We start from the raw sequence: 115,343 nt of genomic DNA, 5'->3' as shown, positions 1-115,343 counted from the left end.
CGGTTAGATACGGATATTCTTATGCACCCAAAAGTTTCAATCGTTATTCCGGTTTACAATGTTTCCCAGTTCCTCCGTCCCTGCCTTGACTCGGTGATAAATCAGACGCTGCAGGATATTGAGATTATCATCGTAAACGACGGTTCGACCGATAACTCGTTGGAAATCGCGCAAGAATACGCGGAAAAAGATTCAAGAATCATTATTATCAATAAAGCAAACGCGGGTTACGGGCACACAATGAACCGGGGTTTTGAACGCGCACGCGGTGAATATATCGGAATAGTCGAATCAGACGATATTGCCCGCCCGGAAATGTTCGAAAAACTCTATGCACAAGCCGTGCAGAACAACGCGGAAGTAGTGCGTTCAAACTATTTTGCAATGAGCGGCAACGGTTCAGCTTTCAACGTGATTGACGTTTTAACGCTTGCAAAAGCACCATACTATACCGCGTTTAACCCTGCAGACTATCCGGGAGTACTTCTGGGCAGCCCCGCAATTTGGACCTCAATTTTCAAAAATTCTTTTATTAAAGAACACCAGATTACTTTCCTCGAATCACCAGGAGCTTCGTACCAGGATACTGGTTTCTTACTTAAAGTTTGGGCAGCCGCAGAAAAAGTAGTTTTCATGCGTGAAGCATTCCTGAATTATCGTGTCGATAATGCGAACTCTTCAGTAAAATCCGGAGCAAAAGTATTTTGTGTGAGCGATGAATACGAATCATTCGAAAAATTCCTCGCAAAATATCCAAAACGGCGCGAAGCGCTAAAATTCCAGTTACAGGCGAAAAAATATGAGACTTATCTGTGGAATTATAATCGGCTTGATACTCCTCTGAAGCCAAGCTTCCGAAAATTAATGCATGAGCAGTTTGCCGCTGCACACGATGCAAACGAATTGGACTCTTCCCTATTCTCTCCGGTTGAATGGGACGATTTACAAACCGTTATTCATAACCCGGACTCTCTTGGCGATAAACAGCTTGCCGTAGCGCCGATTGAACTGGATGTACGAGAACATCAAAAAACCATCCAGGTAAACGACCGCTCTCCATTCGCCGCAAAAGCATTTCGGAAAATTAAACGGATTGTAAAAAGGATTCGCGGCTGAATCTGCGGAAAATATAATTCTGCACCGCTAATTTTCTGATCCGTTTCTTCTTTGTTCTGAAAGAGGTTCTATGCCAGAGACTAAGCCGCTAGTGAGCATTGTAGTTCCCGTATATAATTCGGCAAATTTTCTCCCCGATTTATTCACATCACTGCGCACACAAACCTATCATAATCTAGAAATCATCTGTGTTAACGACGGTTCACAAGATCACAGTCTTGATATCCTGCAAAAATACGCCGCCGCAGACAGCAGAATAATTGTTGTCGATAAACACAATACCGGCGCAGCGAAAACCCGCAACGTTGGCATGATGGTTGCCGCAGGAAAATATCTTTGCTTCGTCGATTCCGATGATTTTATCGAACCAGATACAATCAGCACGCTTGTGCAGACAGCCGAAACACACCGAGCAGACGCCGTCGTATTCGATATCGACAACTATGATAATCAGCTCGGAACTTACTACCCAAACTATGCGCTCTCGAAAAAACATATCCCGATGTATCGCGTATTTACTGCCAGTGAAATAAAAAATTTCTACAAATATCTGGTTGGATTTACCGTAAATAAAATCTACCGGCGCGAGTACCTGCAGCAGGCACAAATCGATTTTCCGGAAGTTGGAGCGCATGAAGATATGCCGTTTACTTATCTCGCCCTCAGCGCCGCTGCGCGAATCTACTATCTTCCGAAAACTTTTTATCACTACCGCAGATTCCGCTCCGGAAGCTTGAGCGATGCTACCGAGAAACACTACGAATACATGCTTGAAGCGTTATTTGAGCTGAAAAAAGGTTTGCAATCCTTGGGTTTATGGGATATTCACCAAAAGAACTACGCCAGCTATGTACTCCATATGTGCACCTGGAAAAATTCAACGCTGAAAAAATTTCCGGCACTTGAATTTCGGTATTCATGCCTGACATCTTGGTTTGAAAAACTCGGAGTGAAAGATTTAGGTGCAGAGTACTTCTATCATCAGGACGACTATCGAATCCTGGTTAATACTCTGAATATGCCGCGTCACTATCAGCTGATTGCCCGCGCCTACAGATTCCTCTTCCGCCGCTGAACCGAAAAACTTTCAGATCCGCATTCAAGTCCTTCGGCTAAGCCGGGCTGCAGGTGTACAGCTCGGCTTACGGAACAATCTTCCGCAGTATTGGAATCTGTTTTAACAACAGCACTGCTAAGACGCAAAAAGCATAAAGCAGCAGCGGGACTGCTGTGCGTAACACCACCGACGTAGGCGAAATAGCGAAAAACCCGAAAATAATATTCTGCAAAACCAGATTGTGCAGCAGATAGACACCGAATGAGCATCCCGAGATTTTCGCCAACAGATTTTGGTGTTTGCGCAGCCATTCAAAATCAGTGTTTTTACACCACACAAATATTGCGGCTGCCGGCAAAGCAGCAGTGAACACCTGATAATCAAAGAAAGTCCGATCCACATCCTGGATTAATGCCGAATAATATAAGGTGTATCCAAACTTCAAAATCAGGGAAAGAACTGCAGTTGTATAGAGCAAAATCCGATATTTTTTCGCAAAATCAATCGTTGCAAGCAGGTACCCGAGAACCGGATAAAATAAAAAACCGCCCAAAGCCGGCATGGAAAAATCAGGATTCCAATTAGTTCCCAGCATCTTCATTATCACCGGCAGACAATACTGCAAAATAAAAGCCGCCACAGCAGCATAAATCAACACGCTGCGCTGATCTTTCAACAGCGAAATCACCGGCAGCGCAAGATAAATCGCAAAAAGCGGGAAGAAAAACCAATACGTGACCTCAATCGTGTTATTTAATATGCCGTTTGCAAAAGAAACTGGATTCCAGGCGTTAAGCGTATCCCAACGATCATTCACAATATTCGCCGTGATAAACGCAATTAGACTCCAAGCAAGAAACGGCACCGCAATCCGCAGCAAGCGCTTCCGGAAAAAAGTTTGCGTATCGTAACGATCCCGATAGCGCAGCAGCGTCGCTCCGGTAAGCATAAAAAATATTGGGACAGCGAAGAAAAATATCGTCTCAATTGCGAGCGCTGCTGCCCAGTTTTTCCCCGGATTCCATGCGTGCACCATCGTATTGCAATGTAAAAAGAGTACCGAAATGCAGGCAAGCACATTTAAAACATCAAAATAGAGCACCCGTGAGGTGCGCTGACCTGCAGCTTCTTGTGTGCCGGGATTCATTATCATGCACTCCTTACCAATGAAAATCACCAAATCATAATTTTCGGCAGCTTACCCCGTAACTGTATCGGGCTTAATCTGCTCTCGCGATTCAGACAACTATGCGATATAACATAATATATTCACTATCCGTTCAAAAACAGAAAAGACCGATATGAAGCACCCACTAATCTCCGTAATCATCCCAGTACATAATACTGAAAAATACCTTGCACAATGCCTTGACACAATTTTCACCCAGACAATCCAGGATTTCGAAATAATTTGTGTAAACGACGGATCAACTGATTCTTCAGCCGATATTCTTTCCCGATACCAGAAAATAGACCCACGGCTGCAAGTTTATCAAACAGACAATGTTGGAGTTTCGCAGGCACGGAATATCGCTTTAGACAAAGCAACTGGCGAATATATTGTTTTTATCGATAGTGACGATTTCGTAGATCCACAGCTTTTTGCAAAAACCATTGCCCATGCGGAAAAAACGAAATCAGATATCGTAATTTTTGATTATTTCCTTTATTCGCAGCCATCAGGTGCACTGGATACATACCGCGATCAGGAGCTTTACCGCAAGCTCAACGGCGAAATATTTTCACTCGCTACTCGCCCAGCAATGATTCAGTTCATGGGAATCTGGGATCGAATTTTCCGCCGCTCATTTATCGAAGAACACCAGTTCCGCTTCTTACCCGATCATATCTATGAGGACGCAATATTCTCAGTTGAGGCAATGCTCAAATGCCAGCGAGTCTCGCTCCTTGCCGAACATCTCTACTACTATCGCCGCGGAGTCAGCGGATCTATTACTTTCGATGAAGGAAAAAATAATTTTAAAAAGCAGGAATTTATTTTTGCACAGCGCCGCATCCAAAATTTGCTGAAAGAATCTGGTGCAAGCTCCGAAGTCCGTTATTTTTATCTGCATTACTTTCTCGAATACGCGCTGATGCATCAGCGTTTTTCAAGTTCAAAGCAAGATTTCAACAACTATTTCAACACGATTCGCGCAATGATTTTCCCAAATTTTTCCGATGTACTCCCGGCAAACCTTGTTTTGAAACGTGCAGTCTACCTGCGTCTGTTGGCAGCTAATCAGCGAAATATCTGCCGACTCTTGATAAACCTTGCCAATTTCCCACGAATAATGCGAAATAAAATAACTACTTTCGTTAATACCGGATTGCGTAAGCAGCCACGGTAAAATTCAGCTATCCGGTTTTGATTTTTGCCGATTAATAACGCTTTTTCGTAGATTCGATAATCTTCTAAATCGTAAACATCTTGTGGTAAAAGCTCGGAAACTCCTAGTTTCGAAAACCAAACTCGTTTTGCAGTTTCCAAAAACTCAATCCGTGCCAACACATTTTTTCGTGCATACTGCCAGTTACACATATGCAGCACATAGCTAATGAAATTTTTCTCAAACTGTTCCCAGATTCTGTGCTCAACCAGCTCCTCACAAGTAAGCTGGAGAGCTTTAAACATGTACTTGTAATCAGTTTCCAACGTATTGCTTACACTGTGTTGGTTTGCTCGACGGTAGTGATAAAGCACTTTATCAAAATAGTAAATTCCGTCTGCAAGACTCAAAGCAAGATAAGTGAAAGGCATATCTTCATGTGCCGCTACATTTGGGAAAAATAATTTATTTTCGCGAATAAAATCTGCTCGATAAAACTTATTCACGGTAAAACCAATAATATGCTTGTAAATATTTGGTACGTCAACAGCATTAAACATTTTCTGAATCGGCACATAATTGCGATTAATTGATTCATTAGCAGCAAACAAACCTGAGTCTTGACTGTAATTATCCAAATCAAAAAGCACGATATCAGCACTGGAGTTCTGCGCAATATTCACCAACAATTTGATTGCGTCCAATTCAATAAAATCATCTGAATCTACAAAGCAAATATAATCTCCTGTGGCGGCATTAATTCCAAAATTACGAGTACCAGCCGCACCTGAGTTACGCTTGCGGAAAGTTTTTATCCGTGCATCGCGCAACGCAAATTGGCACAAAATATCATAGCTTGCATCCTGCGAACCATCGTCTACACAAATAATTTCAAGATTCGCATAAGTTTGCGAAAGTAAACTCGCAAATAGTCTCGAAAGATATTTGGCAGAATTGTAGACTGGAACAATAACGCTAACAAGCGGGCGCTTTTCCTCCATGAGTTATCCTCTGAAACTGCTGAGAACCAAAACTGAATTAGAATTGATTTTTATAGCTTTCGCAAACTTCTGCCACAGGTGCATCCATCCGCATTTCGCCTTTTTCAATCCAGATTGCACGGTCGCAAATCCGCTCCACCTGCTCCATCGAGTGCGAGACGAAAAGAACTGTAACATCACCATTCTCGATAAAATGTTGTATTCTTTCCTCACACTTTCGCTGGAAGAATACATCACCAACTGAAAGTGTTTCATCGACAATCAGAATATCCGGCTCAGTAATCGTCGCCACTGCAAAAGCAATCCGCGCCACCATGCCTGAAGAATAATTCTTCAACGGCATATCTACGAAATCATGCAATTCCGCAAAATCAATGATCTCGTCAAAATGTTCGTCAATAAACTCACGGGAATACCCGAGCAATGCGCCGTTGAGATAAACATTTTCCCGCGCAGTAAGCTCGAAATCAAAACCCGCACCAAGCTCAATCAGCGGAGAAATATTGCCGCCGACACGCACTGTACCTTCACTCGGCTCAAGCACACCGGCAATAATTTTCAGCATTGTAGATTTACCAGAACCATTAGTACCGACCAAGCCGACCACTTCGCCGCGTTTTATCTGAAACGAAATATTCTTCAATGCTTTGAATTCTTTGAAGAAAAGCTCACGTTTCATCAACTTGATAAAGTATTCCTTCAAATTATGCATATTCTCCGATGCCATGTTGAAAATCATCGTAACATCGTCAACAACAATCGAATACTCTCCTTGCTGCTTTGCAGGAAGTGAAATATAAGCCATTAAATCTCCAATAATCAGATGTATAAGATGAACTTATGTTCAGATAGTTTGAAAGTAATCATGCCAAATACTATTGCAGCTGCCGCCCAACCGGTACATGCAAGCAGCACCGCAGCACTTGGACTTTGCTGGTATAAGAAAATATCTCTCATAAACATCACGAAAGAGTACATCGGATTCGCTTTCATGATAAGTTGCAGAGTCGGGCTCATCCCCTGAATCATATCAAAGCTCCAAAACAGCGGAGTGGCATAAGTCCAGGCCGTAATAAAAACACCCCACAAATGCTGGATATCACGGAAGAACACATCACCAGCTGCCAGCGCCAGCCCGACACCGGCATTAAAAATAGAGAGCAGCAGCAAACAAACCGGCAGCCAAACAATATGCCATGTGGGAATAATTTGGAACCACAGCATTACCAGCGCAACAGCAATTAGCGAAAAAGATAAATTCACCAATCCAAAGAGAATCTTTTGCACCGGAAATACCCAGCGATGAATCCGCACCTTTTTCAGCAGCGATGACGCGCCAACAATTGATGTCAACGCCCCCGAAGTTGACTCCGACATGAACTGGAAAGTGACAATACCCAGAATCAGATAAAGCGGATAGTTTGGAATACTGCCGGTACGTGCCACAGCAAACATCGTCGAAAAAACGATTGCCATCACAATCATCATCAGCAGCGGATTCAACACCGACCAGACAATTCCCAATAAGCTGCGTCGATATTTAATTTTGAAGTCTTTTGAGACCAGCTGCTGCAAGATATAAATATCTTTTTTCAGCGCAATATGCATAAAAACCGCCATTCTTCGCGCTACTCTAGTTTCTGCATCTGTAAATCAGTGCTGCAGGCTTCTCCTATTTTCGAATCGCCCTAAACAACTAGGCTATAATACCACACAGATTACTCCGGGAAGTGCAATAGTAAGCTCCTCACATTGCGGGCGCAGCTGCGCTAAACTGGCTCTAATACTAAATTCTGACAGCGGCAATTTCCAACACTTTAACCATAAGGAATAAGAATGACAGATTTTCCTCCACTAGTATCCGTGATTGTCCCCTGTTATAACGCTGAAAAATACCTCAAAGAATGCATTGACTCAATACTTTCGCAAACACTTCCGAATATCGAAATAATTTGCATTAACGACGGATCCACTGACACAACCAGCGAAATCCTTGAAACCTATGCGGAAAAAGATTCGAGAATCACCGTCATTAACAAAGAAAATTCCGGATACGGCGCTTCAATGAACCGCGGTTTAGACACCGCAAAAGGAAAATATATTGCAATCCTTGAGTCCGATGATTTCATGGATCCAAATACGCTCGCTGTGCTTACCGGTAACGCCGAAAAAACACAGACACCCGTCGTTAAATCCAATTTCTACTTCTACTGGAGTTCGCCAAAACTATCCAATCGGTGCAATTATTTAATTCGAAAAAATACGCCGCAGATTATTAAACCTCTTGAATATCCGGCACTATTTTGGTACATGCCATCGATTTGGTCGGCAATTTACCGACGCGATTTTCTGGTTAAACACGAAATTCGTTTCCTCGAAACACCCGGAGCAAGCTACCAAGACGTATCTTTCACATTTAAGGTCTGGGCATGCGCGGAAAAAGTCAGCCTGCTGCCGAATGCTTTTGTTCACTACCGCCAAGACAACGAAAACTCATCAATTCATTCCGCTGGAAAAGTGTTTGCCGTCGCGAAAGAATTCGCAGAAATTGAACGCTTTATTGCCGGATTCGGACCCGCAACCCCGAAACACAAAAAACTTAAAACATACGAAACCCGCTTGAAATGGGATAGCTACATCTGGAATTATTGGCGGCTGACACCCGCAGGAAGAAAAGATTTCTTTCCGCACTTCCAGCACACATTCAAAGCCGAATTCAGCGCCGGAAATATTAACCCGCAGTATTTCTTCCCGTGGAGCAAAAAAGATTTAAATTTACTTCTCAAGCACCCGAAAACTTTCCAAAACCGCACTGCCGACCAGTACTCCGGAAAAACCCGACACTTTTGGAAACTGCTTGCCTGTATCACCGAAAACCGTATCAGCCCGCAAAAATGGGCGCAGACAAGAAAACAAGTCTGCGGAAACTGGCAGCAATAAAATTCCACACCCGTCTGCAGCCATAACCCAAACGGGTGAAATATAAAATATGATTGCACCATAACACTGAACCAGTTGAAACCACTGAACCAGTTGAGCTCAAACAGAAGGACAAAATGAAACACTACGATATCGCGATCGCTGGAAGCGGACTCTTTGGCGCAGTAATCGCATTCGAAGCAGCAAAGCTCGGCAAGTCCGTACTCGTAGTCGAACGGCGCGACCATATCGGCGGTAACTGCTACACCGAGAAAATAGCCGACATTAACGTGCACAAGTACGGAGCGCATATTTTCCGCACCAGCGACAAAGAAATCTGGGATTATATGCACCAATTCTGCGAATTTAACAACTTTGTAAACTCCCCGGTGGCAAACTATCACGGCGAACTGCTGAACATGCCATTCAACATGAACACCTACTATCAGCTTTGGGGTGTGAAAACTCCGGCAGAAGCCCGGGAAAAAATTGCCTCGCAATGTATTCCATGCGCGGATCCGAAAAATCTCAAAGAACACATCCTCTCGATTGCCGGCAAAGACATCTTCGAAAAACTGGTGGAAGGATACACCGAAAAGCAATGGGGAATGTCTTGTGAAGAACTTCCCCCGTCGGTAATGCGCCGGATTCCGCTGCGTTTCACATTCGACAACAACTACTTCCGCGACCCGTATCAAGGGATTCCAATCGGCGGTTACACGCAGATTTTTGAAAAAATGCTTGCTGCTGCCGATGTCCGCACTGGTGTCGACTATCTGAAGCAGAAAGAAGAAATTGATGCTGCTGCCGATATGGTGATTTATACCGGCCCAATCGATGAATACTACGATTTCTGCTACGGTGAACTACGCTACCGCTCACTGCGCTTCGAACATGAAATATTCGATACCAATAACAAACAAGGCGTAGCGGTAATGAATTACACCGACACACAAACACCATACACCCGCACAATTGAACATAAACACTTCGAATTCGGCACCCAGCCAAAAACAGTAGTCTCAAAAGAATACTCACAATCCTGGCATCGCGGAATCGAACCTTATTATCCGCTTGAGAACGCTGACGACCGCGAAAAATACGAGCAATATCGGCAGCGTTCCCTCGCAGAAGAAAAGGTCAAATTCGGCGGGAGGCTGGCTGAATACCGGTATTATGGAATGGAAGACACAATCCGTTCGGCACTTTCAAAAGCAAAGCTCTGGCTCTGATACTGCCGAAACTTGAAATGTTTCCGTGGCACAGAATTAATGAGTTTCGGGATTTCGCGGTGAAGTGTTTTCGAAATTTTTAGTGAAGTGTTTTCGGATTTTTTGGGGAGGGGCAGGATTAAGAACTTTCGAGATTCAGGAGTCTTATCGCCTTGAAATCGAATCCTGTATCCCTGAACCCATCCCTTAAGCCGATAAGCCCTGAGCCTGACCCTGAAAACCTAATCCGCGATAAGCCGGGATTTAAATCCGGATCCGCGGTCAGCTGCAGCCCTTGCAGTGCCAGATTCTTAAAGTGCCAAATCCTTTCCCCGTCGTTAACTATTCTCCTCCAAAATCATCAATAAGGTTCCCGCAATATGAACAAAAAAGTCGTCGCCGTCGTGGTCGCATGGAATCGTGCCGAACTTTTAGCGAAAATGCTTGACCGGTTAGCCCGCCAAACTCGGGCACTTGATGGTGTGGTAGTGGTAGACAATGCTTCCACTGACTCCACTCCAACAGTAATCGCAAACGCAAAAGTCGTTACCGAAACAATTACAATGCCGGAAAATCTCGGCGGAGCCGGCGGATTCACAGCTGGAATTGCCCGCGCAATCAGCATTGGAGCAGACTACGTGTGGATAATGGACGACGACACCCTCCCGCATCTCAACACGCTCGAAACGCTGCTCACTCAGTGGCAGAAACTTGCAGCACTCCCGGCAGTAAAAACTGCAAAAAACTCTGAACTCGGATTACTTGCCTGCCGTGCAGATTGGATCGACGGACGCGAACACCCAATGAACAAACCGCGCCTAATGCCATTCGCCCCCGCCGATCTCGTGATCCAAGCTAAAGATTTACACTCATACCCTATCCGGACATGCTCATTCGTAGGTCCATTGCTTAGTGCAGACGCAATTCGCGAAGTTGGTCTGCCGATAGCTGATTATTTTTTATGGAATGACGATTTTGAGTACACAGCAAGAATTTTGCGCAAACGCATCGGCTTCTACATCGATTCAGCCCGCGTAGAGCATCGCACTAAAACTTTCGGTAACTCTGCAACTTCACCTAACAAACGATTCTTCAACGAAGTGCGAAATAAACTTTGGATGTATCGCTTTTCAAATTCACTTACACTATTTGAAAAAATTCTCTACGGAGGAAAGACGACACTACGCTGGCTAAAACTTCTCATCACAGCGCCAGATCGTAAGGATTTAGCTAAATATTTCCTGCAAGGATGTAAATCAGCATTACAACGCCCACAAACCAACCTACATCTGTTTGAGCATACTCCAGCTTTCATTGATGTTCTCAATTTTGAAAAACAAGTATGGGAAAACAATAATACTCGGAATTGGAAGATTAAATGACAAAGTTTTCCGTACTCTTACCGGTCTATATCGCGGATAAGCCAGAGTTTTTCATCCGTGCAATTCGTTCAGCAACGATTGAGCAAACACTTCCCCCAACACAGATTGTCGTAGTCTGTGATGGTCCAGTTCATCCTGATATACAAAATTTCCTACGAAAAGCCAGCTCCGATGAAAGTACTGAATTAATTGGAAAAACACAACTTACTGTAATTAAAACTCCACAAAATCGGGGCTTATCTCATGCACTAAATCTGGGACTCGCTGCATGCAAATACGACACTGTAGCACGTGCTGATGCTGACGATATCTCACTTCCAAACCGTTTTGAGAAACAAATTCCATATTTTAAAAAGGGATACGATCTCGTAGGATCAGCTCTTACCGAATTCAACATTGACGAATCACTGCCCGGATTAATTCGGAAAATGCCTCAAACAGCAAGCGAAATAAAAAAAGTCGCACGTCTCCGTGATCCCTTTAATCATCCCACTGTCGTCTATCGCGCAAGCAAAGTATTAGCGTGCGGAGGATATGAGCATGTGAACCACATGGAAGATTACTGGCTCTTTGCACGTATGATTCAGATGGGAGTTAGATGCGCAAATATTCCTGAGTCATTGGTACTTTATCGAGTTGGTGACGGAGCATATTGCCGAAGAGGCGGTTTAACGCTATTCAGATCTGAATATACTTTACAACGCAAACTTCGCTCAATTGGATTGACTTCAAATCTAGATTTTTTCCGCAATATTGCTATACGGTGCGGATATAGATTAATACCCAGCTCATTACGTAAATCAATATATCAATTTATTGGCAGAGCAAAATGGTTTAGGTAAATACGTAAATCTGCAGATCGACATATTTACCTGCCATTCTTTAGGGCTCTGGGAATGCATCCGCTACCCGAGCATCTTTTCTGGGATCTCGCTTGGATATTTTTCCCAATAAAGATCAGCTTCTAGTTCAAGCTGGTGTGCCATTGCTGCACTAAGCTCATCTGCTATGCCAACGGTACGAAACCCGAAAGGTTTCACCACTCGTACAGCGTAAAGCGCATCTTCAAATACCCAAGTATGGATCGGATCAGCTCCCATCAGTTCCGCAGCTTGCATAAACATAGTTGGCTGCCGTTTATCGATTCCCGTCTGTGCTGCACCAAATATTTTCGTAAAGCAATCCCGGATTCCTGCTCGCTCCAGCGCAGCAGAAATCAGCGGTGCAGATCCCGAGGAGACGATACACATCGGAATTTCAGATTGTGCCAGTTGCTTTACAAATTCCACGGCTCCGAGCTTAAATGGCGCTTCCTCCCGATAACTACGCTCTACTTCCTTGTAAATCCCGTTCACTATCTCCTCCGCCCCAAGCTGAATTGAGAATTTTTCCCGAATCAGCTCAGCAGTTTCCAATACTGTCATTTCAAAGAAGCGCTTTCCCAGCTGTGGATCAACTTCTACTCCGAGCCGTGCCAGATAATTGGCACCTGCATTGCTCCAAACTGGCATCGTGTCGATCAACGTGCCGTCCATATCAAAAATTGCTGCTTTTATCACGGGCAAATCCTATCTTTCGCAAATTGAATCATTACCTCACCTAAACTTAGCATTACTCGAAACGAAAGCCCTTGCGCTGAAGCTAGACTCTTCACATTCCACTTTCTCGGTGCATCTCAAAACGCACACAAGCACTTAAAAACTCAACACACCAAACACCCTTTACCATCTCTTTACTTTACAGCGTGACAATCCTTACGTTAAATATATTTGGAATCACACCGCCAAACACCGCAAAATAAAGAGCAGCGGAACTTATCTTCGATAATTTCGAGCAGAATCCACGAAATCGGAATATCTCCTATCCTCCCAAAGCTCAACTGCTCCGCCTGGCGAAATAAGTTCCAAACCACGCATTTAATACATCCATAAAATAAAAGTAAAGGATTGGTCATGGACGCACTAACTGCCTGGCTTAGCAGCATCAACGATTGGATTTACGGCTGGTTCCTGATCAGTCTCCTTGTCGGCGCTGGATCATACTTCACAATCCGCTCTCGCGGTCTGCAATTTCGGCATTTCGGACGGATGTTTGGAGTACTCAAAGGATCACGCCGCTCAGCTGACCACGACGGTGGAATTTCCGCTTTCCAAGCATTCGCAGTAGGGCTGGCAGCACGCGTCGGTACCGGCAATATTGCCGGCGTCGCAGTAGCAATCACCACTGGCGGTGCAGGTTCAATCTTCTGGATGTGGCTCGTAGCAATCATTGGAATGGCAACCGCATTCATCGAAGCAGTTCTGGCGCAAATCTTCAAAATGCCATGGCGCGACGGTACATTCCGTGGCGGTCCGGCTTTCTACATTTGGCGCGGCTTAAAATCGTGGAAGTGGGGTGCAGCTTTTGCCGTCGCACTCCTCTTCACCTACGGTATCGCCTTTGAAATGGTGCAAGCAAACACGGTTGCCGTCACCGTTGAACAATACTATTCCGTGCCAATTTGGCTCACCGCACTGATCATCACCGCCTTTGCTGCTGTAGCGATTTTCGGTGGCGTCCGGTCTGTAGCAAAAGTAACCGAATGGATGGCACCAGGGATGGCAGTACTCTACGTAGCTATCTCGCTCCTCGTACTTGCAGTAAACTACGACCAAATTGGTACTGTGTTTAGCACGATCTTCGCGTCCGCATTCGGTTTCCAGCAAGCCGCAAGCGGTATCACCGGCGGTATTATTGCAGCTCTGCTAAACGGCGTGAAACGTGGTCTCTATTCAAACGAAGCTGGCATGGGTTCGGCGCCAAATGCAGCTTCTACTGCCACCACAATCCATCCGGTACGCCAGGGATTGATCCAAAGTTTTGGTGTTTTTGTAGATACTGTAGTGGTTTGCACCGCAACGGCATTCATCATTCTTTCCTCAGGTGTCTACCAAGAAGGGCAGGAAGTCGAAAGCTCTACCCTCACCGCAGCATCGGCCGTAAATTCTCTTGGCAGCTGGGTTTTACCAATCATGGTAGCCCTGATCGTAGTTTTCGCATTCTCCACAATTATCGGTAACTACGCCTATGCTGAAGTTAATCTTGATTACCTCACCGCAAATAAGACGGCACTTTTCGTCCTGAAAATAATCACCCTCGGATCGATTTTCGTCGGCGCACTCGCAGAAATCAAATTCGTTTGGACTTTTGCCGATACCTCAATGTTCTTCATGACGGCGATCAACCTCGTCGCGATCCTCCTGCTCGGCAAATGGGCTTTTGGCGCATTGAAGGATTTTGAAGCAAACCCAGAAGGTCATTTTGTGGCGAAAGACAACCCGTATCTACCCGGAAAACTTGAAAGCGAGATTTGGACGGAAGAAGGCGTAGCTGGAGCAAGTAAATAACATTCAGCATGCACCCGAAAGTTTCGCTACACAAGCAATGAAACTTCTTTCGACCTCTCTTTAATCTATCCCCGTTGGGCTGTGTGAGCTTACTTGCTTCCACAGCCCAACGGCTTTATGCCGAACTATCGAATTAATATCCCGCTTCCGGAAACATTTTCGCTTCTATTAATTTCACGCGTAGAAATTAAGATTACTCCCGCTCCATCTAAAACCTATCCCACGCCGCTCTTTTCAGCACCCCACCTTTTAGGTGATTATTCAGCAATCAGTAAAAGCAGCAAATGCAGGCTGAATTACATCTCGAATCAACTCAGCTTTCAACGCTTCCGCACAAAATGCACTTTCCATTGCCGCTACAGTAACTTCCTCAATTCGTAGTAAATCCCACTGAAACGCATCATGCAAAAGCAGCAACTCACGAGTAAGCGAAGTACGGCTCATCAGACGATTATCACAATTGATCCCAACCCTGAACCCGGCACTTACCAGCCGATCAACTGGATGCTCGAAAATACTGGAAGCAATTCCCGTCTGCAGATTTGATGTGGGGCATACTTCCAGCAAAATATCACGGTCAAGGATTTGCCTGCGCGTACTACCAGGCAAAGGTGACCCGTCTTCGATAATCCGCACCCCATGCCCGATTCTCTCTGCCCCACAGTTGATCGCATCCTGGATCGATTCAGGCCCATAACCTTCGCCAGCATGGATTGTGATATGGCAACCAGACTTTCGCAACAAATCAGTAGACTCACGAAATACAGTCGCACGATAGCCAGCTTCCGGGCCGGCAATATCGTATCCAACTACGCCCAAATCAGCACAATCAATCACCAACTGTGCCGTTTGCGTACTTGGCGGATGATGCCGCAGCGCAGTAAGGATCTGCCGCACATGAATCACGTGACCAGCAGCCGCCATTGCCCGCATCCCCTCTTGTAAGCCTTCCCAGACGGCCGCAACCGCCTCACGCGGCTCCATATTGTGCAGATGCAGCTCTGGCGCCCAACGAACCTCTGCATACACCACGCCGTCCGCAACTAAATCTTCCACACACTCATATGCAATACGGCGCAATGCTTGCGGACTTTGCATCAAGGCTACAGTGATCTGAAATGTTTCCAAATATCGCGGAAGGGATCCAGAATTTGCTGCATCATAAAACCATTGTGATAACCCACTTGGATCATCTGCTGGCAGCACAAGGTCAATCTCCCTAGCCAACTCAAGCACTGTTTGCACGCGCAGACCCCCATCAAGATGGTCGTGCAAAACGACTTTCGGTAAACTGCGCACTAGATCAGAATCAAGCATCTCAACCCTTTTCCCTTTTGAAGCGAAATATTCTTTTCTGCAAAGATAACCTTTACGAGATAAAACAGATTGGTCTGCCAGACTTAATTTTGACTCTTGAAATACTTCCGAAACTAGTTATAATGCGCGGAATGAAAAATACGAATTGAAATACAAAAAGGTTGACCTCTCTGCCAGTATTATTCTTATTCTTGGTCTTGCAGCAGCACTGAGCACTCTTACAGGACTCGCGATTGCGCTATCCTCGCTGCGAGCTACACATAGCTCTTCAATATTTTTCTCACTCTTAATGACGGTCAGCACCCTGACGGAAAGCTGCCAGCAGAACGCAGAAAGCCGTCCAAAATAATCGCAAAACCATTCTAGATCTTGATTTCTGACGAGTTAAGATCAGTTGCAATACGAAAGCTGGCTCAGAACTTTCCTGAGCCAGCTTAATTTCGTACCCCGTACCGGATTTGAACCGGTGTTACCGCCGTGAGAGGGCGACGTCCTAGGCCGCTAGACGAACGGGGCAGATATTCAATTTTGAAGTGATACTAGCAAACTAGCTCCGCTTCGCTGGGGTACCAGGACTCGAACCTAGACTAAATGAACCAGAATCACTCGTGCTGCCAATTACACCATACCCCACGGTGAATTACCAAACTGTAAAACACAATTTCGCAACAATCAAACATATTACTTAAGTTCGCCCACAACTAACAAATTGAATACGAGTGACTACCCTCACACATGTGTAAATAGTTGATATTTAGAGCAAACTACACACTACTTTGCCAAAGGTTTCATCTTCATTCCGCCCAGCCCAGAGCGACGATCGCCAGTTGCCGTCAACACTGAGAGAACAGCCCCCCCCATAAAAGCTTACCGTCTGGATTTCCAAACTGCGCATCACTAACGATAACGCCAGAGCAGACATAACCCCGCCCACAAGGAATACAAAAATCTCCCCGGAAGCAGAGCCAATTTAGCCGCATAACTTCCGAGGAGAATTTCAAAATAGGACGGAACCAGCTTCCCTAAAGCATCCTTGAGAAAATCCGCTCTCGAAATAAAAACAGTTATTTACAAAAGCGAAGCAGCTCAAAGCGTCTCACGGAAACGCTGCAGACGCCGAATCGTTTCATCCCGACCAAGAATCGCAATCGAATCAATCACTGGCAGCGACACATTCGTACCCGTCATTGCCACAAAAAGCGGAGCATATGCAAAACGCGGCTTAATTTCCATCCCCTGCACGATCTCCTGATCAAATCTAGCCTTCACCGCTTCAGCAGTGAAATCCGTGGCAGGAATCTGCCCAAATACCTCGACCGTGCGATCAAGCACAGCAGGCGTAGTATCCTTCAACTTCGCCACTGCCTTCTCATTGTATTCAATCTCATCAGCAGCAATAAACAAGAATTTCATCAATGCCGGAGCTTCACCGAGTAATTGGATCCGCGTCTGCACAAGCGGCGCAGCAAGATCCAGCTTCCGCTGAGTATCGGCATCAGCAGCATCATAGGAAGCAGCTTCAAAAGCCCCACTGCGCTGCAAGAACGGTACTAAACGCCGCTTCAAATCAGCTACATCAAGCATCCGAATATGTTCAGCATTGATAGCGACGCACTTCTTATCATCGAAACGTGCCGGATTTGGATTAACATCAGCCACATCAAATGCTTCAGCCAACTCTTCACGCGAGAAAATATCGCGATCAGGCGCAATCGACCATCCCAGCAAAGCAAGATAGTTCAACAAACCTTCAGGGATCATGCCACGATCACGATGCAAAAGCAGATTCGATTCCGGATCACGCTTTGAAAGCTTTTTATTTCCTTCCCCCATCACATAAGGAAGATGCCCAAACACTGGCATCTGCTTCGCGATCCCCAACTCAATCAAAGCCCGATACAACACCACCTGGCGCGGTGTGGAAGAAAGCAGATCCTCTCCACGAAGCACCGTATTAATATTCATTAGTGCGTCATCCACAGGATTGGTCAAAGTGTAAAGCGGATCACCATTTGCACGCACGATCACATAATCAGGTACCGAACCAGCCTTAAACGTGATCTCACCACGCACCAAATCTGTAAATGTCACATCTTCATCTGGCATCCGGATCCGCAATACCGGCTGACGGCCTTCCGCACGGTACGCGGCTTTCTGCGCTTCAGAAAGATCACGATCAAAACCATCGTAACCCAGCTTTGGATCCTCACCCTTAGCCAAATGCCGTGCTTCAACTTCTTCTGGCGTGGAGAACGATTCGTAAGCATATCCAGCAGCAAGCAGCTTTTGAGCCACATCGGCATAAATTTCCATTCGCTGCGATTGGCGGTACGGCCCGTCAGGCCCGCCCACCTCGGCTCCTTCATCCCAATCAAGACCAAGCCAATTCAATGAATCAATAATTTGCTCATACGATTCCTGGGAATCCCGAGCAGCATCCGTATCTTCGATTCGGAAAACGAAAGTACCGCCAGTATGCCGTGCGTAAGCCCAGTTGAAAAGGCAGGTACGCACCATTCCCACATGCGGGGTACCAGTTGGAGAAGGACAAAAACGTACGCGGACATCCTTGCCCGCAGGAATATTCATAGTGTTCATAGCGCCTCAATTCTACTTCAATACTGGATTTCGCAGTACACCAAGTGCAGTATTTTCAAACACGATTTCATCACCATCTTGCACGCGAAGTTTTTCACCAAGCGCACCCGTAAGAATAATATCCCCTGGAAGCAAGGTAGCAACCTGTGATGCGAAAGCAATTCGCCGTGCAAGAGACTGCAAATCAAAATGGATCACTCCATCATAGCCATTCTCACCAGCATCGAAAGCAAACGCGAATTCACCGCTCGGCAGCCCCGTTTCCAAAATCGGCCCAGACGGACACGACGTGTCGAAACCGAACGCTTGCACCGGATCTTGCGCTGCAAGCTCTGGCACACTCACATCCGTCACAAGCAGATAACCAAAGATCACATCTGCAGCCATACTCTCAGGCACATCCTTACACAGACGTGACACCACCAGCCCAAGTTGCGGCGTAACACTAAGCCCCTGCCCCTTCGCCCAATTTGGCATACTAACTGGCACATCAGTGCCAACAACAGAAGTGTTTGGCTTAAAATAAGCACCAAAACCACTTTCTGTAAGATCTGATTCAGAAAAAGCACTTTGAAAACCGATGACCTTCGAACGCGGCAACATCGGAGCTACAAAATGTGCTTCAGACGGCGCAATCACCTGCCCTGACTGCTCAAATCCAGAATAGAGCGGATCTGCGTTAAGCAGATGGTAGCGGCCAGTTTCTTCGTTTAACACGCCGAACCTTGCGCCGTCATTTATTGAAAAACGTGCAATCTTCATAGCTTCAAGCATAGGCGAGAAAAACAAATTCAGCCAAAGAGCAGAAGGAGGAGCAAAACACTCCTCCCATTTCAGAAAACTACCCTGGACGATTTCAGACCAACGTGGTGAACTCAGATTCAAAAGTACACGATTGGATCTTCAAGAAACACACTATTAAAAGCGAAAATTAAATTTTTTCCTCAGCACTAACCGAAAAAATAGGGCGATAAAACAAATTATGCACCACTGCGTCGCCCTCACTAATAAGAAAGCCCGAACACCACCACAACGGTGCCTTCAAGAATTTACTCCGCAAATTCTTGAGCACAATTTCGTCGAGATTTAATCTCACCACACAAAGTGCTAATAATTTTGCCCCGCAAAATTATGCACCACTGCGTCGCCCTCACTAATAAGAAAGCCCGAACGGCTTTCTCACCGTTCAGGCTCCTTGTGGTGCGCGAGGGGGGACTTGAACCCCCACGCCCGAAGGCACTAGAACCTAAATCTAGCGCGTCTGCCAATTTCGCCACTCGCGCAAGTTGAACTACACCACTAATCAAAGTAGCAAACTCAACTCAATAAGCTTAACGAGTCAGGCAACTTTTTCCAAATCAAACATTTTACATAGCTAACTAGTTAAAGAAATACGATCCAGTATCCACGCCAGCCCCACTATCCCTGGCGAAAACGCTCACCATCAATCCCTAATTCACGCCGTAACCGCGCAACATGCCCAGTAGCTTTCACGTTATATTTCACAAGCGCAAACTTTCCATCCCCATCAATCACAAAAGTGGAACGAATCACGCCCTGCACGATCTTCCCGTAATTCTGTTTCTCCCCAAAAGCGCCCCACGCCGTCATCACTTCCTTAGACGCATCAGAAGCCAGTGGAAAATTCAGATTATCCCGCTCTACAAACCGCTCCAACTTCTCCAAACTATCCGGAGAAATCCCGATCACCCGATACCCTGCACTGCGTAAAGAATTCTCCGCATCACGAAAATCACAAGCTTCCTTCGTGCACCCAGGAGTCATTGCACGCGGATAAAAATAAACCACCACACCGCGATCAGCTTGCCGAATTTCCTCAGACAATACTACATTTCCACCGCCCACAACCGGCAAAGTAAAATCAGGAGCTACCTGCCCCACTGCAAATCTCGTCATTTCAAATCCCTTCCACGAATAAAAATCTCTGCACCAGCTATTCCCGACCACGCACTATTCCCGACCACGCGCATCAGCTGCAAAAAGTGTCAGATAAAGCTGCAAAGAAAGCAACAACATAAAAAATATGAACCCGATAATCATCGGCGCTATCCCCACCTGCGTCGGCATCAGCAACGATACAGCAAGCGAACCAGCAGCAACCGTCATCGGCTGTTGCTTCACAAATCCGTAGCAAATCACTGCAAAACCGATCCCACCAATCATCAGGAACGCAAAGGTAGCCGGTCTATTTCCCAAGCCGTATAAAGTCAACGAACTCAGGAAAAATACGATGACGGCAAACACCGTATTGATCCACATCATCGGTTTCAAATACTTCTTCACGCTCCAACTCTGCCACAAAGCCTGCGAAAAATCATCGCAAAATCGCTCAGAAATTTCACCAGCCGCCGAAAATCATCAGCCCACTACTACTTCCAGTACTCGTACTGGCAGAATCAAAATATGTCTGAAATCTCCTTCAGTGGACTCCCCACACCAGAAAACTCAGCTTCCTGGCTTTCACCTGAGGAACTAGAATTTGTGCGCAACAAAATGCCGGTTCTCTACGTCGATATCGTGCCAGTAAAACTTGATCCACACGGAGAATTAACAGCCGTCGGACTGCTCCTATGCTCAGACGGAGATGTTCTCCAACGCACTATCCCGCGTGGAAGAGTACTCATGAACGAATCAATCCTTGAAGCACTCCTGCGGCACATCCAAAAAGATCTCGGACCAATGGCATTACCACAACTCCCAGTATCCGCACTCCCCTTCACTATCGGTGAGTATTTTCCAACTCCTGGCGAGCACCTCTATGATCCACGCCAACATGCAGTCTCTTTAGCCTACATTGTGCCAATGGCTGGAGATTGTGCCCCAAATTCAAATGCGATTGAGTTTTCCTGGTTTACCCCAGGCGAAATCCGCAGCGAAAGCCTACAGGCAGAAATCTGCAAAAGCCAAGGTGCCATCCTGAAACGTGCAATGGCATATCTCGGAAATTAAATCAACGCATTGAATGCACTTGCTTTAATTTGCTAACTCACGCCCAATAATTGGGGCAATTTTCGCAAATGCCGCAGCGCGATGTGAAATCTGATTCTTCGCCTCTGCTGAAATCTCAGCAAGAGTCTGCTGCATTCCCAAGGGCTGGAAGATCGGATCGTACCCAAAACCATCTTTGCCAGCACGCTCATACCGCAAAGTACCTTCGATCGTACCCAACTCGGTGAATTCTCTTCCGTCAGGGAAAACCAAAGCCGCGCAACATGTGAAATTAGCCTGCCGATATTGCTGAGGTACATCCGCAAGCTGTGCCAACAGCAAATCCAGATTCGCAGCATCATCTCCATGCGCACCTGCCCAACGAGCTGAAAAAATTCCGGGCGCACCGCCAAGCACATCTACGCAAATCCCCGAATCGTCCGCGAGCGCTGGAATACCCAATGCTCGTGTAATTGCCCGAGCTTTGAGCAAGGCGTTTTGCATAAAGCTAATTCCATCCTCACGCGGCTGCGGCAAATCATAATCTGCCGCACAGCTGATCTGAGTGATATCGATACTGGGCAGATGTGCGTGTAAAATTCGTTGAATCTCCCCGAGTTTATGCCGATTATAAGTTGCAATCACCAATTTTGACGGCTTCATTTGGGAATTCAAAATTACATCCTTACTTTCAATAGCGAAGCTGCAAAATGCAGCAAATCATGCATCTGTGGGCTTGTTAAGCATCTGTTTTCACCGGGCACTATGTTTATTGCGCAAGTGCTGCACGCTGGATTTGCGCCAATTCACGATTGCCTTTTTCGGCATAGTCTAATAGTTTGCCAAGTTCAGCACGCGTAAACGGCTCATGTTCAGCAGTACCTTGCACCTCAATGAAAGCGCCCGTGCCCGTCATTACTACGTTCATATCAGTTTCAGCGCGTACATCTTCTTCATAGGGCAAATCAAGACTAATCTGCCCATCAATCACTCCCACTGAAATTGCCGATACGCTATCGCGCAATACCGGCTTACCTGGGGTTTCTTTGATCAAACCCTGCGCGATCCCCCACTGAACCGCATCATGCAAGGCCACGTATGCGCCGGTAATTGCTGCCGTGCGAGTACCACCGTCGGCTTGGAGGACGTCGCAGTCAAGCACGATCGTATTTTCACCAAGCGCTGCCAGATCAACGATAGTACGCAATGATCGACCAAGCAGCCGAGAGATTTCCTGAGTCCGGCCAGAAAGCTTGCCTTTCACTGATTCGCGCTGATTGCGGGTAGCCGTAGCTCTTGGGAGCATCGAATACTCGCCAGTGACCCATCCCAGCCCGGAATCTTTCCGCCAGCGCGGCACGCCTTCAGTAAAAGATGCGACGCATAATACTTTGGTATTTCCAAATTCGACGAGCACGCTTCCTTCGCCAGTTGCAAGATAGTTGCGAGTAATTTTTACTGGGCGCAATTCATCGTATGCGCGTCCGTCGTTTCGTTTCATTTCATTCCACTTTCTCTCGCATTGATTTCTCGTAACTAAAAATAACTATTTTCTGCAGATCTCGTAAATCAACTTAAATTTCAAACACTGCCCCTGGAGCGGCCAGCGAAATCATACCAGCAAAATTTTGGGCAGCATCATTTCGTGTAATTTCTGGATTCGTCCATGGCTGCAAGTGCGTCAGCACGAGTTCTTTTGCACCGGCTTCATGCGCTACCTGCCCTGCACGCATCCCCGTTAAATGCACTCCCCGAACCGTATCTCGCGATTCCTCAAATGCTGCTTCACAAAGAAATAAGTCTGCACCAGTGGCTGCATCAATCAGCCCTTCACACGAATCCGTATCTCCCGAATAGGTGAACACTACATCATTACCAGGATTGATCCCTGACGGCCCCGTCACGCGAATACTCAAAGCCGGGATCGTGTGTTGAGCGGCAAAAAATTCAAAACGCATCGGGCCGAGAGTCGCACGATCACCAGGTTTTACTGAAATAAATTCAAATTCATTTTGATATGTTTCATCAACTGGATCATCAGCGATCTGCCGCGTGCGCCGCATCCCGTCTTCAGGGCTGAGCACTGGGATTTGAGAAAGTGCTCCTTGCGGATGCCAGCGGCGATACACTTGCATCCCAACGATATCTGCACAATGATCAGCATGCAGATGCGAAAAAATGATGCCGTCAAGCAATGCCGGATCTACATATTTCAGTGATTGCCCCATTGCGCCTGGGCCGAAATCGAGAATTACCGAATATGTGCGCTCAAGTCCGTTACTGTCAGTCCCTGCAGCTTGCAGTAAATATGCGGAGGCTGCAGCTTCCCGTCCAGACATTGATCCGGTACACCCCACGATTGTTAATTTCACGATATCTGCGCCTTCCTAATATTTCATTACATTCTATGTCGCATCGCAGTCTGCGATTCTCTCTACACCCTTAAATCTGATTATTAAGCTGGCGCTTTGCTGTACCGATTTGCACTGAATGCACCATGCTCACTTCCGGCCCTAAAAATCTCCGTGCCAGGATCGCAAATTCATTTGCATCACCGGTTGCAAGAAAATCCCGTTTGGGCGCTTCACCTCGTCCAGTACGTAAAAGATCAAGTGAAGTGAGGGTAGCAAATACATCCTTCGCCGTCTCTTCTGCTGAAGAAACAAGCGTTACAGATTCTCCCATCACATACGAAATAATCCCCGTCAAAAGCGGGTAATGTGTGCAGCCAAGAATCAAAGTATCGACCCCCGCAGATTTCATCGGCGCAAGATACTCATTGGCCACAGCAAGCAATTCAGATCCAGAAGTAACACCATTTTCCACAAATTCTACGAACCGTGGGCACGCTGCGGTATAAACCTGCAAATTGGGTGCTGCCGCAAAAGAATCTTCATATGCACGTGAATCGACAGTAGCTTGCGTCGCGATCACTCCGATTTTCCCATTTTTCACCGATTGCACTGCCCGGCGCACCGCCGGCTGAATCACTTCAATAACAGGAATCCCCTGCCCGAGAGTGTATCTCTCACGGGCATCGCGCAAGACCGCTGCCGAAGCAGTATTACACGCAATTACCAGCATCTTCACACCAGTACTGACGAGATGATCCATTATTTCTAAAGCCATTTCACGCACTTGCGCAATTGGACGCGGCCCATAAGGAGTATTCGCGGTATCACCAATATATGTAACTGCTTCATTCGGCAACTGATCGATAATCGCCCGGGCTACCGTCAGCCCGCCTAAACCGGAATCAAAAATACCAATCGGAGCGTCGTTCATAATATTCATTTTAGCTGCCATCTCAATGGCGCCATGCCTTGTTTCGGAGTGCATTCACCAGTGATTCTTGCCACCATGAGAGCATCGCGTAGAGCACCGTCATCATATCTTCAGGAGACTCGATCTCGGGTACATTTTCATCGCGCCCCACCGAATGACTCGTGAAAAGCTGCGCACGTTCGTATACTGATTCATTCATCGCTTCATTATCAATCTCAAGACGGGTCGCCAGTACCAGCCGAATATCATTCATGGCGGCGAGCCAGCGCGGCGCATCCTCGTTGGAAACGAATACGTCATGATGCGTATGCATGAGTTTATGGTGTTGATCCGGTATTGCAGCTTCAGGATAGTTTGCCCCCAAATCGCCGATGTTTTGCACATCAAGTGCCCCACTGCCAGGATCATTTGGCAGATCATCAGCGCGTTCAAGGACGCGATGCAAGGTTTGATACATTAAGACGAGATTTTCAACTTTGGCGATCGAAACACTTTCTTCCGTTAGCTCACGCAACTCAGTAGCGATATCTGGATCTTCACTCATATCGGGAAGTAACCGTGCCAAAGCATCATCTTGTTGCGCCGGAGCAGCATCTAAATCAGCAGCATAATTATTTGCTTCATCTTCGATCCGCTCTGAGATCGCAGCAAATTCATCTTCTAAAGCAGCGAAGAGATCCTCCTCCGTGGCCGATAGCTGGCCGTCTGCAGCAGCTGGATGTAAATCGTCGCTCTCCCCGATTACCGCCTCGAAAGCACTTTTAGTAAGAAATTCTTCACGCTCTTGCGCACGTACAAGCTCATCTTCCACATCACTGCCCAGAATATACACCACATCATGCACGAGCCCGCAGATCAGCTCACATTCTTCTGGAGTTGCCATTGCCCGATATCCACCGCGGACGATCCGAAATGCCATCATCGGCCATCTGCCTCCGGTTCGATCGTGGCCCACAAACCATATGTGTGCATTGCCTGTGCATCACGCTCCATTTGTTCACGTCCGCCGTGAGCTACTACTGCCCGCCCGTTTCGGTGTACTTCCAGCATTTTCAAACGTGCCACATTTGGATCCATATTAAAGTAACTTTCAAAAATCCACTGTACGTAAGTCATTAGATTCACCGGATCGTTATGCACTACGGTGACCCACTCTTGCTTCTTTTTCGCAAGCATGGATGTAGCATTTTGCAGATCAGGAGCAGGCATTGAATCACTGGAATCGGCAGAATTTTGCGCGCCCTGAGCTACTCTTTGAAGCCTGCCCGCATATTCGCTGCAAATTCTCATCGTCATTTCCTTTTCCACTTTTGAAACTCTACTGAAAAATTAGGCAATTTGAGAAAATATCTCGAATATCTAGCACGGCTTCACATTTTCAGGCTAACGTTTGAGATATGAATACTTTTCCGCAAAGCACTGCGCTGCTTACTGACATGTACGAACTGACAATGATCGAGTCGGCCTTACAAGATGCCCACGCGCACCGAAATTGTGTTTTTGAACTTTTTGCTCGACGTCTGCCCGGACACCGGCGTTATGGTGTGGTGGCAGGTATTGGGCGAGCGCTTGAAGCATTAACAAATTTCACCTTTGGCCAGCGAGAGCTTACATATTTACTAGACGCAAATGTGATTAGCCAAAAAACTGCTAACTACCTACGGGATTGGAAATTTAGCGGGTCGATTTACGGATATGCAGAAGGCGAATGCTACTTTCCGCACTCTCCGATCCTTACCGTCACTGGCTCATTTGTTGACGGTGTGATTCTTGAAACGCTACTGCTTTCAATTCTGAATTACGATTCTGCGGTCGCGACGGCAGCTTCGCGGATGACGATCGCTGCTCACGACCGTCCTTGCCTCGATATGGGATCGCGGCGCACCCATGAAGTTGCAGCAATAGCAGCCGCGCGCGCTTGCATCATTGGCGGATTCATTGGAACTTCAAATCTCGAAGCCTGCCGTCGCTATGGGATCCAACCCATTGGCACAGCCGCACATTCCTTCACTCTCCTGCATGAAAACGAAGCCGCCGCTTTTGATTCGCAAATTTCGACCATGGGCACAGACACTACACTGCTCGTAGACACATACGATGTACAAAAAGGCGTCCAAAACGCTGTTGCAGCAGCACGCCGCGCGGGAGGCGAAGTAGGCGCGATCCGGCTCGACTCAGGTGATCTAGTGGCACAAGCATTCCAAGTGCGCAAGCAGCTTGACGAGCTAGGAGCTACCCAAACCAAAATTACCGTAACTAACGATCTTGACGAATACGCAATCGCCGCCTTAAATGCGGCACCGGTTGATTCTTACGGAGTTGGCACGAAAGTAGTTACTGGATCTGGCCGCCCGACCGCTGAGATGGTGTACAAATTAGTGGCACGAGAAGGAGCAGACGGCAAGATGCATCAGGTCGCGAAGAAATCTGCCGCAAAAAAGTCCATTGGCGGTTTGAAAGTTGCTGGACGCACTTATGACGGAACCGGCCGTGCTTTGGCAGAGATCGTAGTTTCTGCCGATACACGAGAACAAGGTCTTGCATATCTGGCTGCGCAAAATGCCCGCCCATTACAAGTGGAGCTGGTAAAAGACGGCATAATCAACGAAACCTATGCTGGAGCGGGCGCATTAGCAGCGGCAGCTTCATTGCATCGCAATTCGCGTGCAGCACTTCCCTACTCCGCATGGCGACTCTCTGAAGGCGACCCGGGGATCCCAACGGAAATGATTGATATTTTCGCTGCCGATGACGTATAAATAAACGCCAATCAAATCTTAATTCCTCGTGATCGTGCTGCTTGCGCTGCCAGATCACGAGGAATTACTAATTTTAGACGATATTTTACGATTCAGGGCTTTTCTGGTCCAAACGGCCATTTTCCACCGTCATTGCCGCCACGCAGATGCTGATAAATTTCTTTACAGGTAGGGCAAAGCGGATAATTATCCGGATTACGCACTGGCACCCAGACTTTCCCGCACAATGCCACAACAGGGCCGCCTTCAACCATAGATTTCATAATTCGATCTTCACGTACGTAGTGTGCAAAGCGCTCGTTATCTCCCGGTGCTTTTTCTTCTTCCGTCCGTTCAAGCAACGCGGTGCTTGATTTGCCAGCCGTCTCAGGCTCAGCTGCGCCACCGATCTGCCCTGGATCACTTGGCGCATCAAGCCCACTTGATCGCGGACGTATGAGGTGATTAGCAGCAGAAATCAGGGCACGCTCTGCTATAGTCTGCCTTTCAGGATTTCGCATCTCTTCCCACTTCCGATTCTTCATAAGAATATCTTAAACACATTCCACTACACTTCACACATACTTAGCAGAGAAATAAAAGAAATCAAGGGCAAATACTCAAGCTGGAGAGCGAACTCCAAAGATCTTTCCAAAAAACAAAATGGGAACACCAGAGCAGATGTTCCCATTTCCCAAATTTACCGTCGCGGTAAAGATTTCAATCCTGGAGTTACTTTGTAACAGCTTTCTTCAGATTGGAACCAGCGGAAATCTTCACACCGTAACCAGCTGGGATATCAATTTCTTCGCCGGTACGTGGGTTACGACCCTTACGAGCTGCACGCTTGGTACGCTCTACGGACATCAGACCAGTGATCTTCACTGCTTCGCCAGCTTCGAGGGATTCCACGAGCACTGCCTGCAGTGCGGAGAGTGCCTTATCTGCGTCTGCCTTGGTGATTTCAGCCTTAGCAGCAATCTGTGCAACAAGATCGGTACGGTTGAGGGCCATTTTATTCCTCTCAAAAGTTATTGGACATTTTCAAATGATTCTTATGAACCACTATCTAGCAATTTAGCGGAAAACAGCGCGATTACACCAATTTATTACGCGTGTTGCTAAATATGCCACGTTTTCCTTGCCACTATTTTCACTATAGTCACAAGTTTTACGCATATTTTCAGCAGTGCAAATATGCACCACTGATTGATTCTTAGCCAAATGCAACGATTATCGTCACCAAAATGATCTTCATGATGATTCCGAGTGCAAAAATTGCTGCATATCCTGCTTCGATCCGCTCATCATTCTCTTTTGACGTGGCAAAAGCCAGAACCGCTGGCTGCCCTAAAATACCAGCCATCACGCCTGCAGTACGTTGTGCCGAAAGCCCAATCATCCGCCCAAGCACGATTACCAACACTAGGATCACTACCACAATCGCAAATGCCATCAGTCCAGCTAACGCACCCGTAGTAGTAAATGCCGTCCCCATAAACGCTTTACCTGAGGATATTCCCACCGCGGCAAGAAATAACAGCAAGCCGAGTTGCCGGATAGTTTGATTTGCAGCCTGCGGCATCTGCCACAGAAATGGCCCCGTTTTTTGCAGTGCGCCAAGGAACATTCCAACGATCAACGGCCCTGCAGCAGTACCTAACGAGAACTTCATTCCGCCTGGAAGCGATATCTCAACCATTCCCAGAAGAATCCCGAGAGTCATTCCAAGCCCCATTGAGATTGCGTCTATTTGCGAGATTTTCCGCTCTGAATCACCAAAGAAATTCTGAATCTGCTCATATTCAGCCCGCGGATAAGCCACCATCAGACGATCTCCAACTTCGATCCGCGCCGCATCCGTAGCCAATAATTCAAGATCACCGCGATGAATCCGGGTCACGATCGCACCAAAACGCCCGGGCATATTCAATGCTGCCACCGTTCGCCCTGCGATATGTTTACTCGAAACTGTAAATGATTCAAATTCAACGCGTGCACGATAATCAGCCAAATGCTGCTCCACCTCACGACCGATCATTGCTACCGCTGCAAACACATCATCTGCAAGCCCCACGATCACGATCTGGTCACCTGCCTGCAGTTCTTCGCCAGGCACAAAAACACGTGTATTTTCTCCCCGCTGCAAATACGATATTTTGAACTTTTGTTCTTTCCACCCAGGCACGTCACGAATCGACATTGGATTTTCCACCAGCGCCGTTGTAGCAAAAAGTGATTGCCCTGCCAATGACGGAGCGTCATTGCGCCCTTCCCATTTGCGCGAAACAATCATTGAAACAAGAATGATCGCCATGATCACACCCACCGGATACCCCAGCGAGTACCCGACACCTGGCGCACCATCGCCGCCGGCAGCTGCTGTAGCTGCGGCAAGCGCCGGCGTCGTGGTCAGCGTACCAGCATAGATCCCGGCAGCAAGGCCAATATCTAAACCAAGCACTTTCCCAAGCAAAATCGTAAGTGCCCCGCCCACCGCGAGCACACCTACCGATCCCGCCATCAGTTTGGCTTGCTTACGTAAATTTGCAAAAAACGTTTGCCCTGCTGAAAGCCCAACCGTGTAGACGAAAAGTGCTAAACCAAGGGATTGCACAACAGCGAGTTGCGGCCCCAGTTCAGGCACGATATCACCAATGATCAAGCCGATAAAAAGTGCACCAGCTGCACCAAGTTTCACCGGGCCAAAAGGCACTATCCCCAATCCTGCACCGAGTGCAACAACAATGAAGAGCGTTAAAATCGGTGAGTTTAATAATAAATCGGCCAATTCATTCTCCTTTATTTCAAAACAAATCTATTTCAAGCCTAAAACGCAAATACCCAGATTTTTACTCGCGCATCATAATTGAGACAAAACTAGCGCTTCACACCTGATCCGACATGGACGGGCAACGGCATTTGGCGTGGACGGGAAATACCCGCAAGGCTACGAGAAAAAGAAAGAAAAGCCAAATTTCAACGAAAAATCTCATCAATGCGCGATGAAATTGCTGCTATCTATTGCGCGGATAAAGCACGCAAGCAGCGTCTCAACCGTTTCTTGCAAGAGAAGCGCCGCAGGCGTAGCTGCCCGCCTAGTCAAGTACATGGAATCCTTGCTGTGTGATCGCAGCAAAAAACTCGTCCTGCCACTGGTAGTCTGCAAGCTTCGTAGCCACCTGTAACGTAAAAGCATCTTCCCGAGAATTAACCTTACGAGTGTCATAATAAGTTTGAATTTCCTGATCGAAATCCGTCAGCACTGCACTCCAAGATTCAGGCTCCTGATATACATCCGTCATAATTCGTAGCTCACCTGGAATTCTTGGCTTTAATTGCGGCTCTTCGGCAGGCTTTCCGAACATCACTCCAAGTACCGGGAAAGTATATTTTGGAAGCCCTAAGAGCTCGATCGTTTTCCCATAATCATTCAGCACAGAACCAAGCAAAGTAGTACCATACCCGAAAGATTCAGCTGCAATCGCAAGAGTTTGCGTCAGCAAAATCGCATCCGTAAAACCTTCACGAAACGCCGTCGGCGAACCACAAGCAGCACTTTCCAGACCGCGTTCATGTAAGATTTGCGCATTCCGGCGGGTATCTACAATTGAAATAAACAGCTCTGGCGCATTCGCAATATATGCCTGCTTTCCGATCTTCGCAAGCGCAGCTTTCTTTGCGGGATCTTTGATCCAGATCAGACCAGCATGATGCAAAAAACGCGAAGTCGGCGTGCGCATCGCAGCATCAAGAATCGCTTGCAAATCAGCGTGTGGAATTGATTCGGCTGCAAATTTACGAATTGAGCGATGTGCCAAAATAGTCTCAATTGTATGGTTCATAGACTCAGCCTAAATCTAATTCCATAAAACCGAGAATCAAATCAGCTCTTGAAGAAAATCCACTGCTTGATCCTGGATTTATCGCGATAGTTCATGACGCAGTGCAGTAAAATCTAGAAGTGTGCACTGAATCAGCACATCAAGTGCAGAAATAGATTCAGTGAATACGGAAAAATAGATTAATTTTCTGGAATAAAGCAATCCATGAAATCACCAACGGAGGAGAAAAGATTGCAAATGTCTGCATTAGAAAATGCGCAAGCAAAGATGCGTAAAAACGGTGTCAGTGAGCTTGGAATTAAAGTTTTTACGCATTATTTTCATCAGCTCGAATCTGGCGTAACTGGTTTGATCCCAGAAGATACGATTGAACCGATCACGGATGCAGCCGATATTTCTACCGTTGAAGTTTCAGATGCAGAAGCTCGCGAAGCATTATCGAAAACGGTAATGCTCAAGCTGAACGGTGGACTCGCCACCTCAATGGGGATGGAGCATGCAAAATCATTGCTTCCCGTCACACAAGGAAAACGGTTTATCGATATTATTTCGCAGCAAGTGAAGTGGGCCCGTAAAGAATACGGCGTGAAATTGCCGCTGATCCTCATGAATTCATTCCGCACACGTGAAGATTCGCTTGCAGCCCTTGATGAAAATATGCAAGTGGATGGCTTGCCGCTTGATTTCTTACAAGGGAAAGAGCCGAAACTTCGCGTCACAGATTATGAGCCGGCGCAGTGGCCAGCAGATCCAAGCCTTGAATGGTGCCCACCTGGGCACGGCGATATCTACACCTGCCTCCAAGATCAGGGATTAGTAAAAACACTCTTAGCAAAAGGCTACCGCTATTTAGCTACTTCAAATGCAGACAATCTGGGCTCCTATCCGCATCCAAAGATTGCCGGCTGGTTTGCAAAGAGTGGCGCACCTTATGCGCCAGAAGTTTGCGTGCGCACAGCAGCTGACCGGAAAGGCGGGCATCTTGCACGCAGAATTTCTGATGGTCACGTGATTTTGCGCGATACTGCGCAAACGCCAGATGCAGATATGCATTATTTTACCGACGAATTCCGGCATCGACTCTTCCACACTAATAACCTCTGGTTCAATTTAGAAGCGCTTGATCAGCTCCTTGAAGAGCGTGAGGGAATTGCCGGTTTGCCGTTGATCCGCAATCAGAAGCACATTGACCCCACAGACTCTTCAACTCCTGAGGTATATCAGCTTGAAACTTCAATGGGGGCGATCGTGGAAGCTTTTGCCGGAGCACAACCGATTTTGGTGCCACGCGAGCGTTTCCTGCCAGTAAAGACGACCAATGATCTGCTCACGATCCGCTCTGACGCCTACGAGCTCGGTGCGGATGGTATTCTGCGGCTGGTTACACAAAAGGCACCTTTGGTGGATCTTGATCCGAAGTTCTTTAAGAATATTGCCGATTTTGAAGCACGCTTCACAGTCGTACCGTCATTGAAAGACGCAACTTCATTTACGGTACGTGGCGATGTCCACTTCACGCAAGCGCAATCTTTTACTGGAGATGCCATCGTGGAAGGATAATTGTATTTTGCTCTGTGTACCAAGAATCGTCCAATGAGCAGGATCGACAAGAACAGCACGCGGAAAGAACCCAAGAAACGGGAGCTGGGGCTGAAATCAGTATTTTAGCCCCAGCTCCCGTGATCAGGCAGCGTTATTTGATGATTCCCTTTTCGCGATATTTGCGCTGTGTCCAACGGTTCCACATGAGCAGCAAACCTGCACCAATATACGTGACGGCGACGATGCCGGCACACATAACGATACGAATCACGATTGATTCAAAATTGTCAATCGTGCCCCATGCTCCCCAAACAATTACGGGGAAAAAACGACAATCGTTAATACAAGCGCAAAACTCCAGATATGATTCTCAATCCAGTTTTCCACTTATCTATTTTTACTTTCGTTTTAGAAACATTATCCTGCGGTAATTGTCCATTCATAGCGGAAACAAGTTTTTCCATATCAATCTGTGAAACATCAGAAGCTTTCCCCGCCTTAGTCACGTACCATTCCCCTTCACTAGTCTGTGACAAATATACTGAGAACAGCAGTTCTACTTCTTTGGCAGCAGTCTCTAACTCTTCTTGCGACAAGTCAACACTATCCAAAATTTCTGCTTGTTCAGAAGCGGAAAGATTGGCGTAAGTAATTCCATTTTCGCCCGTCGGCTGGGCTGAGGCTATACCTGTAGTGCCGAATGCGAGGGCGATGGCGAGCAATCCTGAAGTTGCTGCTCTTGCTATAGAAGTCCGGGTAACCATATTATTTCTCCTCCATTGGCTAGTTGGTACCTGAGTGGACCCTCTCAAGTTATCTACAGCGCTAGAGCTTCCGATACCGACGAATGTCGGTTGATTATACCGACATTCGTTGGTACCAGCATCTCAGTATGCACTGGATATAATAAAATTTCAGTGATGATTAAGTTTTTGTTTCGAGCTACACTCGTGCTGCGACGATGCAGCCAGCCGTCTATTGTGTGACGACTTTGATATCTCTCGGGCTTTTAGCAGTGCTCGTGATGTGACTGATGCGCTCATGGATTATTCCTGCCGTTTTGGTGATTATCCTCGATTGGACAGTATCTACAACGCTGAGCCCTGTGCCTCTGCTACAAACATTCAACTCCCTCATCACCACTCTCGTAGTATTGCTTGTGGGGCTCACACTTCGCTGAATTCTGGCTCTACGCCTGACAGCAGAACAGGAACGCCAGGCAGCAGCTGAGACCGCCGGGCAGACGCGGCGTGAGCTGGCGCACCAGTTGCATGATACGACGGCAAAAGACTTGGCCCACGTAGCCATACTCGCCCAAGACGTGGCTACCCGTCACCCAGAACTGAGCGGTGAGCTCAGCCCGCTGGTAGCAGCAGCCACAGAAGCCTCGCGGCGAATCCGCCCGATGATCCTCTCAATTGATACCGCAGCTAGCAAGGCGCCCCTATCCCAGGTTGTATGGCAGGCGGCACAGATGTTGAAAACCAGCCGTATCACACTCGACACTGTTATTCCAGACGACCTCGATAATGCTGTGACACGCCAACAGCACCTCACTGGGGCACTAGCAGTACGAGGGTGCGCTGCGAATATTCTGAAATACGCGCCCGCCGATTCTGTAGCAAACCTCGTGATCGACACTGATGCCGAACCAGGAGTACTCGCAATTTCGCTAAGCAACAAAATCGCAGACACCCCGGTAACTTCCGGAATGAGCAGCGGCTACGGTCTAGCAAACCTCGGGAGCAGGATCCGCTGAAGGTGGTATCCTAAACACAAGCAATCTGGGAGACCAGTGGCTGATTTACATCACTATCCCTGCCAACAATCAAGATGCGAAAGAACAAAGCAATGAGTAACGAACAAGAAATACGTCTCCTGATTGCTGACGATGATCAGATTATTTGTGACGGGCTCGCCCGCCTGTTGGATGCGCAGGAAGGCCTGCGGGTGGTGGCAACAGCCGTCAACGGTGCCGAGGTGTTCGATCAGCTGGCATTGCATCAAGTGGACGTGGCACTGCTAGATGTTAATATGCCGGTAATGAGCGGGATCGAAGCTGCTCGTCGAATCAGTCGAGAACAACCAAGTATCACGATAATTATGCTCACTGCGTTTGAACACGAAGAATCCCTTGGGCAAGCCATTAGGGCAGGTGTACGCGGATTCCTCACCAAAGACATTCCCGCCCCTGAACTCGCCCAGCTAATCCGGAAAGCCCATGCCGGCCAGCGAGTGATGGCACCCATACCCACCGAAATTCTCACTGACTCCTACGCACAAAACCAATAAAACCGAGAACAATACGCAAACTTTATTATCGCAGTAGACACTCTGCCAGAGCACCTGCGCCCCACGTTCCACCTGCTGCTGAAAGCCCTCGCGAACAAAAACATTGCCCAGCAGACTGGTCTCAGAGAAACGACAGTGCGCTCCTACGTCTCTGATATCCTCACCCATACCGGCTGTGCAACCAGAGGCGAACTCGCCATCACCGCCATCAAAGCCGGTATCACACAATAGCCCTAAAAGCGCAACAGGAATCTTGCCGCCAACATTACCCCTCAACAATACAAGTGCGTCATATCCTAATTTTCACTGCAAATAAGCCGCTGAGCACTATGAAGAAAAATTCACCACCAAACCCCGCCGAATCGTCACTATCGATGAAATCATTCCGGTCGGGATTTAGAGCAGCGTGACTTTTCCATCGCTGCCGTGATGTTTGACGAACAAACCGTTGCGCTGCGCGAGCAGATCCACTGTGTGCAGGAATCCACTGCCATGTACCCACCGCGACGGTTCCGCCAGCTATTAAAATAGCCTCCGTGACTGTAATTGCGATTTCTCCAATACCCGGAATGAAATAGATACCCGCAGCAGCAATAACCGCTCGAGTAATCACTCCGGAATGCTGCTCACCTGCCAATAAAATTGCATGTTCAAATGCTTCGCTAAATCTTCCTGAGTGTAAAAAGTACCGTTAATGCTTACTCCAGCATCAGTGACAGCCGCGCCCTGTGTGTAGTAATTGTTATTCCTCCCTGTCTAGCCGAAGCAGCACAGTCTCGGGAATAGCCGAATTATTTACCATTTCTTTCTCGAAGCCCAAACCCGATAGATAGAATTAGCGGAACGGGTAATGCCATTAGCCAGATATGCCCGTCGGTGAGTACTAGCATGTAATATTCAAGTAAAGATATAACAGCGACCAGCAGGAGATAGCTAATGGTAAAAATTGGTGCAAACGCTTTAAAGAATTTAATCATTTAACCTCCAGATGTTTAAAGCATACATAAGTTCAGCCTGTATTGAAAATCGGCTGCATTCGTTTGCTTTGTCGGATTAGCTATGTTCGCGCAAGTACTGCAACAGTGTGATTCCCATGCACAAAACTATAGACACAAGGCTGAGGCCAAGATTGATTTCCCGTCCCGGCCAAAACATATAACTAACCATACCAATACCGGCAGAAGCTACAATCTCTTCCCCGAAAAATCCGAACAGCAACGCAGTAACGCACATCAACAAGCAACACCCGAAAACTGTAACCCGCTGCTTAATTCCCATCTTCTTCACGAAGGTGAAAGCAATAACGATTAAGGGCAGAAATCCGCCATAAAGTAACAGTAGAATTGCCAACACGTAAGGATCAGACTGCAGAGACCAGCCGTATGCAAGAGCAATAATTCCTGCGGCGCTTAACGTGCCGATGGTCCACAGTTGGATTCTAGGCAAGCGCCGCATAAAGCCGTTATCGCCGCACACGATAGTACTTCCCTTCATTGTCGGAATCTGGCCAATCACCGTTCCAGTCAAGGTAATTTCGCGTGTGCTGCGCGATTCGTAGTCTGCTTCCACTCTTTGAATAAACGAACCCGATATGATCCACCGATCCATCGTTGCCAAAATCGACACCTATGAAATCTCCTGACCGGACGTTTGACACAAATGAACGCCATGATCGCGTGCTGTATCCGCTTCCCATATAGTTTTTGAAAGTATTGGCATTAATCCATGACACGGATCGGTTGCCTTTACCTTTCCACCACCAACCCTTGTAAACATCGTTGTAGGTGTCCATGCCAACTCCACCAGCAAGAAGAATCTGTGAGGCGAAATTAGTGCAATCTGCATCCCAGAAGATCTTTGTCTTTTCTACCCCATATTTTGGATTGGGATTCACAGTATATACATACCAAAACAAAACCAGCCAAACGGGAAAGGGCGGCAACGACAATGGAAACCAACGAGACCAAGGTGACGATGGAATACCTGCAAATGAACACCAACAGCTTCGGCGCGGTCATCCAATACGGCACTCACGTCATCGCAACCAACTGGGTGAACATGGGCAAAGGCAAACAAGGCAACACCGCCCGCCTCTACATCGCCCTGGAAGAACCAATCCCAGGGTTCGGCCCGAACTCCCGAGGCTTTAACGAATGCGCACTCGGATTGATCGCTGAGACCGACGAATACTTCCAAGACGCCGGACACGCCATCGCCTGGGTCATGAACCAGATCAACAACTAAACAGCCAGCCAGGTAGAGCCCAACCCCACTGACGGTTGGGCTTTTATTCACGCCCCGGAAGGAGACCAACAGTATGGCGATGCGCAAACTTGAGCAATACGTGCCCACTCGCTTCGCCGCGCCCTCCTCCCATTACGATAAGCGGGCAGCGGATTATGCGGTAGCGTTCATCGAGGCGCTCACACATACGAAAGGCCGCTGGGCTGGCAAACGTTTCGAGCTGCTGGGCTGGCAGGAACAAATAATCCGCGACCTGTTCGGCACCCTCAAACCCGACGGATACCGCCAATTCACCCAAGCGTATGTGGAAATACCGAAGAAGCAAGGCAAGAGCGAACTCGCCGCCGCTATCGCACTGCTACTCACCTGCGCTGACGGTGAGGAACGTGCCGAGGTGTACGGGTGCGCGGCGGATCGGCAGCAAGCCTCAATCGTGTTCGAAGTGGCAGCAGACATGGTGCGCATGTGCCCACCATTAGCGAAACGTGTGAAAATCCTACGCTCCCAAAAACGCATCATCTACACCCCAACCAACAGCTTCTACCAGGTGCTTTCCGCTGAAGCCTACTCCAAGCACGGGTTCAACATCTCAGGCGTGGTCTTCGATGAACTACACACCCAGCCGAACCGCAAGCTGTTTGATGTGATGACGAAAGGCTCCGGTGACGCGAGAACCCAGCCGCTCTATTTCCTCATCACTACGGCCGGTTCGGACACCCACAGTATTTGCTACGAGCAGCATCAGAAAGCCCTCGACATCCTGGCAGGCAAAAAGCACGACCCCAGGTTCTATCCCGTCATCTACGGTGCCGACATGAACGAGGACTGGACAGACGAGCAGGTGTGGCGCAAAGCCAACCCCTCCCTTGGCATCACCGTCACCCTCGACAAGGTGCGTGATGCGTGCGAGTCCGCGAAGCAAAACCCCGCCGAAGAAAACTCTTTCAGGCAGCTCAGGCTCAATCAGTGGGTGAAGCAAGAAGTGCGCTGGATGCCCATGAACGTCTGGAACCAAAACAACGCACCCGTAGACGATAAAGCTCTCGAAGGGCGGGTTTGTTACGGCGGACTCGACCTGTCATCCACAAGCGACATTACGGCATTCGTTTTGGTGTTCCCGCCCATCGAGCCGGACGAGCCGTATTGGATTCTGCCGAAGCTGTGGCTTCCAGAAGACACATTGGATCTGCGCGTAGCAAGGGATCACGTCCCTTATGACCTGTGGCACCGGCAAGGCTTTCTCGAAACGACTGAGGGCAACGTCGTGCACTACGACCATATCGAGCACGAAATCGAACAACTCGACCTCAGATACAACATCAGGGAAATCGCCTACGACAGGTGGGGCGCCGTCCAAATGTCGCAGAACCTCGAAGGACTCGGCTTCACTGTTGTTCCTTTCGGGCAGGGATTTAAAGACATGAGCCCACCCTCGAAGGAACTGATGAAACTAGCCCTCGAAGGCCGATTGGCGCATGGCGGGCACCCGGTGCTCGCGTGGATGGCAGACAACATCACCGTCCGGCAAGACCCCGCAGGCAACATCAAACCCGACAAAGCCAAATCCACCGAGAAAATCGACGGCATCGTCGCCCTCATCATGGCGCTCGACCGGGCACTCAGAAACGGCGGCGACGATGACGCCGAGTCAGTCTATGACGAGCGCGGACTGTTGTTTATTTAGCACACCCTGACGAATATCAGGGTCGCACCCTGACATTTATCGGTGTTGTAGCACTAGCAAGAAATGCTTAACTAGCAGTATCTCTAAGAGGAGATTGCATCCCATATCCCCAAGCTGCGTAACCCGCCACCAACGGTGGTATGACGAAAGGAAACATTATTATGAAACTACACAGAATTGCACAATTTACGGTTGCTAGTATATGCACGATCGCGTTATCTGTTTCGGTAACAGGTATTGCGAACGCTGCCAATCTGTCGAATAGTTTAAATGCGATTCACATTACTTCGTTATCTGAGCTTGACAAGGACGTAACTCCAACTGAATCAATCACACTCACAGAAGCCCAAGCAATAGAATTTGCAGCAAAAATAGCACAAGCAAATCCTGTGCTGAAAAGCAGCATTACCGCACCAGGAAAGTTCTCTATCACCGCAACAGATGTAGAGCTGCATGACGAATACCATTTTACCGCTGACCAAGTGAAACTTCTTCATAGTTTTGCTTCTGGTCAAGCACCAGCAATAAACATCATTGAAAGAACCTCAACATCCAGTAGTGATCGTGCAGCCCGCCTCTTTCACATCTCCAATGCTGATTTACAAGCCGGAACATTTGCATTCTTGGCAACTGCAGCTGAAGCAGGACCTGCAGCTGTTGCTGCTGTTTGGCCATTATTGACATCACTTGCCGGCCCACTCGGAACGGTAGCAGGCATCGCAACTGCTGTTTTAGGTGGACAATTTTTCGCAAATATTGCCGCGAAAGTAGTTGGGGCTCTTCATCAAGGTAAAGGTATTACCTTCTACTCTGATTGGGCAATCCCACCAATCACTGTGGAAATCGAAGGCGAGTAATTCGATGGGGGTATATTGAAATGAACAAGACTAGTGCTAGTGCAATAGTCCCTGAGATGTTGTGGGCATCATCCCTGATCTTTCTTGCAAGCGACTTGACCACCTCCAAATGGAATGAATTTCACAATCTAGCAATGATTGCAATTCTCACTGCCACTGCGGTGTGGAGTATCTACAGACGTTTTCAAGAAAGTCTCTCTGAGGTTTTCTGGTCACTACTGTATATGGCTTCCACAATCGGTTTGATTACCATTCAAAATTCCTCTTGGACTCGGTTTACAATACTCATCATCATGGTGGCATATATTTACGGGCGAAACTATCGCGAAAAACAAAGAGGGGTGTAAGTATCAATAACGAGTTTAACTAAGTTTATATTCCAAAATCATTACACTGGTAAGATCTACGTCTTACTGTGTACGTTTGCCTATCTCGGTTAAACAGAAACGGATCAAATTGGAACGCAATCTAGAAATGTAATGTAGGCATCTCCTATACCCTAGAGTCCCTCAGGATCGCACAATTCTGAGGGACTCTTCTCTATAAGCTTATGCCGAGTTCATCATGCTCGCAGCAGCGGTACTGGCTATTCCGAAAACATTGATCCTTCGTAAGGAAACGGAATAACGATCGTAATTAATACTGTTTTGTTTCTTCTTCGGCTGGCGGGTTCAAGTTGGCTTGTACCCTCCAGCTCGTATGCTTGACAGATTAGTATCCAGCTTTGACGGCAGTGACGGTGAGTTCACCTCGATTGGTAAAGCCGGTAGCTGTGAAGAGTTCAGAAATGTACGAACGTGCGGTAGCTTCAGTAATCCCAAGCTCTCGGGCGATGATCTTGTTGGGTAGGGCTTGGATGAGCAAATCGAATACGGAGCGTAGATAGTTTGGGAGCTGCTCTACTTTTTGGCGGAAATCGTCATAGGTAGGATCGTTTTTACTGTATACCATATAAGATTCTGCGAGTATCTGGGTGGGGCGCGGTCCGAACACACGCTGACCACTGTGGGCTTGTTTAATTAACTGGGCAAGCTCAGGGGCTAGAATGTCTTTGGTGAGAAACCCGCGCACATTACTTGCTAAGGATTGTGCGAGTGAGTCTTCGTGCTCGAATGCGGTCAGCATCACCACAGCAATATTGGGGTACATTCGCCCGATTTCTTTCGCGGTCCTAATACCGTCAAGAACAGGCATATCCACATCCAGCAGTGCCACGTCTACTCGATGTTCAGCTAAGACGTGTAGTGCCGCGCGCCCGTTTTCCACGGCTGTTACCACCGTAATTCCATCTTGTAGGTTCAACAAATTAGCTAGGCCATCACGAATGATCTGATCATCATCGGCCAGTAGGACGCGAATATCCTCACTCATCGCTACCTCCTGTAATGCTAGGATTGAGGTTAGGAATAGCAGCGCTAATAATCCAGCGGGCACCGGTAGAAGTGAAACTCATACGCCCGCCCTCGCTCTCAATCCGGGATTGCAAATTGGCTAACCCAAACCCACCAGTGAGCGTGCGATCGATCGGCTCGGTGCTAATCTGGTTCCTCATCATTAACGCCAGCTCGCTCCCCTCAAGATCCACATAAAGCTCGACACTGGTCGAGGATTGCCCATATTTCAACACATTCGTGGCGGTCTCACGCACAAACAGTGACGCTGTGAGCAAAGCCTGACGAGAAAGCAAATGGTCAATATCAGCCGCCATCTCCACCTTCAACACCATGCTGCGGGAGCGTAACATCACTGCGGATTCTGTCACCGCTACCCGAAAACTCGGCGCAGCCACGGTTTGGTTCAGATCCATAATCATTGGACGTAACCGGCGAGAAGCACCCTGGGTAATATTTGTGATCGGATCAATCTCGTCAGCAAGCTCAGGATGCGCTGCAGCCATGTTCTGCACCAATATGGCCACTTGAGCAAGATCCTTCGCAATCGTGTCATGTAACTGGGCAGCCAATTCGGTTCGGATTGAGGCTACTGCTTCGCGTGATGCTCGACGTGCATTGGAAATCTCGCGCTCAGATTCGCTGGCCTTGTCGAATGAGGATCGGAGCAGTAAAGCAATAGTAAAAACCAACACTGCCACGAGGATTTCACTAACTAGCTGGAATGGGAGGTCATCATTTTGCCACAAGGACAGCAGTGCCACACCGCCAAGTAGTATGGAGGCTCTGATCGTATGGTGATTTATGATCCATACGGCCACGATCAAGGTAATGCCGAATGTCGGAAATGACAGCGATGAATCAAATTCAGCCAACCCTATCGCGATATAAGCAAGGGAAAAAAATAAATCGCCAATAGTTCCTAGCCAAGGGGCTGCAGCTAGTGCTATACAGAGGAAAGCTAAAACCCAGATAGTTGAAGTGTCGAAAAAGGGAGGTGAGAGATGAATAATGAGTTCAAAAATCATAATAAGTGCAGCAGTTAGTAAATAGGCTAGCTTATAGCTGCTTGCGCGCGGGTATAGATGGCGCTTAATGACTTTGAACATCACTAGTTTTTCTTGCAACCAGGCAGTTTAGGAAGTAACGTACACAACAGGTTACCATAGTATGCTTTGACTGTTGCAACGCTTGTTGTGGTGGTTTCTAGTTCGCTAGCAAGCACAACCGTGCTCGGTGGGATAGCCACCCCAAACCCAACAGCCCAGCAACTACTAGAGCCATCAAACGAGAACTAGCTCTCCGCGTCAATCCTACCATTTCTGTCACCGCACCCTTTCTACATCGTCCGCTTTTTCTTGTACTCTTCGAACTTACTAGCCTGCTATGGCTTTTCGACACCGATATGTGTCAGGGTCGCACCCTGACATTTATCGGTGTTGTAGCACTAGCAAGAAATGGTTACCTATTAGTATCCTAAGAGGAGATCGCAGCCCATATTCCCAAGCTGCACAGCCCATCACCAACGGTGGTATGACAAAAGGAAACAAAGATGAGATCCACGAAACAATTCTTTTATGCAAGCGTAACGTTGATCACTACTGGGGCTCTTGTTCTGGGTGCCACTGGTTTTGCTTCCGGTGCGGAAACCATACCTGCGAAACCCGCTCATGCGGAGGTGGCTGAATCTATAGGTCGCGTGTTAAACCGGACTTTCGATACTAACTATTCTTCGCATATGTCTCGAGATGGGTATGCAGTTTCTGCGATGCACATAGGAACTACGGAGCAACGTGACCCCCAAAGTCCCCAATGCTCAATCACTGAAAACGCACCAGACAGATCAAGCGAACTTATTGGAACTCAGCGGGAGGTCGCGCTTAATCGCGTTAAGCAGGATGCTTCCTTGAAAAAGATTGAAATCTCCTCGACAGTGGAGCAGCTAAACTTCGACGCTGCAGTGGCTTTGAAAATGCAAAAACAAGGTAGAGTGTTCACGACTGTTGCTATCCCTGTTGAAGGTTATAGCCCAATTAGTAATTTTACTGTTGTCTATGAAGAAAACGGTGCTATTTCCAACTACGCCGAGACGCTCTACTTTGAAGGGGAAAACGGCAACCTGTGGATGGAGCAGTGGGTGGATGGGAAGTTTATCCGATCCAAAGATCTTGGAGTTAAATTCATTGATAACGATGCAATGAAACTGGAAATGCAGAATCTAAAGGCTAAGGCAGATGAGGCTGCAGCAAGCCTGAGTCAGGAGCGGTCTATAGGGAAAATCGCGGCATGTTTGGCTGCGGCAACGGGCGTTGGTGGGATAGCGGCATGGGCCATTGCTGCTGCGTGCGCAGGCGCTTGTGCATTTCCAGAACCCACAGCGTCTAAAGTCGTCTGCGCAGCGTGTATTGGCGGTTATGCCACCCTCGGCGCTGGTGGCATGGCGGCAGTAGTTGGATGTTTTCAGCTGTAGAGGATTGGAAATGAAGCTGATTACTACTAATCTGAAGCGATCTTTCTATAGGGTTTGGAAAGTTATAGCGATCACCGTTCTTGGAACCGTTGCTACTGTGTCTGTCCCGCTTACTTTTCTTTATGGACGGGGGTGGGCGTTGGTTTCTCTAACATGCATTGCTGCAATGGTGCTTTTGCGGCCTAGAGACCCTGCGTAGTCAAGCAGCTCCCCCGCGCACTTAACTATTATTTATAGCTAGTGGGTGACCCCAGCGAATAACTTGGGGTCACCCACTAGCTAGTTCTAATACTATTAGAAGGCAGGATCACGCACGGCGGTCACCCAGTATTGGCGTGGATGGCAGACAACATTACGGTGCGGCAAAACCCGGCAGGCAACATCAAGCCCGATAAAGCCAAGTCCACCGAGAAAATCGACGGCATCGTCGCACTCATCATGGCGTTAGACCGAGCGATTCGAAACGGCGACGAGGCTAGCGAATCGGTGTATGACGAGCGCGGGCTGTTGTTTATTTAGCACACCCTGACATTTATCGGTGTTGTAGCACTAGCAAGAAATGCTTAACTAGCAGTATCCAAAGAGGGGATTGCAGCACATATTAAATTACTGTGTTGTGAACGGGTCATAATGATGTGACATGACAAAAGGAGTACGAAGGTGAAACTACGTAAAGTTGCACAGTTAGCAACAGCAAGTATTTGCACCCTTACACTATCGTTTACAGTAGTCGGAGTTGCAAATGCTACAGAAGCGCAGCATTCTACTACCGTTGCATCACAGCTTCATAATGCAGAGTGGGACAGCTCGCTTACAGAATCTGAAATTGAGGAATTCGCTGATGCCACAGCAGATAGTTTTGTGGTGCTATTTCGTGATGTCATCAAGCATGATGGAGCGAAGTTCGTTATAGACGAAAGACTGGCTGCTGAATATGGTTTTGGTGGAAGTTCTGAGCAGCTTACTCTTATCGTTAACTCACTAAATGGAGCTTCCGACAATCCGTATGTAGATGCACATTCAGATCGCAGCTGGGGTTCGTTCGGATCATGTGTGGTGACGGGAGTTCTTGGTTTTTCACCCTTCCAAATTGATTACAATCTATTTGGTAAATACATTTACGAAAAGTCTTGGAACAAAGTCGCTGATTTACTTAAGCGTTATGCTAAGAAAGAGATCACTAAAAAGGGTGGCGATATTGTTCTTAAGCAAATCATTAAGTCAACTCCAGCAGGATTTGCTGCATGGTTAGGCGTTTACGCTGTCGGTTGTGCCGCAAAAGAGGCATGGAATTGGTGGAGAGCCTAATGCCGCGTACTATGCATGAACTGTTGGTCGGCCTACTGACTTTTGCATTGGTTGTTTGCCTGTTTTCTTTGTTAGCTCTGGTTATTTTCCCTTTACGTACAGTGCTGAGTATTGCTTTTCCATCACTGTTGCTTGGAGTGACAGTTTTAGGCATTGGGTATTTTCGCCAGAAAAAAGGAATTGACGAATAATGTCATTTCGAAGCAGCTTATCTACGACTAAGAACCGATGCCGAGTAATGGAGTTCAGGGAGTTTCCGTATGTCTAGGTAAATCGTCTTACTGTCGATAACTGAACAATTTTTGAGCTGGTGCTCCTTACTGCCTTATTGGCTGTGTTAGGGGCATCAGTTCTTTATACACAGCTTAGGGAGATATACGTGAGACTCTTGAATTTGCTACGCCCTAAATCGAAATTATTCGAGAATCACACGATTGGGTCGTCATATTCGTTTATGTTCGGCCCCACCTCTGCGGGTAAGCCGGTGACGGAACGCTCGGCGATGCAGATGACTGCGGTCTATGCGTGCGTGCGGATCTTGAGTGAGGCGATTGCTGGTTTGCCGTTGCACGTGTATCGCTACGAGGACGACGGCAGACGGAGCAAAGCCTTGGAGCATCCGTTGTATGTGTTGTTGCATGATGAGCCGAACCCTGAAATGACCAGCTTCGTCTTCCGTGAGACCCTTATGACACACTTGCTGCTCTGGGGTAACGCCTACGCCCAAGTCATTAGGAATGGTAAGGGCGAGGTACTCGGGTTGTATCCGTTGATGCCGAACCGGATGCAAGTAGGCAGGAACGATAACGGTGAGCTTGAGTACGTCTATACTCGCACTGGCGACGAACCCAATGTGGATCAGCCCCGTAAAGTCACCTTGACTGCGGCGGATGTGCTCCATATTCCAGATCTTGGTTTTGATGGTTTGGTGGGTTATTCGCCGATTGCGATGGCGAAAAACGCTATCGGGCTTGCTATCGCCACCGAAGAATACGGGGCTTCATTTTTTGCTAATGGTGCGGCTCCTGGTGGTGTGCTCGAGCATCCTGGCATGATCAAAGATCCAGCCCGTGAGTCCTGGCAGCAGACCTTCGGTGGAGCTAGGAACAGCAATAAGATTGCGGTGCTTGAGGAGGGCATGACATACACCCCGATAGGGATTTCGCCTGAGCAGGCACAGTTTCTCGAGACACGGAAGTTTCAGATCAACGAGATTGCCCGGATTTTCCGTATCCCTCCGCACATGGTCGGCGATTTAGAGAAAAGCTCTTTTAGCAATATTGAGCAGCAGAGCTTGGAGTTTGTGAAGTACACGCTCGACCCGTGGGTCATCAGGCGGGAACAAGCCATCACAAAACTCTGCTCTCGGCTGATGAGAAACCGTGTTTTTTAGTGAGGAGCATCGGCGTGCCTGGTGGAAAGCACACCCTGAGGCGCGAAAAGGCGCACTGCTATCTACACCTTTACCTGCGCTGGCTGCGCAACCACATTCACTGCCTACGGCAACAAGACCCGAAAGTACTGCACTCATGCCTGCTACGTTACCCACAGGGGCACGGCATGAAAGCGATTCAGATGAACCATGAGGCAGTCTGCAGGGTCACGCTCGCACATGCCGAAAAACTCCGCGTAGCTGGTGCTATCTTTCAGGCTGATTATCAGCGGGTACGAGAGGCTCTCATCGGTTCGTATCAGCCTGCGATTATGGCGCTGTTATTGCCACAGCAACTGGATAAATGGCGCGAACAGAGTGATGTATAGAAGCAAGGAAATACACCGATATTGATCCAAAAGGAAGCAAGAATGGAGATCCACAAACTACCCCCACGCCCCGCACTCACCAAACGCCTGCGGGTGGCGGCCTACGTGCGGGTCTCACGCGAATCGGAACGTCTCACTCATTCCTTCTCCGCGCAAGTCTCCTACTACAACCAGCTCATCAGCTCAACGCCGGGCTGGGAATACGCTGGCGTCTACAGCGACTACGCAACGACAGGTACATCTACCACGGGGCGTGGCGAGTTCAACCAGATGATCGAGCAAGCACTCGCAGGGAGTATCGACATTATCCTCACCAAATCCATCTCCCGCTTCGCCCGTAACACCGTCGACCTCCTCGAAACCGTGCGTGAACTATCTGCTGCTGGTGTATCGGTGCGTTTCGAACGCGAGCACCTTGACACCGCCAACGCTGAAGGCGAAATCCTCCTCACTTTACTAGCCTCGTTCGCGCAAACTGAATCCGAATCTATCTCGGCTAACGCGAAGTGGGGAATCAGAAAAAAGTACAAGGATGAGCTGTTGCATTCGCGCCACCCCTACGGATACCGCTACCACCACGGCCAGCTCGACATCGTTGAAGAAGAAGCCGTGATTGTGCGCCGCGTATTCGATGAATTCCTCAAAGGCATTAGCCCTGAGAAAACCGTCGACACGCTCAATGCTGAGGGGCTACGCTCGCGTGGCGGCGGCAAGTTTAGAGCATCCGTGACCCGTCAATGGCTAGAAAACGAAACCTACACAGGCGATGCAATCTGCCAAAAACACTATCGAGCACACGTCGGCAAAAGCACCAGCAGCCCCAACACAGGCCAACTCACCAAATACCTGATAGAAGACTCCCACCCACCAATCATCGACCGCAAAACCTTTGACGCGGTACAGACAGAACTGGCAAAACGTAGAGCATCCGGCGGGCGTGGCCTGACCCCCACGGGAGGCACCGGAGCACTCACCCACCGCATCACCTGCACCCAACGTGGCAAGCACTATCAGCGCCGCACCAGGAAACAAGCCCATGGAGAATACAAGTACTGGTGGTGCGAAACCGCCACCAAAGGCCACGGCAATCCATGCAAAGCCCACCAACTCCGCGAGGAAAAGATACGCGCCATCATCTGCACCGCCTTGGATCTAGCCGATTCGGATGACAAAACCGTCATTGAACAGGTTGAGCGCATTGAAGCTACGCCCGATTGGCTCCTCACCATCCACCACACCGACGGGAGAAGCACGACAATTGATTACCGCACTGGATTGGAGGTGAACCACTGATGCCAAAAATCACCGCGATCCCAGCAACCAAACCCCTACACTCTGGCAACCACGCCCTGCCCAACATCCGCCGGGTCGCAGGCTATGCCCGCGTCTCCACAGATGATGCTGACCAAGCCAACTCTTATGCCGCCCAGGTGGATTACTACGAGCACTATATTCGCTCCCACGACGGCTGGCAGTATGCAGGTATCTACACTGACGAAGGCATCAGCGGCACGAGCATCAAACACCGCGACGGCTTCAACCAGATGGTCACCGACGCCCTGAGCGGCAGAATCGACCTGATCGTCACAAAAAGCGTCAGCCGGTTTGCTCGCAACACCGTCGACTCCCTCACCACCGTCCGCGCCTTGAAAGATAAGGGTGTGGAGGTGTTCTTCGAAAAAGAAAACATCTGGACACTCGATTCTAAAGGCGAACTCTTGATCACCATCATGTCCAGCCTTGCCCAAAAAGAATCACGCTCTATTAGCGAGAACGTCACCTGGGGACAGCGCAAACGCTTCTCCGACGGGAAAGTAAATATGCCCTTCAAAAACTTCCTCGGCTACAAGCGCGGCTCAGACGGTAGCCCGGTTATTAACCCCGAACAGGCCGAAACCGTGCGCCGGATCTACCGCCACTACCTTGAAGGCATGAGCATCCCACAAATCGCCGCCGCGCTCGATACTGACGGCGTGCTCACCCCGCGTGGCAAAACCCGCTGGAGCCACACCACCATCCAACCCATCCTCACCAACGAAAAATACAAAGGTGACGCGCTCCTGCAAAAGACGTTCACCGTCGACTTCCTCACCAAAACCAAAAAGATCAACGAAGGCGAGGTACCCCAATACTATGTGACCGGCTCACACCCAGCCATCATTGATCCCGAAACGTGGGAGCTTGCCCAAGCCGAATTCAATGCGCGCGGCATCGGCAGAAGAGAACGCGTCTTTACCGGCAAGATCTTCTGCACCCACTGCGGACGCACTTACGGGAGCAAAACCTGGCATTCCACCGATGCCTACAAAACCGTGATCTGGCAATGCAACCACAAATGCCGCAGCCCACATCCCGCCCAAATGCCCATCCTGCGTGATAAGCAACTCGAACATATCTTTCTAACCGCGCTTGCCACCTTGCTTAAACGCCGCAACCTCATCGACTGGGACTTGCTCGAAACCACGCTCACCGACACCACCGAGCTAGAGGCAACCGCTATCACACAAGCAGCTGAGATCGAGGCCTGCACCAAACTCATCCGGCAAGCCATCAGCGCCAACGCCACCCAGGCGCAAGACCAGAGCGAATACCAGCACGCTTTCGCCCAGCTCGAAGCAAGACAACAACAAGCAATCGACGCCTACAACGCTACCCAAGCTGAGATTGAGCGGCGCAAAGGACTCAAAGCCGAACTTGCCAAATATCGCCGCACCCTCACCGACCTAGATACAGCAGGAGAATTCGGCCCCGCCACTTTTCACGCCCTGTGCCAACGAATCAACATCACCCCTGACGGGCACGCAGCCGTGATGTTTAAAGACGGCACCGAGATTGGAGCCCAGTAACCCAACTGAAGAGCAGAATCATTTAAGGCCAGTAGCACCCTCGCTACTGGCCTTTCTTTTATGCCCATAAGCGCCCTACTCAACCCAACTTTTACGCACCAAAGCCAACTTTTACGCGCAACCCCGATTTTGGCGCAAACAAGAAAATTTTGGCGCACTCTCACAAAACAAAACCTGCTGGCGCGAAATTGTATCAACACCAGCAGGCAGTTAGTTACTTAGACGTTCATTTTGATACAAGGCTGATTGTGGGTGCAAACCACTCATGTGGAGCAATCAGGGTTGTGAGACGAGTAACTCGACCCGTCAGGTGTCAAACAGCTTAAAGTCAGTGCCAAGCGGTAGCATGTGAGTAAGGCCTTCACGTTCACGGTGACCCGGTGTAGTTGCAAACCAAGCACCAGCCTCGACCTTGAACAACCACCACACAAGGAGCCGAACCCAATTGACCATCACCTCCAAACCCTTGTGGAAACTCCTCATCGACCGCGACATGACCCGAGAAGACCTACGCCACGCAACCGGCCTATCACCAGCCACCATCGCCAAACTAGGACGTGATGGCAACGTCACCACAGACGTCCTCGCCAGGATCTGCACCGCCCTAGAATGCGACATAAACGACATCTGCGAAGTCGTCCCAAACGAACAGGAGATCGCACAATGATCCGTGACGCTCACGAATACAACGAAACCGTTACCCCGAACGAATTTGACATCGAGCGGCTGCGTGCAACACTGCCAGAGTATTTCGACAAAGACGGCGAGTTTATGCTCGATAAATTCCAAGCCTGCCTCACGCGGGGGGGGGTAAACCTTACTAAAGAGGGCTACGAACTGAAATTCCTTGGTAAATCCTATGCCAAGTATCTAACTTCCACTGAGACTGAAACTGTTGTCGTTCCAGATCTAGAGCACAATAGCCAACCGGAAAACAAGGACTCCGAAAACCTCTATATCGTCGGCGACAACCTCGACGCCCTCAAACACCTGCTCGGCTCCTATGCAGGCAAAGTCAAGTGCATCTACATCGACCCGCCCTACAACACAGGCTCCGATGGGTTCATCTACAACGACGACTTCGGATTCACATCTGCACAGCTTGTCGACAAGATCGGTCTCAGCGAAGACGAAGCAGAACGAGTACTTGACCTTCAAGGCAAGTCCTCACATTCCGCGTGGCTCACCTTCATGTATCCGCGTCTCCAGCTCGCTAAACAGTTGCTTTCCGACGATGGAGTCATATTCATCAGTATCGACAACAATGAACTTGCGAATCTGAGACTACTCTGCGATGAGATTTTCGGAGAACAAAATGCAGTCGCAACGCTTACTCGAAAAGCTTTGCATACCGTTCGCAATAGTTCCGAAGATATGAATGAAAATACAGATTTTGTCGTAGTTAGCCTCACAAATAGGGATACATACGTTAGCGACGATCGGTTTCGACTGCGCGCAAAGTACGACAAATCAAAGGCATACAACCGTGATGACCAGGACGGTAAAGGGCCATATAAATTAGATCCGATCTACGCACGAAACTATGCGAAGCCGTACACGTACACCTTTAAGAATGGGATTATCTGGACAGCACCAGAAGGATCTTTCCCAAGGTACTCAGAAGAAACGCTCAGATCGATGGAGGCGACCGGACAGATTGTTTTCTCCAAAGACGGCAATCCTTCTGCTAAGCGGTACTTGTGGACAGTACAGGAAGGACAGCCTGGCGACGCCCTTTTGCGAACTGAAGACGTGGGATATAACAGCCATGGGACAAAGGAACTTGCGGCTCTACTTAATTCAGATAAGGTGTTCTCACAGCCAAAACCGACTGCTCTAGTTAAATATCTAATCTCACTCCACTGGGACTCCTCAGCTGTGATAATGGATTTCTTCTCTGGCTCTGGAACAACAGCTGATGCTTTGATGCAACTCAACGCTGAAGATAATGGTAATCGTCGCTTTATTCTCGTTCAATTGCCAGAGTGTATTGATCCTAAGAAACCTGCTTATGATGCTGGTTACCGCACGATTGACGAGATTGGTCGTGAGCGGATTAAGCGTGCTGCTGCGAAGATTAAGGGTGAGACTGGTGCGGATATTGATTATGGGTTCCGCTTGTATCGTTTGGAGGAGCCGTCTGGGCAGGTTCTTGATGATCTGCTGACGTTTGATCCGAAGCAGGACGGTACGTTGCTAGCTGGGGATTATGTCTCAAAATTCGACCTGAACGGTACGCCCGGGCATGACACTGTGTTGGCGACGTGGTTGGTGAAGGACGGTTACGGGCTAACAACCTCTGCTGAGAAAGTGCGGCTGGAGAGCTACGAGCTGGATGTGTGCGGAGATTCTGCTTATATCATCTCTCCGGGTTTGACGAGTGATGACGTGGTGGAGCTTGTTCGCCTGCTTGAGAACGGGGATCTTGCGGTTTCTCGGGTTGTGGTGTTTGGGTATTCAGTGACGTTTTCGGTGATGCATGAGTTGAAGAAAAACCTCTCGGTGCTGAAATCTGGTCGTATCGTGTCTGTGATTGAGAGGCTGTAGGGCGATGCAGATTAGGCTTCAAACCCTTGAGCATCAACAGCGTGCGTTGAAAGCGGCGACTGGTGTATTCGCTGGTGTTGATTTGAGCTTCACTAGTCCTGCGGAAGCGAATCCGGTTTTTGAGGTGAGTAATCCGCAGATTGCACATAACATCGCGCAGATACAGGCTGGGGCTGTTGACGGGGTGGCGGCTGTGCCGCGCGCGTGGCGTACCCGCAGCGATGATGGTGTGCTGGGCGTGGATATCAAGATGGAGACTGGTACTGGTAAAACCTTGGTGTACACGCAGTTGATGTTTGAGCTGAACCGGCTTTACGGGTTCCACAAGTTCATCATTCTGGTGCCCTCGACGCCGATCAAAGAAGGTACCCGGTCGTTCATGAAAGCGGACTACGCCCGCCAGTACTTTGATGACACCTACGGTGGTCGCTATAAGTTGGATCTGGAGGTGCTTGATCCACAGAAGCGACGCAAGGGCCGCAAGATGTTCCCCTCGGCGATTTCAAATTTCGTGCAGACCTCCCGCTTAGCGAAAGGCCGTATTAGCGCGTTGTTGATGACGGACGGGATGTTGCAGTCGAAAGCGACGATGGCAACCGTGTACGACCATACAGTGCTGGGCATGTCGAGCCAACCGTATGAGGCATTGGCGATGACCCGCCCAGTGGTGATCATTGACGAGCCGCACAGGTTCCGCCGCGAGAACAAGGCCTATCAAGTGCTGCTTGAGCAGATCCAACCACAAGCTATCTTCCGGTTCGGTGCAACATTCCCGAAGTTAGATAAATCAGGGGCGACGGATTACAACAATCTTGTGTTTAACCTCGGGTCGATTGAGGCGTTCAACGAGCAACTCGTTAAGGGTGTGGCGATACAGTACCCGCAAGATGACGGCGGTGAGTCCGTGCGGCTTAAGCTCACTAGTATGTCGCGCTCAAAACCGAAGAGTGTCACGTTCAATAACCTCGATACCGGCAAGTCCATCACGCTGCGAGTAGGTGAATCCCTGGGCGATGTCGATGGCGATTTCGCTGGTCTCACAGTTGAGGGTGTGGGCAAGACCGAGAACACGTTGATCAAATCCGGTGTTACGTTGTCGAACGGGCAAATCCTCGCGACGGGCGATATTGTGGCTAGCCGTGTGTATTCAGAGACGTACCAGAGCTTGATGATGAAACAAGCGCTCGATAATCACTTCGAAGCCGAGTGGGAAAATTTCCGTCGCTCCACCAAGGTTAAAACACTCACACTGTTTTTCATCGACTCGATTGAATCCTACCGTGGTGAGGATGGGCCAGGACATCTGCGTGCACGGTTCCATGAACTTCTCACCGCGAAACTGAACGAGCAGATTGAGGAACACAAGAACGACGCATCCACAGTCGGAAAGGAGTACGCTGCCTATCTGCGTGCGTCACTGACGGATGTGACGGCAACGAATGGCGGCTACTTTGCGGCGGATAATTCTTCGAGTGATGAAGTGATCCAAGCTGAGGTTGATCAAATCCTGCGAGACAAGCAGGCGTTGCTCTCTTTCACGAATCCGGATGGCACACCCAATACGATGCGCTTCGTTTTCTCGAAGTGGACGCTGCGTGAGGGGTGGGATAACCCGAACGTCTTCCAGATCGTCAAACTCCGTTCCTCGGGCTCAGAGATTTCCAAGCTTCAAGAAGTCGGACGCGGTCTGCGCTTGCCTGTAGACGTGAACGGTACACGGCTTGCAAACGAACAGTTCTACCTCACCTACCTGATCGACTACACCGAGAAGTCGTTTGCAAACGCGCTAATTGGCGAGATCAACTCTGACGCTACAGTGGCAACACCGTCAGTGAAGGAACTCCTGCCCAAGGTCGCGGCAGAGCTCGGAATTATAGAAACCGACTTGTTTATTCGCCTCTTACAGGCTGGATTTGTCGATACGGACAAAAACATTATTGAGGGAAGAGAATCAGAACTGTTGGAGTCTTATCCGCAGTTCAATGTGGGCAAACTCAAGCCCGATAAGGTGGTGACGAACAAGACCAAAACCAAAGTGGGTATCCGCTCTGGGCGTTACGCCGAGCTTAAAGACTTGTGGGAGACCGTGAATGCCAAGTATTACCTGCGGCTCGACAACCTCACTGAGCAAGAAATCGACAGCTGTATCGACGACATTTTGGACTCAGGAATCTACACCGCTCAGGTGAGGCGGTTCATGCAAGAGACAATCGAGCATGACAATGATGGCGGGCTCGTTGCAAAGGCATCAACTAAGGCTGTGTTCTCCGTCGATGACACGCTCACCTATGGAGACTGGCTCAAAGCTGCCTACCTACAGACTTATTTGCCTATCCGGGCGATCAATGCCGGTCTTGTGCGCTACAACGCCAAGCACCCGTTGCCGGAGGAATTTTTCAATAAGGCTACGCTCGCCAAATTCGTCGCACAGTTCCATGAATGGATGCAACGCGAGTTCATCAACCGCTTCTCCTACACGCGCATCGACGCGCCACTAGGAGCCACAGCACTGACCGAACCAGACGGGAAGCCGCTACGAGACATCGTCCAGGGCAACATCGGCATCTACCGTGATACCAGCGCGAAAGTGCCAAACAAGTTCCTCTACGACGCGTTCGTCTACGACTCGCCGAAAGAAAAGGACAACATCCAAGACTCCGACGCGCTCGACGAAGTCGTCGTCTACGGCAAGATCCCCAGGCGATCCATTCGTGTCCCTGTCTATTTCGGTGGTACTACAAGCCCAGACTTCATGTACGTACTCAAAGGCGCAGACGGCAAAATGTCACTGAACTTCGTCATCGAGACAAAAGACGTCAACGCCCAATCCGACCTACGCGAGTCAGAGAAGCTACGGTTCAAGGCAGCCAAGAAATTCTTCGATTCCATCAGCGACGAGAACATCAACGTCCAGTTCGCACCACAGCTCAAGCACGACGACATCGTCGCACTCATCAAACAGGTGGTAGCGCAGTGACAATACTATCGAAGGTACAAATACTTGGTTATCGGAGATTCAGAGAGTTTACGTTTGAACCCACACCTGGAACCAACATCATCGTTGGCGGAAACGAAGCTGGCAAGTCAACACTTATCGAAGCGATAACACTGGCACTCACCGGACACGTCAATGGTACGCGAGCTACAGATTACCTCAACCCGTATTGGTTCAATCAACAACTGGTGAGTGAGTTCTTCTCTAAAGACCCTCTTGACCGTAATTACCAAACTGCTCCTGAATTCCGTATCGATGTTTACTTCGATACAGAGAAGGGAGAGCTACAGAAGCTCCGGGGCGTCAATAACATGGCAAACGAAGATTCTGTAGGCCTCTCCATATGGGCACATCCCGATCCCGAATACACGCAAGAGCTCAACGAGTATGTCAAACAAGAGGACTGCCCTGAAATCCTGCCAGCCGAATATTACATAGTCGAATGGCTAAGTTTTGCAGGATTTCCAGTCTTGCGTCGACCGAAAGACCTGATTGTTTCGCTAATCGACAGTCGCACAATCCAATCCGAACGCGGTATCAACTATTACACGAGACAAATTCTTGAGACACGGCTTGATTCCAAGGACCGGAGCAAAGTGTCTGTTGAGCACCGAAAACTCCGTGCAACGCTCGGCCGCGATGTTCTGCAGGAGTTGAACAGCACGCTCTGTGATGAAAGCCACTCAATCCCTGGGGCAGTGGTTGGTTTGCAAGTCGACCAATCACGGTCGGCTTCATGGGAAAGCACTTTGATTCCAGACATTGATTCCGTGCCGCTGTCAATGGCAGGACAAGGAAACCAGTCTGTGGCGAAAACGATTCTTGCGTTAGGGCGAAACGCTAATGAGAGCAGTCTCATCTTTGTCGAGGAACCAGAGAATCACCTCAGCCATACTCGGATGCGTCAGCTCATTTCCTACATCCAAGAGGCTTCTCACGGCCGACAAGTATTCATTACAACCCATAGCTCCTATATTCTTAACCGACTTGGACTCAACCAAATCACTTTGATCTCCAATGGGCATCCAGCTCGATTCGAGTCCCTTGAAAGCGAAACAATTCAATATTTTCAAAAACTCTCCGGATTTGACACACTTCGATTGATCCTCGCGGACCTCATGGTCGTCGTCGAGGGACCATCAGACGAAATCATCTTTAATAGGTTCTTTCATGACTATTTCGGGCGAGAACCTCTGGACTGCGGAGTTGATGTCATGGCAGTTAACGGTGTCTCTTTCAAAAGATGTTTCGAGCTGGCCAAATTACTGCACAAACCGCTGTTTGCCCTTAGAGATAACGATGGGCATTCCATAGAGCATTGGCAAAATAGCTTTAGAGATTATCTCGAAAAAGGAAAGCGCTACATCTTCGTCGGCCACCCAGACTTGGGAAACACGCTTGAACCCCAAATTGAAAGCGCAGGAAACAACGCTTTGTTGAAACAAATTTTCCCAAATGTCAGGTTAGATCCCATTGCGCTATGGATGCAAAAGAATGGAAATAAAACTAAGTCGGCTTTGGCAATCGCAGAATCGGATCACACCTTGAATCCACCTGAGTATTTCAAAGAAGCGTTCATGGCCATCGAGAAAATAATCGAGGCGCAGCCATGAAGCACCATTTCATTCATGCATGTGCAGGGTCGGGAAAGACTCAGCACATCATTGACCACTGTGCACAAGAGAAAGCCGATACACGGAGATTGATTCTCACGTTAACACTCGCCGGTCAAGACGAGATTGAAGGACGTCTTAAAACTAGCACTACGCAATCTGGACGTTTCCCCGAGATAGAAGGCTGGTACGCCTTTCTCCTACATCACGTAGTCCGTCCCTACTTGCCCTTAGCGTTCCCCAAGCAGAGGATCAATGGTTTCATCTTTGATGCCGGTGAAGCGCGTGCAAAGATTCGGTACATAAAGAAAACCGACCCACAGAGATACTTCACCACAAATGGGCTCGTTTACAAAGATCATCTGGAAGAACTTGCCACACAGATCATGCTCAAGGCTAATGGCCTTGTAGAGAATCGTCTCTCACAAATATATGACGAAATACTTATCGATGAAGCCCAGGATATCAGCCGTAGCGGCTTAGATGTCATCGCCCAGCTCCTCAAGCAGGAAAATGTTCGATGCCTAATTGTGGGAGACAGCCGCCAATCACTACTCGACAGTAGCCTGTCATCAAACAGGAACAAAGGCGCAGACCGTCAAAACCTTGTCCATTGGTATCGAGCGTTCGAGAAGCAAGGATGTCTACAAATCACAGAAAAAACCGAAACGTATCGGTTCAACCAGGCTATTGCTGAATTCTCAGACACCATCTTTCCTGCAAGCCTCGAATTTGCTCCAACCATATCGTTGATGCACGAGAGCTCATCTCATAACGGCGTCTTTCTTGTAGCCAAACAAGACCTTGAAAGTTACTACACCGCCTTTGCGCCAACCATCCTGCGCCACTCAAAAGCATCGTGGAAAGATCAAGCTGCGCTTCACCCCATCAACTTCGGGGTCGCCAAAGGGCGCACCTATGAACGCGTAATGATCCTCGCAACGAAGTCCATTCAGGATTTCTGCCTTAAGAACCAGCAGCTCGACGACAAAAGCGCCTGTTCATTCTACGTCGCAGTAACCCGCGCCAAGCACTCTGTCGCAATTGTTGTTGACCGACCACGTAAGAAGCTGGTCTCAGACACGTCTGTAGCTCTCACCGTATGGGCACCGGAGGAATGTTGACAACCTTCGGTGCTATCCATACTTTTCGACGTTACTCCCATACTTCTTTGTAAGGGGGAGTTGGCTATTTATGCCAGCGTTAGTCCGAACTGGCTCAAGTTCTTCACACGCATCAACGCACTAAGCGCTAACCTGCGGAATCATCCTTTTGCTGTGCTCACAAGCCATAAGCTTCAGCAAATCGCACCAAAGTCGAAACTAACTTTGTATCCAATCCACTCTCATTCCCGACCCAAACTTCGGCACAGACCCATACTTTTTAACGCTTACCCAAACCTTTTAGCACCAAGCCATACTTTTCAGCGACACCCCATACTTTTTAGCGGAACTCGTACTTTTTAGCGGCAACAAGGACCGACCACTCCACGCCACGTAAACCGACGGCAAAAGGGGTCGAAAACCCCGCCGCAACCCCTCACCAAACGCCCCAAAGACAGGGCAAGAACCGCCTCAAAACAACCACCAATACCGCCCTGACAAGCACCAACACCGCCCGCACAACAAAAGACGCTCACCTCGATACTTTGTATCAAAATGAGCGTCCTAATGGTTACTTACACGTTCATTTTGATACAAGACTGGCTTGGGGGCAGATTCATTCGGTAGGGGGTGTTTTCCAAAGACGGGGTAGGAATTGCTGGTTTTATTGCTGTGAGCGAGTTAGCTGGCCGATTGTTCGTCTTTGAAGATGACGCTGATGGCTCCATTAGTGTTGATAATGGCGTGGTCGACGAGGGTGTTCCATGCTTGGTCGCTGTATGCGAGTGGTGGCAGGGTGGCGAGGTAGACGTGGACTTTGATGGCTTGTGCTCGGCGGTGGCGCAGGTCGTCGATCTTGTCGGTGATGTGCTGGTGCTCGGTCTCGAGTTGGCGGTGTCGGGTTTCGAGCTGGTGGTAGTGGCGGTCGTAGTCGTCGGGGTCGTGGGTTGTGGCTGCTGCGGTGGTGATGAGTTGGTTCATCAGCGTGATCGTTTCTTCGATCCGCTCCCCTAGCGTGGCCTGTTGAGTTTCCAACTCGCGGGTGTCGTAGACGGTTTCGTCGAGCAGGCACATGGTGTTATCGAGAACGTCAGTGTTGGTGACGTGCTCAGCCAGGGTGGCGACGAAGGCGTTTTTGATCTGCTCCTCGGTGACGTGGGGTGTCGCGCAACGATGAATTTTCTTGTATTTGTTGTTGCAGCGCCAGATATAGCGGCGGTATTTGCTGGTGGAGTGCCACACTTTCCTCCCGAACGAGCCACCACACTCGCTGCAGGTGATCTTGTTGGCAAAGGGGTGGGTATTGGAGGTGCCTTTGCCTGCGCGGCGGGCGAGTTCTGCTTGGACCACGTCCCAGGTGGCTGGGGTGATGATGGGTTCGTGGTTGCCGGTGACGTAGTACTGGGGTACTTCGCCTTCGTTGACTTTCATGGTTTTGGTCAGGAAGTCGGTAGTGAAGCTCTTTTGGAGCAGCGCGTCGCCTTTGTATTTCTCGTTGGTCAGGATCGATCGCACAGTGGATGGCGACCAGATTTGTTTGCCACGCGGTGTAGGAATCTGATCAGCGGTGAGTTCTTTGGCGATGGTTTGAGGTGTTGCGCCTTCTAGGAAGGTGGCGTAGATGCGCCGCACGATCGGGGCTTGGGTTTCGTCGATGGCGAGGTTTCCGTCATCGCCTTTCTTGTAGCCCAACAGTGAAGCGTAGGGGACCATGATTTTCCCGTCGGCGAAGCGTTTACGGTGGCCCCAGGTGACGTTCTCGGAAATTGAGCGGGATTCTTCTTGCGCCAGGCTGGACATGATGGTGATGAGCAGTTCGCCTTTGGAATCGAGTGTCCAGATGTTTTCTTTTTCGAAGTAGACCTCCACGCCTGCGTCTTTGAGCTTGCGCACGGTGGTCAAGGAGTCGACGGTGTTGCGAGCAAACCGGGACACACTCTTGGTGAGGATGAGGTCGATTTTGCCTGCCAGGGCGTCGGCGATCATGGTTTTGAAGCCTTCGCGGTGTTTCGTGCTCGTGCCGGTGATGCCTTCGTCGGCATACATACCTGCGAATTCCCACTCGGTGCGGGATTGGATGTAGTGGGTGTAGTAGTCGATCTGTGCCTCGTAGGAGGAGGCTTGTTCCTCAGCTTCGGTGGATACCCGCGCGTAGGCCGCCACTCTACGCCGACGCTGAACACCCAGCACCGTAGCGTGGCCGGGTGTTTTCGTGGCTGGGATCGCGGTGACCCGCTTCCGCCGAATCTGCGTCGTGGTCACCGTGTGCTCCTCTCGTCCAGCTTCACCGTCACTGGCGTTTCGGTGCGGGTGGTGTGGATGGTGAGCGTGCGATCCGGGTTGACGACGATCTTCGCCAGGCTGGTCAGAGCCGTGTCGTCGTCCCAGGCATCGAAGCCGAGCACATGGGTGCAGATCCGGGTGAGGCGGGTTTCTCGGATTTGGGGTGCGTGGCAGGGGTTGCCTTTGCCTTTGGTTGCGGTTTCGCACCACCAGAACTTGTAAGAACGGTGGCGGCCTGTCTTAGTTCGTCGGTGATAGAACCTGCCACAGACAAAGCATTCGATCCGTGAGGTGAGCCCGGTCGTGCCACCTGAGGGTGTGGCTCCACGTCCAAGGTGCCTGCGGCGGACAAGTTCGGCTTGGACGGCGTCGAACGTGGTTTGGTCGATGATGGCCGGGTGGGATTCGTCGACAAGATAGCGGGGCAGCTCACCTGTGTTGGTATGACAGTTCGATTCTGCAACGTTTGGACGGTAATACTTTTGCAGCACCGCGCGGCCTGTGTAGATTTCGTTTTCGAGCCATTTGCGGATCGTCTTCCCACGAAACTTGGCTCCCCGCCTGGGCTTGACCCCTTCAGCGTTGAGCCGGGTGGCGGTGGCTTCGGGTGAGATGCCTGCGAGGAACTCCGCGAATATCCTTCTGATAATCTTGGCTTCGGCCTCAATGATGACCAGGTCGCCACCTAAATATTGGTAGCCGTAGGGTTGGCGCGAATGCACTGACCCGTCGGCGTATTTCTTCCTGATCCCCCACTTGACGTTCTTTGACATGGATCGAGATTCTTCCTGCACAAACGATGCCAGCAGCGTCAGTAGGAGTTCCCCGTCAGCGCTGAGGGTGTCGATCTGTTCGCGTTCGAAACGCACCGCCACCCCGAGGGCTTTCAGCTCGCGCACCGCATCAAGCAGATCGACAGTGTTGCGGGCAAGGCGCGAGATCGACTTCGTCAAAATAACGTCAATGCCGCCTGCCCTAGCGGTGTCCATGAGGCGTTTGAATCCATCGCGATGCTTGGTGGAGGTGCCGGTAATACCTTCGTCGATAAACACCCCGACATAGTCCCACCCAGGGGTGGATTGAATCAGATGGGAGTAGTACGACACCTGGGCGGCGATCGACGACAATTGCCGTTCGTGCTCAGTGGACACCCGCGCGTAGGCCGCTACCCTCAACCGCTGCGGCCGTGCTGGTCTCGCCGGGATCACCCTCATCTCACCCATGTATCTCAATCTCCTTACACTGCTCGTTTCCCCTAATAAATAAGGGGTTCAGCTGGTTGTATCCATCTACGCTCTAAACCCGCGTTTTATCCAGTCGAACCCGCAAAATCAGCCCACCAACAACAGCAGGAAATTCCCCCGCCACACGAGTCAACACCACGCGGGCTTCACTGTCGGTCAGTGCACCAGTGTCAGTGAGCCGATCAATGAACCCCACAACCCTGGCTAGATCAACCTCGGCATCAAACACGCTCTTTGTCATCGACTGCCACCCTTGGTGCCGAACCGGTGGCGGATGTAGCAGGCATGGCAGCAGTACTTACGCCCCGCATTCCCATACGCCTCGAACCCCTCACCACAGTAGGCGCACGTGAACTCATAGAAGGCGTTACGGGTGCCTGCTTCTGGGTGGGTATGCCAGAAGGCCCGCCGATGCTCGCTACAGCAAAATGATGGTTTCTTCCCATCCGCGCGTTGCGGCAGTTTGATTCCGCACCAGCGGCACCAGCGCCCATCAGGGTCAGCTTTCGCTGTTGGTTCGATACCTGTGCGGGTGACGTAGGCGCGGATCTGGTCGCGGCTGACCGCAAGACGTGCAGCGATCGCCTTATACCCGAGCCCGCCCAAGCGCATGCGCCTGGCTGCTTGTTTTTCTCTCTCGTCTAACGCCATCACTGGCCTCCTCTCAGTAGAAGGCCACGAATGTGTGCCGAGTTAACCCCTCAACCGAGGTGTTGTGAGCCTTCTGCCCATACGCCCTCGGGCACCTGCGAATCCGGACGGGTAAGAAAGCCTCAAGAATGATGAAAAGCCCCGCCATGAACTGCTCCCCGAGAATCCGGGAAGTCACAGTGATGACGGGGCTTCAATACGCCACAGGGGCGTGCGGGGTTAGTAGCCGAGCTTGGCATTGACTCGCGCCTGCACCGCACCGTAAAGGTTTCCGAGGCGGCGCTTACGCTCTTCACCGTTGCCGTAGTCGCCACGGATCACGGCGTCAGCGAGGGCATCGATGTTGGGTGCGGCGGGCTTCGCGGGCGTTCGGCCGGAGAGCTTTTCGTTGACTCGCTGTTGGACGGCGGCGTAGTTGGCTCCGAGGCGTCGCTTGCGCTCATCCCCGTTGCCGTACTCGCCGCGAATGACAGCGTCAGCCAATGCGTCGATGTTCGGTGTGGCTGGTGCTGGTGCGGGTGTTGGCGTGGGCGCGTTGCCGGAAAGCTTCTCATTCACGCGAGCCTGAACAGCCGCATAGTTCGCTCCGAGGCGACGCTTGCGCTCGTCCCCGTTGCCGTACTCGCCACGAATAACCGCATCTGCGAGGGCATCGATGTTCGGCGCTGCAGGAGCAGGTGCTGGTGCGCTACCGGTCATCTGGTCATACCAAGACTGGGCGCGGGCCATGTATGCCGCGTGCTGGGAGCCAGCAAGAGATGCCGGGCAAGCAGTCGCAGAGAAGTCCTTGTGTCCGAACACGTTCTTCCCCCACGCCGGGCGGCCAAGACCGTAGAACTTGCAGATCGCGGCCACGAGGTGTGCGCCGTTATCAAGGCACGCCTCCGACACAGCCCATGAATCACTAGTCATGTCGGCGTGTTCGATGCCGATGGAGGTGGTGTTGGCTACCCAGTTTCCTGCATGCCAGGCGGTATCCCGGTCCCACACCAACTGGCCGATGCGTCCGTCGGATTGGACTTGGTAGTGGGCCGACGCTGGACGGGACTGCCACACGTCATAGCAGCCACGAATCGTGAGGTTTCCGGCGTTGTGGTGGATGATCACCTTATCGATCCGCCGACCGTTCCTGCCGGGTGTATAGTGCTTGTTCATGATGAGGTCGATGTCAGCCTCAAGCGCGAGCCAATTCTTCATGACTAGTTCTCCTTTGTGTTTTCAGTGGTCGTTTCGGTCAATGAGGGTCTTGTTTCGGCGCGGTTAGCGATCGCATCGAGCGCCCCACGCATTTGGGCAGGGACAGGCAGGCCGAGCCGGGTGGCGTTCTCCATCAGCGAGATGCCTTCGTTGGACAGGTAGAAGAAAATGACCGCCGCACGAAGCACACCGGGTGCACCGAGAACGTGGACGTCGATCAAATGGGCGAGTCCGACGAGAGTGAAGATGAGGATCTTGCGGCTGATACCCCTAAAACCGACGGATGAGCTGAGGCGACGCTCATTGATGGCGGCCAGCACGCCGGTGATGTAGTCGGCGATAGCGAAAACAATCAGGGCATAGACGAGGCCGTCGAGGCCTCCAAGGTAGGCGGCGAGCCAAGCACCGACACCGGCGAGGCCGGTTTGGATGGCATGCCAGATGGCGTGAAGAGACATGGGAATGATTCCTTTCTGTGGGCATAAAAAATTGCCCACACCCATCTGGGGTGAAGGCATCAAAAATTGGTGTAGCGCAGCGATTTACATGGTCGGGTCAGTCAAGACCTCCAAGATCGGCAGACTCAAGTCGAACGACCCCGCCTTGGGTGCTGGGAGTTCGTGGGTTTCGATGGTTTCTGCTGGTGGTGCAGGCGTGGCATCGGATTCAATTGGGACGATCGGCAACTGCACCTCATCGTCAGGCGTTGACTCATCAGCGGAGACTTCGGTGAGTTCTTTGCTCTTTTCTTCCTCGGCGCTCATGTGTTGTCCTTGGTGATGGCGTCGTAGAGGACGTCGTAGGCCTCGGCCGCTTCGCCAGACAGCTCACCGTCATAGCCATCAAGAAGTGCTTTCACGTCCTTGTCGTGGCCGTCGTAGGTCGGGCCAGAGACTTCAGCGACCGAGGCGAGTAGTGCTTGGCGGGCATCGAGGAACTCACCAGCTTTCTCGGGGTTGGCGAGGGCGAAGGTTCCGTCTTCTGCGAATACTGGGCGGCCGTGCTCGTCGAGCGTGGCGTAGGCGGTGACGAGGTCGTATTCGTCTTCCCCGAACCGGGCAATCGCCTCCTTCACCAAGGTGAGCAGTTTCGAGCGGGCACGAGACTGCGCGGACTTCAAGGGCATGCTGGTGAGTAGGTCTGCGATGGGTTGTAGATGCTGGTTGGCGATCATGATTTCCATGGATGTTTCCTTTCCTTATGCGAGGTTGGTAGACATGGTAGATAGGCCGGTGTTGGAGTAGTACTGCCAAGTAATGTTTGTTCCTGAGCGTGAAATGGTGGTGATCCATCCGTGGTTAAGGAGCGAGATCAGTGAATTCACTCGGCTCATCAAATCCTTGGTGCGATCGAACAGGCGGGTCATGTTGTAATACGAACCGTTGGTGACGACCATCAGGTCGTAGGTGTGGAAGACGATTTTCGACAGCCCGCTTTGTCCCACCCAGCCCGAGTGCGTGCCGCTGCCTGTGAGCGTGCAGTCTTGCAAGGTGACGTAGCGTGAACCGGTGGTGTAGAACTTGTAACCACCAGTACGCAGGTCGGAGCCGAGGTGGATTCCGGCTTTGCCGTAAAACAAGCCTTTCGGGTCAAGGGTCAGGCACGTGTAGTAGTTGCCGCCTTCGGTGTCTTGGTAGGTCCAGGCAACGTAGTCGCCTTTATAGGCGAGCTGGCCTACGATGCCTTGCACATCGGGCTTATCTTTATGGGCTCTGCGTGCGAACTCGCCGATATAGCGGGTTCCGTACCAAAACTGCATCCCAGCACTCGTGATCTTGCCTTCCAGCGTGTCCCCGTTATACCAAGCGATTTGATATGGGCTAATCCTGATAGATTGCGTCCAGCCTGCCAGCCCTACTTGGATGGCGTTGGTGGCGAGCTTGTCGGCCGTAATCGAGCGCGCCCCAATCCGAGCCGCCGACAACGTCCCGGTGGTGATCTTCCCAGCATCCAGCGAAGCAATTTTGGCCGATGTGACCGCAGCGTCTTTGATCATCGCGGACTGGATAAAACCGTTAGCGATCGTCAGCTTATCGGAGGTAATGGACCCTGCTGCGATGCGTGCAGCCGATAAAGTACCGGTCGTAATCTTGTTCGCCGATAGGCTGCCAACCTTCGCATCCGTGATCGCCGCATCCTTGATCATCGCATTCGTAATAAACCCATTGGCGATCGTCAGCTTGTCCGAGGTGATGGATCCAGCCTGAATGCGTGCCGCTGCCAGGTAGCCGGTGGTGATCTTGCTCGCTGACAGGTTGGCGATTTTCGCGTCGGTGATCGCGGCATCAGCGATTTGTGCGGTGCCGATGGCGGCATCTGCGATGTGTGCTTGGCTGATCGCTTTCGACCCAATCATCGCGGCACCCACCGGTGTTTGTTCCCATTGGTTGTTGGTGAGGAGATATTGGCGGGCGATCACTCCGTCTACGCGCACTTGCCACAGCGCGCCCTCTGGCCTGCCAGCCGCGTCCGCTACGCTCGGGTCAACAACGGCAACCGTGAGCCGCCCATCCGAGGTAACCGCAATATTGTGAGCATCCTGCGCCAACCGGGTAGCACCAGCGGCTGCGGTCTTGGCCTGGTCAATATCGACCTGCGCCGAAGCTATCTGAGTGGCGACAGCATCGGCGGCGGTTTGTGCGTCTTGTGCGGCGGCGAGGGCGTGGTTGACCTCTGCGCGGGCGGCGTCGAGTTCAGCCTGAACCTGGGCATGATTCAGATCGGTGGCGAGGGCGACCCAGCCGGGCTGTCCGGTGTCGGTGAGCCGGTAGATCCAGATTTCTGTGGTTTCGCCGTTGCTTTTAAACCATGTGTCACCCAGCTGCGCGGTGGCGGGCTGGATGCTGCCGTAGTGGTTGGTGTTCTTCCCATCCGCACTAGCCAACGCGAATCCGGCCGCATTCGACGCAGCCACCGCCGTATTGATGGCGATCTTGACTTGGCGGGTGACGGACGTGAACTTCCGAGCGGTAGAACCCAGTTCGACCGAAATGTACTGGCCTGTGAGTGGGTTGTATTTGTATGCCACGACCCGTGCCGTCAGCGCAACACCAAGATCACTGTGGCGGACGGTCACGGTGTCGCCAATTTCGATGGTTTCGAGCCGCGCGAGGTCTGCGTATTCACGGGTTTGTGAAAGGTCAGTGAAGCGGATCTTGTACGAAGCGGACGGCTCATCGACATGTCTTGCGCTGAATTCTGCTGCTGCTAGTCGGCGCAGCTCAGAGTGGGCTTGGTCGAGTGGGAGTTCGCCTTCGCGCGGATTGTCCGTGTCGGTGATGGCTTTGACTTGTCCGTAGCGGATGACGCGGATACGCGGCACCACATAATCGCCCAACTTCGGCGAATCCACATAGAGCTCAGGCAAGAGCAGGCCGTTGTAGCCGACCGGAAGAATCCGCGTCACCACCGTCGAAAAATCAATGGATGATTCGAAGCCGGTGAGGTTCTTGCGGTCACGAATCACCACCCCGTGGTTGGCTCCGCGCATGGGCGTGTGATGGATCAGCCAGTTATTACGCGTAAGCTCGCCGCCCCAACGCGAGATGAGCGTGTTGTCCTCGCCCGCATCCATGAGAGCGGCGGCGATGGGCATGCGCACGATCCGCGCCGATGCCCGCGTCACCGTATCCGATGAGGTAACAGTAAACCCGTGTTTCGTGTTTGCCGCGCCAAGAATCTGAGTGAGTGCGCTCTTGGCGGTCTTGTTGACCACGTAGGTGTCGGCGATGAGGTTCTCCGCCAGATCATAGAAGACATGAAACGCGCTCACTTCGAGCATGCCGTCAAGGGTGGTGACAACCTCGGAGATGCGGAAACCTTGACGTTGCTCCAGTCCTGGCACGGGCGCTGCCACAATGTTCTCCAGCGTCAGGTGCTGGGCTGCAGGTCCATCTGCTGGGTAGGTGAAGGTCAGGGAGAATTCGCCGCCGAGTTCCTCGACCACGATCGGGTTGATGATTTCCCGGTCGAGGACGCCGAGACCGGTGGTGGTGAATGTGGTGGCGGTGCGGTCGTGAACCGTAATCATGAGGAGCCTTCCAAACAAAAATAGCGGCCACCCCACGAAGGGATGACCATCGGAACTTGCGTGAGTTGGGTGTTAGGGGTTGCGCCAGTTCGGCGTGATCACGATCTTGCTGATGCCGGTGCCGAGAGTGATCCGATTCAAACCAGGCTTAAAGGTTGGGAAGGCGTCGGTGAGCGCATCGGTCTGCACGCGACCAGATACGTGTGCGACGAGACGCGCGCTGTCGAGCGTGACGGAACCTGCTGGCGAATTCACGTGATAGACGCGCGCATTGATCGTCAGCGAGAGCGCCCCGGTGCCAGTAACGGTGATGATCGGATCGGCATCGAGTAGGCCGGGGTTGGTGATCGTCCCCGACTCCGACATCGTTACCGACTTCAAGCCCTCAGTCAGGTAAGTGAAGGGTTGGCAGGTCAGGCGCACGGTGAAGAAACCCCACCCCGACAGCTCCCGGCGCAGCTCGCCAACTTCGCAGTGCTTAACCTTCCGATACACACCCGACTCACCAGTGAACGCGATCATGGACGCGCCCGTCAGCTCGTGAGAAGCCTGTCTATACTGGTGTAGCCCGTCACGGATAGACACGGCGAGCTCAAGCTCGATCTCGGTATCCTCCCAGCCCGTGAAGCGCGTGAGGGTACCTGCTCTTCCTTCGACCTCAATATCATCCACCGCGCGGACGGCTGCTGGAATCGCCACCGGTGCCGTGAGTCGCAGACCAAGCGACGCCGAAGTCACCGTGTTGTTCAGGGTGAAGCCAAACATGATCAGTAGCCTCCTGCCATCACAGTCTGCCGCCGATCAAGGCGCGCGAGTTGCTTGTCGAGAGCGGGTGCGAGCTTGCCCACCAGCGTCCCATCCGACAACGTCACGCTAATGTCGAGCGAGCCGAGGATCCGCTTCGCAGTCGCGTCCACGATCCCAGCGACATCCACACGATCACTATCAGCACCGCCACTCGTATCGCGACTGATAGCTATGGGTTGTGGGGTGAGGTCAACGGCAGGTACCTGCAGGTCTGCCATCGTCTCGATCGGGACGCTCAGCCCGTCTTCAAGGTCGGCGAAGGCGTCTATCGTGTCCCTAGCTAAACCAGTAGCGGCGGTGACGGCTTTGTTGCCGTCCGTGCGGATGGATCCTGCGAGGCCTTCAACGAGCATCTGTCCTGCCCACGCCATCTTGCGTGACGGTGAATGGATGCCGAAGAAGCCGGTGATCGAGTCCCATATCCCGCTTGCCCAGTTCGAGACCCGATTCCACAACCAGCCCGCCAAGCCTTGGATGCCATTCCACAGGCCGTAGACGAGGTTCTTACCCGCCTCCACCATCTGCCACACGCCCTGCCCAACAGCAGACACAATCCCAGAAATAATCGATGGGATTGCTGCGACGATTGTGGAAATGATCTGCGGCAGGTTTCGTACCAACGCGGTCAAGAGTTGGATGCCTGCTTGGACGAGTTGCGGGATAGCCCCACCAATCGCCGACACAATAGCTCCGATAATCTGCGGGAGCGCGGCCACGATCGTCGTGATGATCTGCGGTAGCGCCCCAATCAACGCCGTCAACAACTGAATGCCTGCTTGGATCAGTTGTGGGATTGCGCCGACCACGCCGCCCACGATCGCAGTAATAATCTGTGGGAGTGCTGCGACGATTGCTGTGATGATCTGAGGCAGCGCCCCGATCAAGGCGGTGAGTAGTTGGATTCCTGCTTCGATGATTTGTGGAATCGCCCCGACGAGGAAGGTCACTATGCCGGTGATGATCTGTGGGAGGGCTTCGATGATGACGGGGATCGCTGCGATGAGTCCCTCTGCCAGGCCGGTGATGAGCTGCAACGCCGCATCAAGAAGCAACGGGAGGTTATCGACCAGGCCCTGCACTAAAGCCATGAGCATCTCCACCGCAGCCGGAACCAGTTCCGGTAGTGCTTCGCTGATGCCAGAGACGAGGGTGGCGATGATCTGAATCGCCGCCTCCAACAAAGACGGCAACGTTTCGATGATTGCTTCTACTAAAGCGATGATCAGCGTCACCGCCGTCTCGGCCACCTGCGGGAGCACCTCGATGATGCCTTCTAACAGGGCGGTGAGGATGGACATGCCGGTCTCGACCACCATCGGCAACTGCTCAGCAATAAACGCTAGGGCTTCCTGTAAGACGGTGCCGAGGGTGTCGATGAGGGCGGGTGTTCCGCCTTCTTCGAACGCCGCGGTGAGTTCGTCGATCCAGCCGTTGACCATCGGCATCACCGACCCAGCCAACGCCTCAGAGACTCCGCCTGCGAGGAGGCCTTTGAGGTTTTCGATCCCGTCCTGCATTGTTGCGAGCTGCCCGCTGAAGGTTTGGGATTGGGCGTCCATAGCCCCGTAGAAGCGGCCGCCCTCAGCCGTGGCAGAAGCAAACGCGTCCGCAACCATGTCAGCGTTGATTGCGCCGTTGGCCATTTCCTCCTTGAGCTCACCAATACTCTTGCCGGTCTTGCGGCTGATCTCTTCGAGGGGGTTGAATCCGGCGTTGATCATCTGCAGCAAGTCCTGACCCGTGAGTTTGCCGGTCGAGGACATTTGGGCGAAGGCAAGGGTCAGCGATTCCATCTTCACCGCATCTCCTTGGGAGATGTCGCCGATTTCGTTGAGGTGCTTTTTCGCATCCTCCAGGCTCATGCCGAAGCTCAGGAGGGTTTGCATGTTGCCCGCGAGGTCCTCCATACCAAACGGAGTCTTCGCCGCCTGGACTTTCAGATCGTTGACGAGCTGTTGGGCTTTGGCTTGGTCGCCGAGCATCGTGGTGAAGGACGTGGAGTATTGCTCCATGCGGGCGTTGTATTCCACGCCCTCTTTCAAGGCTTCGGCCATGCCGCGACCGATCGAGGCGATCGCATGCCCGATACCTTTGACTCCGGCGATGATGGCTTCGGAGGCGAGGTTCGCTTTCAACACGTCGCCGAAAATGCGGGTCTTGGAGCTGGTGGTGTCCATCTCGTCGCCGAGATCATCGACTGCGCCCTCGAGTTTGCCCGCGTCCTTGGCGGCGTCTTTAGCATCGTCACCGGCACCGTCTGCTTCGTCCCCGAAATCCGACAGGGCGTCATTATTCGATTTGAGTTCACTTTCGAGCCGGTTGAGTTCAGCGCCTGCGTTGTTGAGCTGGATTTGCCAGTTCTTCGTCCGGCTATCGTTCTCACCAAAGCTCGTGGCGGAGTTTTCGAGTGCGGCGCGTAGGGTCTCGATCTTGGCTTTTTGAGCTTCGATTTCTTTGCCCAGCACTTGGTTACGGGCGGTGAGGGCTTCGGCGGACTGGTCGTTCTTATCGAACGAGGAGGCTACGAGCTTCATCTCCGAGCCGAGCACTCGCATCTCACGGTTAATATCCGTGATCGCGCGCTTGAACTCACGCTCACCCTCAAGCCCGATCTTCAAACCAAAACTGGAGTCAGCCATAGGTCTGTATTCCTTCGTGTTGCTGGGGTTTAAAATTGGCTAGAGGATGAGGAGGAATCGTGTGGGCCAATTTTGTAACTAATCGCCGGTGGGTATGGCCGTTGTTTGCTTTACTCGTCATCGGTACGGTCGTTTTCGCTGTTTTGTGGATGAGCGGTGTCGTGCATCCCGTCACGGGCGTCGCTAATGCAGCAGGTTTCGCAATATGTGCGATCGGGCTTGTAGCGTGGCATCTTGCCACTCGTGGTTTGCAGCGATGAGCACTCCGGTACTTTTCCTCCACGGACTCGGCGAGACCCCGCAAGCCTGGAATGGCGTCATCAACGAGTTCGAGAGCATTGACGCGCTCACGCCCACTGTTGTCGATCAGCCATCAGGAACGCCATGGTCGTTACATGAGCGCACGGACGAACTCGCCGCGTCACTGAATGATCCAGTCGACGTGGTTGGGCTATCTCTTGGCGCGGTTATGGGTCTTGATCTGGCAATTCGGCACCCGCACATGGTTCGCTCCCTGTTTCTTTCAGCTCCTCAAGCACGCCCGCCTAAAGCATTGATGCGCATTCAAAGCGTTCTCATGCGAGTCTTGCCTGAGCGTCTCGTGTGCCCACCATAGATTTCCAAGCAACAGTTGCTGGAAATCCTGCGTCAAATATCAGCCATTGATTTCGAGCCAGAGCTTGGAAATATCACGGTTCCAACAACGATTGCGTGCGGTGTGAAAGACCGCGCGAATCTTCCTGCCGCCCGCACCATCAGCCAACAGATCCCACCAGCCCGCCTCATCGTTGTGCCAGACGCGGGTCATCAATGGCATCAATCAATGCCCACACAATTCGCTCACGAACTAAAAGCCCACTGGAATAGTATCTAGATCCCGGCAGGAATCACGTCGTCGATGAACCATTGACGTAGCGGTTGGGCTCTGCCGGTTTCGAGTCGCCAGCAGTCGACCAGATCCAAGAGTTCCCCAAACACGGTTAAGCCCACCTCCACCCGCGATAGGTGAAGGTGAGCCATGCCGATATATGTCAGCCGCGTGAACACGGCATTGTCGGTTTCGACTATGCGTCCGCTGCTGGTGCTTTTGGGGCTGGCTCGGTAAGGATGTCTCGTCGTGTTCCGCGCTGGAGGGCTTCGGCGATCGCGCCACGATAATCCGCCAGATCAGCAGGCACAGTGAGTAGTTCAACCTCGTCCTCGGTCAACTCTGGGCGCTTGTCGTCTGGGTGGCGCAGGTTGTGTATCTGGATGGACTGGTTGACCAGCAGCGTGATCAACCAAATCACCTCACCGAGCGTCTTGCCCAGATCGTCGGAGATTTCCAGGGCGTTACCCAGATGTTCGAGCCCGCCGTAACGCTCAGCGATCAGCCGCGTGGCTTTCGTCGTCAAGACAAGCTCGCAGTCGGTACCGCCGATGCTGACAGTGGCGGAGCGCCCTGGGTCAACAACTGATTCAGTCTTCTTCTTGGTTGTCATGGCTCATGCTCCTTAGGCTTCAGATGTGGTGCTGGCGGGTTCATAAACCTGGGCATACCAGTTCGTGATCGTCTCGGGCTTGACGCCGGTTGCGCCCTCTAGCACTTCTGCCTTCCACGGATGACGCCCCTTACTATCGGGTTTGTTACGCCGCAAAATCGTGCCCTCAATCGAGGGTGTCGAGAACGTAATCGAGTCGGCTTTAGTTGCCAGGGTTTCGGTGGGCAGGGCGAACTTGACCCGGTACAGCCAGAAATACTGATACTTCCCCGTAGAGCGTGCGGCTCGGAAACCGATCGCCACCGGAGCCCCGCCGTCCTCGGAAGCGGAGATGAGCACCCCGTTGGAATCCACGGTCGCACCCGTCAAGGCTGCGGCTGCTTCACCACCCAGATCGTCAATACCCAAAGTCAGGGTGCCGGATTTGAATTCCTTGACGATCTCACTCGGCCCGTCATCGGCATACAGAATCGCTTCAGCGACCTCAACACTGAGTTCTGCGGAGATGGCTTTGGCGAGGGGTTTGGGTTTGGCGTAGGTCTCCTCGCCCGTGTCGGGGTTTTCAGTGATGGTGGCGTAGTAGAGCTTGTCTAAACCAATAGTCGCCATGAGTAATGCTCCTTCATGTGTAGGTGTGGTGGGTTGCGACATCTATCGCGTAATGGTGAAATCCGGTATCCGCTTCGAAGCCGACATAGGTACGGGCAATGATCGTCAGTCCAGTGTCGAGCAGGGCGCGGGTAATGCGGCTACGCAGGTCGAGATAGTTTCCGCGAGTGAAGAGTGCGAGGCGGACTTCCTCAACCTCAACGCTGGGCTGGTTGTCGGCGAACACGTCCAACACGTCAGCCAGTGGTGTTGTTACCAGATACGTATCTGGCGCTGGTGTTGTAGTAAACAAGCCGATTTCGAATGGTAGGTCGAGCTTGTCAGCAATATTCGTGAGCTGTTCTAGTAATGCGGTCATTGTCTCACCTGCTCGATCCGCGCCGTGAGCGTCGTTTTCATGGCCTCGATTGCACCACGCCGTGTTTGCGACCGTGTGGGTGCAAGGAACGGGCGTGCAGGCTGATTGCTGCGGCCGTGTTCGAGGACGTTGGCGATCAACGCATTCGCTTTGCTGTCACGCCGGTTTTCAGCGAAGCCGACCTTAATGTTGTGATCACCTCGACTGTTCACCTTCACGCTCGTTGTGCCCAGTGCTGCGAGTAGTTGCCCTGTCGAGCGTGATGTCTGTTTGGTGTTCCGGCCGATTACGCTCGTGAGGTTTGCTCGCATACGCGGCTCGACTACGGCGGCTCCCGCCTTGAGTACCTCATCAGCTGAATACTCCAGTACACGGCTGGCGGCGTTGAGGGAATCAATGAACGCGTTCGGCAAGCGAATCTGAACTCTAGCCATGGGCGTCTCCTTCGGGCGTGGTCTGGTGGGCAAGAATCTCCACGTATCTACCGATGACCTCGACGGCGTCGATCACATACCGCCCATCCGGGCCACTGATCTCCATATCAGTGGTCACGGACAGTCCGGGAAAAGATCTGATGCGGAAGAGGACGTCGGCCTTTGAGTACGCTGCCCGGTTCACCCACGCGCTCGATGCGTGCCGCACCTCGATCTGCGCCCGCACCGTCGCCTTCACTTCATCGCGCGTGGTGGTGAACCCCGCCTTATCGCGGATAACCCTTGGCTGTATAAGGTCGATGGTGGTGGTCATGGATCCAAGAGAAGCCATGAATGTTCCTTTTCTTAGACTTTCCATTCACGGTCCAGGCGTAGCAGGTTGTTAACGGCGTTCCACACCGCCCGCGCCGCATCCGGCTTATCTGCCCAAAACCCTGCCGTGGAACCATCACGAGACTCATAAAAATGGGAGGCGAGCATGACAATGCCCTGCCTGGTTGCCCCAGACATGTCGTGGGTCTCGTAGTAGCCCTCATCAAGGTGTTGGTAGGAGCAGGCGTAGGAGGTGGCCGAGTTGATCAGCGCGCCGATCAATTGATCGTCATCATCGAAGGTGATGAGCAGGTTCGCCTTCACCTGCGCAACCAAATCAACCGTGGTCATTGCGGCCACCTCCTCTCCATGTGCGGGGTCGGTTATGCTCCTGCCTTTTGGGTCAATAGCTTCACTGCTTCAGGCAGGACGAGCTTCCCGTCCAGACGTTGCGAGGCTAGGAAGCCGACCTGCCCGGTGGTTGCGAACAATTCGTTTAGCCGCTTGAACGAGCGGCCCTGTCGGTCGGCAATCCAGTAATACGACAAGTCACCGAAAGCCACCGTCGAGGCACCAGCCTTGATTTCAGGCACGAAGGTGCTCGTGTGGACCGGGCGGCCAAGGACAAGGTCTGGGGTTCCTGCGGTCAGGGCTGGCTGCCACAGATATTGACCGTTGCCGTCCTTGAGCTTGCGGATGGTTTTCACGGTGGAGTCGTTCATCAGCCACACTGCGTTCTTGCGATACGGGCCGCGCAGGCTATAGTGCAGGTCGATGAGTTCATCAGCCGTAATATCGGTTGCCTTACCCGTGGTCACAGCCTTCTCACCACCACCAGTGGCTGCGAAGATGCCGGTGGGCTTACCTTTCCCGTCCCCGGTGAGGAAAGCTTCTTCTTCGGCAGCGCCGATACGGCGAGCAAACTCCGCCGCCAGGTACTGCTCGACGTCGAACGCGGCGTCGTTGAGCAGCTCCTCGCTGATTTTGAGGAAGGTGCCGAGCTTAAACGCGCTCAGCGTCACCTGCGTGAAGGCTTCATCAGATTCCGTATACGGCTTGCCTTCATCGAGCCAGCCTGCGGTGCCGTGGGTAGAGACGACCGGGATCTTGCGATCACCTGAGGTGGTTTGAATGACCTTCGCCAAGGAGCGCATGATGTTTTGATCTTCCAGTGAGGAGATCAGTGTGCGTTCGAACTCGTCAGGTACCAAGTAGCCGCCCTCAGTGTCTACGCCTTCGGAGAGGGCGTTGCGTACTTCCATCGGTGAGATGTTCAGTCGCATGGCATCCCAAAACGCCCGTTTGTACGAGGCGGTTGCTCGAGGTGCAGTCGGCTTGGCTTCATCGTCAGGGTTCATGCCTGGCATTGAGGTGAGCGGCGTGTTGGTTGCCTTGGCGAGGTCGGCGTCGCGGCGCAGGGCTCGTTCGGAGCGTGCGATCTCGTTGGTGAGTCGATCGATTTCGGCTTCCATCTTCGCGTAAGCCTGATCATCTTCAGCTGACAGGCAACCGGTGGTGGTGTCGCGGCGCTCGTCAAGGAAGGCCTTCGCCTTCTCCCACACATCTGAGCGCTTGGTGCGAAGGTCAGAAACAGTCATAGAGGTAGTCATTAGTGGTTCCTTTCAGTGGGGTTGATTGATCAATGCGGCGTACAAATCACAAACCCGCCGACCAACAGGCACAGCGGGAGTAATAGCAGGGCGCGGTGGACGCACCGGCTTCGACGGCGGCGAGGTGACGGTCAGGTGTGCGACGAGGTTTTGTTCGAAGGCGCGGCGGGAAAACACCGTGCCTTGCCCCACGTTCTTAGGCGGGAACAGTGGATGCTTCAGCTCATAGTCCTCATCGTCCACGTCAGACTCTTCGGGTTCCTTTGGGGAGTCGCCCTCGTCCTCATCGTCATCCGGGTCGTCGGGCTTCTCAGGCGAGACCGCAAACATTGGGTCGCGTTGGCCGGTGAGAAGTTCATCGGCAAAACCCATATCGATCGCAGCACGAGCATCCATCCACGTCTCAGCGTCCATGAGCTTCGACAACTTCGCCCGACTCAGGTTCGTCTTTTCCTGATATGCATTCAGGATTGATTCTTTGACCGAATCAAGCATGTTCATTGCACGTGCAAGTTCATCCTTATCACCGACCGCCATCGTCGCCGGGTTATGAATCATCAACATCGACACCGGCGACATAGCCACAGTAGATGCTGCCATTGCAATCACAGACGCAGCAGACGCGGCGATACCATCAATATTGACGGTCACCTCGCCTGGGTAGTCGATGAGCATGTTGTAGATCTGCGCCGCAGCCACCACGTCCCCTCCGGGGCTGTTGAGCCAGATCGTCACCGGACCAGAACCGGCGTTCAGTTCTTGGGCGAAGATACTGGGTGTGATGTCGTCATCGAACCAGGACTCTTCAGCGATCGTGCCGCTAATACGCAAAACCCGGACACTTGTCGCGTCCGGGTCAGAATTGTTTGGCTCGGGGGTGAGCCAGTTCCAAAAACGTCTCATATCCTCCTCCTTAAGGGAAGCTCGTTACTCGAAGGTTCCTGGGCCAGTTCAGGCTCTGGTTCAGATGCGGTTGTCTGCGCGTAGGCTCCAGCAAGCCCGAGCGGGAGCATGTTCCCGTTCACCAAATAGAGGTCACCGCCTGCCTCGATGCTGATGCGGTCGAGGTTTTCTAACTCGCGGATATCGTTAGCGCTCATCCACCCGTTCTGCCGCGCCACCGCATACCCATCCATCCGCGACTTATAATCCCCACGCAGCAAGCCTTCAAGATTAAACTTCACATACACCTGTGGTTTCTCACGCTCAGCAAGGAGGGTTTTGCTGATGGCTTGTTCGAAGCGGATCACCCACGGATCCAGCGTGTACTTCACGAACTCGAGCGATTGCTGCTCAATATTGGAAAACGAGGATTTTTCGAGGTCGCCAATCATGTGCGGCGGAATACGGAAGATTCGAGCAATTTCGTTGATCTGAAACTTTCTCGTCTCCAAAAACTGGGCCTGCTCAGGTGAGACGCTGATGGGCGTGTATTTCATGCCCTCTTCCAGCACGGCGATCTTGTTGCCGTTCCTCGCTCCGCCGAACGTCGACTGCCATGATTCGCGGACGCGAGCTGGGTCTTTGATTGTTCCTGGATGCTCCAACACGCCACCGGGAGCCGCACCATTCGCGAAAAAGCTCGCACCATAATCCTCCGTCGCTTGAGCCAAGCCGATAGCGTTTTTTGCCATCGCAATCGGGCTGTAGCCGACCAGGCCGTCAAAACCCAACCCTGGAATATGTAACACTTCATGCGGTGACAGGCGTACAGTTTCGAACCTGCCACTTGGTTCATCCCATGTACGCTGATACTCATAATACAAACGACCTTGCTCATCTCTGCCCACGGTCATTCTGTTTGGCATAAGCGGATACAAGCCGATAACCTCATCACGACCATTACGAATCACCTGAGCAAACGCATTACCCCACAACAACAAGTGAGTCATCAACGTTTCACGGAACACGAAGGACGTCATCTCCAGGTTCGGCTCATCATGCAACAACCTATAGAGCGGATGATCGAGCGCCTTCACCTTCGCCCCATCAGCACTCTGCCGGTAAACATGCAACGGCAAACCCGCGACCGCCTCAGCCAAAATCCGCACACACGAATACACGGCAGTCAACTGCATCGCGCTACGCTCAGTCACCGGACGACCAGACGACGCAGCCCCGAAGAAAAAGCTATAACCCGAGCCAATCGCGCGATCCTCAGTAACGCGGGTGGTGTCGCCACGCAGCCAATTCAGAAAACTCACAAGAAACCAGCCTCTCTAAAGCTGACAACATGAAATTGCCCTTCAACCTTGGGAAATGTGAAGGGCAATTCCAATGGAAGAAAATACTACTTTTGTTTCTCGGAGTCGTACTTTAAATACATGGTAACTGCGGGAAATACCACCGAGATCACCACAACTGCAGCCATATTCTCGTGCACTATGTCGTTAAAAAACTCAGAAGTCAAGGTACCAATAAAAAATAAGAGACCGATCAATGCTGTACATACAACCGCCTGTAAAACGTATCGGAGCTTCTGTGACATGAGAATCTTCCTCCCTCCCGTTTCACTACCGCGACCACGGAGTCGCACACCAAATAGCAGATGCAGCCAATGATGCAGCAAGACCTACAACGCCGCCTTTAATTGCATTTTTCCCTACAATTTTAACGATATAAAGAGCAGCTTCCTTCCAAAGTTGTCTTTCGATTAGCTTGGTAAAAGCTCCAGTAAATAATCCCGCAATAGCTCCAAGCCCTGTAACATCAATTACGCATTTTGTGTAATCGCTGGATCTAGTTTGAATAGCAGTATTATTGACAAATGGCTCGCCATTCAATCTTGCTGCTATCACTTCAAGATCCGCTTTATTGACATGCGACATATACCCCGCCTCAGTGACATACCAACGTCCTGCATCATTCTGAGACAAATATGTAGCAAAAATATTTTCTAGCTCTTGCGCAAGTTGCTCTAATTCCTGGCTCGAAGCTATATCGGAGTTCATTACAGAGACTTCAGTATTTCCTCCACCTACAGTATTTATATCTGCAGCTGTTGCGACTCCTACGCTTGACATAGAGAGGGTAGCACTCGTGATAGCTGCTATAATCGCTGTTTTAGCTGTCATAATATTTCTCCTTAGCATGCTTCATTACATGATTTTGCTCTGGCAACATCTGCCCCACAGTGAGTATTGATGTCCGCCACGGAACAACACACTATTACACAACTTCCTTGTTGCTTAAAGTGTTAGCGTTATTCTAACGCACTCTTCATTCGCACAGTCAACAAGCATATTGATTTGGAATTCAAAATACTAACAATCCGCGCTCGTCATAAACACTTCCGCTGATGTGTCCGGTGCCGTTTCGGATGGCGCGGTCGAGGGCCATGATGGTTGCGACCACGCCGTCGATCTTCTCGGTGCTCTTTTGTTTGTCAGGTTTGATGTTGCCTGCCGGGTCGGTACGCACGTGAATGTTGTCGACCATCCATGACAGCACCGGGTGCCCGCCGTGCGCTAGGCGTCCTTCGAGTGCGAGTTTCATCAGCTCCTTCGAGGGCGGGCTCATGTCTTTGAAGCCTTGCCCGAACGGGACAACGGTGAAACCTGAGGCTTCGAGGTTTTGGCTCATTTGGACTGCTCCCCACCGGTCGAACGCAATCTCACGAATATCAAACCGTTCACCTAGCTGTTCAATGAAGGTTTCGATCGCGCCGTAGTGGACGACGTTACCTTCCGTGGTATTTAGGTAGCCTTGCTGCTGCCATAGGTCGTAGGGCACGTGGTCACGGGAAACCCTTAGTTTGAGGTTGTCTTCAGGTATCCAAAACCACGGCGCAATCACATACGCTTCATCACCGGTTTCGGGTGGGAAGACGAGCACGAACGCCGTGATATCTGTCGTCGAGGCTAGATCAAGCCCGCCGTAACACACATGCCCCTCCAAATCGGACAGACCAACAGGTGCGTTGTTAGCGTTCCAGATGTGCATGGGCATCCACCGCACGCTTTGTTTGACCCACTGGTTGAGGCGAAGTTGTCGGAAGGTGTTTTCTTCGGCTGGGTTTTGTTTCGCGCTCGTGCAGGCTTGGCGAACCTTCTCGATCGGGACGGTGATCCCTAGAGAAGGGTTAGCCTTCGCCCAGACTTTTTCGTCCGTCCAGTCGTCTTCGCGCTCCGCCCCGTAAATCACTGGATAGAACGTCGGGTCATGTTTCTTGCCTGCGAGGATGTCTTCGGCTTTCTCATGCTGCTCATAACAAATCGAATGTGTATCGGTACCCGCTGTTGTGATGAGGAAGTACAACGGCTGGGTGCGAGCATCACCAGAACCTTTGGTCATGACGTCGAAGAGGGCGCGGTTTGGTTGGGTGTGGAGTTCGTCGAAGACGACCCCGGAGATATTAAACCCGTGCTTGCTGTACGCCTCTGCACTTAGGACTTGGTAGAAGGAGTTGGTGGGCTTGTAAATAATGCGCTTTTGTGAAGAAAGAATCTTTACTCGCTTCGAGAGGGCTGGGCTCATGCGTACCATGTCAGCCGCGACCTCGAACACAATGGATGCTTGCTGGCGGTCTGCAGCGCACCCATAAACTTCGGCGCGTTCTTCACCATCCCCGCAGGTGAGCAGGAGCGCGACGGCGGCGGCGAGCTCCGACTTGCCCATCTTCTTAGGGATCTCAACATAGGCGGTAGTGAACTGCCTAAACCCGTCAGCCTTGACGGTTCCGAACAGGTCACGGATGATCTGCTCTTGCCAATCAATGAGCTGGAAGGGTTTGCCTGACCAGCGACCCTTCGTGTGCTTCAAGGCTTGGATGAAGGCCACCGCATAGTCGGCTTTGCGCTTGTCATAGGTTGAGCCGTCAGCCATGAACCGGGTTGGCGTATAGGTGTCTAGTTGACGCATCGCGATTCACCTCCTCTCCAGTGGCATAAGAAAAGCCCCAACAAGCGGGGCGAAAAGTTCTCAGAGCACAGCGCCCAAACCATGTAGGTACAGGCGCGTTGTGCTGGGGTTTAGATCAGGGCGTCGAGCGCGGCGTATTCGGCCCGGCGGGCTTCGAGCTGGTGGACGATGATGGAGGCGCGGAAGGTGTTCTTCTCCCGTCCCAGCTTGTTTTCTAGGGCGGTGATCTCGGCCTTGCGGCGGCGCATTACCTCGATGGTGTCACCGTCGTGGATGGCTTGCTTGTCGCGTTCGAAGCTGTTCATGACCTTGCTCCTTCTCTTGTTTGGTCATGTACATACTGTGAGACTTTTGGGTGTGGCTGGTCTGGGATCGGCTGGCAGGATTAGACCATAGCTCTGGTGGCGTGACTCGTGTATATACCGGCGCAGAGATATTGATCTCCCTGTAAGGGGGAGCAAAGTTTCTGGTGCTTTTTGGCTGACATGTCCGCTACCGGGGTTGTGGTCTGACCCGGCCGGTATGTATTGGCTTGATTAGAAGCATGTCCGCCAGTTTTCGTTGGCGTGACTCGTCACAGTATTGCCAGCAAACCAAGTCCTAGACACGACTCTAAGAACGCGATGCCGGATCAGACCTCAAGGTAAGAAACAACCCAACGTTTCAACAACCGAGGAGGTTGAATCCATATGGCAATTGTCGCACACCTCTACCGTTTCATCGTAGGCGTCGATACACACGCCAGAAACCATGTGTTATCGATCCTAGAGTGCGCCACAGGTGCTGAAATCGTCTGTCAGACGTTCGCCAACACTTCTCAAGGACACGTCCGCGCGCAAGAATGGATCACCAAACACACAAGAGCTGATTTACGTGAGGTTTTAGTATCTATGGAAGGCACAGCCTCCTATGGCACTAGGTTCCGTGTTGCTTTAGAGCAGGCAGGTTACCGCGTGGTTGAAGCCCCACGCCTGTTAGTAAGGGGTCGTAAGAAACTCGCTAAAAACGATGTAATTGACGCCTTTCAGATCGCCGCTAGGACTCTTGGTAAAGATGAAACCGAGCTGACTATCCCAAAACAAGGAGATTATCGTGAGGCTCTGCGTATCCTGGTTGCTGCTAGGAAACAGCTCACACGTGCCACAACCGTTAACATCAACTCGTTGACAGCTCTGACCCGCTGTACAGACCTTGGCATTGATGCCAGACGAGCACTGTCGGTAAAACAGATCCACCAAATCGCCGCACTTGAGGCACAACCCGGTGACGCTATCGACGTACTCGTTGCCAAACAAGAAGCAAAACGCCTAGCCAAAACCATCATTGACGCTCGAACACAACTGGCAGAAAACCAAGCACAACTGGCAATGCTCGTTGAACTAGTAGCCCCAACACTACTTGAAATGCCAGGAGTAGGCCCTGTCACCGCCGCGCAAATGATTATCTCTTACTCCCACGTGGGCAGGGTCAAAAGCGAAGCGGCTTTCGCTGCCCTAGCGGGGACAAGCCCTATACCAGCATCGTCAGGAAACAAGGTACGCTACCGGCTCAACAGAGGCGGAGACCGAGCACTCAATAACGCTCTACATACCGTGGCTCTCGTACGCCTGAGAAACGATGACCAGACCCGCGCTTACATGGAAAAACGACTAGCCGAAGGAAAAACCAAACGCGAGACTATTCGGCTGATAAAACGTTACCTCGCACGCAAAATCTACCGGCACCTCACCAAAGAACTAACCCGCAAACAAGTCACTCTCGCAGCTTGACAAATATAGAAGCGTCAGCCATAGAGTGCCGTGCTTATCCAGTTGTTTTGGCTGTTTTTTGTAGTCTGTTTAGGACGTATTTCACTACTGGTAATGCCACCCCATTTCCCCACAGTTTGTACTGTGCTGAATCAGTTGGCTCAGTTTTCAGCCAAGTAGTGATTTGACTGCGAGTTTTCGGTTTTACCGCTCGTATCTGGTTCCAGTGTTTCCAAATGTTTTCCCAGTAAATGATTTCATCGATTTCAGGAGTCAGGTTTTCAAGGTTTTGACACCAATAGTCTGGGAATCCTTGTAGACGAGAACATTCAAGGGGTGTGAGTTTGCGTGGGCGAAGCATTGTATTACCAACAATGGGTGGCTGGTGTGAATCACTCGCCAAAAGTGCACCAGCAACATTTGTGGTTGCCCTGGTGAAATGATCAGATTTCGAAGAAGTATAGACTGGTTCGAGTATGATCATTCCGCCTTGATTGCATGCGGGATTACCGCCAGCTAAATCAAGAGTTTTTGCCACAGTGGTTTCGTAACCGCATTCACCACCATATTTACGATTGTCGTGGACGGAATTTATACCGTATACAGGTTGGTCGAGTAGGAGTGGAACATTTCCACCTCCTGTTCCCATTCGTGAAGTTAAGGTTTGACTTGTTACCTGGTCGCCAATTTCAATGCGTGAATCATTGGGATGGTAATCAAGCATCACCTGCATGCTAGGTTCAAATAAGACTTGGTCAGCACCAGTTCCCAATGTGCCTGAAAGGTCATGCTGAATCAACGGCCCTTTACCACCGCCTGGCTTACCGGCACGCATACGAAGAGTTAACGCCCCGCACCGGTTGCCTGTAGTGCTTGGGCTAATTGCTTGGGCAGGGTTTTGTTTTTCTTCTTTGCTCGCGTCAGGATTCCTTGTGCTGCTTCGGGACTCAAATAGAATCTCGGGTGCGGATTGTCCTGCAAAATCTGCGACAAGGAAGATACGACGACGACGTTGGGGCACTCCGAAAAATTGAGCATCGAGCACTCGCCATGCAAGTGATGCCCCATCTGCCAAGACGTATCCGCTGGTTGCCCAGCTGGTTTCAGGAACAGGAATGCGTGGCGTTTGCTGGCAGGATACCTCGATAAACGCTTGCAAGACCGCGGCGAAGTCGGCCCCGTGGTTTGAGGAGAATGCGCCTGGCACGTTTTCCCACACAGCATATCTTGGGTAGATACCATGAGTTGCTTGCCTCATTTCTTCAATAATTCGCACAGCTTGGTAAAACAGTGAGGAGCGAGACCCTTCAATCCCGCTCCTTTTACCTGCGATAGATAAATCCTGACAAGGTGAACCAAACGTGATCACATCCACCGGTTGTAACCGGCCACCATCTAACAAATTAATATCGCCAACATGGGTCACTTCAGGCAGATTTTTCCTAGTTACCCGGATAGCGAAGGGGTCTACCTCAGATGCCCACATCGGTTTGATACCAACCATTTTGGCAGCTAAAGGGAAACCGCCCGAGCCATCAAACAAGGACCCCAACGTCAAAGCACTCACGATTCACCCCGATCAACATCGCGCATCAAATCCAAATACGCGTATTCTCTGCCACCCCTAAGGCAGGTAATTCCTGCCGCGTCCCCTGTATGTTCGGCATACCGGCGCAAAATCACGGAGGCGTATTTCTCGTCGAGCTCCATCGCATAACAGATGCGGTCGGTAGCCTCACACGCCATGAGCGTGGAACCTGAGCCAGCGAAGATATCGAGCACTATCGCGTTGACCTGGGTCGAGTTCCCAATCGGATACGCCAACAAATCCAGTGGCTTGCTGGTTGGGTGATCGGCATTCTTGCGTGGCTTAGCAAAATTCCACACCGTGGTCTGCTTGCGATCCGTATACCACCGGTGTTTACCCGTCTTCACCCAGCCAAACAGAACAGGCTCGTGCTGCCACTGATACGGGGATCGGCCCAGGACGAGGGAATCTTTAACCCAGATACAACACCCCGAAAGATAGAATCCGGCCTCGGCGAAGGCGCGACGGAAGTTCAAGCCTTCAGTGTCGGCATGGAAAACATAAGCGGACGCGCCTTTCTCACACACCCCAGCCATATTCGTAAACGCCGATAGCAAGAAGTCATAGAACTTATCGCCATCCATCTTGTCGTTCTTAATCGACAAACCCGACCCTGATTCGAAGGCGACATTGTACGGCGGATCGGTCAACACAAGATTGGCTTTCTTGCCATCCATCAACAGCTCAACATCCGCTTGCGAGGCGGCGTCGCCACACACGAGGCGGTGGCGACCAACCGTCCACACATCCCCACGCTCCACGAACGCAGCCGCTTCAAGTGCAGCGGTGAGATCGAAACCGTCATCCTCGACTTCGCCCTCATCGAGCGAACCAATCAACTGCGCAATCTCAGCCTCATCAAAACCGGTGAGCTCAGCATCAAAATCACTCGCGTCAAGATCAGCAATCAAGAGTGCGAGTTTGTCATTGTCCCACTCGCCACTAATCTTATTCAACGCGATATTGAGTGCTTTCTCGCGCGTCGAATCGAGCTCAACAACAATCACCTCGACATGCTCGTGGCCGAGATCTTCAAGGACCTTCAAACGCTGATGACCACCAACAATGTTGCCAGTCGTTTGGTTCCAGATGACAGGCTCGACGTAACCAAACTCGGACAATGACCGCTTGAGCTTCTCATACTCGGGATCCCCTGGCTGGAGATCCTTACGCGGATTGTAGTCAGCAGGTGTGAGTTCAGCGATTGGCATCGTTTTCATGAGCATGCTTCTTCACCGCCTTTACTAGCACGTCAACATAAACAAACGAGTTCTCCCAAGGCAAACCAACACGACCGAAATGCCCATAACTTGAACACCTGACATAACAAGGTCTACGAAGATTCAAAACATCAATAATCCCACCAGGACGCAACGAGAACACCTCGGAAGCTGCAGCCGTGAGTATCTCGTCGGAGTACTCACCCGTGCCGAGAGTGTCAACACTGAAAGCAACCGGGTCAGCCTTCCCAATCGCAAAACTAATACTCACCTGACACTCGCGAGCAAGACCTGCATCGACGATGGTTTTAGCGATCAGGCGCGCCATATATGCAGCCGACCGGTCAACCTTCGAAGCATCCTTACCCGAGAACGCCCCACCACCATGTGGGGCAAGCCCACCATAAGTATCAACCATGAGCTTGCGACCCGTTAGGCCAGTGTCGGCTTTCGGCCCACCCACCGTAAACACACCCGACGGATTCACCAGAATCTCGGTGTCAGCGCTGACCGGCAGGTACGGCTTACAGGCAGGTGCGACGATCAGGGTTTTCACCTCAGCCGCGAGCTCATCCAGATCCTTGGTTTTATCGTGTTGGATCGACACCACAACGGTCTCGATTGCAACTGGCCTACCAGCGTCGTCATAACGAACTGTCACCTGCGCCTTACCATCAGACTTAATACCAGTAATAGTGCCATCCTTACGAGCATTATCAAGACGGCGACAAATCTCATGCGACAAAACAAGCGGCAACGGTAAACGCTCAGGAGTCTCAGCAGTGGCGTAACCGTAAACCGTTCCTTGATCGCCAGCACCCTGCAACGCGAACTCGGTATCATCACCAAAGCGCGCCTCGAGCGATCGGGTGACTCCTGCGTTGATGTCTGGGGACTGGCGGCGAGTGAAAACGAAGACAAGGAACTTCCACGGCACATAACCAGCCTCCACCAACGCGTAGCGCACCGATTCACGAATACGCGGACGTACCTTCGTTGTGATCTCACCGGTCACGATAATCTTGTGGCCAGATGCCATGACCTCGACAGCGACGCGGGCGGCGGGGTCTTCGTAGAGAATATCGTCAAGGATCGTGTCAGCGATTCTGTCGCAGAGCTTATCGGGATGGCCAATACACACAGCCTCAGCACTCTTCGTGATAGACATACACACACTCACTTTCCATGGGCGGACAAATATTTGGGAGATACTAGATGACGTAGCGGCGTCAATACGGGGAGGAGAATCAATGGGGATCGGGATTGGCCTGATTATGGGAACTGCGATTGGTGTCCTTTTGGACAACATCGCTCTATGTGTAGGTATTGGCTTCCTTATCGGCCTGATCTACGAGATCATCTTCAATAAAGACGAAGACGACGAAAAATAAGACGGTTACGAGCGGGCTTTAAGCAACTGCTCCATCACCTCATCACCAGGAGCCACACCCGAATAATCACTGGTACAAGTAGCACGAACAATCTCGTAAATCTCATACCAATACACGTTCGCCTGCTTACCAAAACTCTGTGACATCGCGACGAACGGGGACGCTATCGCAGCACCCGTCGTCGGATGCTTACCAAGCAGACCGAATTTCGAGATCGCCTGCTCACACTGCACATACCGGGCGAATGCCTGCGCATAGGATTCGATCAGGCGCGGTGCGACGAACTGGGAACAACCACGAGCATCAAGCCACTGCCACGTTTCCCGGTAGACAAGGTCAGCACCGAGTGGTTTACCATCACGCTGAATGTCAGAGAGGTAGTCGGAGGGTTCGGGCATCGTCTCGCCAGCAAGCACCGCACCATCCCCAATATCGCCGCCCTCAAAATCAAAAGGCTCACCCAGCGGATCCTCAAGGCGGGTTGCTGGGCGACCAGAGCTAAGCTTCTCATTCAACGGGTCAGGCTTTGCTCCCGCACGGACGCGGCGACCGCCCCGGTTAGTGCCGTCTTTTGCCATGAATTTTCTCCAGATAAATTATGGGATGGGCAGGTAGCATTGTGTGAAGGGCACGGAGGTAAAAAAATGAAGGAGTACGCTGTTAAGCAGCCGCATTCATTACCGCAAACATGTGTCGCTATCCTCAAATGTTGCGCTTTTATAGGATCATCTCAGTTATTCGCTTTTATACTATTTCACTTTGTCAGTAGGGTGAATGAAGCAGGTGACTTTCTGGTCTCTCTACTTGAACTGAGTTCGCTGACAATATTGATTGGTTTACTCCTCAAAAGCGGGATAGCTGTTTGCCCTAGCGATAGTTTTCCTGCTTGTTCTCATCACAGTTTTCATAACAGTCGGGTTGTTTATGCGCAGGTATAACCTGTCTATGTTTTTGCCATTTCCAGCATGAGGTTAGGCATAATGTTGTATTTGCCGACCGTGAGTAGAATTGTTTTGTTAGGGCACATCCGATACCGCAGACGCCTCTCGTTGCCCCGCCTATCCTTTTTTGCAGCACCTCTTGCCGCGTTTGTCTTACATAGATGATTCGTCAGCGGTAGCTAAGAGGTCTGCGATATTTCGCTTGAGTATCTGACACTGGTTCAATGAAATCGGCAGAAGTTACATCGGATCGCTTTGCAGCAAGGTCAATCTCAGTGTCGCCACTCTTGACGAAACGCGCAAGAGTTGCGAACGTGTTGTATGAATATAGTTATGTGATTTCAAAACTAGAATTTAGTTTGGAGGAAATGCCGCCGATGCGTCACCACAGTGGGGAATCTTCCATTCATGAGGATCACATTTTAGTGAGGCTTTATCGCGTTCGTCGAGGACTATGGTGGGTTGGTCTCGCCTTCTTCGCTCCAGTCACTTTCCTGTATGTTAATGATGATGCGGTTATAGCATTTCTTTCGGGAGCTCCAAGTATTGAGGCTGTTTCGCCATTTAGTGAAGGATCTTGGACTTACACAGTTCTCGCCTCAAAATATCTTGTTTTTTCGATAGCTTGTGGATACCTGTCGTGGATTGCGAACCGAATAATCCGATTTGTTGAGATCCTTCGCAAAGAAGATACAGAAACACTTGTAAACTGTAATACTCGAAAAATCATTCAGAAGGTCATCGTCTGGTGTGTGACGTGTTCAGTGCTCGTCTTGTCATCGTGGGGTTACTTTGTCTACGGACTCATATATTTCAGCTCGTGAAAAGTCGGGTAGCTTGCCCAGATAATCAGCGTGTTTTACCTGGGCAAGCATCGGACTGTTAGCGGTTGGGTGATGCAAGGAATGCTGCGTACGCTCGCGCTAGAATCTCGGCCTCACCAGCGTTGGGAAGAGAGCTTGCATGAGAAGCGAGCTCCAATAACTGTTGCGTTCCGACGATGTTCGTCAAACCCATGGCATCAATTCCATCCGTGACTACCTGGAAAGCTGCAACTAGGTTATCGGCACTACCAGCGAATCGTTCTTTGTAGAAGCGTTTAATCCGATTTGTCTCGCTATCTTTGAATGTATCTTCCATTGCTTGCGAAAGACTATGCTCTCCAGAGTGCTGTTTCATATACCTAGCTATCAACCATGCGTCCGCATCAGCAAGAACATCAGCGTACCCAAAGCCCTGCCCATCACGCGGGCTTCCAAGATGGGAACTAACCCATGAATACAGGTCGACAGACTTTGCATTATTTTGGTACTGACCCCATATCTGGAGCAAGTCTAAAGGCCATCCGCCAAGATCGCCAAGACCATATTCGTCAACAGGATAATCAGCTCCCCACGTCAAATATCCTAAAGTCGTTGCGGCCATGTGGGCGATATCTCGTTCTGACAAAGTTCCTTTAATCGTTGGCTGTTTGCCGCATACCTCAGCACAAACTAGACGCGCTGAAACCAATTCTGCAGGTAGTGCAATCTCAGGGGTGTACGTCTTCCACAAGATTGGAGCAAATTGTCCTTGCGACCAATATTCTGGCTTACGCAACCATTCGAGAATAAATTCTCCTACAAATCCTTTGTATGGTGCAGCGGGATTCATAAATCCACTCATTGCTGCGAGACATTGACTTTCTGTCTCTTTAACCCAATTCAGTAGCGGATCAGAAGCCGCATAATTGCGTTCAACAGTCGAGCATACAGTGGCTGCTCGCGAGTATGCGACGCGATCGAGGTCCCATTTTCCTCGGTATCCGCTGATTTCGTGGAATTGGTCGAATACCCAGTTTTCAGGAATCGGGAATCCTAGGTTTCCTGAAAAGCCTGTGGACATGTCTGAAACAAAGGACGCTGCTGCGTAGCCTGCTTGTGATACGCGGGTGCAGATGTTTCGTGAGGCATAGATCCCTACTCGGTATCCTCCGCCCAGGCTTTGAGCGACTGCTTCGAAGTACGGAAGGATGTGGCTGGTCACTTCAGGGTCTGTGGCATCGTAGTCGACAGCGAAGTAAATGATTGTTGGTGGCACGCCAAGGCGTTGAGCAGCATCTTGTGCTTCTTTCGCGTGACGGTGTCCGTTGTCAACAGTGAAATGAGTGAGCTTGGTTGAGTATTCTTGGAAAATCGGGAAGTACTTCAACCCATGCTTGACAATGCGTTCGAGCTCGCCTGGTCTCAACGCCTTGAAATAATTTTCTGGTTTCAATACTCCCATTCCTGGCTCAGTCAAATAGCGGCCAACAATCTGGTATCCATCAGCTTTAAGATACTGAGCAAGTTCTTCAGTGATTTCGAAGCGCGTATCACACGCTACGCAGTCACGGTCAGGATCTCCTTTGGAGGTAAGCAGGCTCATCCATGTGGTTGGATCGACAACGCCAGTAACGGGCAGAGCATAGTCTTGTTGGAACTTGCGAATCGTAGCTGTAAGAGTGGATGACCATGATTCGGTTGGAGTGATCTGGTAGCCGTTACACACGAGTGCTACGCTCGCAAGCCACACCCATTGGCTTGTGCCAGAAGAAATGGTACGAAGCCGAGACCGTGTTCCTGAACCAAAGTTGCCAGTAGCCTGCGTTGGGGTAAAGCCTTGTAGGGATTGGAGAACCTGGATTAGCGCCTTATTCATTTCACGGCTATATAATCCATCGGTCGGGACGATCCCCGTGTAATTCTTGTAATTTCGGTTGATGGCTTGTTGCGCAGTGCGGATAGTCGTTTTGCCACCATAAGCTGCAAGTAGACGGAACTGTTTCATTGACAGCAGCGCCATCATCATCTCGAGATCAACCGTGGCGCTCGTGTCAGACAGCCCAATATCGGACTTCATCCGTCGAATCGAGCTTGCCACATTATCGGTGAACTTGGTAGTGATTCCACCGTATTCAGCCGGGTAGCCTTTACACCACAAAGCTCCTTGAATAATCCCATATACTTTGTCATCGTTACCAGTCTGGCGAATGCCGTTTGGCCAGCGGTTCTTGAAACGTGATTGTGTTCCAGAACCGAAATTGTTCGCGGTTGCCGTAATCCCTAGTTCGATCTGTAATGCACGAATGAGCGCGTAAATTGTTGCCCATCCTGTTTTCCCCGTCTCTTCAACCGAGCCGAATCCTGTTCTGCTCCGATAGGTTTCGTTCAACCATTTTTGTGTCGCTAATACCATTTGATCGGTCATTATTTCCTCCTTCAGGAAACATGTCGTGTTTTCACAAGGCGAGCAGGATTACTCGCCTACAAGGAAGGCTTCAAAGCAAGGCGTTTTATCACCCCTGCTACTCATCGCCTTCGCATATACGTCCTCAAGAAAGCCCAAATCCGGACGGGCACGAAAAGGAAATCTGAGAAAAACTTGACGGCACTTCGCCTCTTTGCAGAACTGCCAACGAAACTTGAAAGGTTGTACTGAACCCTGAAAGTTGGATGTTTATTTGTTCAGTTTTAGGGTTGGGGGTGTTATGCGTCCTGATAGTTCGTTGTCGGTGGAGCAGCGAGCGGCGGCTGTTGATTCGTTTGAGGCGGGGTATGGCTCTCGAGCCACAGCGAGAAAACTTGGGTTGCCGTTTCGGCCGGTGAATCTTCTTTATGACAGGTGGGCTCTCCATGGGAGAATGGCGCTTGTGGCACGTGATACGAAAGCTGTTTACTCGTGGGAGTTCAAGCGCTCGATTGTTGCTCGCTTTCTTGCTGGCGAGACCGCGACGCAGCTGGCGGCAGAGTTCAATTTTTCTTCGGTTGATATCGTGTATTCCTGGGTGCGGGTGTGGCGTTTAGCTGGCGATGAGGGCTTACGCCCGAAAAGGCGTGGCAGGAAGCCGAAAACGTTAATCGCTAGCCCTGATCCCGAGAGGCGCGCGATGGTTCCGGATGCTGCGTTGATTGAGGAGAATACGAGGTTAAAAGCAGAGGTAGCGTATTTGAAAAAATTACGAGATCTGAGGGAGCAGGGGCAAGGCTGAAAACCCGTGTGGTTGCCACTGTCAGATCTGAATACCCGTTGCCGGTACTGTTACAGGTAGCCAATCTGGCGCGATCGACATTCTATTATCAGCTGGGGCAGATGCAGGCTCAGGACCGGCATGTGAAGTTGAAACAGGCGATTCGGAAGATTTTCGATAAAAGCCATCAGCGTTATGGTTATCGCCGTGTGCGGCTTCAGCTGCTGCGCGATGGGTGGTGTGTGTCGCGCAAGCTTGTTGCTAAGTTGATGAGGCAGCTCGGTTTACGCTCTAAAACGAGGAAGCGTAAGTGTTACAACTCTTACCGCGGTACAACGTCACGTCGGGCTGATAATCATTTAGATCGGCGGTTTGCCACGGAAAAGCCGAATCAACAATGGGTCTCCGATATTACCCAGTTCCAGATCTCGGGACAGAAGCTGTATTTGTCTCCGGTGATGGATTTGTGTGATCATTCGATTCTTGCTCACACTCTTTCGGTGTCTCCTACAACGAAAGTGTCCGCGTTGAGCCTGAAAAAGGCTTTTCGTGTAGCGGGTGATCCTGAAGGTGTTCTTGTTCATACTGATCAGGGTTATCACTATCAGCACCAGTCATGGATCAGTCAGCTAGTTGAGCATCAGTGCGTTCAATCCATGAGCCGTAAGGGCAATTGTTACGATAACTCCGTGATGGAGAACTTCTTTTCTCACTTGAAAGAAGAAATGTTCAACAATGACTCATTCGTTTCCATCAGCGAGCTACGCGCAGCGATTGACGAGTACATACAGTGGTACAACACTGGGCGTATACAAGAACGGCTCGGAGGGATGACCCCAAACGAATACCGGCAACACGCACTAACCACCATCGGATAGAATCACACTGTCCAAGAATTGGGGTTCAGTACAGGTTAATACCCTGTTTGATTCAGAAACTTTATGCACGGTTGGCCCCGCCCGCTGACCCCTCCGAAGGCCGTAGAGATCGAGAGGCCCCAACCCCTCACCAGGCTTTCGACATTGCCCCGTGTCCAACGAACACCATCAAGATGGGCATCTTTGAGGTTCCAGAACTTTGACGCGACAGCGGGCAACGCGCGCTCGTCAGTAGGTGTAGACCCGAGATTGTTGCCGCCACCGGTCATCATCGAGCGCGCTCTGGCGAGAGTGGCAGGGCTTGCACAGCGAGCGAAGGTTCTCAAAGTCGTGGGTGCCGCCGTGTTCGAGCGGGAGAACGTGGTGAACCTCTTGCACAGGCGTGTACTTGCCTTGCTCTAGGCAGTCTTCGCAGAGCGGATGGGCTGCGACGTAGGCGGCGCGAATCTTGCGCCACCGTGAGCCGTAGCGGCGGTTAATCTTCGGATCACGCTGATACTTCCGATACCGAGCATCCTCAGCCTTGGCATGGGCCTCGCAGAAGCGTTCACGGGTCAGTTCAGGGCAGCCAGGATATGAGCATGGAGAGGCTGGTTTGACCGGCATCGCTGGCTCCTTCCCACTGGATGTGGTGAAGCCCCAAGATTCCCGTGTGTGTGGGTTCTTGGGGCTTCTCCTACTTTTCAACCACCTACAGTATTGCAGGCCGAAACAGGCAAATGCATCCGCTGTTCTTGACACCTTTTGGCGCAAAGGCGAAAAACCCTCACAAACGGCCGTACAGCGCAGTCGCAAGCCGAGCCAAGGCACGCGACTTCTTCTGGTAAGCGGTGGTGCGCTCGACGTAGAAGTGGTTACAGATCTGCTGCACGGCCTCATCTTGTGTGCCCTCGCCGAGGAAGAACGCCTCCAACACCAGCCGGTCATCCCCGGAGAGGATCTCCCATGCGGGCAGGAACCAGTCCATGTACTGACGAGCCTCAGCGTAGCGAGCCTTGTAAGTGTCGATGCGTTCAATCGTGGCCACGATCCTGTTCTCGGACGCATGCAGATCGCCAGATGGTGGTGTGCCGTCCATGCGCGGGGATGCTGGGCTGGCCGCATCAGCATAGGCGGCCTTGATCTGCTCGTCGGTACTCTCGATGATCTGTTCCATCACCGCATAATCCTGCAGGGCTGCAATCGCGGCTTTCCTTGTGTCGAGGTATTTCGTCATCACATGCATGAGCTTGTCCTTTCAGTGGTTGTGATTTCTGCTGTGACCGCGTCGATCAACGCAGCCTGCGTAGCATCTTTCGCATCAAGGGCTTTGAGCACGACTTCATCGAGCGTCCCTTCAGAGATCAGGTGCGTGATCGTCACAGGTTCGGATTGCCCTTGCCGATAAAGCCTGGCGTTCGTCTGTTGATAGAGCTCGAGACTCCACGTCAACGAGAACCACACCAGCAGATGCCCACCGCTCTGGAGGTTCAGCCCGTGGCCGGCCGACGCGGGGTGAATCAGTCCGAACGTGACTTCTCCGCGATTCCACGCTTCGATATCCGCGCTTGTTTTGAGTTCGCGAGCCTGCGGGAACCGGGAGACGATGCGTTCGCGGTCATGGGTAAACCAGTAGGCCACGAGCAGTGGGTTGCCGTTGGCTGCCTCGATGAGGTCTTCTAGAGCGTCGAGCTTGCGCTCATGCACAGAAGCCCAGTCACCCTCGCCGGTGTAGATCGCGCCGCTCGCGAGTTGGAGTAGCTTTCCGGACAAAGCTGCGGCGTTCGCGGCATCAACCGTCGCCTCATCAAGGTCGAGGACGAGGTCTGCCTTGAGTTGCTCGTAGACCTTGCGTTCTTTCGGCTCCAACGTGACGGGCGTGGTCGTGACCGTCAACGGCGGGAGTTGGAGGTGGTCGGTGGTTCGCATCGACAACGTCATGTCACCAATCGCCCCATAGATCTCATCCTCAGCACCCACACGGGGCTTATAGGTGAAGACCTGCATCCCATTGCGCTTATCGGGCACAAACCACCGCTCACGATAACGAGTAATGAAACGGCCCAAACGCTCGCCGCCGTCGAGAAGACGGAACCCAGCCCACACATCCATCAGCCCGTTCGACGCTGGCGTTCCGGTCAGGCCAACCCAGCGTTTAACGTATGGGCGCATTTTCACCAGCGCAGTGAACCTCTTCGCACGATGGTTCTTGAAGCTGGACAGTTCGTCGATGATGACCATGTCGAACGGCCACGCACTCCCAAGCTGGCTAATGAGCCATGGGATGTTTTCGCGATTGATGATGGTCACCATCGCAGACGCCGCGAGAGCGTCCAGCCGGTCTTGTTTGGTGCCAACAGCGACCGATACGGTCAAACCTCGCAGGTGATCCCACTTCGCGATTTCTGCAGGCCAAGTGTCTCGCGCGACGCGTAATGGAGCGATGAGGAGGACGCGGTGGATGGTGAAATAGTCGAGCATGAGCTGCCAGATCGCCGTCAACGTGATCACCGATTTGCCCAAACCCATCCCAAGAAAGATCGCCGCCTCGTGATGGTCGATGATGAAATCGGTCGCCTGGCGTTGGTAGTTATGCGGCGTGTAGTGCATCAAGCACCTCCTCGATCCCGTCAACCGAATCGACAACGAAGGTCTGGAATCCCTGGTCGCGCAGTTGGTTCATCCGATGCTGTTGGATTGGGCGTGGTTGTTTGCCTGGTGCTTTGAGCTCAACGAAAACTACGCGGTTTCTCATCAGGCATATCCGGTCAGGTACACCCGTGGTTCCAGGGCAGACAAGCTTCCAGCACAAGCCACCGATGTCTCCAATGGCTTTCTTAAGCTGAGCTTCGATTGTTCTTTCATTCATGACTTTTCCTTGAGTTGTCAAGGGTTGTGTTGGTCATGTAGGTCTAGTTCTAAACCTCTATATAGAAGTATTTTTTTGGCTTCTATATAAAGGGCTAGTACCGACGTACACGACCAACACACCCGTCGTTAGTTGAGCTCGAATTCGTCAAGCAAGCGAAGTCCTCGGATGAGTTTTCCGCGATTGTTTCGACGCGAGGTGAAGCCGTTTTTCTCCACGGCCGCATAGAAATCACTCGTTGAGCGCACGTACTCGCTACGGCTAAGCGCCCAAGCCCTGTAGGAGGAATAGAGCGCCCCAGACTTCTCTTCAAGACCCGGGTCGAGCTCGCAGCATTCGTCGAGGAAATGGGCGAACCAATCGTTAGCCGCCCGATACTTCTCCGACGCTTCTACTACACAGGCGGGTGGGGCGAGCCGGTAATTCTCGGCATGGATCAGGCGTGCGCCTTCCATAATCCAGGCCAGCACTGCTCCGCCTGCGTGGGTATAGAGGTGGTCGGCATAGTTCTTCACATCCACACTGGGCTGGATGGTTTGGGTGAAGGGGATGACGACAAGGCGCCTCCAGATACCGGTATCCATCGCCCCGACCTTGGGCAGGTGGTTTGTGTAGAGCACGAGGGTGTGGGAGGGTGTGAAGGAGAAGGGATCTTTGTATTTCTTCTCCGCTGCGATCTTATCCGTCGAGGCCAGCTGCTTCGTCGACGAGGTCGATAGACGCACGCCCTCATCGTTCTCGCCAGCGATCAGGAGGCGGCGGGCTCGGGTTTCTGCCATTTCGTGCTTGGCGTTGTTCTTCTTCCCCGCAATCAGCACCTCCGCCGAGATGGTCTCCGAATAGGAGCCGAGGACGCGGGCGATGGTGTTCCAAAACGTCGACTTACCGTTGTTTCCATCCCCGTAGGCGATGATGAGGGCTTCGATGAGAACTTTGCCAATCGCGGCCAGCCCGCAGACGCGTTGGACGTAGGCGATCAGCTCGGCATCGCCGCCGAAGGTCAGCTCGAGGGAATCACGCCAGACCTGTGCTCCCTCGTCGGAGGGGTCGGTTGCGGTTTGCTTGGTCAGCATGTCCGCTGGGTCATGCTCACGCCTACTCCCGTCCCGCAGATCAAACGTTCCTGAGGGCGTATTGAACAAATACGCGTCAGCGTCGAGCACTTCGGGATTGATGAGGGCGAGGGGTCGGGCTTGGCGCATGACCGCCTGGATCGTGCGGTCTGAGCGGCATTTGTAGATGAACTTCTGCCACTCTTGGGCCGCCGTCAGCTCCCGATACACCCGCGCCTGCTCAGGTGTAAACATGCCGAGAGCTTTAGCTTTGGTCATGGCCACGAGCATCGCCGTCACCCCGAGCTCGCTGGCGCGTTGACTGATCGCCTCCAGCTCAGCATCGACTTGCTCTAACTGGCGGGTGGTCAGTTCTTGTACGACGTGTTGGACTTTAGGTTCGTTTTCCTCCCACACCCCGCCTTCGTAAACCATCCACGCTGTCGCAGGCGAGTAACAGATCCGATTCGCATACTCACTGGCGAGGACCATGGCTTGGCCGACGTCAGTGAAATCCTCCGGCTTCAACGTGGTCAACTGCGCATACGCCTCGGGCGGCAGGTAGTCGGGGTTGGCTGCGACCTTGGCGGCGAACCGGCACGCCGAGTTCCAAATCGTCGTCAGCTCGCTGTCACTGAGTGGTGGTTCGCATAGATTCGCTTTACGGTCGAACAAGTCACGTGCCTGGTCGGTCTGCCCGTAGCGGATGAGCACCCTGCCTGCGAAGCGCGAGAGCGTAGCGTTGCGTGACCCTTCACCAATCACAAGAGTGGAAGCATCGAAGGTGGCGAATACGTCGATCTCGTCAGCGTTATCGAGCCAGGCATCGAGGATCTGGTCGCCTTCATGCACCGTCACTACCGCGTTCGACGCCCCGTAGATGAACCTTCCTGCGTCGAGAGCGTTGCGATCGAAGAAGGAGAACCGTGATGCGAGGCGGTGCTTGAGCCCCGCATAGTCGTCCGCGTTCGTGATCGTGTGGATTGGGAAGTAGACATGGAAACGCGGCCGCGCCGAAAGCACGCCCTTCGGCTTCATGTGGTTGCGGGAAGTCGCGGTCATAAACTCCACACCAGACATCACCTCAGCGACCTTCTCGGGTGTAATCCACTCGGCCTGGGTTTCTGTATGGTCGTTGTCGATATCCATCACCACGCAATCCGAAGACATGAACGTTGCAGTTGAGCGACGGTCATTCACATAGGTTGCGGCCACATGATCAAAGCCAGCAACCGCCACTAGGGATGCCGCGTCGGCGATGGTGTGTTTGTTCGGGTAGCGGTTATTGTTCTGCACGCCGCTCACATTTGCGGCGTACAAGGTGAAAGGCGTGGTCATGGCATGACCTCCTTGAAATCAGAATCGAAATACTTAATCGGCAACTCGAGGTCGCGTGCCCACCCAATTTCCAGGCGCATACCAGGGCTGACGTGTCCGACGTATGCCCACAGGGCTTCGCATTTGGCGAGCAGCACCCTATTGAAGAACATCGCCAACTCACGCTGATCAGAATCGGCGTCGTCCATGAACTGCGGAAATAACAGATGCGGGGCGAACGGGATCTTGCCTGCTGCTACTGCGAGCTCGCAGAATTGGCGGGCGAGCTCAACGTTCGCCTGCGTGTCGCCCGAATACGGTGAGCAGATATAGACGAGCGGGCGGTAGCCAAACTGCTCGCGCTGGAGCTTCTTCAAAGCGTGGTAGCTTGTCAGGTCCAGATAGCCTTCGGTGTTCTTCTTCGAAAACCCAATATCAAGAGTCGTGACGGTCATGCTTGCACCTGGCCCTCACGCTCAATGACCGGCAGAATGCTGAGCTGGTTCTTGAGAGCCTCGTAGATGAACAAGCGGCCTTTCTGTGTCCAGTAGGTGTGAATCCGGGTGCGATTACCGTCGTCAATGACATGAGTTTTGGTGTCGGTGTAACCGTTGCCAGCGTGCTGGGCGTAGAGCAGCCACACGCCCGATTGCTTGTACTGGATACCGAGTTTGTGCAGGAGCTGGTTGAGCTTGCGACCAGAAAGCCCATAATCCTTCGCAATCACCGTTATCGGAAGAGCGTCCTTGGCTTTGAGTACCATGTCGTAGTAGGACAGTTTCGGTTTCGCTTCAGCCAAGGCTTGAGCTTGCGCAAGATTCTGCAACGTGAGCTCTGCGGTTTTGCGGCGCTCCGCGACGTAGGCATCAAGCACTTTGAGGAGCGCTTCAGGATTAGTGACCAGCTCATCAGTGGCATACAGGCCACGGTGGCGGATCGATGGCAGCACCTCGTGGGTGACCCAACGCTTGAATGCTCGGGCTTCTGGTTTGCGTGATGCCATGATCAGCCCGTAAAGGCCGGGTTCGTTGACGCACCATGTGGCACCGCCGGAGAACCCTAAGTTGAACTTAGCCTTCTCATCATCGTCGAGACGCGAGACAGCAACCGATGGGTTCGTTAGCTCGAGGGCTTGGCAGATATCGGCGGCGATGAACCACGTCTGATCATCGGCGGCGAAGCTACGTACCTGCCCAAAACGGTCATTGGTAAAGGTTTGAATGGTGTTTCCCATAACAAGGCTCCTGTTCTGAGAGCCAAATAGACGAAAGGTGCACCGATTGGTGCGAGCGACTCTCAGTGGTAGGCCACAAACCTTCAAGGAGTTAACCCCCAGGATGGGTTTGTGGTCACTGAGCTTTGGGGCTCTCGCACATACGCCCTCGAGCACCACCTAATCCGGACGGGTGTCATGAAAATTGCTTCCCGAGATGCCGGGTATACCCTGCAGACAAACAGTGCAGCGCGGGCGAGCAGGAGATATGGGTGAGATGGATAAAGCCACGGTGTGGGCGATGGCGAAAAACATGCGGCTATTCGCCTTCATGGAATACCTGCGCGACCTCAACAATGACCCAGCACCGAGTGCTGTAAACCAACAGATAGCCGCGTATCTGCGAGAGTTCATGGAAACCGACCCGAGCATTATCCTTGACGAACAGTAGAAGCGCGCTGGCTAGTTCCATCACAGGGCGTGTTCGTCAACTCGCCTTGGAGATAGAGATGTCTCTCGTCCGATACGAAACTAGAATTGCGTCATGGGAAGGATCTACGGCTACTACGAGTGGGATGAGACAGTTGGCAACCCTGGACACAGAATCGATGGTTCGCTTCATCAGAACCTATACAACGAAGATCGAGTATTGTCCGGTCACGCCCGATTCGTACCCGATGAAGATCGCTTGAATCCGGCAGACGAATACTCGTATGAGAACACATTCGTCACCTCTGACCATCGCCGCGAATCTGAAGAATCCAATGAGCTCGCCGAAGTTATCGGTGAACTTATTGTCGCAGTTACGGTGGCAGGGATAGCCAAGGCGGCTCCTCACGTCAAACAATGGTGGCAAGAAACGGCGCGACCTGCTGTGAACCGTCAGGCGAAATGGATCCGGAGCATCGGAAGAAAGAAGAAGTCTGACGAGCCCGAGACACAGGTGCTAAATCCAGCACGCGATGAACACGCCGCCATCGAACTGGATCAACGACAGATCATGTCCCGCCAAGAAGCAATGGCACGGATTATCGCTGGGCTTGCAGCAAAGGCGTATAGCGACGAACAACTACGCATGGTCAAATCCGCGCGAATCGTCGAGGTTGAAGATTACGCAGAAATTGAACAAGCACTCTCGCAGATTCCTTCTGAGCAGTTGCAAGCTCTAATTATCGAGATGGTCAAGAACCCGGCGCTTCTAGAGGACGGATCGCTCGCAAACCTCGCAAGCATGCTCAACCCGTCAAACCAGCACCTTGGGCTGTCTCCTGAGCCAATCCATCGCGAAGATCCAAAGATTTAATCCTTGCGGTAATAGGCACACTCATACCCATCCGCATCCAGCGGAAGGCCTTCCGCCCATGCTGGGAGCGTGGACATTAACTCACACGCATCGGCGACGGTGAAGTCCGAGTTTGTGGGTTCATCGATGACGATTTCGTCATGAACATGCATCACAATCCGATGCCCCGCCTTGGCGACTGCGTGCATGCCAGTGACGAGCAGGTCACGAGCGATCGCCTGGACGATATTCTCGACGAGTTTTCCACCGTAGGTTTCGAGTTGTCCCCAGCGCCGTGCAGTGGTGGTGCCGGTGTAGGTGATGGAGGTACCGCCCCAACGGTTCTCGCCCAGACGCGGCTGCACATACGCCAACCGTCTACCGGATGGTAGTTCGATGAAGAGAATCCCAGACTCAACACTAAAGCGCAGATTCCGTAGTCGAATCGGCTGGCGCGACGAGATCGCGGCAATCACGGCTTCTTCAACGTCGGCCCAGAGCTGCACAGTATGTGGATTAGCTTGCCGCCAGGCATCGACGACCGGTTTGAGCTCATGCTCGGCGAGTCCCATGTGCAGGGCACCCATAGCTTTCAGCGCACCAACAGAGCCGCCATAACCACAGGCGAGCACCGCAATCTTCCCCTTCTGGCGAAGCTCGGCGTTGATGCCGTGTTTTTCTACTGGGACGCCGAACATGCGGGAGGCGGTTTCGCAGTAGAGGTCTTTGCCCTCACGGAAGGCCTGGAGGGTGGTGGTTTCTCCTGCGAGCCAGGCAATCACGCGCGCCTCGATTGCAGAGAAGTCCGCGACAATAAACCGATTGCCGGTACTAGGGATGAAGGCGGTGCGGATCAACTGCGAGAGAGTGTCGGGCACGGAGTCATACAGCAGCTCAAGCGCATCAAGATCACCCACTCTGACCAAGGTTCGTGCTTGGTCGAGATCAGGCAGATAGTTCCTCGGGAGGTTTTGGACTTGGACGAGGCGTCCGGCGAAACGTCCGGTACGTCCTGCGCCGTAGAACTGGATAAGCCCGCGCGCCCGGCCATCGGATCCTGCGACGTTGTGCATCGCCTGGTATTTCTTCACGCTCGATTTCGCCAGATCACCACGGAGTCCGAGGACTTCTTTCACCTCACCGGTCGCGGTGTCAAGGGCGGCATCGACGTCAGCCTTGGCGAGTGAGTCGATGTGGCAGCCGTGGGTGGTGAGCCAGTCCTTCAGCTGGATGGGTGAGTTCGGGTTCTCCAGCCCGGTCAATGTCTGTGCCCGAGCGAGTGTCGCGTTGCGGTGATGATCGTCGACGGCAACCGCGTGATCGACCAGCGTGTGGTCGAGAAGAATCCCAGCATCATTAATGCGTTGGTCGAGCGTGTAGGTGTCCCACTCGTCATCGGGCATCGGGAATGATGAGAGCCGCTCGTGGATGGCGAGCTCGACTTCGACGTCGCGCCGGTTGTACTCGATGAACCGCGCCCACCCGGTCGGGTCAGCTGATGGTGGGTTCCTGCGTTTGCCGCCGTTCAGGACTGAGGGTGTGGCGGGTGTGCAGAACTGCTTTATCAGCTTCTTGCCTACTGTGTCTTTTTGGACGTCGAGTTTGAGGACGGTGGCAACCGCGTCGAGGCTCATCGGCAGACCAAGGTAGGTCGACCAGATCATGGTGCACCGCCACTGCCTTGGGCCAAGAAACCCATCAGCGAGAAGCTCTGGATGATGCGCTCGTAGCCAAGCGGACAAGCAGACACGTTCGAAGGCGGCGTTATGCGCCCACTTGACCACATCCGGATCCACCAGTGCTGCGAGAACCTCATCGGGCAGGGTCTCGCCGCTGGCAAGATCCACCACTTCGACCGGGCCGCCGTCGACCGAATATCCGAAGAGTAGCAGGGCGAAGTCGGGGTGGTCGGCATACGGGTAGACGCCTGTCTTGGCGAGTTGGGCGGGGCTGAAAGATTCGATATCGCAGAAGAGTGTTCGCATGACGAGGTTCCTTTCACATAGAGGAAAAGTGGAGGGAACCAACGGCATGTGCTGGTTTCCTCCACGTGTGGGGATGGTTAGTTCAGGAAGTCGTCATCAGCGGCGAAGGCACCGAAGTCGGTCTCAGCCGAGACACGCCCGCCGCCAAGGCTCTCACCGTCACGGGTCTTTTGAATGTTCCCCAGTCCGCAGGCGATGCCACGGTTGCCATTCGTGTTAAACGCATAGAAACTCAAGGAAACGCGGGCGTAGCAGCCTGAGTAGACCTCGGCACGATCAAGAATCGGTGCCACATGCTCGTCGACGATCTGCGGAGCCGTCAGGGAGTTGGCGTTGAGGAAGTAGGCGCCCTTGTAGGCTTCGTCGTCACGCTCAATATCCCCATCACGCAGCGGCAACTTGAGGGCGGCCTTGTTGGGTCGCTTCCCGCCAAACTTCCCGATCCCGGCCTCGATGGCGGCATCCACGGCCTTCTCAATAGCCGCAATCGTGGCGGTGTCGGATTTGGGGATAATGAGGGAGACGGAGTACTTGGGTTTTCCGCCTTGGATGGAGTTCGGCTCCCACACATGGGCATAGGACAGGCGTACTTCGCCGGTGACAATACGGGTCGGATTCTGAGTAGTCATAATCTTTTCTGCTTTCTACTAGTTACTTGTTTGTTTGAAAATCGGTGGCCGCACTCACCAGGTCGAGCGACGGCCGTTTGTCGGATGCAGGGACCAGGGTTGGTTTGCCGGCAGGCTTAGTCACGAGATCGCCGAGGATCTCGTTGAAGGCGGGTTTACCCATGAGCCGTTCCATTGCCGTGAGCGTGATGAGCTTGCGATCATAAATGTCCCTATATCCAGCCGCCTCAGCCGCCGCAGCCACGTCGGTTTCGGAGGTGTATTTGCGTACAGAACGTCCAGCGACGAGCTTGAACCCCTCAAAGACCACGCCTTGATTGACGGCCTTCGAGAGCGCGTAGGCCTCCACGTCGGCTGCCCAAGACTTCAAATCCGGAATCCGAGCCAGCACATCCGAGATCTCCACATCAGACAGCTCGGCCGGTGGGGCGAACTCGTGCTTTGCCAGGGTGAGGTTGGCTTCGGCTCGTGCCCGACACGTCGGTGCGATGCGACAGAACTGGCACCACGAGCCTGGACAAAACTCGCCCCCACCCGCCGAGGCCAGCTCAGCCTTCGGCTTGACCTCCGTCTCAGCCCACGCGAGGAGGTCTGCGACGGAGGTTTCCCAGGTGTCGACGTTGCCCCGGCGAGGCTGGTAGATCGTCACCGCTACGGTCTCGATGTCATACAAGTCCCCGAAAACGTGGACGGCTCCGAGCGCGTAGAGCATCAGCTGCGGGTTGTGTGCGGCCTCGACCAGCACGCCTTGCCCGTACTTGAGATCAATGATCTGCAAGGTGGGTTCGGCGATGATCACACAGTCGCCGGTGCCGAAACCTCCCGGAACAATGTGGGAGAAGTCGAGACGCTGCTCGATCAGCACCTGCGGATCACCACAGGATTCTTGGGCGATGGAGATGCGTTCTTGCACGAACGCCACATAGTCATCCGTGAGGGTTTCCATCTCGTCATCAACCCAAGTTGAGACTGGCCGCTTCGAGCGCTGCTTCAACACTCGGCGGAGCTTGTGCTCAGCCAGCGCGTGAGCGACAGTGCCTTGTTCGGCCGCAGCCGACGTCGACTCCGGCTCATCAGACTCCAGACGCGCCGACGGGGTGCAGTTGAGCCACCTGTGAGCACCAGAAGCTGAGAGGAGTGCGTGATCAGACGGTGCCATCAGCAATCTCCTTCGCCCGCTCAAGAAGCCAGCCGTACTTCGACGGGTCAACCGCCGAGAGCTTGTCCGCGCCGGTGGCAACAATCAGCTCGCGAATCTTTGCCGTGTGACCTTGCGCCGAGACCTCAGCGAGCACGCCGCGCACGTCCTCCAACGTCACCGCAGGTTCAGGCTCCGCAACTGGAGACATGTCTGGTGTTTCTTCGTGCGCTGGGGAACAGCTTGGTTCTGATGTGCCGATGAGTCGTGCAGCTGGTATCGGGCGGTCACCGATCATTCCCGCATGGTCTTCAACCTGCTCATACCAGTCGTCCTCGAGGGCCTGCGCCTGCTCACACGCATAGGCGGCAGCCTGGTTCCATGCGCCGATTAGTTGGTTGCGTGTCTGGAAATCCATCATCGCCCTCCACCTCCCGCGCGCCCGTCCAGAGCATCTACCAAGGCCATGAGGTCGTCATCAGGTTCAGTGATCTGGACTTCGACGTTCGTGGTATCGGATCCGGGCAGGAGGATCGCCATCTTGTGGAGCGGTGTGGTGGTGCCGAAGATGGCGCGCAGCATCCGCGTGGTGACTCGGATTTCCTTTGCCGACAGTGCCGCATCGGGGTTGGGGTTTTTGCCGATCTTGAGCTTGAGCTTGGTACTCATTTGTTCGTTCCTTCCTGAGCGGTGCCGTGTGCCTCGCTCATAGGGAGGCCATGAAGATCGCTGGAGTTAACCCCTGCCGCGATCAGTCCCTCACGCAGGTGTTCAGTGGCTTTCTTCAACGTTTTCGAGATCGCCGCTTTTGACACGCCACGGGCAGCGGCCACCTCCACTGCAGGCCGCTGTTGGACACGGATGGCGATGAACACTTCCCGCTGCGCAGGCGGCAGCTTCTTGATGAGCTCGACCAGCAACTCGCCAACGGCCTGGAGAAGGTGCTCTTGTTCAGTGGCGGTTTCGTTCTCGCATACGATGTCTTCGGCTGACGGCGTGGATCCGGCTTCCTGGTTGCCGTAGGAGTTGTAGGCATCCCACGAGCAGAACTTGACGCCTTTACGGTCTTGACGGTGATATCCGTGTTCGTTGTTGTATTCAGCCCGGTCAAGATCAGTGACGATCTCAACCCACCGATCCTCAGCTTCAACAACGATCGGATCACCGACAACAGACGTATAGGTAATGAATCCCATGAGTGGGGTTCCCTTCTTGTAAAGGGAGACCCCGTTGAGGACTGCCGAGAGAAGACCGAAATGTTGAGCGGATGCAGTGACGGGCACCAGCCCCGCCGGGTTAAACCCGGATTGAGGTGGTGCCCGTCAAGCGCTCAACGGTGGTCTTCCCGAATACGGCTCTGCGCATGCGGAAAAGTAGGAGAAAGGTTTCAGCGTGCCGGTTGACCGGTGCGGCATCGCCGAAAAGGAAAATGAGAGAGTGTTTCGCGGCTGTCGACCGCGCTGCGAAACACCAGCGAGGGTGTTACTTGCCCTTACGCGGCTTGGCTTGGGCCAGCGCGGAGCCTGCTACGGACTTCGTCCTGGCTGAGGTTCGGCCATCGCGCAGAAGTGCCGATGCCTTGGTGGCTACCAGCCGAGACGTCTGCTTCATGTTTCGTTTACCCATGTCTCTTCTCACCTCCTGCCCACGCTCGTTGCGACACGACTACGCGTTCGCGTAGATGAACACGCCAAGAGTGAAGCGAGACTGTATAATCAGAAAGGATGTTGTCACTCGTTCCGCTCTTGCATTTCCATTAAACGAATCTGCGCGTGAGTAGGCGATGGTCAACCGATTGACAGCGATTGAACGCGATTGCGGAGGTGAAATTGGGCGAGAAGAATAACTTCACGCAACTCGTCGATGCGCTTCGTCCAATGATGAAAGGCACCCGCAAGCTTGGCGAGTTCACCGCATTCGTCATCGACCTGGGACTCGTACCAGCACCTGACACGGGTGATGAACGGACAGCTATCGAGCTGCGTGCCGTTTCCACGTGGAAGGGGTATGCGAACGGCTCGTATCCGATGAAGCCGGACTTTGCAGGTGAACTTGCTGGAAGGTGGGATGAAGAAGAATTCTCCTCGAACCTGCTCGACTGGTATCAAGAGCCCGTTCTCAATGAACTCGCCGACAGGTTGCACCATATCGATGCGAGAATCAACAAAGGCAATGTTGGACGTGGTCTCGGTGCGCTCATCCGCGAAGTCCTCGTCTCTATCCGCGACACCGCCCCGTCACCACTCGAGGTTTCGCTCAACCTGCCCACACCCGCCCCGCAGTCGGTTGCTCCGTATATTGATGAGAAAACCAACCGGCTGCGCCTTGGCGATCAATCAGTGGGGCTTCCACCGAAAAAGGACGTTCCCGAACATATTCAGCCCGACGAACTCATCTACGTCGCCGCCTTACTGCACGCCTACTGCGAAGGATTGCCCACCAGCAATCTAGAACCGGTGATTGACGATATTCCGCCACGCTGGTCGGCTCATTTCCAAGACCAACGCAAAGCGTTCTACAGCGCCGAATGGGTACGAGAAGCCTCATGGAGCTGTATCCATAACGGCAAGGCAATGTTCGACGAGTTCCTTGACAGCATGCACGCCGGAGTCACCGACACAAACCTGCGCACCTACCCAAACGGTGTCGAACGGCTCCTGGCCACCCTAGCCCAAGCTGTTCAAGTCCAACTCGATCGTCAGCGGCTCGATCAAATCATCACCCTTATCGACGTGTGGAGTCGTAAAGGCTCATGTCATGAACTGGCCGCACAAGGCAGATTGTCGTGGGTGGACGCATGAGACTTTCAGCCCTCGATACCAGCTTCGAAGCCGAGCTTCGCGCCCTGATCTTCCTATTCCTTCTCGACGAGCCAACCGACGTGGACTACTTGGCATGCCTTGACACGCTCACCGTCAATGCACACACCTTCGGTCTGGGCGAAACGAACGTGAACGGCACCCACCGGCTCGCCTCCGGCGAACTGAACGCCCGCACCAACCTCATGACCCAAGCCTTGCAGCACATGACCATCCAAGGGCTCGTCCACTACACCCAGGACAACGGGCATGGACGCTTCGTCATCAGTGACGAAGGCGCCACGCTGGTTAACCGGCTCAGCACCCAATACGCCACGGACTTTTTCAACGCCGCGCTGGAGACCATTGAGCGTGTCGACGACCAAGACACCAACACGCTCACATCATTCATTCTCACCGCAGCCACCCCAGGAGAGTCCCGATGAAACCAGGCTTTTGGATTACTCACATCACGGTGGCAGGACACCCCACCCGCGAAGACTCCCGCATCAACCTCACCGACGGCCTCAATATCGTGTGCGGGCCATCAAACACCGGAAAATCCTGGGTCTTGCAATCAATCGACTACATGTTCGGCGCGGCCACCAAGGATTTCGCCATCGACGAGCAGTCCGGATACACCGAAGTACGCATGGGGCTACGCACCCCGTTCGGACAACTAACGCTCACACGCCCAATCGGGCAAGGCCACACCATCGTCGACGTTACGAGCACCGACAAACGGATCCCATCAGGACAATACCGGCTCAACAAGACCAAAAACAGGGCGCTACTCAACTCCCTGTGGCTGCGCCTAGCAGGGTTCGAGAATCCTGATGAACTCAAGGTCATCAAGAACCAGAACTACGACGTTCAAAACCTAACATGGCGCACAGTTTCCCACGCGTTCTACGCTGACGAAGACAACATCACCAAGAAAGCCCCTATCCTCCTACCAGAGCAAAACACGGCACACACCGCCGCTAAATGCACGCTCGCAGCGTTCATCACCGACAAGGACTACGCCGCATACGCACGCGAGGAGAACAACGAAACCAAGAAGCTACGAAACAACGCGATCATCGACTACCTGACTCCAAAACCAGACGAGCTACGCCAACGCATCGATACCCTCGAAGCAGCCCTCGAAACCAGCAACCCCGACCAAGCCCAACGCACTATCGACGAACTATCTGCACAGGTCGCACACGTCAACACGCTCATTGAGAACGCTGCACGTGAAGGTGAACAGGTAGCCTCCCGGCTCCAAGAAATCCGTGACCAGTTAGCCGAATCTGGCGCGCTTCGGCATCGCTACGAAGAACTCGCGTCCTCCTACCAAGCCAAAATCGACCGTTTCGACTTCGTTCACGAAGGCCACGTGCTTACCAGTGCTATCCCCGCACCTGAATCGTGTCCCATCTGTGAGCAAACCCTGCCAGCAGACAAGACGCCTGCCGCGGCTGAACCTGATCCGCGCGAGCGGCAAAACCTTCTCACCAGGCTTGACGGGCTACGCCAGACGATCACCCAAATGGAAACCGAACACGCACCACTCGTTGCAGAAGAACAACAACTAGCCTTCCACTCCCGGCGCATTACAGAACACATTGAAAACCAGCTACGCCCGCAACTACATGCCCTCGCATCCAGCATTGCCGCCAACAATGCAGTCGTTGCGATGCAAACCGAACTGGAAGAACTCCGCGAGCGCAAAACAGCGATCGAGCAAGAAATCGCTGAGCGCCAAGCTAAGACGTTCCCCAAAGGTAATTTCAATGCCACCAATGAGTTCCCGGAATCGTTTTGGGAAAAGATGAGCGAAGGCTTGCTCGACACTCTTGGGGCGTGTGCGTTCCCGCGTCTTGACCGTGCAACGTTCTCGCGTGAACTGTTTGATGGCGTGGTCAACGGGAAAACGAAAAGCAAGCAAGGCAAGGGCTACCGTTCGTTCGTGAACACAGCGGTGCTGCTCACGCTGCGCGAATACTTCGCCTCAGAGGCTGCCATGCACAGCCCAGGTGTCCTCATGATCGACACTCCGCTCCTTGGTCTCGATGACCCGCAGCTCGATCCCGAGCTTCAAGAAGCCCGAGAGACCATCCCGATAGCCCTGTATGACTTCCTGACCGAGCGTCAAGATCTCGGTCAGATGATCATTGTCGACAACATCAAATACATGCCCGACATCACCAAACTGCAATCCCGTTGCAACCTGATTTACTTCACCAAACAAGAAAGTCACGGCCGCTACGGCTTCCTCGAAGACATCCACGACGAGGACATCATCGACACGGAGGAACCCGATGCCCAATAGCCCCACCTTCAGCTACAAACCCCTGTGGAAGCTCCTCATCGACCGTGACATGACCAAAACCCAGCTCCAAGAACTCGCAGGGCTCAGCCCAGCAACCATCGCCAAGCTCGGACGTGGAGGCAACGTCACCACGGATATTCTTCTACGGATTTGCGAAGCACTGGATTGCAACATCTCAGACATTTGCCAAGTTGAGCGCCGGGACTCAAGTACCTCTAACGAGACCCGAACTTGACTATCGCGAGCACGAGAGACAACATCTAGCCAACGAGAGGCAGATATGACAGACTTTAATCTTTTCCACAACGACGCCCTTGATGTCTACAGTCAATGGCAAACGCCCAACACTATTGTCAGCGACGGCGCGTACGGAGTTGGAGGCTTTCCAGGCGACCCTAGAACCCCAGACGGACTAGCTGATTGGTACAGACCTCACATCGAAGAATGGTCTAAGCGTTCCACTCTGGCGACCACATTGTGGTTTTGGAACACAGAAGTCGGCTGGGCAAATGCGCATCCCGTCCTCGATGAGAACGGCTGGCAATATGAGTTCACAAATATCTGGAATAAGGGCGTCGGGCAAGTAGCAGGTAACGTGAATTCCAAGACGATACGTCGCTTCCCTGTGGTAACAGAGGTATGTGTTTTCTACACCCGCAAGCCACTTATCTCGTCATCCGATAATAGTTCTGGGCATATTCATATGAAGGAATGGCTTCTGTCGGAGTGGAAGAGAACTGGTCTTCCCCAACGGCTAGCGAACGAAGCATGCGGAGTGAAAAACGCTGCCACTCGCAAGTACTTTGACCAAGGTTGGCTTTGGTACTACCCGCCAGTCGATGCAATGATGAAAATCGTTGCGTACGCAAACGAGCACGGCGATCCTGCTGGCCGCCCCTACTATTCACTGAATGGGGTATCTCCGGTCACCGCGGACGAGTGGGCGGGAACTAGATCTCCCTGGAACTACGAACATGGCATAACAAACGTTTGGGACAGGCCAAGTCTTAGAGGTAGAGAGCGTTATCGCGGAAGCCTCATTAAGTCTGCCCCGCGTGCAGGTAAGCCTACCCAAATGAGTGCGAGCCACCTGAACCAAAAACCGCTCGACCTGATGACACGTATCATCCAGGCAAGCACCAATCCCGGAGATACAGTTTGGGAACCGTTTGGAGGACTCTGTACCGCTTCCGTAGCAGCGCTTCAGCTAGGAAGACATCCGTGGGCCGCCGAAATCAACGATGATTTCTACCAAATGGCTAGTGAGCGCCTTCAGACTCTTCAGAAACCGATGTTTTAGGTTCTTCGACCTTCATCGAGTCGTAGAACTGCATGATGGTAGCTTCAGCCTTCTCCCGTTTCTTATCATTAGTGCTTGTAAGATCTGAGAACACAGTTTTCCAACTCGAAATCGTTTTGTCTAGGTACTTCAATTTCATGATCCGCCTTTTGAAGTCCTCGACATCTTTGTTTGCAACGCGATCAATTTTCGCAAAGTTCGTATCGAGGCGATATTCGAGGTCACGCATCAATTCTGTAGCCTCAGCTTGAGCCTCTTCAGAACACGGGTTCGACGTAGAAAACTCCCGATCCAAGGCCTCTTGGAGCAACTTCGGATCAGACTTCTCAACCTGTAATCTGTACCCATTTACGTTCGATTGCTGAAGATTTGCCGTCCGACTGCTTGTATCATTGGGCTCGATCGTCAGATAGTGCGGAGGTTTGTGATAATGACTATCGCGACTACGCGCCAATTCTTCACCAGAAACAATTAGCGTTCCGAGCACTTTAGGCTCACCAAAAACGAGATTGCTCATACACCAAGCAACGATCACGACATTGATATTTTGATCCAGAAGCAGATTCACAGATTCGCGGAAACGACCAGTAATCTCCGTGCTCAACACGAACCAAGCCTTGATCTCATACCCTGCCAAAATCTCTCTGGACGTGCTATCGACAAGCACCGCGTCTGGAAATCCGGGATCCTGCCGATGCCACTCAAACCCGTCAGATGCGGCTTCATTGAGAATAGAAGCAATTCGCTGCTCCATAAGATTTCCGACCATCGGGCTCAGTTTGCTGACGATCCGAGCGAGGAACGGCGCCTCATCAGCCTCAACGCTTTTTATCTCGATCGCATCCACATCGTCGCCAGCTAGCTCCTGTAGCGTGTCTTGGGCTATCTCTAGCTCGCGCTCAATCTCAGATGCTTCTACCATGACGAAATTCTATCAATCGAAGATGACCAAGCCTGTCTGGACACACGTGTCCCAGCCATGATCCCGCTAGCGTCTTCTGACGCCCCGTGAGCACTTTTGGCGCCTACCCATACTTTTGACGGTAGCCTGCTCTTTTTGACGCTCTCGGGCGCTCGGACCAGTAGACCACCCAACAGACACCAGATTCAGCTCCAATCGACCCTCCCCAGCGACCACTCTGTCACACCCAGAACGCAGAAAACCCCTAGGATTACGCGCTTGACTAGGCAAAGCATGTAACCCGAGGGGTTCTCAACTCACTCAAATCATTGTATCCAAGAGTGAGTACAAACGGTTGTCTGTACTCAACTTTGGCTACAAAGCCCAGGTGGGTGCATTTTTAGATCAGGTGGGTGCAAAATCTGGCTGGGTGGGTGCAGATTTCAGGTCGCATGCACCCACTTCCTGACCAGGGCTTTCAGCATTCATCAAGCTATTTACTGTGCGTCAGTTGAAGTCTGCGTCCATGCCAGTGTTCGATCAGCCATCGATCGTGACTCGCGATAATGAGCGTTCCTTCCCATGTTTGTAGAGTATCTTCTAGCGCTTGCATAGTATCGAGGTCGAGGTAGTTGGTCGACTCATCAATGATCAGAAGTGCAGGGTGGTTGGTTAATGCGATAGCAATCTGTGCTCGGCGCTGGTTTCCAGCAGACAGCTCCGCGATGGGACTAGACCACGTCGATGGGTGCAAGATTCCTTTGCCAATCGCTCCAATTCCATGTCGCCAGATGTCACTACCGAATCCGGGATCCTCTTCCACAGGCAGACGCTGAGGTACGTGACCGATGGAGCTATCTCGGGACAAGAACCCGCTTACGGTTGCGCCTGATGGTGGTTTGCCGGTGGCAATCCAGTTCAAAAGCGTGGTCTTTCCTGAACCGTTCGCGCCTGTGACTAACAGGTGCTCCCCTACTGAAAGATCGAGGTCTAGTGGTGTAAGTCGATGCGCCACGCCAGCTTGTCGTGCTGATACTGCGATTCCGGTAGTCAAGGGGCCTTGCCGGTGTGGGAACTCCAATTCGTAGTAGCGAGGTTTTCTTACTTCGCGCTCATCGAGCCGCTCTAGTCGCATATCGTCATTGCGTGTTCGCTTAACTGACGTTGATGCTGCTCGATCGGAGTAGAATTTCTTTGCTTTCCCTGAAGCGGTTTCGAGCCGGACCCCACCACGTGCGATCTTCATGCTCTCTTGACGATGCACTCGCAAGTGACGCTTCTGGGTTTGTTGTTCAGCGTGAATTTGATGGTGTTTGCTTCGCGCTGTCTCCTTTGCATTCAGGTAGTCCGAGTAGTTTCCGGCGTTACGGTGTAAACCCTGGACGCTCGTGTCACCTTGTGCCTTCGCAAGTTCGCGCCACACGGTGACGTCCATGTCATAAATGACGGTCGCAATGTTGTCGATAAAGGCTCGATCGTGACTGGCTAGGAGCACTGGCCCTGCCCAGTTCTTGATTGTGTTGGATAAGAAGTCGATTGCCGCGATATCGAGATGGTTGGTTGGCTCATCAAGAATCAGAACGTCGGGGTGTAAGAGTAACAGCGCTGCCAACCGTAAACGCGCGCGCTGGCCGGGAGACAATGATGACATGTCACGTTCCGACGACATGCCAATTCCAGCCAGTCCTAAACCAGCTAGTACTTCAGCGGCTCGGGCATCGAGGGACCATACGTCGTGTGCGGTCATTTCCGCTAGTACCCGGTCATATTCCGATTCCTGCGCCTTATCACCGTTGGCAAGGGAAACGGTGATCTGCTTAAAGCGCGCCGACAAGTCGTTGAGCGGTCCTAGGGCGACATCAAAGTACTTCGCTACTTGGCCTTCAAAACCATCAGGATCTGGCACGAGGTGATTTGCTGTGCAAGAAACAACCCTTCCTGAATCTGGTTGGAGGTCTCCCCTAATGATCTTAAGCAGAGTTGTCTTACCACAGCCATTTGGTCCGATGAGTACCGCTCGTTCCCCCTCGCCAACATGCAGGCTTACATGATCCAACACACGGTGAGAACCGTAAGAAAAAGAAATAGTGTCAAGGTTAATTGAAAGCATACTGATCTCCGGGACGTAGAAACTTCTGATACGTCTCAGCCAAGGCTGAGTGGAAATCACATGCTCATCGGAACGACAAACTCCTCAATATCTGATGTCTTAACACGGTCCTGACTTTGGAAGTCTATCAAAACTGACCGCCAACCTCCGGCCCATACGCACCTGTGGCCTCATCCTTAAACCTGACGCTGACGGCGCCTTCAGTGTCGACCATGGCATGGTCAACGAGTAGCGACCAGGCGTCGTCGCGGTACTCGAGCGGCGGGTTGGAGTCCAGGAAGTCGCAGATGGTGCGTGCTTGTTCGAGGCGTGCGTGCCGGTCGGTGATCTGTGATTTAAGGTCAGCGCGCTTAGTGCAGGCCTGATTGTAGCGGGCTTCAAGCTCGGCGTACTTCTGGTCGTACTCGTCTGGGTCGATCGCGGTCTGTACTGCGGTGAGAACCAGCTGGTCGATTAAGACTGTGATTTCCTCAACCTGCTGAGCAGCACGGTCACGTTGGGCTTCCAGCTCACTCGTGTCAAAAACTGTTGCTTCAAGGATTTCGAGCGCGTTGCGGGCACCGGTGTTTGACTTGACGCGCTCAGCGAGAGCTTCGACGAAGGCTTGCTCTAGTCGGTATCGGTGACGTGTGGTGTGGCGCATGGGGTCTTGCCGTGTCCGTATTTGTTGTTGCAGCGCCAGATGCGTCGTTCGTACTTGGTGTTCGAGTGCCAGGTCTTGCATCCGAAGATCCCCCGCAATCGGCGCAGTAGATCATTTTGGTGAGGGGGGGGGAGTGCGTGAGACGTAGCGGCCTGATCGTTGGCGTAGTTCGCTTTGGACGCGGTCCCCCATCCATACTTTTTGACGGTGGCCTGCACTTTTTGACACCCTCGGGCGCTCGGACAACCAGACCGACGTCTGGGCTCCCCAAAAGGGCCTCGCCCAGACTCCTCTAGCCCTGATGCGCACCCAACCCGAACGCAGAAAACCCCTCGTTTTCCACGTTCTACCAAGTAAAAAGCGGAACCCGAAGAGTTCTGTTCGCACTCACACTTTTGTATCCAAAGTTGAGTGGCAATGGTGGAGCCTACGAGAAGTGAACCGGTTTCTGCTTCACCTTGCCCGTCTTGCCTGTGAGCGCTCCGCGTTAGGTCTCTGCTCACCCTTATTGTCCTGTCGAACTTTTTCCAAAATAATGACGAGGAGTGCGTGTGTCTCCGGTCAGCAACGCCCTTTAACTGCTAAATCATCTGCATATAGCACTGGAGTCCATCGCTGCGGGAGGTCGAGTGTTACGGCCTCCCCAGTGATGAAAACTAGACCCAGCTGGTTGCTAGTAAGCACCATCCCGCCTTCGAGAATTTCAAGAAAATCAGGAAGGAACAACACCGCATCACCGCTACGCTCAAAACTACGCATACGGGCATGCAAAAACTGAGACGTAGCCACACACCCAATTTTACGCAGAACCCCCACTACTCCTTTGCGTAAATCCTGATGCCGCTCTGCGAGAATTTGCTGACTTTCGACCAGCTTGCGCTGCAGTATCTCCTGATAAATATGCGGAGTAACGCAGCTGCCACGTTTCTTGTGGTTTGTTGCGCACTCCCACACGTCCGCCCGGTGGGGTGTACCAGAATGCCAGGTCTTGTGACCGTACTTAGCGCCGCAATCTTCGCATTCAATTCGCCCGGAAAGCTGCCTACCAAAAGAACGTGGTTTGCCAAAGCCAAGTATTTTCCGGACTGCGCTGAAGACCTTAAGCTCGGCAGAAATAAAATCTTGAGCCGCCCTAAGCTCATCACAACTGATAACTCCTGCCACTGCAAGATTGTCGAGGTAAAAATTCGTTATCGAGTAATCCATGCGACGCTCTTGCGCTGAAATCTGCTGCTTCAATTCGTGCACCACCATCTACTTGGACTGATAATTGCTCAGTTACATACACGCTCTAAAACAGCCAAATATCCAGTCAGATCCCCGATAAGCATTACCTTTTAGCGACTCGGGAACATTTACGCGACTCTCTACGGTGGTGCGTTAAAGAGGTTCAAAGCCGCCAAGGTGGCGTCTCGTTTACAGAAGAGCTCAAACAGCTTACTGGCAGGAGGCGCGCGCTACACCCGGCTCTAAAGGTCTGCTTTCGAGTGCTGACAAGCGGAAACATGCCTTAATCCGCCAACATCGACACCACGGATATTGTATCCAAAGCAGCTGCTTGTGCGATCCAGCGTGCGATTCGGGATACTTTTCGGCGGCACTCATACTTTTCGGCGCAAGCCACACTTTTTGGCACTACCCCCTTAGAGCACTATTCGCGACCCGACCGAAGCACCCAAAACCTGCTCAGACACCCGCTTCCACGCCCGATCCGAACCATGCCAGAAGCACAACAAACCCCTCGAATTCCATGT

The 115,343-nt window shown here is 51.8% G+C and carries 115 protein-coding genes, 3 tRNA genes and 1 pseudogene; 44 read left to right on the top strand and 75 right to left on the bottom strand.

All coding sequences use genetic code 11. The features are described from left to right. Positions 1 to 21 precede the first annotated feature (21 nt). Together J2S36_RS00595 and J2S36_RS00590 are read left to right on the top strand one after the other, a co-directional pair. Positions 22 to 1,116, top strand: a complete 1,095-nt coding sequence (locus J2S36_RS00595) for a glycosyltransferase family 2 protein (protein WP_309954517.1) — start codon at positions 22 to 24, stop codon at positions 1,114 to 1,116. A 70-nt stretch (positions 1,117 to 1,186) separates the two neighbouring features. Further along, the gene (locus J2S36_RS00590) at positions 1,187 to 2,191 is read left to right on the top strand and encodes a glycosyltransferase family 2 protein (protein ID WP_309954515.1); all 1,005 of its coding nucleotides are present in this window, start codon (positions 1,187 to 1,189) and stop codon (positions 2,189 to 2,191) included. A 67-nt stretch (positions 2,192 to 2,258) separates the two neighbouring features. Here J2S36_RS00590 and J2S36_RS00585 read toward each other — a convergent pair whose 3' ends face one another. After that, positions 2,259 to 3,326 (bottom strand): acyltransferase, encoded by a 1,068-nt coding sequence (locus tag J2S36_RS00585; protein WP_309954513.1) that lies wholly within the window; start codon positions 3,324 to 3,326, stop codon positions 2,259 to 2,261. Positions 3,327 to 3,438: 112 nt separating this feature from the next. Here J2S36_RS00585 and J2S36_RS00580 point away from each other — a divergent pair, with 112 nt between their 5' ends. Then, a complete protein-coding gene (locus tag J2S36_RS00580; protein ID WP_510183387.1) occupies positions 3,439 to 4,524 on the top strand; it encodes a glycosyltransferase family 2 protein in 1,086 nt (361 codons plus the stop codon). Here the strand turns inward: J2S36_RS00580 and J2S36_RS00575 are convergent. From J2S36_RS00575 to J2S36_RS00565, 3 genes are read right to left on the bottom strand one after another with little or no spacing between them, the layout of a single operon-like run. After that, the gene (locus J2S36_RS00575) at positions 4,416 to 5,504 is read right to left on the bottom strand and encodes a glycosyltransferase family 2 protein (protein WP_309954509.1); all 1,089 of its coding nucleotides are present in this window, start codon (positions 5,502 to 5,504) and stop codon (positions 4,416 to 4,418) included. The genes J2S36_RS00580 and J2S36_RS00575 overlap by 109 nt on opposite strands. Positions 5,505 to 5,541: 37 nt before the next feature. Further along, a complete protein-coding gene (locus J2S36_RS00570; protein WP_309954507.1) occupies positions 5,542 to 6,309 on the bottom strand; it encodes an ABC transporter ATP-binding protein in 768 nt (255 codons plus the stop codon). 14 nt (positions 6,310 to 6,323) lie between these two features. Further along, positions 6,324 to 7,124 (bottom strand): ABC transporter permease, encoded by an 801-nt coding sequence (locus J2S36_RS00565; protein ID WP_309954505.1) that lies wholly within the window; start codon positions 7,122 to 7,124, stop codon positions 6,324 to 6,326. A 216-nt stretch (positions 7,125 to 7,340) separates the two neighbouring features. Here J2S36_RS00565 and J2S36_RS00560 point away from each other — a divergent pair, with 216 nt between their 5' ends. The 4 genes from J2S36_RS00560 to J2S36_RS00545 all read left to right on the top strand — a co-directional run bounded on the left by J2S36_RS00560 (position 7,341) and on the right by J2S36_RS00545 (position 11,858). Continuing rightward, the gene (locus tag J2S36_RS00560; RefSeq protein WP_309954503.1) at positions 7,341 to 8,444 is read left to right on the top strand and encodes a glycosyltransferase family 2 protein; all 1,104 of its coding nucleotides are present in this window, start codon (positions 7,341 to 7,343) and stop codon (positions 8,442 to 8,444) included. Positions 8,445 to 8,560: 116 nt separating this feature from the next. Further along, positions 8,561 to 9,655: a UDP-galactopyranose mutase gene (gene glf, locus J2S36_RS00555; protein ID WP_309954501.1), complete on the top strand. Its 1,095-nt coding sequence runs from the start codon at positions 8,561 to 8,563 to the stop codon at positions 9,653 to 9,655. A gap of 359 nt (positions 9,656 to 10,014) precedes the next feature. Further along, entirely contained in the window at positions 10,015 to 11,016 is a 1,002-nt protein-coding gene (locus J2S36_RS00550; protein ID WP_309954499.1) for a glycosyltransferase, read from the top strand. Continuing rightward, positions 11,013 to 11,858 carry a glycosyltransferase gene (locus J2S36_RS00545; RefSeq protein ID WP_309954497.1) on the top strand — a complete coding sequence of 282 codons (846 nt, stop codon included), beginning with the start codon at positions 11,013 to 11,015 and terminating at the stop codon, positions 11,856 to 11,858. Before J2S36_RS00550 ends, J2S36_RS00545 begins: the two co-directional genes overlap by 4 nt. Before the next feature lie 63 nt (positions 11,859 to 11,921). Here the strand turns inward: J2S36_RS00545 and J2S36_RS00540 are convergent, their stop codons facing one another. Then, positions 11,922 to 12,575 carry an HAD family hydrolase gene (locus tag J2S36_RS00540; RefSeq protein WP_309954495.1) on the bottom strand — a complete coding sequence of 218 codons (654 nt, stop codon included), beginning with the start codon at positions 12,573 to 12,575 and terminating at the stop codon, positions 11,922 to 11,924. Positions 12,576 to 12,968: 393 nt separating this feature from the next. Here J2S36_RS00540 and J2S36_RS00535 point away from each other — a divergent pair, with 393 nt between their 5' ends. Next, a complete protein-coding gene (locus J2S36_RS00535; protein ID WP_309954492.1) occupies positions 12,969 to 14,402 on the top strand; it encodes an alanine/glycine:cation symporter family protein in 1,434 nt (477 codons plus the stop codon). Between the two features lie 261 nt (positions 14,403 to 14,663). Here the strand turns inward: J2S36_RS00535 and J2S36_RS00530 are convergent, their stop codons facing one another. The 8 genes from J2S36_RS00530 to J2S36_RS00495 form a co-directional block, all read right to left on the bottom strand. Next, positions 14,664 to 15,719, bottom strand: a complete 1,056-nt coding sequence (locus J2S36_RS00530; RefSeq protein ID WP_309954491.1) for an adenosine deaminase — start codon at positions 15,717 to 15,719, stop codon at positions 14,664 to 14,666. A 443-nt stretch (positions 15,720 to 16,162) separates the two neighbouring features. Then, positions 16,163 to 16,235: transfer RNA gene (locus J2S36_RS00525), tRNA-Glu, on the bottom strand. A gap of 45 nt (positions 16,236 to 16,280) precedes the next feature. Then, a tRNA-Gln gene (locus J2S36_RS00520) sits at positions 16,281 to 16,352 on the bottom strand. Positions 16,353 to 16,805: 453 nt separating this feature from the next. Beyond that, entirely contained in the window at positions 16,806 to 18,317 is a 1,512-nt protein-coding gene (gltX, locus tag J2S36_RS00515) for a glutamate--tRNA ligase (protein WP_309954489.1), read from the bottom strand. 12 nt (positions 18,318 to 18,329) lie between these two features. Further along, a complete protein-coding gene (locus J2S36_RS00510; RefSeq protein ID WP_309954486.1) occupies positions 18,330 to 19,079 on the bottom strand; it encodes a fumarylacetoacetate hydrolase family protein in 750 nt (249 codons plus the stop codon). A 436-nt stretch (positions 19,080 to 19,515) separates the two neighbouring features. Continuing rightward, positions 19,516 to 19,600: transfer RNA gene (locus J2S36_RS00505), tRNA-Leu, on the bottom strand. 136 nt (positions 19,601 to 19,736) lie between these two features. Further along, complete coding sequence (locus J2S36_RS00500) at positions 19,737 to 20,234, bottom strand: peroxiredoxin (RefSeq protein ID WP_309954485.1); 498 nt, start codon at positions 20,232 to 20,234, stop codon at positions 19,737 to 19,739. Positions 20,235 to 20,288: 54 nt separating this feature from the next. Then, entirely contained in the window at positions 20,289 to 20,621 is a 333-nt protein-coding gene (locus J2S36_RS00495) for a hypothetical protein (RefSeq protein ID WP_309954483.1), read from the bottom strand. Between the two features lie 120 nt (positions 20,622 to 20,741). Here J2S36_RS00495 and J2S36_RS00490 point away from each other — a divergent pair, with 120 nt between their 5' ends. Then, positions 20,742 to 21,287, top strand: a complete 546-nt coding sequence (locus tag J2S36_RS00490) for a DUF4916 domain-containing protein (RefSeq protein WP_309954482.1) — start codon at positions 20,742 to 20,744, stop codon at positions 21,285 to 21,287. A gap of 24 nt (positions 21,288 to 21,311) precedes the next feature. On the opposite strand, the gene rdgB is transcribed toward J2S36_RS00490, so the two are convergent. The 6 genes from rdgB to clpS form a co-directional block, all read right to left on the bottom strand. After that, entirely contained in the window at positions 21,312 to 21,929 is a 618-nt protein-coding gene (gene rdgB, locus J2S36_RS00485; RefSeq protein ID WP_309954480.1) for an RdgB/HAM1 family non-canonical purine NTP pyrophosphatase, read from the bottom strand. A 106-nt stretch (positions 21,930 to 22,035) separates the two neighbouring features. Beyond that, positions 22,036 to 22,767, bottom strand: coding sequence for a ribonuclease PH (gene rph, locus J2S36_RS00480; protein WP_309954479.1), 732 nt, complete (start codon positions 22,765 to 22,767; stop codon positions 22,036 to 22,038). Between the two features lie 73 nt (positions 22,768 to 22,840). Further along, positions 22,841 to 23,638 carry an MBL fold metallo-hydrolase gene (locus J2S36_RS00475; RefSeq protein ID WP_309954476.1) on the bottom strand — a complete coding sequence of 266 codons (798 nt, stop codon included), beginning with the start codon at positions 23,636 to 23,638 and terminating at the stop codon, positions 22,841 to 22,843. A gap of 70 nt (positions 23,639 to 23,708) precedes the next feature. Next, entirely contained in the window at positions 23,709 to 24,551 is an 843-nt protein-coding gene (murI, locus tag J2S36_RS00470; RefSeq protein ID WP_309954474.1) for a glutamate racemase, read from the bottom strand. A 22-nt stretch (positions 24,552 to 24,573) separates the two neighbouring features. Then, positions 24,574 to 25,473, bottom strand: a complete 900-nt coding sequence (locus tag J2S36_RS00465) for a DUF2017 family protein (protein ID WP_309954472.1) — start codon at positions 25,471 to 25,473, stop codon at positions 24,574 to 24,576. Continuing rightward, positions 25,470 to 25,847: an ATP-dependent Clp protease adapter ClpS gene (gene clpS, locus J2S36_RS00460; RefSeq protein ID WP_374717321.1), complete on the bottom strand. Its 378-nt coding sequence runs from the start codon at positions 25,845 to 25,847 to the stop codon at positions 25,470 to 25,472. The genes J2S36_RS00465 and clpS overlap by 4 nt, the downstream gene beginning before the upstream one ends. A gap of 101 nt (positions 25,848 to 25,948) precedes the next feature. Here clpS and J2S36_RS00455 point away from each other — a divergent pair, with 101 nt between their 5' ends. Then, positions 25,949 to 27,310 carry a nicotinate phosphoribosyltransferase gene (locus J2S36_RS00455; protein WP_309954470.1) on the top strand — a complete coding sequence of 454 codons (1,362 nt, stop codon included), beginning with the start codon at positions 25,949 to 25,951 and terminating at the stop codon, positions 27,308 to 27,310. A gap of 92 nt (positions 27,311 to 27,402) precedes the next feature. Here J2S36_RS00455 and J2S36_RS00450 read toward each other — a convergent pair whose 3' ends face one another. The 4 genes from J2S36_RS00450 to J2S36_RS00435 all read right to left on the bottom strand — a co-directional run bounded on the left by J2S36_RS00450 (position 27,403) and on the right by J2S36_RS00435 (position 31,134). Continuing rightward, entirely contained in the window at positions 27,403 to 27,834 is a 432-nt protein-coding gene (locus J2S36_RS00450) for a DUF3039 domain-containing protein (protein ID WP_374717320.1), read from the bottom strand. A 187-nt stretch (positions 27,835 to 28,021) separates the two neighbouring features. Then, positions 28,022 to 28,303 (bottom strand): HU family DNA-binding protein, encoded by a 282-nt coding sequence (locus J2S36_RS00445; RefSeq protein WP_309954468.1) that lies wholly within the window; start codon positions 28,301 to 28,303, stop codon positions 28,022 to 28,024. Between the two features lie 202 nt (positions 28,304 to 28,505). Continuing rightward, positions 28,506 to 30,080, bottom strand: a complete 1,575-nt coding sequence (locus tag J2S36_RS00440) for an aspartate:alanine exchanger family transporter (protein WP_309954465.1) — start codon at positions 30,078 to 30,080, stop codon at positions 28,506 to 28,508. A 307-nt stretch (positions 30,081 to 30,387) separates the two neighbouring features. Then, positions 30,388 to 31,134, bottom strand: coding sequence for a nitroreductase family protein (locus J2S36_RS00435; RefSeq protein ID WP_309954464.1), 747 nt, complete (start codon positions 31,132 to 31,134; stop codon positions 30,388 to 30,390). 231 nt (positions 31,135 to 31,365) lie between these two features. Between J2S36_RS00435 and J2S36_RS00430 the strand changes: the two genes are divergently transcribed. After that, entirely contained in the window at positions 31,366 to 32,694 is a 1,329-nt protein-coding gene (locus J2S36_RS00430; protein WP_374717338.1) for a UTP--glucose-1-phosphate uridylyltransferase, read from the top strand. A 320-nt stretch (positions 32,695 to 33,014) separates the two neighbouring features. Here the strand turns inward: J2S36_RS00430 and J2S36_RS00425 are convergent, their stop codons facing one another. Continuing rightward, positions 33,015 to 33,440, bottom strand: a complete 426-nt coding sequence (locus J2S36_RS00425) for a hypothetical protein (protein WP_309954460.1) — start codon at positions 33,438 to 33,440, stop codon at positions 33,015 to 33,017. Positions 33,441 to 33,943: 503 nt separating this feature from the next. On the opposite strand from J2S36_RS00425, the gene J2S36_RS00420 reads away from it, so the two are divergent. From J2S36_RS00420 to J2S36_RS00410, 3 genes are all read left to right on the top strand, one after another. Next, a complete protein-coding gene (locus tag J2S36_RS00420) occupies positions 33,944 to 34,435 on the top strand; it encodes a sensor histidine kinase (RefSeq protein WP_309954458.1) in 492 nt (163 codons plus the stop codon). Between the two features lie 92 nt (positions 34,436 to 34,527). Further along, positions 34,528 to 34,968, top strand: coding sequence for a response regulator (locus J2S36_RS00415; RefSeq protein ID WP_309954455.1), 441 nt, complete (start codon positions 34,528 to 34,530; stop codon positions 34,966 to 34,968). Positions 34,969 to 34,992: 24 nt separating this feature from the next. After that, positions 34,993 to 35,199: a LuxR C-terminal-related transcriptional regulator gene (locus tag J2S36_RS00410; protein WP_309957421.1), complete on the top strand. Its 207-nt coding sequence runs from the start codon at positions 34,993 to 34,995 to the stop codon at positions 35,197 to 35,199. Positions 35,200 to 35,257: 58 nt separating this feature from the next. Here J2S36_RS00410 and J2S36_RS00405 read toward each other — a convergent pair whose 3' ends face one another. From J2S36_RS00405 to J2S36_RS08595, 3 genes are all read right to left on the bottom strand, one after another. Further along, positions 35,258 to 35,605, bottom strand: a complete 348-nt coding sequence (locus J2S36_RS00405) for a hypothetical protein (protein ID WP_309954454.1) — start codon at positions 35,603 to 35,605, stop codon at positions 35,258 to 35,260. A gap of 416 nt (positions 35,606 to 36,021) precedes the next feature. Continuing rightward, positions 36,022 to 36,462: a hypothetical protein gene (locus J2S36_RS00400; protein ID WP_374717319.1), complete on the bottom strand. Its 441-nt coding sequence runs from the start codon at positions 36,460 to 36,462 to the stop codon at positions 36,022 to 36,024. Then, positions 36,431 to 36,862, bottom strand: coding sequence for an amidase domain-containing protein (locus J2S36_RS08595; protein WP_374717318.1), 432 nt, complete (start codon positions 36,860 to 36,862; stop codon positions 36,431 to 36,433). The genes J2S36_RS00400 and J2S36_RS08595 overlap by 32 nt, the downstream gene beginning before the upstream one ends. A gap of 53 nt (positions 36,863 to 36,915) precedes the next feature. Between J2S36_RS08595 and J2S36_RS00395 the strand changes: the two genes are divergently transcribed. The 3 genes from J2S36_RS00395 to J2S36_RS00385 all read left to right on the top strand — a co-directional run bounded on the left by J2S36_RS00395 (position 36,916) and on the right by J2S36_RS00385 (position 39,753). Continuing rightward, positions 36,916 to 37,212, top strand: a complete 297-nt coding sequence (locus J2S36_RS00395; protein WP_309954451.1) for an Nmad4 family putative nucleotide modification protein — start codon at positions 36,916 to 36,918, stop codon at positions 37,210 to 37,212. A 79-nt stretch (positions 37,213 to 37,291) separates the two neighbouring features. Next, complete coding sequence (locus J2S36_RS00390) at positions 37,292 to 38,896, top strand: terminase large subunit (RefSeq protein ID WP_309957419.1); 1,605 nt, start codon at positions 37,292 to 37,294, stop codon at positions 38,894 to 38,896. A gap of 140 nt (positions 38,897 to 39,036) precedes the next feature. Continuing rightward, on the top strand, positions 39,037 to 39,753 hold the full coding sequence (locus J2S36_RS00385; protein WP_309954449.1) for a hypothetical protein: 717 nt from the start codon (positions 39,037 to 39,039) through the stop codon (positions 39,751 to 39,753). Between the two features lie 711 nt (positions 39,754 to 40,464). Here J2S36_RS00385 and J2S36_RS00380 read toward each other — a convergent pair. Both J2S36_RS00380 and J2S36_RS00375 read right to left on the bottom strand, forming a co-directional pair. Continuing rightward, positions 40,465 to 41,124: a response regulator gene (locus J2S36_RS00380; RefSeq protein ID WP_309954447.1), complete on the bottom strand. Its 660-nt coding sequence runs from the start codon at positions 41,122 to 41,124 to the stop codon at positions 40,465 to 40,467. Continuing rightward, positions 41,117 to 42,271, bottom strand: a complete 1,155-nt coding sequence (locus J2S36_RS00375; RefSeq protein ID WP_309954445.1) for a sensor histidine kinase — start codon at positions 42,269 to 42,271, stop codon at positions 41,117 to 41,119. The genes J2S36_RS00380 and J2S36_RS00375 overlap by 8 nt, the downstream gene beginning before the upstream one ends. Before the next feature lie 425 nt (positions 42,272 to 42,696). On the opposite strand from J2S36_RS00375, the gene J2S36_RS00370 reads away from it, so the two are divergent. The 13 genes and pseudogenes from J2S36_RS00370 (at position 42,697) to J2S36_RS00310 (ending at position 57,808) form a co-directional block, all read left to right on the top strand. Continuing rightward, the gene (locus tag J2S36_RS00370; protein WP_309954444.1) at positions 42,697 to 43,614 is read left to right on the top strand and encodes a hypothetical protein; all 918 of its coding nucleotides are present in this window, start codon (positions 42,697 to 42,699) and stop codon (positions 43,612 to 43,614) included. A gap of 279 nt (positions 43,615 to 43,893) precedes the next feature. After that, a pseudogene (locus J2S36_RS00365) lies at positions 43,894 to 44,133 on the top strand (terminase TerL endonuclease subunit); the annotation flags it as partial. Positions 44,134 to 44,274: 141 nt separating this feature from the next. Next, positions 44,275 to 44,922, top strand: a complete 648-nt coding sequence (locus J2S36_RS00360) for a hypothetical protein (RefSeq protein ID WP_309954442.1) — start codon at positions 44,275 to 44,277, stop codon at positions 44,920 to 44,922. Next, a complete protein-coding gene (locus J2S36_RS00355; protein ID WP_309954441.1) occupies positions 44,922 to 45,113 on the top strand; it encodes a hypothetical protein in 192 nt (63 codons plus the stop codon). Before J2S36_RS00360 ends, J2S36_RS00355 begins: the two co-directional genes overlap by 1 nt. A 188-nt stretch (positions 45,114 to 45,301) precedes the next feature. Then, positions 45,302 to 46,315: a phage portal protein gene (locus tag J2S36_RS00350; protein ID WP_309954439.1), complete on the top strand. Its 1,014-nt coding sequence runs from the start codon at positions 45,302 to 45,304 to the stop codon at positions 46,313 to 46,315. A gap of 167 nt (positions 46,316 to 46,482) precedes the next feature. Beyond that, entirely contained in the window at positions 46,483 to 46,683 is a 201-nt protein-coding gene (locus tag J2S36_RS00345; RefSeq protein ID WP_309954437.1) for a hypothetical protein, read from the top strand. Between the two features lie 42 nt (positions 46,684 to 46,725). Beyond that, positions 46,726 to 47,976, top strand: a complete 1,251-nt coding sequence (locus J2S36_RS00340; RefSeq protein WP_309954436.1) for a recombinase family protein — start codon at positions 46,726 to 46,728, stop codon at positions 47,974 to 47,976. Further along, on the top strand, positions 47,976 to 49,529 hold the full coding sequence (locus J2S36_RS00335; RefSeq protein WP_309954434.1) for a recombinase family protein: 1,554 nt from the start codon (positions 47,976 to 47,978) through the stop codon (positions 49,527 to 49,529). Before J2S36_RS00340 ends, J2S36_RS00335 begins: the two co-directional genes overlap by 1 nt. Before the next feature lie 445 nt (positions 49,530 to 49,974). Further along, positions 49,975 to 50,196, top strand: a complete 222-nt coding sequence (locus J2S36_RS00330) for a helix-turn-helix domain-containing protein (protein WP_309954432.1) — start codon at positions 49,975 to 49,977, stop codon at positions 50,194 to 50,196. Continuing rightward, a complete protein-coding gene (locus J2S36_RS00325) occupies positions 50,193 to 52,076 on the top strand; it encodes a site-specific DNA-methyltransferase (RefSeq protein WP_309954430.1) in 1,884 nt (627 codons plus the stop codon). Before J2S36_RS00330 ends, J2S36_RS00325 begins: the two co-directional genes overlap by 4 nt. Positions 52,077 to 52,080: 4 nt before the next feature. After that, on the top strand, positions 52,081 to 55,053 hold the full coding sequence (locus J2S36_RS00320) for a type III restriction-modification system endonuclease (protein ID WP_309954428.1): 2,973 nt from the start codon (positions 52,081 to 52,083) through the stop codon (positions 55,051 to 55,053). Then, positions 55,050 to 56,684, top strand: coding sequence for an ATP-dependent nuclease (locus tag J2S36_RS00315; RefSeq protein ID WP_309954426.1), 1,635 nt, complete (start codon positions 55,050 to 55,052; stop codon positions 56,682 to 56,684). Before J2S36_RS00320 ends, J2S36_RS00315 begins: the two co-directional genes overlap by 4 nt. Beyond that, positions 56,681 to 57,808 carry a UvrD-helicase domain-containing protein gene (locus tag J2S36_RS00310; protein ID WP_309954424.1) on the top strand — a complete coding sequence of 376 codons (1,128 nt, stop codon included), beginning with the start codon at positions 56,681 to 56,683 and terminating at the stop codon, positions 57,806 to 57,808. The genes J2S36_RS00315 and J2S36_RS00310 overlap by 4 nt, the downstream gene beginning before the upstream one ends. Before the next feature lie 660 nt (positions 57,809 to 58,468). Here the strand turns inward: J2S36_RS00310 and J2S36_RS00305 are convergent. The 11 genes from J2S36_RS00305 to J2S36_RS00250 all read right to left on the bottom strand — a co-directional run bounded on the left by J2S36_RS00305 (position 58,469) and on the right by J2S36_RS00250 (position 70,638). After that, positions 58,469 to 60,049 carry a recombinase family protein gene (locus J2S36_RS00305; RefSeq protein ID WP_309954422.1) on the bottom strand — a complete coding sequence of 527 codons (1,581 nt, stop codon included), beginning with the start codon at positions 60,047 to 60,049 and terminating at the stop codon, positions 58,469 to 58,471. Then, positions 60,046 to 61,293 carry a recombinase family protein gene (locus J2S36_RS00300; RefSeq protein WP_309954420.1) on the bottom strand — a complete coding sequence of 416 codons (1,248 nt, stop codon included), beginning with the start codon at positions 61,291 to 61,293 and terminating at the stop codon, positions 60,046 to 60,048. Before J2S36_RS00300 ends, J2S36_RS00305 begins: the two co-directional genes overlap by 4 nt. 73 nt (positions 61,294 to 61,366) lie before the next feature. Then, positions 61,367 to 61,555, bottom strand: coding sequence for a hypothetical protein (locus J2S36_RS00295; protein WP_270975908.1), 189 nt, complete (start codon positions 61,553 to 61,555; stop codon positions 61,367 to 61,369). Then, on the bottom strand, positions 61,552 to 61,965 hold the full coding sequence (locus J2S36_RS00290) for an RNA polymerase subunit sigma-70 (protein WP_309954418.1): 414 nt from the start codon (positions 61,963 to 61,965) through the stop codon (positions 61,552 to 61,554). Before J2S36_RS00290 ends, J2S36_RS00295 begins: the two co-directional genes overlap by 4 nt. A gap of 219 nt (positions 61,966 to 62,184) precedes the next feature. Next, the gene (locus J2S36_RS00280) at positions 62,185 to 63,162 is read right to left on the bottom strand and encodes an N-acetylmuramoyl-L-alanine amidase (protein WP_445344337.1); all 978 of its coding nucleotides are present in this window, start codon (positions 63,160 to 63,162) and stop codon (positions 62,185 to 62,187) included. 2 nt (positions 63,163 to 63,164) lie between these two features. Then, positions 63,165 to 63,620: a phage holin family protein gene (locus J2S36_RS00275; protein WP_309954416.1), complete on the bottom strand. Its 456-nt coding sequence runs from the start codon at positions 63,618 to 63,620 to the stop codon at positions 63,165 to 63,167. 84 nt (positions 63,621 to 63,704) lie between these two features. Further along, entirely contained in the window at positions 63,705 to 63,926 is a 222-nt protein-coding gene (locus J2S36_RS00270) for an acetyl-CoA carboxylase (protein ID WP_309954414.1), read from the bottom strand. Next, positions 63,923 to 64,345 (bottom strand): DUF1617 family protein, encoded by a 423-nt coding sequence (locus J2S36_RS00265; RefSeq protein WP_309954412.1) that lies wholly within the window; start codon positions 64,343 to 64,345, stop codon positions 63,923 to 63,925. The genes J2S36_RS00270 and J2S36_RS00265 overlap by 4 nt, the downstream gene beginning before the upstream one ends. A 15-nt stretch (positions 64,346 to 64,360) precedes the next feature. After that, positions 64,361 to 67,192, bottom strand: coding sequence for a phage tail spike protein (locus J2S36_RS00260; RefSeq protein WP_309954410.1), 2,832 nt, complete (start codon positions 67,190 to 67,192; stop codon positions 64,361 to 64,363). A 72-nt stretch (positions 67,193 to 67,264) separates the two neighbouring features. Continuing rightward, positions 67,265 to 67,957 (bottom strand): hypothetical protein, encoded by a 693-nt coding sequence (locus tag J2S36_RS00255; protein ID WP_309954409.1) that lies wholly within the window; start codon positions 67,955 to 67,957, stop codon positions 67,265 to 67,267. 2 nt (positions 67,958 to 67,959) lie between these two features. Beyond that, the gene (locus tag J2S36_RS00250; RefSeq protein ID WP_309954408.1) at positions 67,960 to 70,638 is read right to left on the bottom strand and encodes a phage tail protein; all 2,679 of its coding nucleotides are present in this window, start codon (positions 70,636 to 70,638) and stop codon (positions 67,960 to 67,962) included. Positions 70,639 to 70,697: 59 nt separating this feature from the next. Between J2S36_RS00250 and J2S36_RS00245 the strand changes: the two genes are divergently transcribed. Continuing rightward, a complete protein-coding gene (locus tag J2S36_RS00245) occupies positions 70,698 to 70,898 on the top strand; it encodes a hypothetical protein (RefSeq protein ID WP_309954405.1) in 201 nt (66 codons plus the stop codon). After that, a complete protein-coding gene (locus J2S36_RS00240) occupies positions 70,865 to 71,254 on the top strand; it encodes an alpha/beta fold hydrolase (RefSeq protein ID WP_309954403.1) in 390 nt (129 codons plus the stop codon). Before J2S36_RS00245 ends, J2S36_RS00240 begins: the two co-directional genes overlap by 34 nt. A gap of 39 nt (positions 71,255 to 71,293) precedes the next feature. On the opposite strand, the gene J2S36_RS00235 is transcribed toward J2S36_RS00240, so the two are convergent. The 13 genes from J2S36_RS00235 to J2S36_RS00175 all read right to left on the bottom strand — a co-directional run bounded on the left by J2S36_RS00235 (position 71,294) and on the right by J2S36_RS00175 (position 80,607). Then, positions 71,294 to 71,455, bottom strand: coding sequence for a hypothetical protein (locus J2S36_RS00235; protein ID WP_309954401.1), 162 nt, complete (start codon positions 71,453 to 71,455; stop codon positions 71,294 to 71,296). Between the two features lie 247 nt (positions 71,456 to 71,702). Beyond that, the gene (locus J2S36_RS00230; protein ID WP_309954399.1) at positions 71,703 to 72,119 is read right to left on the bottom strand and encodes a hypothetical protein; all 417 of its coding nucleotides are present in this window, start codon (positions 72,117 to 72,119) and stop codon (positions 71,703 to 71,705) included. A 12-nt stretch (positions 72,120 to 72,131) separates the two neighbouring features. Then, a complete protein-coding gene (locus tag J2S36_RS00225; RefSeq protein WP_309954397.1) occupies positions 72,132 to 72,728 on the bottom strand; it encodes a major tail protein in 597 nt (198 codons plus the stop codon). 13 nt (positions 72,729 to 72,741) lie between these two features. Beyond that, positions 72,742 to 73,086 (bottom strand): hypothetical protein, encoded by a 345-nt coding sequence (locus J2S36_RS00220; RefSeq protein WP_309954395.1) that lies wholly within the window; start codon positions 73,084 to 73,086, stop codon positions 72,742 to 72,744. Further along, on the bottom strand, positions 73,083 to 73,520 hold the full coding sequence (locus tag J2S36_RS00215) for an HK97-gp10 family putative phage morphogenesis protein (protein ID WP_309954393.1): 438 nt from the start codon (positions 73,518 to 73,520) through the stop codon (positions 73,083 to 73,085). The genes J2S36_RS00220 and J2S36_RS00215 overlap by 4 nt, the downstream gene beginning before the upstream one ends. Beyond that, on the bottom strand, positions 73,513 to 73,851 hold the full coding sequence (locus J2S36_RS00210; RefSeq protein ID WP_309954391.1) for a phage head completion protein: 339 nt from the start codon (positions 73,849 to 73,851) through the stop codon (positions 73,513 to 73,515). The genes J2S36_RS00215 and J2S36_RS00210 overlap by 8 nt, the downstream gene beginning before the upstream one ends. Before the next feature lie 14 nt (positions 73,852 to 73,865). Next, positions 73,866 to 74,183: a head-tail connector protein gene (locus J2S36_RS00205; protein WP_278620412.1), complete on the bottom strand. Its 318-nt coding sequence runs from the start codon at positions 74,181 to 74,183 to the stop codon at positions 73,866 to 73,868. Positions 74,184 to 74,215: 32 nt separating this feature from the next. Further along, positions 74,216 to 75,442 carry a phage major capsid protein gene (locus J2S36_RS00200; RefSeq protein ID WP_309954387.1) on the bottom strand — a complete coding sequence of 409 codons (1,227 nt, stop codon included), beginning with the start codon at positions 75,440 to 75,442 and terminating at the stop codon, positions 74,216 to 74,218. 12 nt (positions 75,443 to 75,454) lie between these two features. After that, entirely contained in the window at positions 75,455 to 76,345 is an 891-nt protein-coding gene (locus tag J2S36_RS00195) for a head maturation protease, ClpP-related (RefSeq protein ID WP_309954385.1), read from the bottom strand. Then, positions 76,342 to 77,646, bottom strand: coding sequence for a phage portal protein (locus J2S36_RS00190; protein ID WP_309954383.1), 1,305 nt, complete (start codon positions 77,644 to 77,646; stop codon positions 76,342 to 76,344). The genes J2S36_RS00195 and J2S36_RS00190 overlap by 4 nt, the downstream gene beginning before the upstream one ends. A gap of 309 nt (positions 77,647 to 77,955) precedes the next feature. After that, the gene (locus tag J2S36_RS00185) at positions 77,956 to 78,516 is read right to left on the bottom strand and encodes a hypothetical protein (RefSeq protein ID WP_309954381.1); all 561 of its coding nucleotides are present in this window, start codon (positions 78,514 to 78,516) and stop codon (positions 77,956 to 77,958) included. Positions 78,517 to 78,697: 181 nt separating this feature from the next. Continuing rightward, on the bottom strand, positions 78,698 to 80,302 hold the full coding sequence (locus tag J2S36_RS00180) for a terminase large subunit (protein WP_309954379.1): 1,605 nt from the start codon (positions 80,300 to 80,302) through the stop codon (positions 78,698 to 78,700). Positions 80,303 to 80,412: 110 nt separating this feature from the next. Then, complete coding sequence (locus J2S36_RS00175; RefSeq protein ID WP_309954377.1) at positions 80,413 to 80,607, bottom strand: hypothetical protein; 195 nt, start codon at positions 80,605 to 80,607, stop codon at positions 80,413 to 80,415. A 384-nt stretch (positions 80,608 to 80,991) separates the two neighbouring features. Between J2S36_RS00175 and J2S36_RS00170 the strand changes: the two genes are divergently transcribed. Next, a complete protein-coding gene (locus J2S36_RS00170) occupies positions 80,992 to 82,071 on the top strand; it encodes an IS110 family RNA-guided transposase (RefSeq protein WP_309954375.1) in 1,080 nt (359 codons plus the stop codon). A gap of 34 nt (positions 82,072 to 82,105) precedes the next feature. Here the strand turns inward: J2S36_RS00170 and J2S36_RS00165 are convergent, their stop codons facing one another. The 3 genes from J2S36_RS00165 to metK are packed head-to-tail and all read right to left on the bottom strand — an operon-like array spanning position 82,106 to position 86,026. Beyond that, positions 82,106 to 83,617 (bottom strand): DNA cytosine methyltransferase, encoded by a 1,512-nt coding sequence (locus J2S36_RS00165; RefSeq protein WP_309954373.1) that lies wholly within the window; start codon positions 83,615 to 83,617, stop codon positions 82,106 to 82,108. Then, the gene (locus J2S36_RS00160; RefSeq protein ID WP_510183382.1) at positions 83,614 to 84,858 is read right to left on the bottom strand and encodes a site-specific DNA-methyltransferase; all 1,245 of its coding nucleotides are present in this window, start codon (positions 84,856 to 84,858) and stop codon (positions 83,614 to 83,616) included. Before J2S36_RS00160 ends, J2S36_RS00165 begins: the two co-directional genes overlap by 4 nt. Then, on the bottom strand, positions 84,836 to 86,026 hold the full coding sequence (gene metK / locus J2S36_RS00155; protein WP_309954370.1) for a methionine adenosyltransferase: 1,191 nt from the start codon (positions 86,024 to 86,026) through the stop codon (positions 84,836 to 84,838). The genes J2S36_RS00160 and metK overlap by 23 nt, the downstream gene beginning before the upstream one ends. A gap of 82 nt (positions 86,027 to 86,108) precedes the next feature. Here metK and J2S36_RS00150 point away from each other — a divergent pair, with 82 nt between their 5' ends. Beyond that, positions 86,109 to 86,249 (top strand): glycine zipper domain-containing protein, encoded by a 141-nt coding sequence (locus tag J2S36_RS00150; RefSeq protein ID WP_309954369.1) that lies wholly within the window; start codon positions 86,109 to 86,111, stop codon positions 86,247 to 86,249. 5 nt (positions 86,250 to 86,254) lie between these two features. Here the strand turns inward: J2S36_RS00150 and J2S36_RS00145 are convergent, their stop codons facing one another. After that, the gene (locus J2S36_RS00145) at positions 86,255 to 86,827 is read right to left on the bottom strand and encodes a P27 family phage terminase small subunit (protein ID WP_309954367.1); all 573 of its coding nucleotides are present in this window, start codon (positions 86,825 to 86,827) and stop codon (positions 86,255 to 86,257) included. A gap of 587 nt (positions 86,828 to 87,414) precedes the next feature. On the opposite strand from J2S36_RS00145, the gene J2S36_RS00140 reads away from it, so the two are divergent. Further along, entirely contained in the window at positions 87,415 to 88,014 is a 600-nt protein-coding gene (locus J2S36_RS00140; protein WP_309954366.1) for a hypothetical protein, read from the top strand. A 58-nt stretch (positions 88,015 to 88,072) separates the two neighbouring features. On the opposite strand, the gene J2S36_RS00135 is transcribed toward J2S36_RS00140, so the two are convergent. Continuing rightward, a complete protein-coding gene (locus J2S36_RS00135; RefSeq protein WP_309954364.1) occupies positions 88,073 to 90,418 on the bottom strand; it encodes a glycoside hydrolase domain-containing protein in 2,346 nt (781 codons plus the stop codon). A 442-nt stretch (positions 90,419 to 90,860) separates the two neighbouring features. Here J2S36_RS00135 and J2S36_RS00130 point away from each other — a divergent pair, with 442 nt between their 5' ends. Together J2S36_RS00130 and J2S36_RS00125 are read left to right on the top strand one after the other, a co-directional pair. Continuing rightward, a complete protein-coding gene (locus tag J2S36_RS00130; RefSeq protein WP_309954362.1) occupies positions 90,861 to 91,199 on the top strand; it encodes a helix-turn-helix domain-containing protein in 339 nt (112 codons plus the stop codon). 8 nt (positions 91,200 to 91,207) lie between these two features. Then, on the top strand, positions 91,208 to 92,056 hold the full coding sequence (locus J2S36_RS00125) for an IS3 family transposase (protein ID WP_309954359.1): 849 nt from the start codon (positions 91,208 to 91,210) through the stop codon (positions 92,054 to 92,056). Positions 92,057 to 92,284: 228 nt separating this feature from the next. Here J2S36_RS00125 and J2S36_RS00120 read toward each other — a convergent pair whose 3' ends face one another. The 7 genes from J2S36_RS00120 to J2S36_RS00090 form a co-directional block, all read right to left on the bottom strand. Beyond that, a complete protein-coding gene (locus tag J2S36_RS00120) occupies positions 92,285 to 92,662 on the bottom strand; it encodes an HNH endonuclease (protein WP_309954357.1) in 378 nt (125 codons plus the stop codon). A 160-nt stretch (positions 92,663 to 92,822) separates the two neighbouring features. Then, entirely contained in the window at positions 92,823 to 93,281 is a 459-nt protein-coding gene (locus J2S36_RS00115) for a hypothetical protein (protein WP_309954355.1), read from the bottom strand. Then, complete coding sequence (locus J2S36_RS00110) at positions 93,272 to 94,645, bottom strand: SNF2-related protein (protein ID WP_309954353.1); 1,374 nt, start codon at positions 94,643 to 94,645, stop codon at positions 93,272 to 93,274. The genes J2S36_RS00115 and J2S36_RS00110 overlap by 10 nt, the downstream gene beginning before the upstream one ends. Beyond that, the gene (locus J2S36_RS00105; RefSeq protein ID WP_309954350.1) at positions 94,626 to 94,904 is read right to left on the bottom strand and encodes a VRR-NUC domain-containing protein; all 279 of its coding nucleotides are present in this window, start codon (positions 94,902 to 94,904) and stop codon (positions 94,626 to 94,628) included. Before J2S36_RS00105 ends, J2S36_RS00110 begins: the two co-directional genes overlap by 20 nt. 128 nt (positions 94,905 to 95,032) lie before the next feature. Further along, positions 95,033 to 97,294, bottom strand: coding sequence for a phage/plasmid primase, P4 family (locus J2S36_RS00100; RefSeq protein WP_309954348.1), 2,262 nt, complete (start codon positions 97,292 to 97,294; stop codon positions 95,033 to 95,035). After that, entirely contained in the window at positions 97,291 to 97,728 is a 438-nt protein-coding gene (locus J2S36_RS00095) for a DUF7768 domain-containing protein (protein WP_309954347.1), read from the bottom strand. Before J2S36_RS00095 ends, J2S36_RS00100 begins: the two co-directional genes overlap by 4 nt. Then, positions 97,725 to 98,507: a phage antirepressor gene (locus J2S36_RS00090; protein WP_309954345.1), complete on the bottom strand. Its 783-nt coding sequence runs from the start codon at positions 98,505 to 98,507 to the stop codon at positions 97,725 to 97,727. Before J2S36_RS00090 ends, J2S36_RS00095 begins: the two co-directional genes overlap by 4 nt. Before the next feature lie 247 nt (positions 98,508 to 98,754). Between J2S36_RS00090 and J2S36_RS00085 the strand changes: the two genes are divergently transcribed. Next, entirely contained in the window at positions 98,755 to 98,937 is a 183-nt protein-coding gene (locus J2S36_RS00085; protein WP_309954343.1) for a hypothetical protein, read from the top strand. Positions 98,938 to 99,030: 93 nt separating this feature from the next. Beyond that, positions 99,031 to 99,789, top strand: coding sequence for a hypothetical protein (locus J2S36_RS00080; RefSeq protein ID WP_309954341.1), 759 nt, complete (start codon positions 99,031 to 99,033; stop codon positions 99,787 to 99,789). Here the strand turns inward: J2S36_RS00080 and J2S36_RS00075 are convergent. The 6 genes from J2S36_RS00075 to J2S36_RS00050 form a co-directional block, all read right to left on the bottom strand. Further along, positions 99,786 to 101,753: a DNA polymerase gene (locus J2S36_RS00075; protein WP_309954339.1), complete on the bottom strand. Its 1,968-nt coding sequence runs from the start codon at positions 101,751 to 101,753 to the stop codon at positions 99,786 to 99,788. The two genes, J2S36_RS00080 and J2S36_RS00075, sit on opposite strands and share 4 nt — an antisense overlap. Positions 101,754 to 101,830: 77 nt before the next feature. After that, positions 101,831 to 102,382, bottom strand: a complete 552-nt coding sequence (locus J2S36_RS00070) for a DUF2815 family protein (RefSeq protein ID WP_309954337.1) — start codon at positions 102,380 to 102,382, stop codon at positions 101,831 to 101,833. A 22-nt stretch (positions 102,383 to 102,404) separates the two neighbouring features. After that, complete coding sequence (locus J2S36_RS00065) at positions 102,405 to 103,541, bottom strand: DUF2800 domain-containing protein (RefSeq protein ID WP_309954335.1); 1,137 nt, start codon at positions 103,539 to 103,541, stop codon at positions 102,405 to 102,407. Then, positions 103,528 to 103,941 (bottom strand): hypothetical protein, encoded by a 414-nt coding sequence (locus tag J2S36_RS00060; protein ID WP_309954332.1) that lies wholly within the window; start codon positions 103,939 to 103,941, stop codon positions 103,528 to 103,530. Before J2S36_RS00060 ends, J2S36_RS00065 begins: the two co-directional genes overlap by 14 nt. Further along, complete coding sequence (locus tag J2S36_RS00055; RefSeq protein WP_309954330.1) at positions 103,938 to 104,189, bottom strand: hypothetical protein; 252 nt, start codon at positions 104,187 to 104,189, stop codon at positions 103,938 to 103,940. Before J2S36_RS00055 ends, J2S36_RS00060 begins: the two co-directional genes overlap by 4 nt. Then, positions 104,186 to 104,716 carry an RNA polymerase sigma factor gene (locus tag J2S36_RS00050; protein WP_309954328.1) on the bottom strand — a complete coding sequence of 177 codons (531 nt, stop codon included), beginning with the start codon at positions 104,714 to 104,716 and terminating at the stop codon, positions 104,186 to 104,188. The genes J2S36_RS00055 and J2S36_RS00050 overlap by 4 nt, the downstream gene beginning before the upstream one ends. A 633-nt stretch (positions 104,717 to 105,349) precedes the next feature. Here J2S36_RS00050 and J2S36_RS00045 point away from each other — a divergent pair. The 5 genes from J2S36_RS00045 to J2S36_RS00025 are packed head-to-tail and all read left to right on the top strand — an operon-like array spanning position 105,350 to position 109,935. After that, on the top strand, positions 105,350 to 106,321 hold the full coding sequence (locus J2S36_RS00045) for an ABC-three component system protein (RefSeq protein WP_309954326.1): 972 nt from the start codon (positions 105,350 to 105,352) through the stop codon (positions 106,319 to 106,321). Beyond that, on the top strand, positions 106,318 to 106,764 hold the full coding sequence (locus J2S36_RS00040; protein WP_309954324.1) for an ABC-three component system middle component 2: 447 nt from the start codon (positions 106,318 to 106,320) through the stop codon (positions 106,762 to 106,764). Before J2S36_RS00045 ends, J2S36_RS00040 begins: the two co-directional genes overlap by 4 nt. Then, a complete protein-coding gene (locus J2S36_RS00035; protein ID WP_309954322.1) occupies positions 106,761 to 108,635 on the top strand; it encodes a hypothetical protein in 1,875 nt (624 codons plus the stop codon). Before J2S36_RS00040 ends, J2S36_RS00035 begins: the two co-directional genes overlap by 4 nt. Further along, positions 108,625 to 108,870: a helix-turn-helix domain-containing protein gene (locus J2S36_RS00030; protein ID WP_309954319.1), complete on the top strand. Its 246-nt coding sequence runs from the start codon at positions 108,625 to 108,627 to the stop codon at positions 108,868 to 108,870. Before J2S36_RS00035 ends, J2S36_RS00030 begins: the two co-directional genes overlap by 11 nt. Before the next feature lie 45 nt (positions 108,871 to 108,915). After that, positions 108,916 to 109,935, top strand: coding sequence for a DNA methyltransferase (locus J2S36_RS00025; protein WP_309954317.1), 1,020 nt, complete (start codon positions 108,916 to 108,918; stop codon positions 109,933 to 109,935). On the opposite strand, the gene J2S36_RS00020 is transcribed toward J2S36_RS00025, so the two are convergent. The 4 genes from J2S36_RS00020 to J2S36_RS00005 form a co-directional block, all read right to left on the bottom strand. Beyond that, complete coding sequence (locus tag J2S36_RS00020) at positions 109,895 to 110,857, bottom strand: hypothetical protein (protein ID WP_309954315.1); 963 nt, start codon at positions 110,855 to 110,857, stop codon at positions 109,895 to 109,897. The genes J2S36_RS00025 and J2S36_RS00020 overlap by 41 nt on opposite strands. 472 nt (positions 110,858 to 111,329) lie before the next feature. Then, positions 111,330 to 112,946 (bottom strand): ATP-binding cassette domain-containing protein, encoded by a 1,617-nt coding sequence (locus tag J2S36_RS00015; RefSeq protein WP_309954314.1) that lies wholly within the window; start codon positions 112,944 to 112,946, stop codon positions 111,330 to 111,332. A 127-nt stretch (positions 112,947 to 113,073) separates the two neighbouring features. After that, complete coding sequence (locus J2S36_RS00010) at positions 113,074 to 113,670, bottom strand: hypothetical protein (RefSeq protein WP_309954312.1); 597 nt, start codon at positions 113,668 to 113,670, stop codon at positions 113,074 to 113,076. Between the two features lie 480 nt (positions 113,671 to 114,150). Then, positions 114,151 to 114,828, bottom strand: a complete 678-nt coding sequence (locus J2S36_RS00005; protein ID WP_309954311.1) for a recombinase zinc ribbon domain-containing protein — start codon at positions 114,826 to 114,828, stop codon at positions 114,151 to 114,153. Positions 114,829 to 115,343 lie beyond the last annotated feature (515 nt).

This window comes from Arcanobacterium hippocoleae, from assembly GCF_031456295.1.
In the GTDB taxonomy this organism is placed as follows: Bacteria; Actinomycetota; Actinomycetes; order Actinomycetales; family Actinomycetaceae; genus Arcanobacterium_A; species Arcanobacterium_A hippocoleae.
The sequence above is the reverse complement of the archived record's forward strand: the minus strand, read 5'-3'. Positions and strand labels throughout refer to the sequence as shown.

Coding starts and splice junctions, on each gene's coding strand:
- J2S36_RS00230 (WP_309954399.1), bottom strand. CDS start 72,119: ATGACAACCAAGAAGAAGACTGAATCAGTTGTTGACCCAGGGCGCTCC.
- J2S36_RS00390 (WP_309957419.1), top strand. CDS start 37,292: ATGCGCAAACTTGAGCAATACGTGCCCACTCGCTTCGCCGCGCCCTCC.
- J2S36_RS00560 (WP_309954503.1), top strand. CDS start 7,341: ATGACAGATTTTCCTCCACTAGTATCCGTGATTGTCCCCTGTTATAAC.
- J2S36_RS00500 (WP_309954485.1), bottom strand. CDS start 20,234: ATGACGAGATTTGCAGTGGGGCAGGTAGCTCCTGATTTTACTTTGCCG.
- J2S36_RS00065 (WP_309954335.1), bottom strand. CDS start 103,541: ATGGCACCGTCTGATCACGCACTCCTCTCAGCTTCTGGTGCTCACAGG.
- J2S36_RS00145 (WP_309954367.1), bottom strand. CDS start 86,827: ATGGCAAAAGACGGCACTAACCGGGGCGGTCGCCGCGTCCGTGCGGGA.
- J2S36_RS00185 (WP_309954381.1), bottom strand. CDS start 78,516: ATGACAGCTAAAACAGCGATTATAGCAGCTATCACGAGTGCTACCCTC.
- rph (WP_309954479.1), bottom strand. CDS start 22,767: ATGAAACGAAACGACGGACGCGCATACGATGAATTGCGCCCAGTAAAA.
- J2S36_RS00100 (WP_309954348.1), bottom strand. CDS start 97,294: ATGACCACGCCTTTCACCTTGTACGCCGCAAATGTGAGCGGCGTGCAG.
- J2S36_RS00250 (WP_309954408.1), bottom strand. CDS start 70,638: ATGGCTGACTCCAGTTTTGGTTTGAAGATCGGGCTTGAGGGTGAGCGT.
- J2S36_RS00055 (WP_309954330.1), bottom strand. CDS start 104,189: ATGAGTACCAAGCTCAAGCTCAAGATCGGCAAAAACCCCAACCCCGAT.
- J2S36_RS00295 (WP_270975908.1), bottom strand. CDS start 61,555: ATGACAAAGAGCGTGTTTGATGCCGAGGTTGATCTAGCCAGGGTTGTG.
- J2S36_RS00320 (WP_309954428.1), top strand. CDS start 52,081: ATGCAGATTAGGCTTCAAACCCTTGAGCATCAACAGCGTGCGTTGAAA.
- J2S36_RS00590 (WP_309954515.1), top strand. CDS start 1,187: ATGCCAGAGACTAAGCCGCTAGTGAGCATTGTAGTTCCCGTATATAAT.
- J2S36_RS00570 (WP_309954507.1), bottom strand. CDS start 6,309: ATGGCTTATATTTCACTTCCTGCAAAGCAGCAAGGAGAGTATTCGATT.
- J2S36_RS00215 (WP_309954393.1), bottom strand. CDS start 73,520: ATGGCTAGAGTTCAGATTCGCTTGCCGAACGCGTTCATTGATTCCCTC.
- J2S36_RS00510 (WP_309954486.1), bottom strand. CDS start 19,079: ATGAAGATTGCACGTTTTTCAATAAATGACGGCGCAAGGTTCGGCGTG.
- J2S36_RS00550 (WP_309954499.1), top strand. CDS start 10,015: ATGAACAAAAAAGTCGTCGCCGTCGTGGTCGCATGGAATCGTGCCGAA.
- J2S36_RS00115 (WP_309954355.1), bottom strand. CDS start 93,281: ATGCATGTGATGACGAAATACCTCGACACAAGGAAAGCCGCGATTGCA.
- J2S36_RS00370 (WP_309954444.1), top strand. CDS start 42,697: ATGAGATCCACGAAACAATTCTTTTATGCAAGCGTAACGTTGATCACT.
- J2S36_RS00090 (WP_309954345.1), bottom strand. CDS start 98,507: ATGGGAAACACCATTCAAACCTTTACCAATGACCGTTTTGGGCAGGTA.
- J2S36_RS00040 (WP_309954324.1), top strand. CDS start 106,318: ATGAGACTTTCAGCCCTCGATACCAGCTTCGAAGCCGAGCTTCGCGCC.
- J2S36_RS00205 (WP_278620412.1), bottom strand. CDS start 74,183: ATGACCACGGTTGATTTGGTTGCGCAGGTGAAGGCGAACCTGCTCATC.
- J2S36_RS00085 (WP_309954343.1), top strand. CDS start 98,755: ATGGGTGAGATGGATAAAGCCACGGTGTGGGCGATGGCGAAAAACATG.
- gltX (WP_309954489.1), bottom strand. CDS start 18,317: ATGAACACTATGAATATTCCTGCGGGCAAGGATGTCCGCGTACGTTTT.
- J2S36_RS00210 (WP_309954391.1), bottom strand. CDS start 73,851: ATGGCTTCTCTTGGATCCATGACCACCACCATCGACCTTATACAGCCA.
- J2S36_RS00075 (WP_309954339.1), bottom strand. CDS start 101,753: ATGCGAACACTCTTCTGCGATATCGAATCTTTCAGCCCCGCCCAACTC.
- J2S36_RS00050 (WP_309954328.1), bottom strand. CDS start 104,716: ATGGGATTCATTACCTATACGTCTGTTGTCGGTGATCCGATCGTTGTT.
- J2S36_RS00530 (WP_309954491.1), bottom strand. CDS start 15,719: ATGCTTGATTCTGATCTAGTGCGCAGTTTACCGAAAGTCGTTTTGCAC.
- J2S36_RS00290 (WP_309954418.1), bottom strand. CDS start 61,965: ATGGCGTTAGACGAGAGAGAAAAACAAGCAGCCAGGCGCATGCGCTTG.
- J2S36_RS00445 (WP_309954468.1), bottom strand. CDS start 28,303: ATGGCCCTCAACCGTACCGATCTTGTTGCACAGATTGCTGCTAAGGCT.
- J2S36_RS00180 (WP_309954379.1), bottom strand. CDS start 80,302: ATGCGTCAACTAGACACCTATACGCCAACCCGGTTCATGGCTGACGGC.
- J2S36_RS00450 (WP_374717320.1), bottom strand. CDS start 27,834: ATGAAGAATCGGAAGTGGGAAGAGATGCGAAATCCTGAAAGGCAGACT.
- J2S36_RS00235 (WP_309954401.1), bottom strand. CDS start 71,455: ATGCCATTGATGACCCGCGTCTGGCACAACGATGAGGCGGGCTGGTGG.
- J2S36_RS00175 (WP_309954377.1), bottom strand. CDS start 80,607: ATGAACAGCTTCGAACGCGACAAGCAAGCCATCCACGACGGTGACACC.
- J2S36_RS00200 (WP_309954387.1), bottom strand. CDS start 75,442: ATGACTACCTCTATGACTGTTTCTGACCTTCGCACCAAGCGCTCAGAT.
- J2S36_RS00380 (WP_309954447.1), bottom strand. CDS start 41,124: ATGAGTGAGGATATTCGCGTCCTACTGGCCGATGATGATCAGATCATT.
- J2S36_RS00435 (WP_309954464.1), bottom strand. CDS start 31,134: ATGAACCATACAATTGAGACTATTTTGGCACATCGCTCAATTCGTAAA.
- J2S36_RS00280 (WP_445344337.1), bottom strand. CDS start 63,162: ATGAAGAATTGGCTCGCGCTTGAGGCTGACATCGACCTCATCATGAAC.
- J2S36_RS00595 (WP_309954517.1), top strand. CDS start 22: ATGCACCCAAAAGTTTCAATCGTTATTCCGGTTTACAATGTTTCCCAG.
- J2S36_RS00270 (WP_309954414.1), bottom strand. CDS start 63,926: ATGAGCGCCGAGGAAGAAAAGAGCAAAGAACTCACCGAAGTCTCCGCT.
- J2S36_RS00015 (WP_309954314.1), bottom strand. CDS start 112,946: ATGCTTTCAATTAACCTTGACACTATTTCTTTTTCTTACGGTTCTCAC.
- glf (WP_309954501.1), top strand. CDS start 8,561: ATGAAACACTACGATATCGCGATCGCTGGAAGCGGACTCTTTGGCGCA.
- J2S36_RS00545 (WP_309954497.1), top strand. CDS start 11,013: ATGACAAAGTTTTCCGTACTCTTACCGGTCTATATCGCGGATAAGCCA.
- J2S36_RS00395 (WP_309954451.1), top strand. CDS start 36,916: ATGGAAACCAACGAGACCAAGGTGACGATGGAATACCTGCAAATGAAC.
- J2S36_RS00385 (WP_309954449.1), top strand. CDS start 39,037: ATGACGAAAGGAAACATTATTATGAAACTACACAGAATTGCACAATTT.
- J2S36_RS00080 (WP_309954341.1), top strand. CDS start 99,031: ATGGGAAGGATCTACGGCTACTACGAGTGGGATGAGACAGTTGGCAAC.
- J2S36_RS00325 (WP_309954430.1), top strand. CDS start 50,193: ATGATCCGTGACGCTCACGAATACAACGAAACCGTTACCCCGAACGAA.
- J2S36_RS00135 (WP_309954364.1), bottom strand. CDS start 90,418: ATGACCGATCAAATGGTATTAGCGACACAAAAATGGTTGAACGAAACC.
- J2S36_RS00220 (WP_309954395.1), bottom strand. CDS start 73,086: ATGACCGCATTACTAGAACAGCTCACGAATATTGCTGACAAGCTCGAC.
- J2S36_RS00160 (WP_510183382.1), bottom strand. CDS start 84,858: ATGAAAACGATGCCAATCGCTGAACTCACACCTGCTGACTACAATCCG.
- J2S36_RS00565 (WP_309954505.1), bottom strand. CDS start 7,124: ATGGCGGTTTTTATGCATATTGCGCTGAAAAAAGATATTTATATCTTG.
- J2S36_RS00345 (WP_309954437.1), top strand. CDS start 46,483: ATGAAAGCGATTCAGATGAACCATGAGGCAGTCTGCAGGGTCACGCTC.
- J2S36_RS00400 (WP_374717319.1), bottom strand. CDS start 36,462: ATGAAGGGAAGTACTATCGTGTGCGGCGATAACGGCTTTATGCGGCGC.
- J2S36_RS00415 (WP_309954455.1), top strand. CDS start 34,528: ATGAGTAACGAACAAGAAATACGTCTCCTGATTGCTGACGATGATCAG.
- J2S36_RS00110 (WP_309954353.1), bottom strand. CDS start 94,645: ATGCACTACACGCCGCATAACTACCAACGCCAGGCGACCGATTTCATC.
- J2S36_RS00025 (WP_309954317.1), top strand. CDS start 108,916: ATGACAGACTTTAATCTTTTCCACAACGACGCCCTTGATGTCTACAGT.
- J2S36_RS00455 (WP_309954470.1), top strand. CDS start 25,949: ATGAATACTTTTCCGCAAAGCACTGCGCTGCTTACTGACATGTACGAA.
- J2S36_RS00340 (WP_309954436.1), top strand. CDS start 46,726: ATGGAGATCCACAAACTACCCCCACGCCCCGCACTCACCAAACGCCTG.
- J2S36_RS00425 (WP_309954460.1), bottom strand. CDS start 33,440: ATGGTTACCCGGACTTCTATAGCAAGAGCAGCAACTTCAGGATTGCTC.
- J2S36_RS00170 (WP_309954375.1), top strand. CDS start 80,992: ATGGCAATTGTCGCACACCTCTACCGTTTCATCGTAGGCGTCGATACA.
- J2S36_RS00260 (WP_309954410.1), bottom strand. CDS start 67,192: ATGATTACGGTTCACGACCGCACCGCCACCACATTCACCACCACCGGT.
- J2S36_RS00010 (WP_309954312.1), bottom strand. CDS start 113,670: ATGCAAGACCTGGCACTCGAACACCAAGTACGAACGACGCATCTGGCG.
- J2S36_RS00465 (WP_309954472.1), bottom strand. CDS start 25,473: ATGATGGCATTTCGGATCGTCCGCGGTGGATATCGGGCAATGGCAACT.
- clpS (WP_374717321.1), bottom strand. CDS start 25,847: ATGACGATGAGAATTTGCAGCGAATATGCGGGCAGGCTTCAAAGAGTA.
- murI (WP_309954474.1), bottom strand. CDS start 24,551: ATGAACGACGCTCCGATTGGTATTTTTGATTCCGGTTTAGGCGGGCTG.
- J2S36_RS00310 (WP_309954424.1), top strand. CDS start 56,681: ATGAAGCACCATTTCATTCATGCATGTGCAGGGTCGGGAAAGACTCAG.
- J2S36_RS00070 (WP_309954337.1), bottom strand. CDS start 102,382: ATGACTACTCAGAATCCGACCCGTATTGTCACCGGCGAAGTACGCCTG.
- J2S36_RS00335 (WP_309954434.1), top strand. CDS start 47,976: ATGCCAAAAATCACCGCGATCCCAGCAACCAAACCCCTACACTCTGGC.
- J2S36_RS00020 (WP_309954315.1), bottom strand. CDS start 110,857: ATGGTAGAAGCATCTGAGATTGAGCGCGAGCTAGAGATAGCCCAAGAC.
- J2S36_RS00355 (WP_309954441.1), top strand. CDS start 44,922: ATGCCGCGTACTATGCATGAACTGTTGGTCGGCCTACTGACTTTTGCA.
- J2S36_RS00060 (WP_309954332.1), bottom strand. CDS start 103,941: ATGATGGATTTCCAGACACGCAACCAACTAATCGGCGCATGGAACCAG.
- metK (WP_309954370.1), bottom strand. CDS start 86,026: ATGTCTATCACGAAGAGTGCTGAGGCTGTGTGTATTGGCCATCCCGAT.
- J2S36_RS00195 (WP_309954385.1), bottom strand. CDS start 76,345: ATGAGACGTTTTTGGAACTGGCTCACCCCCGAGCCAAACAATTCTGAC.
- J2S36_RS00265 (WP_309954412.1), bottom strand. CDS start 64,345: ATGGAAATCATGATCGCCAACCAGCATCTACAACCCATCGCAGACCTA.
- J2S36_RS00035 (WP_309954322.1), top strand. CDS start 106,761: ATGAAACCAGGCTTTTGGATTACTCACATCACGGTGGCAGGACACCCC.
- J2S36_RS00535 (WP_309954492.1), top strand. CDS start 12,969: ATGGACGCACTAACTGCCTGGCTTAGCAGCATCAACGATTGGATTTAC.
- J2S36_RS00030 (WP_309954319.1), top strand. CDS start 108,625: ATGCCCAATAGCCCCACCTTCAGCTACAAACCCCTGTGGAAGCTCCTC.
- J2S36_RS00150 (WP_309954369.1), top strand. CDS start 86,109: ATGGGGATCGGGATTGGCCTGATTATGGGAACTGCGATTGGTGTCCTT.
- J2S36_RS00585 (WP_309954513.1), bottom strand. CDS start 3,326: ATGATAATGAATCCCGGCACACAAGAAGCTGCAGGTCAGCGCACCTCA.
- J2S36_RS00575 (WP_309954509.1), bottom strand. CDS start 5,504: ATGGAGGAAAAGCGCCCGCTTGTTAGCGTTATTGTTCCAGTCTACAAT.
- J2S36_RS00275 (WP_309954416.1), bottom strand. CDS start 63,620: ATGTCTCTTCACGCCATCTGGCATGCCATCCAAACCGGCCTCGCCGGT.
- J2S36_RS00225 (WP_309954397.1), bottom strand. CDS start 72,728: ATGGCGACTATTGGTTTAGACAAGCTCTACTACGCCACCATCACTGAA.
- J2S36_RS00120 (WP_309954357.1), bottom strand. CDS start 92,662: ATGCCGGTCAAACCAGCCTCTCCATGCTCATATCCTGGCTGCCCTGAA.
- J2S36_RS00255 (WP_309954409.1), bottom strand. CDS start 67,957: ATGTTTGGCTTCACCCTGAACAACACGGTGACTTCGGCGTCGCTTGGT.
- J2S36_RS00490 (WP_309954482.1), top strand. CDS start 20,742: ATGTCTGAAATCTCCTTCAGTGGACTCCCCACACCAGAAAACTCAGCT.
- J2S36_RS00140 (WP_309954366.1), top strand. CDS start 87,415: ATGAAATCGGCAGAAGTTACATCGGATCGCTTTGCAGCAAGGTCAATC.
- rdgB (WP_309954480.1), bottom strand. CDS start 21,929: ATGAAGCCGTCAAAATTGGTGATTGCAACTTATAATCGGCATAAACTC.
- J2S36_RS00105 (WP_309954350.1), bottom strand. CDS start 94,904: ATGAATGAAAGAACAATCGAAGCTCAGCTTAAGAAAGCCATTGGAGAC.
- J2S36_RS00300 (WP_309954420.1), bottom strand. CDS start 61,293: ATGGGTGAGATGAGGGTGATCCCGGCGAGACCAGCACGGCCGCAGCGG.
- J2S36_RS00095 (WP_309954347.1), bottom strand. CDS start 97,728: ATGACCGTCACGACTCTTGATATTGGGTTTTCGAAGAAGAACACCGAA.